114 protein-coding genes (1 of these 114 cut by a window edge) are annotated in these 111,794 nt (G+C 69.1%); 48 read left to right on the top strand and 66 right to left on the bottom strand.

The genetic code is table 11. From position 1 onward, the window contains the following. Together F6W70_RS14355 and F6W70_RS14350 are read left to right on the top strand one after the other, a co-directional pair. On the top strand, positions 1-1,382 hold the 3' portion of the coding sequence (locus F6W70_RS14355) for a phytoene desaturase family protein (protein ID WP_151487092.1). It extends 70 nt beyond the left edge of the window; only the last 1,382 of its 1,452 coding nucleotides appear in the window; the start codon falls outside the window, past its left edge; its stop codon occupies positions 1,380-1,382. 45 nt (positions 1,383-1,427) lie between these two features. Beyond that, on the top strand, positions 1,428-2,471 hold the full coding sequence (locus F6W70_RS14350; RefSeq protein WP_151487091.1) for an ATP-dependent DNA ligase: 1,044 nt from the start codon (positions 1,428-1,430) through the stop codon (positions 2,469-2,471). A 21-nt stretch (positions 2,472-2,492) separates the two neighbouring features. Here the strand turns inward: F6W70_RS14350 and ligD are convergent, their stop codons facing one another. The 6 genes from ligD to F6W70_RS14320 all read right to left on the bottom strand — a co-directional run bounded on the left by ligD (position 2,493) and on the right by F6W70_RS14320 (position 12,781). Continuing rightward, the gene (gene ligD, locus F6W70_RS14345; protein WP_127481979.1) at positions 2,493-3,566 is read right to left on the bottom strand and encodes a non-homologous end-joining DNA ligase; all 1,074 of its coding nucleotides are present in this window, start codon (positions 3,564-3,566) and stop codon (positions 2,493-2,495) included. 82 nt (positions 3,567-3,648) lie between these two features. Further along, positions 3,649-4,806 (bottom strand): SseB family protein, encoded by a 1,158-nt coding sequence (locus tag F6W70_RS14340; protein WP_151487090.1) that lies wholly within the window; start codon positions 4,804-4,806, stop codon positions 3,649-3,651. 62 nt (positions 4,807-4,868) lie between these two features. Continuing rightward, complete coding sequence (locus F6W70_RS14335) at positions 4,869-7,343, bottom strand: ATP-dependent helicase (RefSeq protein ID WP_151487089.1); 2,475 nt, start codon at positions 7,341-7,343, stop codon at positions 4,869-4,871. 105 nt (positions 7,344-7,448) lie between these two features. Further along, positions 7,449-10,559 (bottom strand): lamin tail domain-containing protein, encoded by a 3,111-nt coding sequence (locus tag F6W70_RS14330; protein ID WP_151487088.1) that lies wholly within the window; start codon positions 10,557-10,559, stop codon positions 7,449-7,451. Positions 10,560-10,805: 246 nt separating this feature from the next. Further along, a complete protein-coding gene (locus F6W70_RS14325; RefSeq protein ID WP_151487087.1) occupies positions 10,806-11,825 on the bottom strand; it encodes an ABC transporter permease in 1,020 nt (339 codons plus the stop codon). Further along, positions 11,822-12,781: an ABC transporter ATP-binding protein gene (locus F6W70_RS14320; protein ID WP_151487086.1), complete on the bottom strand. Its 960-nt coding sequence runs from the start codon at positions 12,779-12,781 to the stop codon at positions 11,822-11,824. The genes F6W70_RS14325 and F6W70_RS14320 overlap by 4 nt, the downstream gene beginning before the upstream one ends. An 89-nt stretch (positions 12,782-12,870) precedes the next feature. On the opposite strand from F6W70_RS14320, the gene F6W70_RS14315 reads away from it, so the two are divergent. Beyond that, positions 12,871-13,269: a YccF domain-containing protein gene (locus tag F6W70_RS14315; protein WP_151487085.1), complete on the top strand. Its 399-nt coding sequence runs from the start codon at positions 12,871-12,873 to the stop codon at positions 13,267-13,269. A gap of 33 nt (positions 13,270-13,302) precedes the next feature. Here the strand turns inward: F6W70_RS14315 and F6W70_RS14310 are convergent, their stop codons facing one another. Further along, positions 13,303-14,289: a glycerophosphodiester phosphodiesterase family protein gene (locus F6W70_RS14310; protein ID WP_031205375.1), complete on the bottom strand. Its 987-nt coding sequence runs from the start codon at positions 14,287-14,289 to the stop codon at positions 13,303-13,305. A gap of 90 nt (positions 14,290-14,379) precedes the next feature. Here F6W70_RS14310 and F6W70_RS14305 point away from each other — a divergent pair, with 90 nt between their 5' ends. Both F6W70_RS14305 and F6W70_RS14300 read left to right on the top strand, forming a co-directional pair. Further along, positions 14,380-15,306, top strand: a complete 927-nt coding sequence (locus tag F6W70_RS14305) for a Bax inhibitor-1/YccA family protein (RefSeq protein WP_055870460.1) — start codon at positions 14,380-14,382, stop codon at positions 15,304-15,306. 166 nt (positions 15,307-15,472) lie between these two features. Then, entirely contained in the window at positions 15,473-15,745 is a 273-nt protein-coding gene (locus F6W70_RS14300; RefSeq protein WP_021198885.1) for a GlsB/YeaQ/YmgE family stress response membrane protein, read from the top strand. Between the two features lie 79 nt (positions 15,746-15,824). Here F6W70_RS14300 and F6W70_RS14295 read toward each other — a convergent pair whose 3' ends face one another. The 8 genes from F6W70_RS14295 to F6W70_RS14260 all read right to left on the bottom strand — a co-directional run bounded on the left by F6W70_RS14295 (position 15,825) and on the right by F6W70_RS14260 (position 28,144). Further along, on the bottom strand, positions 15,825-17,120 hold the full coding sequence (locus F6W70_RS14295) for an RNA polymerase sigma factor (protein WP_151487084.1): 1,296 nt from the start codon (positions 17,118-17,120) through the stop codon (positions 15,825-15,827). A 13-nt stretch (positions 17,121-17,133) separates the two neighbouring features. Next, positions 17,134-17,559 (bottom strand): YciI family protein, encoded by a 426-nt coding sequence (locus F6W70_RS14290; protein WP_017828299.1) that lies wholly within the window; start codon positions 17,557-17,559, stop codon positions 17,134-17,136. 159 nt (positions 17,560-17,718) lie between these two features. After that, complete coding sequence (locus F6W70_RS14285) at positions 17,719-19,125, bottom strand: glycosyltransferase (RefSeq protein WP_151487083.1); 1,407 nt, start codon at positions 19,123-19,125, stop codon at positions 17,719-17,721. Continuing rightward, positions 19,116-20,702 carry a glutamine-hydrolyzing GMP synthase gene (gene guaA, locus F6W70_RS14280; protein ID WP_151487082.1) on the bottom strand — a complete coding sequence of 529 codons (1,587 nt, stop codon included), beginning with the start codon at positions 20,700-20,702 and terminating at the stop codon, positions 19,116-19,118. Before guaA ends, F6W70_RS14285 begins: the two co-directional genes overlap by 10 nt. Then, complete coding sequence (locus F6W70_RS14275) at positions 20,699-21,211, bottom strand: DUF3817 domain-containing protein (protein ID WP_055870449.1); 513 nt, start codon at positions 21,209-21,211, stop codon at positions 20,699-20,701. Before F6W70_RS14275 ends, guaA begins: the two co-directional genes overlap by 4 nt. Before the next feature lie 141 nt (positions 21,212-21,352). Next, positions 21,353-25,972 carry an ExeM/NucH family extracellular endonuclease gene (locus tag F6W70_RS14270; RefSeq protein WP_151487081.1) on the bottom strand — a complete coding sequence of 1,540 codons (4,620 nt, stop codon included), beginning with the start codon at positions 25,970-25,972 and terminating at the stop codon, positions 21,353-21,355. 233 nt (positions 25,973-26,205) lie between these two features. Further along, complete coding sequence (locus tag F6W70_RS14265; RefSeq protein ID WP_174799587.1) at positions 26,206-26,970, bottom strand: SURF1 family protein; 765 nt, start codon at positions 26,968-26,970, stop codon at positions 26,206-26,208. A gap of 58 nt (positions 26,971-27,028) precedes the next feature. After that, positions 27,029-28,144, bottom strand: coding sequence for a GuaB3 family IMP dehydrogenase-related protein (locus tag F6W70_RS14260; RefSeq protein WP_017828287.1), 1,116 nt, complete (start codon positions 28,142-28,144; stop codon positions 27,029-27,031). A 73-nt stretch (positions 28,145-28,217) separates the two neighbouring features. On the opposite strand from F6W70_RS14260, the gene F6W70_RS14255 reads away from it, so the two are divergent. Then, a complete protein-coding gene (locus F6W70_RS14255) occupies positions 28,218-29,303 on the top strand; it encodes an FAD-dependent oxidoreductase (RefSeq protein ID WP_151487080.1) in 1,086 nt (361 codons plus the stop codon). Between the two features lie 13 nt (positions 29,304-29,316). On the opposite strand, the gene F6W70_RS14250 is transcribed toward F6W70_RS14255, so the two are convergent. The 10 genes from F6W70_RS14250 to F6W70_RS14210 all read right to left on the bottom strand — a co-directional run bounded on the left by F6W70_RS14250 (position 29,317) and on the right by F6W70_RS14210 (position 38,718). Then, positions 29,317-31,005, bottom strand: a complete 1,689-nt coding sequence (locus F6W70_RS14250; protein WP_151487079.1) for an ABC-F family ATP-binding cassette domain-containing protein — start codon at positions 31,003-31,005, stop codon at positions 29,317-29,319. Positions 31,006-31,083: 78 nt separating this feature from the next. Continuing rightward, complete coding sequence (locus tag F6W70_RS14245) at positions 31,084-31,635, bottom strand: OsmC family protein (protein ID WP_151487078.1); 552 nt, start codon at positions 31,633-31,635, stop codon at positions 31,084-31,086. Positions 31,636-31,741: 106 nt separating this feature from the next. Further along, the gene (locus tag F6W70_RS14240; RefSeq protein WP_055877394.1) at positions 31,742-33,547 is read right to left on the bottom strand and encodes a sensor histidine kinase; all 1,806 of its coding nucleotides are present in this window, start codon (positions 33,545-33,547) and stop codon (positions 31,742-31,744) included. Beyond that, positions 33,544-33,891, bottom strand: a complete 348-nt coding sequence (locus F6W70_RS14235; RefSeq protein ID WP_055877392.1) for a response regulator transcription factor — start codon at positions 33,889-33,891, stop codon at positions 33,544-33,546. The genes F6W70_RS14240 and F6W70_RS14235 overlap by 4 nt, the downstream gene beginning before the upstream one ends. After that, positions 33,888-34,031, bottom strand: coding sequence for a hypothetical protein (locus F6W70_RS17850; RefSeq protein WP_170287922.1), 144 nt, complete (start codon positions 34,029-34,031; stop codon positions 33,888-33,890). Before F6W70_RS17850 ends, F6W70_RS14235 begins: the two co-directional genes overlap by 4 nt. After that, entirely contained in the window at positions 34,028-35,515 is a 1,488-nt protein-coding gene (locus F6W70_RS14230; RefSeq protein ID WP_151487077.1) for a glycosyltransferase family 2 protein, read from the bottom strand. The genes F6W70_RS17850 and F6W70_RS14230 overlap by 4 nt, the downstream gene beginning before the upstream one ends. Further along, entirely contained in the window at positions 35,515-36,228 is a 714-nt protein-coding gene (locus tag F6W70_RS14225) for a PHP domain-containing protein (RefSeq protein WP_151487076.1), read from the bottom strand. Before F6W70_RS14225 ends, F6W70_RS14230 begins: the two co-directional genes overlap by 1 nt. Further along, positions 36,225-37,214 carry an ATP-grasp domain-containing protein gene (locus F6W70_RS14220; RefSeq protein WP_151487075.1) on the bottom strand — a complete coding sequence of 330 codons (990 nt, stop codon included), beginning with the start codon at positions 37,212-37,214 and terminating at the stop codon, positions 36,225-36,227. Before F6W70_RS14220 ends, F6W70_RS14225 begins: the two co-directional genes overlap by 4 nt. Continuing rightward, the gene (locus F6W70_RS14215; protein ID WP_151487074.1) at positions 37,214-38,257 is read right to left on the bottom strand and encodes a response regulator; all 1,044 of its coding nucleotides are present in this window, start codon (positions 38,255-38,257) and stop codon (positions 37,214-37,216) included. Before F6W70_RS14215 ends, F6W70_RS14220 begins: the two co-directional genes overlap by 1 nt. 146 nt (positions 38,258-38,403) lie before the next feature. Further along, on the bottom strand, positions 38,404-38,718 hold the full coding sequence (locus F6W70_RS14210; RefSeq protein ID WP_055870406.1) for a DUF2277 domain-containing protein: 315 nt from the start codon (positions 38,716-38,718) through the stop codon (positions 38,404-38,406). Between the two features lie 170 nt (positions 38,719-38,888). Here F6W70_RS14210 and F6W70_RS14205 point away from each other — a divergent pair, with 170 nt between their 5' ends. Beyond that, positions 38,889-39,362 (top strand): DUF4190 domain-containing protein, encoded by a 474-nt coding sequence (locus F6W70_RS14205; RefSeq protein WP_127481965.1) that lies wholly within the window; start codon positions 38,889-38,891, stop codon positions 39,360-39,362. 72 nt (positions 39,363-39,434) lie between these two features. Here the strand turns inward: F6W70_RS14205 and guaB are convergent, their stop codons facing one another. Then, positions 39,435-40,937 carry an IMP dehydrogenase gene (guaB, locus tag F6W70_RS14200; protein ID WP_017828274.1) on the bottom strand — a complete coding sequence of 501 codons (1,503 nt, stop codon included), beginning with the start codon at positions 40,935-40,937 and terminating at the stop codon, positions 39,435-39,437. Positions 40,938-41,255: 318 nt separating this feature from the next. Between guaB and F6W70_RS14195 the strand changes: the two genes are divergently transcribed. From F6W70_RS14195 to F6W70_RS14180, 4 genes are all read left to right on the top strand, one after another. Continuing rightward, positions 41,256-42,539: a branched-chain amino acid ABC transporter permease gene (locus F6W70_RS14195; RefSeq protein ID WP_036322675.1), complete on the top strand. Its 1,284-nt coding sequence runs from the start codon at positions 41,256-41,258 to the stop codon at positions 42,537-42,539. A 5-nt stretch (positions 42,540-42,544) separates the two neighbouring features. Further along, positions 42,545-43,522 carry a branched-chain amino acid ABC transporter permease gene (locus F6W70_RS14190; RefSeq protein WP_151487073.1) on the top strand — a complete coding sequence of 326 codons (978 nt, stop codon included), beginning with the start codon at positions 42,545-42,547 and terminating at the stop codon, positions 43,520-43,522. A 67-nt stretch (positions 43,523-43,589) separates the two neighbouring features. Then, positions 43,590-44,552 carry an ABC transporter ATP-binding protein gene (locus F6W70_RS14185; RefSeq protein WP_151487258.1) on the top strand — a complete coding sequence of 321 codons (963 nt, stop codon included), beginning with the start codon at positions 43,590-43,592 and terminating at the stop codon, positions 44,550-44,552. Then, complete coding sequence (locus F6W70_RS14180) at positions 44,549-45,322, top strand: ABC transporter ATP-binding protein (RefSeq protein ID WP_127481964.1); 774 nt, start codon at positions 44,549-44,551, stop codon at positions 45,320-45,322. The genes F6W70_RS14185 and F6W70_RS14180 overlap by 4 nt, the downstream gene beginning before the upstream one ends. Before the next feature lie 68 nt (positions 45,323-45,390). On the opposite strand, the gene F6W70_RS14175 is transcribed toward F6W70_RS14180, so the two are convergent. From F6W70_RS14175 to groES, 3 genes are all read right to left on the bottom strand, one after another. Then, positions 45,391-46,647 (bottom strand): ABC transporter substrate-binding protein, encoded by a 1,257-nt coding sequence (locus F6W70_RS14175; protein ID WP_055870392.1) that lies wholly within the window; start codon positions 46,645-46,647, stop codon positions 45,391-45,393. Positions 46,648-46,808: 161 nt separating this feature from the next. Next, positions 46,809-47,738 (bottom strand): EamA family transporter RarD, encoded by a 930-nt coding sequence (rarD, locus tag F6W70_RS14170; protein WP_055870391.1) that lies wholly within the window; start codon positions 47,736-47,738, stop codon positions 46,809-46,811. A gap of 181 nt (positions 47,739-47,919) precedes the next feature. After that, positions 47,920-48,216 (bottom strand): co-chaperone GroES, encoded by a 297-nt coding sequence (gene groES, locus F6W70_RS14165; protein ID WP_017203655.1) that lies wholly within the window; start codon positions 48,214-48,216, stop codon positions 47,920-47,922. Positions 48,217-48,374: 158 nt separating this feature from the next. Between groES and F6W70_RS14160 the strand changes: the two genes are divergently transcribed. Then, positions 48,375-49,580 carry a class I SAM-dependent methyltransferase gene (locus tag F6W70_RS14160; RefSeq protein ID WP_151487072.1) on the top strand — a complete coding sequence of 402 codons (1,206 nt, stop codon included), beginning with the start codon at positions 48,375-48,377 and terminating at the stop codon, positions 49,578-49,580. A gap of 5 nt (positions 49,581-49,585) precedes the next feature. Here the strand turns inward: F6W70_RS14160 and F6W70_RS14155 are convergent, their stop codons facing one another. Genes F6W70_RS14155 through flgN form a run of 10 tightly spaced genes read right to left on the bottom strand, consistent with a single transcriptional unit; the run spans position 49,586 to position 57,739 of the window. Then, on the bottom strand, positions 49,586-50,749 hold the full coding sequence (locus F6W70_RS14155; RefSeq protein ID WP_170287921.1) for a hypothetical protein: 1,164 nt from the start codon (positions 50,747-50,749) through the stop codon (positions 49,586-49,588). Beyond that, entirely contained in the window at positions 50,718-51,857 is a 1,140-nt protein-coding gene (locus F6W70_RS14150; RefSeq protein WP_151487070.1) for a hypothetical protein, read from the bottom strand. Before F6W70_RS14150 ends, F6W70_RS14155 begins: the two co-directional genes overlap by 32 nt. Before the next feature lie 4 nt (positions 51,858-51,861). Next, entirely contained in the window at positions 51,862-52,347 is a 486-nt protein-coding gene (locus tag F6W70_RS14145) for a hypothetical protein (RefSeq protein ID WP_151487069.1), read from the bottom strand. Next, the gene (gene tsaD, locus F6W70_RS14140) at positions 52,344-53,411 is read right to left on the bottom strand and encodes a tRNA (adenosine(37)-N6)-threonylcarbamoyltransferase complex transferase subunit TsaD (RefSeq protein ID WP_151487068.1); all 1,068 of its coding nucleotides are present in this window, start codon (positions 53,409-53,411) and stop codon (positions 52,344-52,346) included. Before tsaD ends, F6W70_RS14145 begins: the two co-directional genes overlap by 4 nt. After that, the gene (gene rimI / locus F6W70_RS14135; RefSeq protein ID WP_017828262.1) at positions 53,408-53,896 is read right to left on the bottom strand and encodes a ribosomal protein S18-alanine N-acetyltransferase; all 489 of its coding nucleotides are present in this window, start codon (positions 53,894-53,896) and stop codon (positions 53,408-53,410) included. Before rimI ends, tsaD begins: the two co-directional genes overlap by 4 nt. Next, positions 53,893-54,510, bottom strand: a complete 618-nt coding sequence (gene tsaB / locus F6W70_RS14130; RefSeq protein WP_151487067.1) for a tRNA (adenosine(37)-N6)-threonylcarbamoyltransferase complex dimerization subunit type 1 TsaB — start codon at positions 54,508-54,510, stop codon at positions 53,893-53,895. Before tsaB ends, rimI begins: the two co-directional genes overlap by 4 nt. A 60-nt stretch (positions 54,511-54,570) precedes the next feature. Then, the gene (locus F6W70_RS14125; protein WP_151487066.1) at positions 54,571-54,942 is read right to left on the bottom strand and encodes a flagellar assembly protein FliW; all 372 of its coding nucleotides are present in this window, start codon (positions 54,940-54,942) and stop codon (positions 54,571-54,573) included. Further along, a complete protein-coding gene (locus F6W70_RS14120; RefSeq protein ID WP_151487065.1) occupies positions 54,939-55,820 on the bottom strand; it encodes a flagellin N-terminal helical domain-containing protein in 882 nt (293 codons plus the stop codon). Before F6W70_RS14120 ends, F6W70_RS14125 begins: the two co-directional genes overlap by 4 nt. Before the next feature lie 13 nt (positions 55,821-55,833). After that, complete coding sequence (flgK, locus tag F6W70_RS14115; RefSeq protein ID WP_151487064.1) at positions 55,834-57,243, bottom strand: flagellar hook-associated protein FlgK; 1,410 nt, start codon at positions 57,241-57,243, stop codon at positions 55,834-55,836. A gap of 13 nt (positions 57,244-57,256) precedes the next feature. Continuing rightward, positions 57,257-57,739 carry a flagellar export chaperone FlgN gene (flgN, locus tag F6W70_RS14110; RefSeq protein WP_151487063.1) on the bottom strand — a complete coding sequence of 161 codons (483 nt, stop codon included), beginning with the start codon at positions 57,737-57,739 and terminating at the stop codon, positions 57,257-57,259. Between the two features lie 196 nt (positions 57,740-57,935). Here flgN and F6W70_RS14105 point away from each other — a divergent pair, with 196 nt between their 5' ends. The 16 genes from F6W70_RS14105 to F6W70_RS14030 all read left to right on the top strand — a co-directional run bounded on the left by F6W70_RS14105 (position 57,936) and on the right by F6W70_RS14030 (position 70,974). After that, positions 57,936-58,736, top strand: coding sequence for a sigma-70 family RNA polymerase sigma factor (locus F6W70_RS14105; protein ID WP_151487062.1), 801 nt, complete (start codon positions 57,936-57,938; stop codon positions 58,734-58,736). A 109-nt stretch (positions 58,737-58,845) separates the two neighbouring features. After that, complete coding sequence (locus F6W70_RS14100) at positions 58,846-59,676, top strand: flagellin N-terminal helical domain-containing protein (protein ID WP_017828255.1); 831 nt, start codon at positions 58,846-58,848, stop codon at positions 59,674-59,676. A gap of 69 nt (positions 59,677-59,745) precedes the next feature. Next, positions 59,746-61,134 carry a flagellar filament capping protein FliD gene (gene fliD / locus F6W70_RS14095; protein ID WP_127481957.1) on the top strand — a complete coding sequence of 463 codons (1,389 nt, stop codon included), beginning with the start codon at positions 59,746-59,748 and terminating at the stop codon, positions 61,132-61,134. Between the two features lie 2 nt (positions 61,135-61,136). Further along, positions 61,137-61,523, top strand: coding sequence for a flagellar export chaperone FliS (gene fliS / locus F6W70_RS14090; protein ID WP_017828253.1), 387 nt, complete (start codon positions 61,137-61,139; stop codon positions 61,521-61,523). After that, complete coding sequence (locus F6W70_RS14085) at positions 61,520-61,816, top strand: hypothetical protein (RefSeq protein ID WP_017828252.1); 297 nt, start codon at positions 61,520-61,522, stop codon at positions 61,814-61,816. The genes fliS and F6W70_RS14085 overlap by 4 nt, the downstream gene beginning before the upstream one ends. A gap of 112 nt (positions 61,817-61,928) precedes the next feature. Next, the gene (locus tag F6W70_RS14080) at positions 61,929-62,270 is read left to right on the top strand and encodes a flagellar basal body rod protein FlgB (RefSeq protein ID WP_021198932.1); all 342 of its coding nucleotides are present in this window, start codon (positions 61,929-61,931) and stop codon (positions 62,268-62,270) included. Further along, positions 62,267-62,659 carry a flagellar basal body rod protein FlgC gene (locus F6W70_RS14075; protein ID WP_017828250.1) on the top strand — a complete coding sequence of 131 codons (393 nt, stop codon included), beginning with the start codon at positions 62,267-62,269 and terminating at the stop codon, positions 62,657-62,659. The genes F6W70_RS14080 and F6W70_RS14075 overlap by 4 nt, the downstream gene beginning before the upstream one ends. Next, entirely contained in the window at positions 62,659-62,964 is a 306-nt protein-coding gene (fliE, locus tag F6W70_RS14070; RefSeq protein WP_151487061.1) for a flagellar hook-basal body complex protein FliE, read from the top strand. Before F6W70_RS14075 ends, fliE begins: the two co-directional genes overlap by 1 nt. Continuing rightward, a complete protein-coding gene (fliF, locus tag F6W70_RS14065) occupies positions 62,964-64,586 on the top strand; it encodes a flagellar basal-body MS-ring/collar protein FliF (RefSeq protein WP_055877340.1) in 1,623 nt (540 codons plus the stop codon). Before fliE ends, fliF begins: the two co-directional genes overlap by 1 nt. Next, positions 64,583-65,587 carry a flagellar motor switch protein FliG gene (gene fliG / locus F6W70_RS14060; protein ID WP_151487060.1) on the top strand — a complete coding sequence of 335 codons (1,005 nt, stop codon included), beginning with the start codon at positions 64,583-64,585 and terminating at the stop codon, positions 65,585-65,587. Before fliF ends, fliG begins: the two co-directional genes overlap by 4 nt. Continuing rightward, positions 65,577-66,176, top strand: a complete 600-nt coding sequence (locus F6W70_RS14055) for a FliH/SctL family protein (protein WP_151487059.1) — start codon at positions 65,577-65,579, stop codon at positions 66,174-66,176. The genes fliG and F6W70_RS14055 overlap by 11 nt, the downstream gene beginning before the upstream one ends. Then, entirely contained in the window at positions 66,173-67,468 is a 1,296-nt protein-coding gene (locus F6W70_RS14050) for a FliI/YscN family ATPase (protein WP_127481953.1), read from the top strand. Before F6W70_RS14055 ends, F6W70_RS14050 begins: the two co-directional genes overlap by 4 nt. After that, on the top strand, positions 67,465-67,887 hold the full coding sequence (locus tag F6W70_RS14045; RefSeq protein WP_151487058.1) for a flagellar FliJ family protein: 423 nt from the start codon (positions 67,465-67,467) through the stop codon (positions 67,885-67,887). Before F6W70_RS14050 ends, F6W70_RS14045 begins: the two co-directional genes overlap by 4 nt. Next, positions 67,884-69,329 carry a flagellar hook-length control protein FliK gene (locus F6W70_RS14040; protein WP_151487057.1) on the top strand — a complete coding sequence of 482 codons (1,446 nt, stop codon included), beginning with the start codon at positions 67,884-67,886 and terminating at the stop codon, positions 69,327-69,329. The genes F6W70_RS14045 and F6W70_RS14040 overlap by 4 nt, the downstream gene beginning before the upstream one ends. Positions 69,330-69,343: 14 nt before the next feature. Continuing rightward, positions 69,344-69,787 carry a flagellar hook assembly protein FlgD gene (locus tag F6W70_RS14035; RefSeq protein ID WP_055870313.1) on the top strand — a complete coding sequence of 148 codons (444 nt, stop codon included), beginning with the start codon at positions 69,344-69,346 and terminating at the stop codon, positions 69,785-69,787. A 26-nt stretch (positions 69,788-69,813) separates the two neighbouring features. Then, on the top strand, positions 69,814-70,974 hold the full coding sequence (locus F6W70_RS14030; protein ID WP_055870310.1) for a flagellar hook protein FlgE: 1,161 nt from the start codon (positions 69,814-69,816) through the stop codon (positions 70,972-70,974). 57 nt (positions 70,975-71,031) lie between these two features. Here F6W70_RS14030 and F6W70_RS14025 read toward each other — a convergent pair whose 3' ends face one another. The 5 genes from F6W70_RS14025 to F6W70_RS14005 all read right to left on the bottom strand — a co-directional run bounded on the left by F6W70_RS14025 (position 71,032) and on the right by F6W70_RS14005 (position 75,926). After that, positions 71,032-71,439, bottom strand: coding sequence for an arsenate reductase ArsC (locus F6W70_RS14025; protein ID WP_151487056.1), 408 nt, complete (start codon positions 71,437-71,439; stop codon positions 71,032-71,034). 24 nt (positions 71,440-71,463) lie between these two features. Beyond that, complete coding sequence (locus tag F6W70_RS14020) at positions 71,464-72,456, bottom strand: metalloregulator ArsR/SmtB family transcription factor (RefSeq protein WP_055877324.1); 993 nt, start codon at positions 72,454-72,456, stop codon at positions 71,464-71,466. Then, positions 72,453-73,550, bottom strand: a complete 1,098-nt coding sequence (gene arsB / locus F6W70_RS14015; RefSeq protein WP_151487055.1) for an ACR3 family arsenite efflux transporter — start codon at positions 73,548-73,550, stop codon at positions 72,453-72,455. The genes F6W70_RS14020 and arsB overlap by 4 nt, the downstream gene beginning before the upstream one ends. After that, positions 73,547-74,527 (bottom strand): thioredoxin-disulfide reductase, encoded by a 981-nt coding sequence (gene trxB, locus F6W70_RS14010; RefSeq protein WP_151487054.1) that lies wholly within the window; start codon positions 74,525-74,527, stop codon positions 73,547-73,549. The genes arsB and trxB overlap by 4 nt, the downstream gene beginning before the upstream one ends. Before the next feature lie 97 nt (positions 74,528-74,624). Next, entirely contained in the window at positions 74,625-75,926 is a 1,302-nt protein-coding gene (locus tag F6W70_RS14005) for an NAD(P)-binding domain-containing protein (RefSeq protein ID WP_151487053.1), read from the bottom strand. 143 nt (positions 75,927-76,069) lie between these two features. Here F6W70_RS14005 and F6W70_RS14000 point away from each other — a divergent pair, with 143 nt between their 5' ends. Beyond that, complete coding sequence (locus F6W70_RS14000) at positions 76,070-76,351, top strand: ArsR/SmtB family transcription factor (RefSeq protein ID WP_055871175.1); 282 nt, start codon at positions 76,070-76,072, stop codon at positions 76,349-76,351. A gap of 35 nt (positions 76,352-76,386) precedes the next feature. On the opposite strand, the gene F6W70_RS13995 is transcribed toward F6W70_RS14000, so the two are convergent. Next, entirely contained in the window at positions 76,387-76,752 is a 366-nt protein-coding gene (locus tag F6W70_RS13995) for a cupin domain-containing protein (protein ID WP_318278906.1), read from the bottom strand. Positions 76,753-76,814: 62 nt separating this feature from the next. Between F6W70_RS13995 and F6W70_RS13990 the strand changes: the two genes are divergently transcribed. The 14 genes from F6W70_RS13990 to csrA all read left to right on the top strand — a co-directional run bounded on the left by F6W70_RS13990 (position 76,815) and on the right by csrA (position 88,348). Beyond that, positions 76,815-77,213, top strand: coding sequence for a hypothetical protein (locus F6W70_RS13990; RefSeq protein ID WP_055870274.1), 399 nt, complete (start codon positions 76,815-76,817; stop codon positions 77,211-77,213). 43 nt (positions 77,214-77,256) lie between these two features. Then, the gene (locus F6W70_RS13985) at positions 77,257-78,957 is read left to right on the top strand and encodes a long-chain-fatty-acid--CoA ligase (RefSeq protein ID WP_151487052.1); all 1,701 of its coding nucleotides are present in this window, start codon (positions 77,257-77,259) and stop codon (positions 78,955-78,957) included. Positions 78,958-79,099: 142 nt separating this feature from the next. Further along, positions 79,100-79,348 (top strand): flagellar FlbD family protein, encoded by a 249-nt coding sequence (locus F6W70_RS13980; RefSeq protein WP_151487051.1) that lies wholly within the window; start codon positions 79,100-79,102, stop codon positions 79,346-79,348. Further along, the gene (locus tag F6W70_RS13975; protein ID WP_151487050.1) at positions 79,348-80,157 is read left to right on the top strand and encodes a motility protein A; all 810 of its coding nucleotides are present in this window, start codon (positions 79,348-79,350) and stop codon (positions 80,155-80,157) included. The genes F6W70_RS13980 and F6W70_RS13975 overlap by 1 nt, the downstream gene beginning before the upstream one ends. Beyond that, positions 80,154-80,963 (top strand): OmpA/MotB family protein, encoded by an 810-nt coding sequence (locus F6W70_RS13970; protein WP_151487049.1) that lies wholly within the window; start codon positions 80,154-80,156, stop codon positions 80,961-80,963. Before F6W70_RS13975 ends, F6W70_RS13970 begins: the two co-directional genes overlap by 4 nt. Positions 80,964-81,011: 48 nt before the next feature. After that, complete coding sequence (locus F6W70_RS13965) at positions 81,012-81,944, top strand: flagellar motor switch protein FliM (protein WP_151487048.1); 933 nt, start codon at positions 81,012-81,014, stop codon at positions 81,942-81,944. Beyond that, entirely contained in the window at positions 81,941-82,600 is a 660-nt protein-coding gene (gene fliN, locus F6W70_RS13960; protein WP_151487047.1) for a flagellar motor switch protein FliN, read from the top strand. The genes F6W70_RS13965 and fliN overlap by 4 nt, the downstream gene beginning before the upstream one ends. 32 nt (positions 82,601-82,632) lie before the next feature. Further along, complete coding sequence (locus F6W70_RS13955; protein WP_302791169.1) at positions 82,633-83,097, top strand: FliO/MopB family protein; 465 nt, start codon at positions 82,633-82,635, stop codon at positions 83,095-83,097. Beyond that, entirely contained in the window at positions 83,094-83,909 is an 816-nt protein-coding gene (gene fliP / locus F6W70_RS13950) for a flagellar type III secretion system pore protein FliP (RefSeq protein WP_151487045.1), read from the top strand. Before F6W70_RS13955 ends, fliP begins: the two co-directional genes overlap by 4 nt. Continuing rightward, positions 83,906-84,178: a flagellar biosynthesis protein FliQ gene (gene fliQ / locus F6W70_RS13945; protein WP_017828226.1), complete on the top strand. Its 273-nt coding sequence runs from the start codon at positions 83,906-83,908 to the stop codon at positions 84,176-84,178. Before fliP ends, fliQ begins: the two co-directional genes overlap by 4 nt. A 4-nt stretch (positions 84,179-84,182) precedes the next feature. Continuing rightward, positions 84,183-84,944 (top strand): flagellar biosynthetic protein FliR, encoded by a 762-nt coding sequence (locus F6W70_RS13940; RefSeq protein WP_151487044.1) that lies wholly within the window; start codon positions 84,183-84,185, stop codon positions 84,942-84,944. Continuing rightward, complete coding sequence (locus tag F6W70_RS13935) at positions 84,941-86,032, top strand: EscU/YscU/HrcU family type III secretion system export apparatus switch protein (RefSeq protein ID WP_151487043.1); 1,092 nt, start codon at positions 84,941-84,943, stop codon at positions 86,030-86,032. Before F6W70_RS13940 ends, F6W70_RS13935 begins: the two co-directional genes overlap by 4 nt. Then, positions 86,029-88,092, top strand: coding sequence for a flagellar biosynthesis protein FlhA (locus F6W70_RS13930; protein WP_031205350.1), 2,064 nt, complete (start codon positions 86,029-86,031; stop codon positions 88,090-88,092). Before F6W70_RS13935 ends, F6W70_RS13930 begins: the two co-directional genes overlap by 4 nt. Positions 88,093-88,096: 4 nt before the next feature. After that, positions 88,097-88,348, top strand: coding sequence for a carbon storage regulator CsrA (csrA, locus tag F6W70_RS13925; RefSeq protein ID WP_055870247.1), 252 nt, complete (start codon positions 88,097-88,099; stop codon positions 88,346-88,348). A gap of 13 nt (positions 88,349-88,361) precedes the next feature. Here csrA and F6W70_RS13920 read toward each other — a convergent pair whose 3' ends face one another. From F6W70_RS13920 to coaA, 8 genes are all read right to left on the bottom strand, one after another. Further along, positions 88,362-89,498 (bottom strand): COX15/CtaA family protein, encoded by a 1,137-nt coding sequence (locus F6W70_RS13920; RefSeq protein WP_151487042.1) that lies wholly within the window; start codon positions 89,496-89,498, stop codon positions 88,362-88,364. Continuing rightward, positions 89,495-91,093 carry a sensor histidine kinase gene (locus tag F6W70_RS13915; RefSeq protein ID WP_151487041.1) on the bottom strand — a complete coding sequence of 533 codons (1,599 nt, stop codon included), beginning with the start codon at positions 91,091-91,093 and terminating at the stop codon, positions 89,495-89,497. Before F6W70_RS13915 ends, F6W70_RS13920 begins: the two co-directional genes overlap by 4 nt. A gap of 213 nt (positions 91,094-91,306) precedes the next feature. After that, positions 91,307-92,134 carry a response regulator transcription factor gene (locus F6W70_RS13910; RefSeq protein WP_151487040.1) on the bottom strand — a complete coding sequence of 276 codons (828 nt, stop codon included), beginning with the start codon at positions 92,132-92,134 and terminating at the stop codon, positions 91,307-91,309. After that, positions 92,131-92,616 carry a tRNA (adenosine(37)-N6)-threonylcarbamoyltransferase complex ATPase subunit type 1 TsaE gene (gene tsaE, locus F6W70_RS13905; RefSeq protein WP_373695316.1) on the bottom strand — a complete coding sequence of 162 codons (486 nt, stop codon included), beginning with the start codon at positions 92,614-92,616 and terminating at the stop codon, positions 92,131-92,133. The genes F6W70_RS13910 and tsaE overlap by 4 nt, the downstream gene beginning before the upstream one ends. Then, positions 92,613-93,719: an alanine racemase gene (gene alr / locus F6W70_RS13900; protein ID WP_151487039.1), complete on the bottom strand. Its 1,107-nt coding sequence runs from the start codon at positions 93,717-93,719 to the stop codon at positions 92,613-92,615. Before alr ends, tsaE begins: the two co-directional genes overlap by 4 nt. Continuing rightward, the gene (locus F6W70_RS13895; RefSeq protein WP_017828216.1) at positions 93,716-94,075 is read right to left on the bottom strand and encodes a holo-ACP synthase; all 360 of its coding nucleotides are present in this window, start codon (positions 94,073-94,075) and stop codon (positions 93,716-93,718) included. Before F6W70_RS13895 ends, alr begins: the two co-directional genes overlap by 4 nt. Before the next feature lie 93 nt (positions 94,076-94,168). Further along, a complete protein-coding gene (gene glmS, locus F6W70_RS13890) occupies positions 94,169-96,016 on the bottom strand; it encodes a glutamine--fructose-6-phosphate transaminase (isomerizing) (RefSeq protein ID WP_127481935.1) in 1,848 nt (615 codons plus the stop codon). Between the two features lie 73 nt (positions 96,017-96,089). After that, positions 96,090-97,043 (bottom strand): type I pantothenate kinase, encoded by a 954-nt coding sequence (gene coaA / locus F6W70_RS13885; RefSeq protein WP_017828214.1) that lies wholly within the window; start codon positions 97,041-97,043, stop codon positions 96,090-96,092. A 28-nt stretch (positions 97,044-97,071) separates the two neighbouring features. Between coaA and F6W70_RS13880 the strand changes: the two genes are divergently transcribed. Together F6W70_RS13880 and F6W70_RS13875 are read left to right on the top strand one after the other, a co-directional pair. Then, complete coding sequence (locus F6W70_RS13880) at positions 97,072-98,016, top strand: Ppx/GppA phosphatase family protein (RefSeq protein WP_151487038.1); 945 nt, start codon at positions 97,072-97,074, stop codon at positions 98,014-98,016. A gap of 175 nt (positions 98,017-98,191) precedes the next feature. Next, complete coding sequence (locus tag F6W70_RS13875; protein ID WP_151487037.1) at positions 98,192-99,121, top strand: helix-turn-helix domain-containing protein; 930 nt, start codon at positions 98,192-98,194, stop codon at positions 99,119-99,121. Positions 99,122-99,157: 36 nt separating this feature from the next. Here F6W70_RS13875 and glmM read toward each other — a convergent pair whose 3' ends face one another. The 8 genes from glmM to F6W70_RS13835 all read right to left on the bottom strand — a co-directional run bounded on the left by glmM (position 99,158) and on the right by F6W70_RS13835 (position 105,848). Beyond that, a complete protein-coding gene (gene glmM, locus F6W70_RS13870) occupies positions 99,158-100,516 on the bottom strand; it encodes a phosphoglucosamine mutase (RefSeq protein ID WP_055870223.1) in 1,359 nt (452 codons plus the stop codon). A 14-nt stretch (positions 100,517-100,530) separates the two neighbouring features. Further along, the gene (rpsI, locus tag F6W70_RS13865; protein ID WP_017828210.1) at positions 100,531-101,016 is read right to left on the bottom strand and encodes a 30S ribosomal protein S9; all 486 of its coding nucleotides are present in this window, start codon (positions 101,014-101,016) and stop codon (positions 100,531-100,533) included. 27 nt (positions 101,017-101,043) lie between these two features. Beyond that, a complete protein-coding gene (gene rplM / locus F6W70_RS13860) occupies positions 101,044-101,490 on the bottom strand; it encodes a 50S ribosomal protein L13 (protein WP_017828209.1) in 447 nt (148 codons plus the stop codon). A gap of 185 nt (positions 101,491-101,675) precedes the next feature. After that, complete coding sequence (locus F6W70_RS13855; protein ID WP_055870221.1) at positions 101,676-102,344, bottom strand: endonuclease/exonuclease/phosphatase family protein; 669 nt, start codon at positions 102,342-102,344, stop codon at positions 101,676-101,678. A 136-nt stretch (positions 102,345-102,480) separates the two neighbouring features. After that, positions 102,481-103,329: a tRNA pseudouridine(38-40) synthase TruA gene (truA, locus tag F6W70_RS13850; protein ID WP_151487036.1), complete on the bottom strand. Its 849-nt coding sequence runs from the start codon at positions 103,327-103,329 to the stop codon at positions 102,481-102,483. A gap of 42 nt (positions 103,330-103,371) precedes the next feature. Continuing rightward, positions 103,372-103,839 carry a ribonuclease E activity regulator RraA gene (gene rraA / locus F6W70_RS13845; protein ID WP_127481930.1) on the bottom strand — a complete coding sequence of 156 codons (468 nt, stop codon included), beginning with the start codon at positions 103,837-103,839 and terminating at the stop codon, positions 103,372-103,374. Between the two features lie 2 nt (positions 103,840-103,841). Beyond that, a complete protein-coding gene (locus tag F6W70_RS13840; protein WP_151487035.1) occupies positions 103,842-105,383 on the bottom strand; it encodes an APC family permease in 1,542 nt (513 codons plus the stop codon). 99 nt (positions 105,384-105,482) lie between these two features. Then, on the bottom strand, positions 105,483-105,848 hold the full coding sequence (locus tag F6W70_RS13835; protein ID WP_055870204.1) for a winged helix-turn-helix transcriptional regulator: 366 nt from the start codon (positions 105,846-105,848) through the stop codon (positions 105,483-105,485). Between the two features lie 93 nt (positions 105,849-105,941). Here F6W70_RS13835 and F6W70_RS13830 point away from each other — a divergent pair, with 93 nt between their 5' ends. Then, positions 105,942-106,790, top strand: a complete 849-nt coding sequence (locus F6W70_RS13830; RefSeq protein ID WP_055870201.1) for an SDR family oxidoreductase — start codon at positions 105,942-105,944, stop codon at positions 106,788-106,790. A 67-nt stretch (positions 106,791-106,857) separates the two neighbouring features. On the opposite strand, the gene F6W70_RS13825 is transcribed toward F6W70_RS13830, so the two are convergent. The 5 genes from F6W70_RS13825 to F6W70_RS13805 all read right to left on the bottom strand — a co-directional run bounded on the left by F6W70_RS13825 (position 106,858) and on the right by F6W70_RS13805 (position 109,214). Then, entirely contained in the window at positions 106,858-107,223 is a 366-nt protein-coding gene (locus F6W70_RS13825; protein WP_151487034.1) for a hypothetical protein, read from the bottom strand. Then, entirely contained in the window at positions 107,220-107,843 is a 624-nt protein-coding gene (locus F6W70_RS13820) for an Asp23/Gls24 family envelope stress response protein (RefSeq protein WP_055870195.1), read from the bottom strand. The genes F6W70_RS13825 and F6W70_RS13820 overlap by 4 nt, the downstream gene beginning before the upstream one ends. After that, on the bottom strand, positions 107,840-108,406 hold the full coding sequence (locus tag F6W70_RS13815; protein WP_151487033.1) for an RNA polymerase sigma factor: 567 nt from the start codon (positions 108,404-108,406) through the stop codon (positions 107,840-107,842). The genes F6W70_RS13820 and F6W70_RS13815 overlap by 4 nt, the downstream gene beginning before the upstream one ends. Positions 108,407-108,528: 122 nt before the next feature. Beyond that, the gene (locus F6W70_RS13810; protein ID WP_017828199.1) at positions 108,529-108,702 is read right to left on the bottom strand and encodes a CsbD family protein; all 174 of its coding nucleotides are present in this window, start codon (positions 108,700-108,702) and stop codon (positions 108,529-108,531) included. A gap of 62 nt (positions 108,703-108,764) precedes the next feature. Then, positions 108,765-109,214 carry an Asp23/Gls24 family envelope stress response protein gene (locus tag F6W70_RS13805; protein WP_318278905.1) on the bottom strand — a complete coding sequence of 150 codons (450 nt, stop codon included), beginning with the start codon at positions 109,212-109,214 and terminating at the stop codon, positions 108,765-108,767. A 179-nt stretch (positions 109,215-109,393) separates the two neighbouring features. Here F6W70_RS13805 and F6W70_RS13800 point away from each other — a divergent pair, with 179 nt between their 5' ends. Both F6W70_RS13800 and F6W70_RS13795 read left to right on the top strand, forming a co-directional pair. After that, positions 109,394-110,020: a TetR/AcrR family transcriptional regulator gene (locus F6W70_RS13800; RefSeq protein ID WP_170287919.1), complete on the top strand. Its 627-nt coding sequence runs from the start codon at positions 109,394-109,396 to the stop codon at positions 110,018-110,020. Further along, entirely contained in the window at positions 110,021-111,703 is a 1,683-nt protein-coding gene (locus F6W70_RS13795) for an MDR family MFS transporter (RefSeq protein ID WP_151487031.1), read from the top strand. It begins immediately after the preceding gene. Positions 111,704-111,794 lie beyond the last annotated feature (91 nt).

The following is a 111,794-nucleotide window of genomic DNA, read 5'->3' as shown; positions in this document are numbered from 1 at the left end:
GCTACCGGGTGCGAGTGCTCGAGGGCGCCGACACGATCGGAGGCGGCGTACGCACCAGCGAATCCACTCTTCCGGGGTTCCGGCACGACGTCTGCTCCGCCGTGCACCCGGCCGCCCTCGCCTCCCCGTTCTTCCAGGCGTTCGGCCTCGACCGGCGCATCGAGTGGATCCGCCCCGAGGCCTCGTACGCCCACCCGCTCGACGACGGACGCGCGGCGATCGCGTGGCGCGACATCGAGCGCACGGCGGCCGCGCTCGGAGTCGACGGCTCCGCCTGGACCTCGCGCCTGCGTCCGCTCAGCACGCACATCGACGGCGTCGTCGACTTCACCGGCAATCAGCTGCTTCGCCTCCCCCGCGACCCGGTGACCGCCGCCCGCTTCGTGATCCGCATGCTGGACCAGGGAACCCCCCTGGCCGCTCGCGCCTTCCGCACCGAAGAGGCTGCGGCTCTGCTCTCGGGGGTCGTCGCCCACGCGAACTCCGCCCTGCCCTCGTTGGCGGGTGCCGCCGCCGGCCTGCTGCTCGCCGCACTCGGGCACGCGGGCGGCTGGCCGTATCCGCGGGGCGGAGCGCAGCGCATCGCCGACGCGATGGTCGCCGACCTCGAGCAGCACGGCGGCACGGTCGAGGCGGGCACGCCTGTCTCCGACCTGGGGACTCTGGACTGGGGCGATCCCCGTCGCGGGGACCTGCTGCTGCTGAACACCTCACCGCGGCTCGCGCTCACGCACCCCGACGTTCCTGCGGGTTACGTCCGTGCGCTCCGTTCGTACCGGTACGGGCCGGGAGCCGCGAAGGTCGACTTCGCCCTCGACGGACCGGTCCCGTGGGCGAACCCCGACGTCGCCCACGCGCCGACCCTGCATCTGGGCGGCACGCGCGCCGAGGTCTGGGCGAGCGAGAACGCCGTCGCCGCCGGACGAGTGAGCGCACGGCCCTATGTGCTCGCCGTGCAGCCCTCGATCCTCGACGATTCCCGCGCTCCCGCGGGCAAGGCGGTGCTCTGGGCCTACATCCACGTGCCGCCGGGATCGGACCTCGACCCGACCGAGTCGATCACCGCGCAGGTCGAGCGCTTCGCACCGGGCTTCCGCGACCTCATCCTCGCCCACCACGCGGTGCCGGCATCGTCGCGCGAGGCGGTCAACCCCACGGAGATCGGTGGCGACATCTCCGGCGGAGTGTTCGACATGCGCCAGGCGCTGCGGCGCCCGATCCTCTCCCCCACCCCCTGGCGCACGCCGATGCACGGCGTCTACCTGGCATCCGCCGCGACACCCCCGGGTCCGTCCGTGAACGGCATGGCCGGTTGGCACGCTGCCCGCACAGCTCTGCGGGATGCCGGTGAACCGGCGACCCTGGCCGACCTCTTCGACTGATCCCCTCCCCTTCCGCCGCGGATCGCCTGCGGCCAGGATGGGACCATGCGCTACGAGATCCCCGCTCCGATGCTCGCCAAGGCGGTGCCGGCGGTACCGGACCCGGCGAAGACCCCCGGCGGGCTGCTGTACGAGCCGAAGTGGGACGGATTCCGCGGGCTCATCGCCTGGGACGGCGAGACGGTGGAGATCGGGTCGCGCGGCGCGAAGCCCCTGACCCGCTACTTCCCCGAACTGGTCGAGGCGATCCCCGATCTGCTTCCTGGACCCTGCCTGCTCGACGGCGAGATCGTGGTCGCCACCGGGGCCCACGGATCGCAGCGCCTGGATTGGGAGGCGCTGAGCCAGCGCATCCACCCCGCGGCTTCACGCATCGCGAAGCTCTCCGTCGAGACACCTGCGATGTTCGTCGCCTTCGACCTGCTCGCCTCAGGGGAAGATGATCTGCTCGCCGAGTCCTTCGAGGCCAGGAGGGCACGTCTCGAGACTCTCATGGAGGGCGTCGAGCATCCGCTGCACCTCACGCGCACGACCCGTGATCGGGATGCGGCGGTGCGCTGGCTCGCCGAGTTCGAGGGCGCGGGTCTCGACGGCGTCGTCGCGAAGCCGCTCGACCAGCCCTACGCCCCGGGCAAGCGCACCCTGTTCAAGATCAAGCACGCCCGCACGGCCGACGTCGTCGCGCTCGGCTACCGCATCCACAAGTCCGGTTCAGGAGTCGGCTCGCTCCTGGTCGGGCTGTACGGCGGCGACGGAGTGCTTCGTCAGGTCGGCGGAGTGGCGGCGTGGAGCGACGCCCGCCGACAGGAGCTCGTCGAGGAGCTCGCCCCGCTGGTCGAACGTGACGAAGCAGGAGACGCCGTGACCGCGGAGGGCGAGAGGTCGCGGTTCAGCGGATCGAAGGATGTGAGCTTCGTGCGTCTGCGCCCCGAGCGGGTGCTCGAGGTGCGCTACGACCAGCTCGAAGGCGCCCGCTTCCGCCACACCGTGCAGTTCGAGCGCTGGCGCCCCGATCGCGATGCCCGCTCGTGCACCTACGAGCAGCTGGACACCGTCGCCGGCTACGACCTCGCGGATGTCCTGAGCTGAGCTGTCCTGGGCCGAGGGACGTCAGTCCTTCTCCGCCGGCGCGCCGTCGTCGTCCCAGTTCGCCGCCACCTTCTTGCTCGGCTGCACGCGTGGGGGCTCCCCCGGCATCTTGGGGAACTCCGGCGGGAAGGGCAGCTCTCCGAGCCCGTTCTCCCTGTCGCGCTCCCACCACTCCAGCAGCGTGTCGATGCGTCCCGGTGCGTCCTGCATCGCGGCCCAGGGATCGCCGACCTCCTGCAGGCGCTTCGGGATGCTGCGCACCGTGAACGCGGTCGGGTCGAGGCCGTCGAGCTCGTCCCACGCCACGGGTGTCGAGACGGTCGCGCCGGGAAGCGCGCGAGGGCTGTAGGCGCCGGCCATCGTACGGTCGCGGTTGGCTTGGTTGAAGTCGACGAAGATGCGCTCGCCGCGCTCTTCCTTCCACCAGTTCGTCGTGACCTGATCCGGCATCCGCCGCTCCAGCTCGCGGCCGGCGGCGATCACGGCATGCCGCACGTCCAGGAACTCGTGCGTCGGCTCGATCGGCGCGAACACGTGCAGGCCTCTGTTGCCGCTGGTCTTGGCGAACGCGTCCAACCCGGCCTCGCGCAGCACCTCGCGCAACGCGTGGGCGGCCCTCACGGCATCCGCGAAGTCGGTGCCGGGCTGCGGGTCCAGGTCGATGCGCAGCTCGACCGGGTTGTCGGCATCGGTGGCGAGCGACGCCCAGGGGTGGAACACGATCGTGTTCATCTGCACGGCCCACACGATCGCGCTCGCCCGGTTCAGGACGATCTGCGGATGCTGACGCCCACTGTTGTAGGTCACCGTGACGGCGTCGACGAAGTCCGGGGTCCCCTTGGGCGGGTTCTTCGAGAAGAAGCCCTCGGCCCGCGCTCCGCCTGCGGGGCCGATGCCGTCGCGGAACCGCTCGAGCGACACCGGGCGGTTGCCGTTCGCAGCCAGGAACGGCACCGCCACCAGCTGCACGTACTCCGCCAGCTCCGCCTTGGTGATGCCGAGGTCGGGCCACACCACTCGATTCGGGCTGGAGAGCGCGACCTCACGCTCGCCATCGGAGTCGGCGACGATCAGGGTCACGCGTTCGGAGGCCATGCTCCGACCCTAGAGCGCCGCCCGGACAGACGGAACCCCGCGCGCCTCGACGGCGCGCGGGGTTCGCATCGGTCGCGTCGGATCAGTCGCCGAGGTCGACCGCCAGTACGAGAACCGGCGTGAGTGCATCCCGCTCGACGACGATCGAGGGGCCGGCCGAGTCGACGATCACGCCGGCGATGTCGGTGTGGCTGGTGAGCACCTTCGCCAGCTGCTCGGGCGCGAACGGGAGCGGACGGTCGCCGCGTCCCAGCGCGATGACCTCGAGCGGGTGCGAGAACAGCTGCAGGAATCGGCGGCCGTCGGTGGTCTGCGCCTCGGCGATACCGACGGGGCCACCGCCGGAGCCGTCGTTGACCGCCACCCACATCCGCTTCGTGGCGAGGGCTTCGCCGACCTTGACGACGGAATCCTGCTCGCGCGGGGCGGCGAGGATGCTCTTCACGGTCATGTCGACATCGGCCTGCTCGAGGGTCTTCTGCAGAAGCTCGGTCGGGAACACCACACGGTGCGGCGCCGAAGCGTTGTCGACGATGAGTCCGGCGAAGTCGCCGGACACGACCTGCTGCAGCACCGAGGTGACCGGCTGGGCGACGGCCGACGTCCCCGACGGGTCCGCCTCGAGCTGCACGGAATCGCGCACCGCGCCGGCCGAGCTGAACGCCAGCATGTACTGACGGTCTTCGGCGTCGCGCACGACGGCGACGGAGAGCGGCTTGCCCTCGCTGATCTGTGCGCGCGCATCGCCGTTCACACGGATGTACAGGTGACCCTGGAGCGCCTGACGCATCACGCCGAGAAGCTGGTCGTTGGTCGCGCCCGCCTCGATCTCGGTGAGGGCTTCGCGCAGCAGCACGTTGTCCTTCATGCCGGCGACGGTCTCGGTCTGCTCGGGCGGCATCGCGGAGGCGAGAGGCAGACGCCGCTCCTCTGGCGCCTGCGGCTGAGCGGTCGGAGGCGGCGTGGTCCGCGGTGCGGCGGGCGCCGCAACCGGCTGCGCGGCGGTGGTCGGCGCACCGTCGGCGCTCGGCAGCGCCACCTCGGGCCCCGCTTCCGCGCCGACGCCCCGGAAAGCCTGCACCGAGATGCCGATCGACGGTGCCGCGACGGGCTGCTCCGCCTCGACGGTGGGCGCGTCGGTCGGGCGCGTATCGTCGTGCGCGGCGTCGGTCTCGACGGCCTCGGCGGTGGGGGCGACGGCATCGTCACCGGACTTCTTGCGGCGGGAGAAGAGGGCCATATGAGCCAGCCTAACCGGCAATCCGACCGGTGTTTCGCCGAAGCGGAAACACCCGCGGCGGGCTAGATCTTCTCGATCGGTGCGACCTTGATGAGGAGCTTCTTCTGTCCTGCCGAGTCGAATCGCACGTGGGCGATGCGCTTCGCACCCTCACCCGTAACCGCGTCCACTCGCCCCTCACCGAAGTCGACGTGACGGATGCGATCGCCGGCGGTGAGTTCGAGGTCGCCGTTGTCGCGCATCTTGGCCGTGACCCGGTTGGGGAACTTGTCCATCGCCGTCGACAGCGGCTTCAGGGAGTCGCGCCCCGGCAGCGACTTCACCGCGAACCGGTCGCCTGAGCCCGAACCGCCGAAGCCGCCCTGGCGACGTGCGTTCAGTGCGCGCGACTGCATGCCGCCGCGCGAGTTCACATCGCCCGGCGACTGTCGCCAGTCGATCAGGCCCGCCGGGATCTCCTGCAGGAAGCGGCTGGGCATCGCGACAGTGACCTCGCCGAACTGCGCCCTCGTCATCGCGAGGGAGAGGTGCAGACGCTTGCGGGCACGCGTGATGCCCACATAGAAGAGTCGACGTTCCTCTTGCGGTCCCCCGGGCTCGCCGGCCGAGATGCGGTGCGGGATGAGGTCTTCCTCGACGCCGGTGACGAACACGGCGTCGTACTCCAGACCCTTGGCCGTATGCATGGTCATGAGCGAGACCGAGCCCGACTCGTCGTCGAGGTCATCGGCATCGGAGACCAGAGCGACCTCGGTGAGGAAGTCGACGATCGTGCCCTCGGGGTTGTTGCGCGCGAAGTCGCGGGCGACGGCGACGAACTCGTCGAGGTTCTCCACGCGCGCCTCGTCCTGCGGATCGCGGCTCGCACGCAGTGCGTCGAGATAGCCGCTCTTGCCCAGAAGCAGACTCAGGCCGTCGGCTACCGCGGTGGGTGGCGGCAGCTCGCCGCTGGCGGGTGTCAGGATGGCGGCGGCTTCGGCGAGCACCGCGTCGAGCTGACCGATCGCCGCCTGGATCTTCGGCCCGACGCCGAGCTGGCCCGGCATCGACAGCGCATCGCGGAAGCTGATGCCGTTCTCCTCGGCGAACCGGGCGATGGCCGTCTCGGTCACGTCTCCGATGCCGCGCCGTGGCTTGTTCAGGATGCGCCGCACCGACATCTCGTCGGCGGGGTTCGCGACCGCGACGAGATACGCGAGCGCATCCTTGATCTCGGCACGGTCGTAGAACTTCGTGCCGCCCATGATCTTGTACGGCACCGCGGAGCGGATGAAGATCTCCTCCAGCGCACGGGACTGCGAGTTCGTGCGGTAGAACACCGCCATCTCGGAGTAGGGCATACCGGCCCGGTGCAGCGCCTCGACCTCATCGGCCACGAACTGCGCCTCGTCGTGCTGCGAGTAGCCCGTGAAGCCGATGATGGGATCGCCGTCGCCCTTGTCGCTCCAGAGCTTCTTGTCCTTGCGATCGAAGTTGTTGCCGATCACCGCGTTCGCCGCCGACAGGATGTTCTGCGTCGACCGGTAGTTCTGCTCGAGAAGCACCACTCGAGCACCCGGGAAGTCGCGTTCGAACTCGCTGATGTTGCGGATGTCCGCCCCGCGGAACGCGTAGATCGACTGGTCGGAGTCGCCGACCACGGTGAGCGAGGCGCCGGGCTCACCGGCATCCGCCGTTGGCGCCGGATCGGGCTCGAAGATCATCATGCCGTTGGAGGCATATGGATCGGGGGCGGAACCCGCAGCCCCCGACAAGGGGCGCGTGAGCTCGTGGATCAGCGAGTACTGGGCGTGGTTGGTGTCCTGGTACTCGTCGACCAGGATGTGGCGGAAACGGCGGCGGTAGGTGTCGGCGACCTGCGGGAACGCCCGGAACAGGTAAACGGTCTGCCCGATCAGATCGTCGAAGTCGAAGGCGTTGGCCTTCTGCAGCTGCCGCTGGTAGTCGGCGAAGACCTCGACGAAGACCCGTTCGGCCGGATCGCTCATGTTGGCCTGGCGCGCGTACGACTCGGCGTCGGACAGCTCGTTCTTGAGCTTGGAGATGCGCGACTGCACCGACGCGGGCGTGAGCCCGTAGGCGTCGGCCTCGTGCTCCTTGACCAGGCGCTTGAGGAGCGCCCGCGAGTCGCCGGAGTCGTAGATCGTGAACGACTTGGTGTAGCCGAACTGCTCGGCCTCACGGCGCAGGATGCGCACGCACGCGGAGTGGAACGTGGAGATCCACATGCCACGCGCCGCGTCGCCGATCAGTCCCTCGACACGCTCGCGCATCTCTCCGGCGGCTTTGTTGGTGAAGGTGATCGCGAGGATCTGACTCGGCCATGCCTCCCGCCCGCGCAGCAGCGAGGCGATGCGGCGGGTGAGCACGCTGGTCTTGCCCGATCCGGCCCCCGCGACGATGAGCAGCGCGGGACCGCGATAGGTGACGGCCTCGAGCTGCTGCGGGTTGAGGCCGGCGAGGAGATCGTCCTGTCCAGGGGCTCCCGACGAGCGAGGACCGGTGGTGGAGGGGACGATGAGAGGAGCTTCGGTCATGGCCTTATGAGTCTAGGCGTCGGCACCGACACCACGGCACGGGATCCCGGGGCGCAGACGGCGGGAGGAGGGGTGCGCGGTCGGCCTGCGCACCCCTCCTCCGGCTCAGGCTTCGCGTTTCCGACGGCGGACGGCCACCGCACCGGCGGTGAGGAGCATCAGTGCCAGGGCGACGGCGGCCACGGGGAGCTCGGAGCCGGTGGTCGCGAGTCCACCTGCACCTGTGCCGGTCCCGGCACCGGTGCCCGTCCCTGCGGCGATGCGGATGTCCGCCCAGCCGAGGATCCCACCGCTCGCGTCGAACACGGCGATCCGGTGCGCGCCGAGTGGTGCGTCGGCGGGGATCGTCACCGCGATCGTGCCCGCGGAGGTGAGCGTCCCCGACGCGATCCGCGACGGGTCGGAGTACATCCACACCGACACCTGCGCGCCCGCACTCTTCACACCGACGGTGACGGTGACCTTCTGCCCTGGGGTCGCGATCGAGGGGTCCACCGTCAGACCGTTGCGGTTGTCGTCGACGAGGCCGGTGCCCGGAAGCGGCGGGGTCTCGCCGCCCGGGTTCTCACCGCTGGCTCCGGGGAGCGTCCCGGTGCGCAGCGCTTCGGACGCGAAGCCGTCGGCGAACCACCACACCGGACGCTGCCCGTCGACCGACAGCGAGGCCGGCGCGGTCGCGAAGCCCTCGTTGTTGATGTCGGGCATGCCGGCGGGGCGGGCGTAGTGGGCGGTGCCCGGCTGCGCGGTGCCGTTCAGCGTGATCTCCGCCGAGCGGCCCTGGCAGCCGTCGTCGCACACGGCCCACAGCGTCTTGCGCACGCTGTCGTAGTCGAGCGCCATCACTCCGGTGAGACCGGGGGCGATCTCCGAGACCAGCGTCGCCGAACCGTCGGACCCGAGGGCGAAGGCGTAGACGTGGCCGTTGTCCTCGACCGCGACGAAGAACAGCCCACCGCCGTGACCGGCGTAGCTCTTCGGGTCGTACGCCGCGCTCTTGCTGTCGTCGAAGAGCTTCCCGGCCAGCGCCGAGTCCGGCACCCACTGCACGGCCTCCATGCCGAGGTTCGCACCCACGGCCGGCAGCAGAGAGGTCAGGTCCCATTCCTGCTGAGCGACGAGGTCGCCGTTCGAGGCGTCGGGATCGACCTTGAGCACCACGTTCTGATTCACACCCTTGGCGCTGTTGTCCCGTTCGGAAGCCACGTACACGAAGCCGTCGCCGTCGACCGTGATGCCCTCGGTGTCGGGGCCCGCGGCCGCCGGGTTCGCGGCATCCTTCTGGAAGCGCACGCGCTTGCCCGCATCCCATCCGTCGACCTTCTCGATCGAGCCGTCGGCATGCGCCTCGAGCTTCCAGATCCGGCCCTCGCCGTTGTCGACCGCCCAGAGGAAGGCGCCATCGGCGGTCTCCTGCACGTCGAGTCCTGAGCTGTCTTCGAGGAACGTCGGGATGCTGTCGACCACGCGCACGTCGGCAGAGCCGGGCCACGTCGCCACCGCGATCTCTCCCGCGCAGACGTTGGCCGCGCTCTTCGTGGATTCGGCCGTGCCGGCGAAGGCACCCGTGGTGTCGGGGCAGCGGCCCCAGGTGGTCGCCGCGTGGCCGTCGCCCCAGGAGGCCTCGTCGACGAGCAGGTCGCCGTCGAACACCCGCACCGCATCGCCGGCGCCGAGGCCGAAGCCGAGCTGGGCCCGCTCGATCACGAGGTACTCCCCCGCGCCGATGCTGGTGCCGGCCGGGATCGCGTAGGCGTGGGTGTCGTCGTCGTCCTTCACCACGATGCCCGACACATCGAGCGCGGTGCCGGTCGGGTTGACCAGCTCCACCCAGTCGTCGGGCGAGCCGCCGTCGGATTCGACCTCGTTGATGCGCACGGGGTTGCCGCAGGCGTTGCGCAGTCCCTTGGTCGAGACCGCGATGTCGATGAGATCGCCCGTGCCGTCCGCACAACGGGCGAGGACGCCGGCGGCGTGCGCGGCGTACGTGTGCTCGTCGACCGTGTTGCCGTTCGCGTCACGGACGGTGACGGTGTCGCCGTTGCCGAGTCCGAAGACGAAGTTCCCCGGCTGGTCGAAGACGAAGTAGCCGCCCGGCTGCACGATCGTGCCCGCCGGCAGCGGTGTGGTCTCGGCTGCATGGCCTGCGGGGTCGTTGTCCATCACTGTCCAGCCGGACAGGTCGACTGACGTGGTGCCGGTGTTCACGACCTCGACCCAGTCGGTGGCATCGCCGTTCGACTCGATCTCGTTGATGACGACGTCGGGCATGACACACGAATTCGTCGCACCCGGAGTCGGTCGGGCGAGCACGAAGCCGCCGACGCCGTCCGGGCATCGTGCGAGTGTGGCTGCGGCGAAGTCTCCGTCGATCGCGGCGTGCCCCTGCCACGGCAGAGTGTCGTCGATCATCGCGCCGGAGGCATCGTAGAGGCGGATGCGGTCGGCGCTGCCGATGCCGATCGGCTCACGGAACGCGGCTTCGACACCGCCGGAGAGACCCACCGTCCCCTCCTCGACGACGAGGAACTGTCCCGCTCCGATCTGCGTGCCGTCGAGGAACTGCCAGCGGTGGTCATCGGAGTTGTCGCGGATCTCGTAGCCCGAGATGTCGAGCGCCTCGGTGCCGGGGTTGTGGAACTCCACCCAGTCGGCGGGCTGCGAGTCGACCTCGTTGATGACGATGGAGCCGGCGACCGGTGCGACCGAGCAGTCGTTGGGGGTGCCGGGCGTGGCCGCCGTCGCCGGTGCCCAGGCCCCCGTGCCGTCGGGGCAGCGCGCCCACACCGACAACGGTGCGGTGTTCTCGTAGGCGTAGGAGTCGACCTCGGTGCCGCTCGGGTCGAAGAGCACGACCTCGTCGCCCTTGCCGAGCCCGAAGGCGAAGTCGACATCCTTCACGAGCACCAGGAACTCCCCCGGAGCCAGCGAGGTACCCTGCGGAGCCGTGCCGAAGCTGTCGCGCTTCTCATCGGCGATGGTCCATCCGGTGAGGTCGACCGTCTCCGCTCCGGCGTTGTAGATCTCGACCTGGTCGGCGAGACCGGTCGCCGCGTCGTCGTAGACGATCTCACTCAGCACGAGACTCGGAGCGGCCGAGACCGTCTCGGAGGGGATGCCGGGATCGGCACCGATCGCGGCGGCGGGAGTGGCGAGCAGGGCGGCGGCGCTCAAGGCGCACACCGCCGCGACCGCCGCTGCACTGTGCAGGCGGGGCATGGAGGACTCCTGGGTGGCTGGGCCGGCGGTCCCCGCTGGTCGCGGGGCCGACCGGGAGGGGACTCAGTCGGGTACCAGCCCAGACCACCGATCCCGCGTGGCCGCAGAGGATCCCTCGGGTGCACGGCAGATGAACGGGAGGTGGCGATTGCCCGCATCCTCGTCGTCGGCGCACTCGGTGCCGCTCCGGTCGCACATCCTGTCGCCTGCCGCGGCTCAGCGCGACAGGAGGTGCGACCGGAGCATTCAGGCGATGCGGGTTCCCGGAGGCAGACGTCGAGCCGGCGTCCGAGTGCGCGCCCAGGCGCCGGCGAACAGCGAGCCCGCGATGACGACCTGTACGCCGAGGCCGACGAACCAGCTCGGCACCGACGAAGCGATCACCTCTTCGGCCGTAGGTGTCTGGCCATCCCCGTCGCACGGGTCCCAGCGCTGCTCGAGCGGAGACTGCTGGGCGCTGCGCAGGCCGTACTTGATCTGACCGAACATGTCGACCGGATACCCCTCCGGCGAGAACTCGGTCGGGGTCGCATCGGCGAGGACGATGAACGGGTTCGCGGCGAGCGTCCACCAGACCAGGTCGAACCGCGGCACCTCCTGCGTGCTGTTGACCTCCCAGCGATCACAGTCGGGGTTGCCGTTGGCGTCGTACGGACGCGAATAGACGGTCGCCTCGCTGCGCACCGCCATGCCGCCGAGCCCGAACGCGATGAGCGTACCGAACACGAGCGCGGCGACGACCAGATAGGTCGTCGCGACCGAGAACAGCGGACGGGCGATGAGTCCGCTCAGACCCACGCCGATCGCGGCCACGATGATGATCTCCGCCGCGAGCACGAGCAGCGAGACGAGCAGCACGACCGGGTTCGCTCCTCCTCCCAGCAGCGACAGGGCGAGGAAAGGCAGCGCGACGACGAGGAACGCTCCGCCGGTGGCGACCGCCGCGACGAGTTTGCCGAGCATGATGTCACCGGTCGATGCGGCGGTCACCTGCACCGCGGCGAGCGTCGCCGCATCCCGATCCCCGTTGATCGCATTGCCGCTGAGCGTCGGCGACACCAGCACGACGAGCAGCAGCACGATGTTGACGACGATCGAGTACACGCCGGCGCCGATGGCATCGCCCCAGGAGTACACGGCGAACGAGAGCCCCGTGACGCCGACCAGCACCAGGGCGAAGACGCCCAGCAGCACGTACCAGCCCACGCTGCGCAGGCGCTGGGTCAGTTCGAGTCGGGCGATGATGCCGATGTTCGCGAGACTCATGCGCCCGCCTCCGTTCCGGTGGGTGCCTGGTGTGGTGTCGCGTGCTGCAGGTTCAGGAACGTGTGCTCCAGCTGGCTCTGCGCCGGTGCGAACTCCACGACAGGGAGTCCCGCTTCGACGAGATGCCGCAGGGCCTGCGCCGCGGCGTCCTCCCCCTCGAACCCGACGAGCACCGCGCCGCGATCCTGGGCGAGCGACTCGGGGGCGATGCCGAGGTTCGAGGCCACCTGCCAGGCATCGGCGTTCATCCGCTCCGGGGTCGCGCCGGCGAGGCGCACCCGCCAGGCGCGCACCATGCTCCGGGCGGGAGCGGCATCGACGACGGCACCGGCGACGAGGAACACCGCGTCGTCGACGACCTCCTCGAGCTCCGAGAGGATGTGGCTCGAGATCAGCACCGTGCGACCCTCCGCCGCGAAACGGCGCAGCAGCACGCGCAGCTGCACACGCGCCTCCGGGTCGAGGCCGGAAGCCGGCTCGTCGAGGAGCAGCACCTTCGGGTCGTGCACGAGGGCACGGGCCAGTCCGAGCTTCTGCTTCTGCCCGCGGGACAGCACCTTCGCGGGGGAATCGGCGAGGTCGGCGAGCCCGACGAGCGCCAGCAGCTGCTCGGCACGGACCGCGGCCTCGGGCTTGTCGATGCCGTACAGGCGAGCGGTCGTGACGATGGTCTCCCGCGCCGTGAGCGACGGCCAGGCGCCGAGAGCGTCCGGCATCCACCCGAGAAGACGTCTCGCCGCCAGCGGATCGACGGATGGATCGACACCCCCGATGCTGATCGTCCCGGTGTCGGGGGCGAGGAGGGAGGCGAGCATCAGGAGCAGCGTCGTCTTGCCTGCTCCGTTCGGCCCCACGAGGCCGGTCACGCGGCCGGGCTCGGCCCGAAGAGTGGCCCCCCTCACCGCCTGCACCGTCCCGAACGCTCTACTGACGTCTTGCACCACGATTCCGGTCATGCGGTCAGTCTGGCATCGGGGAACCGTCGCACCCCGGACCTCGGGGCGGATGCTCAGGCCCACCCGAACACAGGTGACACAATCAGCTCATGCGCACGATCCTCAACATCATCTGGATCATCCTGGCCGGATGGGCCCTCTTCCTCGGGTACGTCCTGGCCGGCATCCTGCTGTGCATCCCGATCATCACGATCCCGTGGGCGATCGCCTCCTTCCGCATCGCCGCATACGCGATCTGGCCGTTCGGCCGCGAGGTCATCAGCAAGCCGACCGCGGGCGTCGGGTCGTTCCTCGGCAACGTGCTGTGGGTGATCCTCGCGGGGTGGTGGCTCGCGATCGGCCACATCGTCTCGGGCATCCTGCTGTGCATCACGATCATCGGCATCCCGATGGGCATCGCCGACTTCAAGATGGTGCCGGTCTCTCTCATGCCGCTCGGCAAGGAGATCGTCTCCACCCGCAGGGGCGCCTTCGACCGCACGCTCTGAGCGGGCTCCACGCACTCTGAGCCCGCGCGCAGGTCAGCTGCGGAAGAAGGCGACGCCCAGATCCGGATGATCGACGAACACGCCGTCGATGCCCTGGCGGGCGATGACTCCCCACTCCGCCTCGTAGTCGCCGTAGTCGCCGCGTCCACCCTGGCCGCGGAACTCCGCCGCGAGGAAGGCGTTCTCCGGGCGGCACGTCCAGGTGAACACCTGGAGGCCTCGTGCGTGCGCGTCGGCGACGATCGTGTTGCCGCGGTCGAGCAGCATCTTCTTGCTCACGCTGATGCCGTCGACGCGCCCGACGAGGCCGTCGAGCCCCTGGGCCTTCACCGTCGCCTTGTACGTGAGCGCGTGCGAGCCCTCGGCCGTCAGGAGGTCGTACGGACGCCCCGACGCCTCGATCAGATAGATGTACGACGCAGAGATCCCGCGCTCGCGCAGCTGACCGAGCACCGTCGACTCGAAGCACTCGATCACCAGCGGCAGCTCGCCCTCCGCCCATCCGGCCTCGCGCAGCTCGCGGTCGATCAGCGGGGCCAGGTCGAGGCCGATGCTCGCGAAGTACGTGGCGTGCTTGACCTCGAGCACCACACCGATCTCGCGTCCGTGCTCCGCCGACCCGTCACGCACGATGTCGAGCACGTCCCGCAGGCGCAGGATCGGCTGGGCACCGTCGAAGCTCGCACTCGACGTCCGCACCTCCGGCAGTCGTTCGCGGATCCGCAGCGTGGACAGCTCGGCCCAGGTGAAGTCCTCGCTGAACCATCCGGTCAGCGCCTGCCCGTCGACGCGCTTGGTCGTCTTGCGGTCGGCGAACTCGGGATGCTCGGCCACATCGGTCGTGCCCGAGATCTCGTTCTCGTGCCGCACGATGAGCACACCGTCCTTCGTCGCCACGACGTCGGGCTCGACCGCATCGACTCCCATGGCGAGCGCGAGCTCGTAGGAGGAGCGACTGTGCTCCGGACGGTAGCCGGGCGCACCGCGGTGCCCGATGACGAGGGGTGATTTCCTGGGCACGCTCTCAGCGTAGAACACCCCGTCGACGTCCCCTCCCGAGTATCGTTGAGGCAAGAGACCTACTACCCCCCTTTGGAGTGAGGCCCACCAATGAGCAACTTCGCTTTCAACAACCCTGCTTTCCAGCAGCAGGACCCGCGCAACGTCGCGACGTACCCGGGCGGACCTCAGGCTGCCCAGGGCGCGCAGAACGCCTCGCTCCAGCACGGGGCGATGGACGCCGCCGCCAACGCACAGCTCGAAGGCATGTACGCCGCCCCGCCGGCCGGTGCCATCGAAACCGACCGCATGTCGGTCGAGGACACGGTCTGGAAGACCGCCGGCCTGTTCGGCATCCTTCTCGTCACCGCCGCGATCGGCTGGGTGCTGACGCTCGGTGGCCTGGATGTGCCGAAGTACAACCCGTACAGCGACTTCCAGCCCAACATGCTGCCGTGGATCGTCGGCGCACTCGGCGGCTTCGTGCTCGCGATGGTCATCACGTTCACGTCGCGCAAGAAGGTCCGGCCCGCGCTGATCTTCGCCTACGCCGCGTTCGAGGGCCTCTTCATCGGTGGCATCTCGTCGTTCTTCGAGGTCATCTACCCCGGCATCGTCTTCCAGGCGACCCTCGCGACCGTCTCGGTCGTCGGTGTGACCCTGGCCCTCTTCGCGAGCGGCAAGATCCGCGCGTCGAAGAAGGCGACCAAGATCTTCATGATCGCCATGATCGGCTACCTGGTCTTCTCGCTGCTGAACGTCGTCCTCATGTGGACCGGCGTGCTGCCCGAGGGACAGGCGTTCGGAATGCTCAGCGCCAACATCATGGGCATCCCGCTCGGTGTCATCATCGGCGTTCTCGTCGTGATCATGGCGGCGTACTCGCTCGTGCTCGACTTCGACCAGATCCAGCAGGGCGTCCGCAACGGCGCTCCCCGCCAGTACGGCTGGCTCGGCGCCTTCGGCATCATGGTCACGGTGGTCTGGCTCTACATCGAGATCCTGCGCATCATCGCGATCGTCCGCGGCAACAACTGACGTCGCACGTCACGAGATCACGAAGAGGTCCGTCTCCCGAGGGAGGCGGGCCTCTTTGCATACCCGGGGGCGTGCGCGCAAGGGGTTGGCACTCAGGCAGCGACATCGGCAATGTGGATGTCAGAAGCCCCGGCACCCCGGGGCTCCCGATCCACAGGAGCTGACCATGAGTTTTCTCGGCTTTCTTCTTCTCGGCCTCATCGCCGGAGCCATCGCCAAGCTGATCCTTCCCGGCAAGCAGGGTGGCGGCTGGTTCATCACGCTGCTCCTCGGCGTCGTCGGTGCACTGCTCGGCGGCTGGCTCGGCAGTCTGATCCTCAACCGTCCGCTCACCGAGTTCTGGGACCTCGGCACCTGGCTCCTCGCCATCGCGGGTTCCATCATCGTGCTCCTGATCTACGGCCTGATCGCCGGTCGCGGCCAGAAGGCGCGCAGCTGACACACCGGGGAAGCGACGTCGTGCACGTCGATCCCACCGCTCGTCCCCCTCGGCAGCTCCGGCTTCCGAGGGGGACGAGTCATTTCTCGGCCCCGCTCGCCTTCCGCTCCAGCAGCGCCCGCTCCCGATCGTTGCCAGCGAGACCGGCGGCGACGACGAACTCGCTCCTCGCCTCCTCCTCGCGCCCGAGCCGACGCAGCAGCTCACCCCGCGTCGCCGGCAGCAGGTGGTAGCCGCGCAGTGCCCCCGAACCCGTCAGCTCATCGACGATGCGCAGCGCGGACGCGGGCCCGGTGGCCATCGCGACGGCTGCGGCACGGTTGAGCTCCACGACCGGCGACGGGGAGATGCGGCCGAGTGCCTCGTACAGGAGCACGATCCGGTCCCAGTCGGTCTCATCGACCGACCGGGCAACCGCATGACACTCGGCGATCGCGGCCTGCAGGCAGTAGGCGCCGCGTCCGCGTCCGAGCGCGTCCGCTCTCGCCAGGGACGCCCGCCCGCGCGCGATGCGGCTGCGGTCCCAGCGCCTGCGGTCCTGGTCGGCCAGCAACACGGGGTCGCCGTGGCGATCCACCCGCGCGGCGAACCGCGCCGCCGTCAGCTCCATCAGCGCCAGCAGTCCGTGCACCTCGGGCTCCCGCGGCATCAGTGCGGCGAGCACCCGGCCCAGGCGGATGGCCTCGTCACTCAGCTCCGGACGCATCCACTCGGGACCGCTGCTGGCGGCATGGGCTTCGTTGAAGATCAGGTACAGCACGCCGAGGATCGCACCGATGCGCTGGGCGCGTTCCTCACGCGGGGGAACCTCGAACGGGGCGTTCGCGGCGGACAGCGTCTTCTTCGCACGGACGATGCGCTGTTGCACGGTGGCGGTCGGCACCAGGAAGGCGCGCGCGATCTCCTCGCTGGACAGCCCTCCCACGACACGCAGGGTCAGAGCGACCTGAGCCTCCCGGGAGAGCACAGGGTGGCAGGAGATGAAGATCAGACGCAGCACATCGTCGTCGACGACATCCGGATCCCACAGCAGGTCTCCGCCCTTCCCCTGTTCCTGCTCGAGGTCGTGCGCGAGCAGGGCGAGACGCTCGTCGAGGCGCTCCTGCCGTCGCCACCGGTCGACGGCCCTGCGCTTGGCCACCGCCGTGAGCCAGGCACCGGCGTTGCGAGGAACCCCCTCCGTCGGCCACTGCTGCAGCGCATCGACGAGCGCTTCCTGGGCCAGCTCTTCCGCGAGACCGAAGTCGCCGACCATCCGGGTGAGAGCACCGACGATGCGGGCGGACTCGATGCGCCAGACGGCGGAGACGGCGCGTTGGGCAGACCCGGGGTCGGGTGCCGAACGCGCCGTCTCACCGTGAGCGGAAGCGTGCATCGCCGCTATCGCCTCACTGCTGGGCGCGCTGAGCCTGCTCCTCGCGCCAGCCGGCTTCCTTCTCGATCCACTCGTTGTCGGCGGGGAAGTCCTCGACTCCGGTCACCCTGCGCACCTCGAGGTACGACCCGCGTCCGAGAGGCGCGCGGCTGGCCCACTCCGCAGCCTCTTCGCGGGAAGAGACCTCGAGGATCCAGAAACCGTTGAACAGCTCCTTGGTCTCGCCGTAGGGGCCGTCGGTGATGAGCGGCTTCTCGGCGCTGAAGTCGACCACGAAACCCTCGGCGGCGTCGGTCAGACCCTCGCCGGCGACGAGCACTCCGGCCTTCATCATCGACTCGTTGTACTTGCCCATGGCCTCGATGACCTGCTCGAACGGCATCTCCTTGTACGCCTCGACGGCCTCGTCGGTCGCGCGCATGATGAGCATGAACTTCATGATGTTCTCCTTGTTCGAAGGGCCGTCTCTCGACCCTCTCATCAATGACGTCGAACGGGAACGGCCCGGATCGACATCATCCCGGAATTCTCTCCGAAGAAAGTTCTCGCGGGCGGCACGGTGAGGGGTGGTCGCTCTACGAGGATCGCTCGACGACGGTCAAGCGCGACGCGACGGGCGCGCGGCGGCATCGGCGATCACGGCGGTGAGCGCGTCGAGCGAACGCTGAGGGCTCCACGCTGCAGCGACCGACGGAGCCTCGGCGCTCAGCACCGCGAGTCGTTCCGGGTCGGTCAGGAGTGCGCGGATCGCCTCGGAGAGCGCGTCGACGTCGCCACTGGGGACCAGCACGCCGCCGCCCTGCTCGAGCACGTCGCGGATGCCGTAGCGGGCGTCGTACGACACGACGGGCGCACCGTGCAGGAGCGCTTCCACGATCGACAACGGCTGCCCCTCGAAGGCGGTCGCGGTGACGATCATCGATGCCCGGTCGAGCACGGTTCCCGGTGAGTCGGTGTAGCCGGCGAGCAGCACGCGGTCGCCGGCGTCGAGCTCTTCGATGAGTGCCCGCAGTCGGTCCTCTTCGGGGCCTCCGCCCCAGATCTCCATCCGGGTGCCGGGAACGCCTGCGGCGAGGAACGCGCGGATGGCATGATCGATGCGCTTTCCGGGTGCGAGGCGGCCGAGCACGACCACCAGGCCGTCTTCGCGCAGATCATCGCGGCGTTCGACCGGCGCGATGGGGTTCGGCACCAGGACGTGAGAGGCCGAGGAGCCGAACCGTGCCACCACGTCGTCACGCTGCGTGGCGGTCGGCCAGATCACGGCGTCGAACCTGTCCGCCACGCGGAACCACCGCGTCCAGAGCGTGTTCATCGGCGCATCCGGGGTGTACGGCGCCTCCACGTGCATGGTGTGGATCGTGTGCAGGATGCGCAGGCGCGGGTCGGACCAGTCGGCGATGAGCTCGCCCAGCTGTCGGGACTCGCAGATCACGATGATCTGCCGGTCGCCGAACGCTTCCGTCACCGTGTCGAGCCAGGCCCGGTAGAGGCCGCGGAACCCGTGCAGAGCCCCGGCCACCGCACCCGCGGCGTCGTACACGAGCACGGGCTCCTCGGTCAGGTGCCAATCCGGGTTCCCCGGGATCACCGGCAGCGCGACGAACGGTCGCCCCTCGGGATCAGCCAGCACCCGGTACTCGACGTCGGGATCGGCGCTCACGGCGGCGTCGGCGGCGGTACGCAGCCAGTCGGCCGCTCCCCCGCCTTCCGCAACCGCTTCATCGAACAGATTGCGCAGACGCGAAGGGTCGGCGAGTGCGCCCTGCTCTGCGAAAGCCCGCCGGTGCTCGGCATGGTCGGCGGCGGTTCCCGGATCGAAGGTGAGCAGCTGCGGTCCCGTGCCGTCGGCGACACCGGCGGCGGCGAGCTGACGCGCGCGCGTGAGCGTCGCGATCGTGTAGCCGCCGTCCATACCGGGGATCAGCCGGCTGGACAGCACCACGTACACGGCGTCGGGAAGTGCCGGCGCCGTGTCGGGGAGCGTCGCGCTCCCTACTCCCACTCGATCGTCCCCGGCGGCTTCGACGTGACGTCGAGCACGACGCGGTTGACGTCACGGACACCGTTGGTGATGCGATTGGAGATCTTCGACAGCACGTCGTACGGCATCCTGGTCCAGTCGGCCGTCATGGCGTCTTCACTCGACACCGGGCGCAGCACGATCGGATGACCGTAGGTGCGGCCGTCGCCCTGCACGCCCACCGAGCGCACATCGGCCAGCAGCACGACGGGGCACTGCCAGATCTCCTGGTCGAGACCGGCCTTCGTCAGCTCCTCGCGGGCGATGGCGTCGGCCTCACGCAGAATCTCGAGACGGTCAGCGGTGACCTCACCGATGATCCGGATACCGAGACCGGGCCCCGGAAACGGCTGACGTCCGACGATCGCCTCGGGGATGCCGAGCTCGCGACCGATCGCACGCACCTCGTCCTTGAACAGGGCGCGCAGCGGTTCGATCAACTCGAAGTCGAGGTCGTCGGGAAGACCGCCCACGTTGTGGTGCGACTTGATGTTCGCGGTACCCGCACCGCCGCCGGACTCGACGACGTCGGGGTAGAGCGTGCCCTGCACGAGGAACTTCACCGGGGCGCCGCCCGAGGCCTTGGCCTCGGCGACGAGGTCGAGCTGCACCTTCTCGAACGCGCGGATGAACTCGCGTCCGATGATCTTGCGCTTCTCCTCGGGGTCGGTCACACCCTGGAGGTGGCCGAGGAAGGTGTCGGCCGCGTCGACCGTGATCAGTCGCACACCGGTGGACTCCACGTAGTCCTTCTCGACCTGCTCGCGCTCGCCCTTGCGGAGCAGCCCGTGGTCGACGAAGACCGCCGTGAGCTGGTCGCCGATCGCCTTGTGCACGAGGGCCGTGGAGACGGCGGAGTCAACACCTCCGGAGAGGGCCGAGATCACGCGAGCGTCGCCGACCTGCTCGCGGATGCGCTCGATCTGCTCGGCGATCACGTTGCCGCTGTTCCAGTCGGAGGCGAGGCCCGCACCCTTGTGCAGGAAGTTCTCGAGCACACGCTGGCCGTGGTCGGAGTGCTTGACCTCGGGGTGCCACTGCACGCCGTAGAAGCCGCGCTCCTCGTTCGCGAACGCCGCGACCTTGGTCGCATCCGTCGTCGCGAGCACGTCGAAGCCCTCCGGGGCCTTGGCGACCTGGTCGCCGTGGCTCATCCAGACGTTCTGCTGCGCGGGCTGGCCGCCCAGCAGTGTTCCGCCGTCACCCGTGATCACGGCATCCGTCGCCCCGTACTCGCGCAGGCCGGTGTTCGCGACCTCCCCGCCGAGGGTCTGGGCCATGTACTGGAAGCCGTAGCAGATGCCGAGGGTCGGCACACCGAGGTCGAAGACCGCCGGGTCCAGGCGCGGAGCACCCTCTTCGTACACCGACGAAGGACCACCGGAGAGAATGATCGCGACCGGGTTCTTGGCGGCGATCTCCTCGGCCGTGGCGGTGTGCGGCACGATCTCGCTGTAGACACCCGCCTCGCGGACGCGACGGGCGATCAGCTGCGCGTACTGCGCGCCGAAGTCGACGACGAGCGCAGGGCGCTGCTGGGTCTCGGACTGTTCGGTCAACGGACACCTTCCGGGGCGGGGGCGGAAGTCTCTGCGGACTCCCTGGTGGCGAGATAGGTCTTCACTTCACGGGCGACGATCGCCTCCATGAAGAACGACAGCAGCGGGATGACACCGCCGAGCGCGAGCAGGATGAAGCGCGGGAACGGCCAGCGCATCAGGCTCCACATGCGGAAGCACGAGAACAGGTACACGACGTAGAACCAGCCGTGCGCCACGAGGATGAACAGCGACACGTTGAACCCGTCGCCGAGCGAGGTCATCTCGCACGAGTTCGTCCACGGGGCGAAGAGCGACCACCACTGGCAGTCGGGCCCGGCCAGGACGCCGGCGAACCAGAGCGGCCCCCCGGAGCCTCCGAGGAAGAGCTCGAGGTGGATCGGCGTGTACTTCAGCACCATCTCGGCGAGCAGCAGGAGCAGCATGACTCCTGTGATGATCGACGCGATCTGGTAGAACTTCAGCGCACCGCGGATCGCCGGAAAGCTGGCGACTTTCGGTTCGGGCATGCCTCCAGTCTAGCCGTCGGGAAATCGTGTCGAATCCGGTCGCCGGTGCATCGGAGAGGAGACGACGAAGGCCGCCGGGTTCGCACCCGACGGCCTTCGTCCGTGTCATCCGGTTACCGGATCAGTTCCGCTCGTCCCGGATCAGAACCACCGGGTCAGCAGTTCCCAGAGCCAGTCGAGGATCGCACCGATGATGCCTCCGGCGCGGTTGACGGTGACGGTGGCTGTGGCCGCGTCTCCGTCGGCCTGCGACGCCGCGACGGTGTACTTGCCCGACGGGGCGCTCTTGGGAACGGTGACCGAGGTGCTGAACGTGCCGTCTGCGCGCACCTGGACCGTGCCGACCTGGACCGGCTTGCCCTTCTTCGGACGCAGCTCGATGCTCACGGTCTCGCCGGGCACGTAGCCCTCTCCGGTGACCTTGAGGCTCTTGCCCGCGGTCACCTTGGACGAGCCGAGCGCGATCGTTCCCGCGAACTCCTCTTCGCCGGCGATCGTGAACGGCACCTGCACCGTGGTTCCGGTACCGGCGACGGCGACGGTGAGCACCTGCTCACCGAACACGCCGGACGGCACCGTGAAGGTCAGGCTGGCGCGCCCGCCCTCGTCGGTGGTGTCCACCACCGCCGGGTCGACGGCACCGGCCGCGAGCTGCGTGCCGCCGAGCGACAGCGACACCTCACCCGGGGCCGGCTCGCCGGCGCTGAACGCCAGCGAGGAGAGCGACACGGTGACCTGGTCGCCGGCGCTGTAGCCGTCGGCGTCCGCGGGTGTGACCGCCACGCCGACCGCGCGCTGGGCGTAGTCGGGGCTCGCTGTCTTGTTCGCGTCGAACCAGTCGACCATGGACTGCAGATCGATCTTGCCGGTGTCGCGCTTGCCCGTGCCCTGCTTGAAGGTGAAGAAGTTGTCTCCACCGGCCGCGAGGAACGAGTTGGCAGCGACGGTGTAGTTCGCCGCCGGGTCGAGCGGTGTGCCGTTGAGCGTGATCGAGGTGATCCGTGACCCCTGTGCCGCGGCGGGGTCGTAGGTGTAGACCAGCCCCTCCGAGACGCCGAGCTTCAGGAACGGGCGAGCCGAACCCGCCGGCTGCCACTGCTCCTCGAGCACGCCCTTCAGCTGCGCACCCGTGAGCGTCAGCGTCACCAGCGTGTTCGCGAACGGCTGGACGGTCGCCGCCTCGCGGTACGTGACGTTGCCATCGGGATCGGATGCTCCGGCCGAAGCGTACGTGAGGTTCGCCCGGATACCACCCGGGTTCATGATCGCCACATCGGCACCCGTGGACCACTTCTGCACGTCGGCGACGAAGTTGCCGATGGTGGACTCGCCACCGCGGTTCTCGGATCCGTTCGTCTGACGCGCGCGGTTGAAGTCGGCGGTGATGTCTCCGACCTTGATCGCGCCCAGCACATCGGCCTCGGCCTTCGCCTTGGCGACGATGTCGGCCACCTCGGGGACGGCCGGATACAGCGGCTTGCCCGCAGCGGTGAGGGGCTTGATCTCGTTGGTGATCGAGATCAGGTCCTTCGTCTTCGGGTCGACCTTGATGTTCATCAGGCCCAGGTTCTCGCCGTACTGCCCCGCGGAGACGACCGGACGGCCGTCGATCACGTGGTTGTAGGCGAGGTGGGTGTGCGCCGACACGATGGCATCCACGTCGTCATCGACGCCGTAGACGATCTCGCCCAGGGGCGAGTCCGGCGTGATGCTGGACAGCTCGACGCTGGAAGCGCCCTCGTGGACGAGCAGGATGACGACATCTGCCTCACCGTTGGACTCGTCGCCGTCGCGCAGATCGTCGGCCACCGCGTTCACGGAGTCGACGATGCTGCGGACCTCGAGGTCCTTGATGCCCTCGGGCGAGACGAGCGAGTCGAGGTCTTCGGTGACCGCACCGACGAATCCGACCCTGACCCCGTCGAGCTCCTTCACCCAGGCCGGTGCGAGCGCGGGCTCGCCGGTCTCGGTGACGAACACGTTCGAGGAGATGTACTCCCAGTCCGCGCGCTCCTGCACACGGTCGCGAAGGTCTTCCCAGCCCTGGTCGAACTCGTGGTTGCCCGCCGCGCTGACGTCGAGGCCGGCCGCGTTGAGCGCGTCGATCGTGGGATTGTCGTCGTTGATGAAGGAGGTGAACGTGGATGCACCGATCAGATCGCCGGCTCCGGCGAAGATCGTGTTCGGGTTCGCCTCGCGGAACTGCTTGACCGCACCAGCGAGGACCGCAGCACCCGCGGCAGCGCCGTCGGCCTCGATCCGACCGTGGAAGTCGTTGACCGTGACGACGTCGATGCTCACGGGCGGGATCTCCGAGGAGACGCCCACGATGATCGGGTCGTGGTCGCTGGAGCGGTAGGGCGTTCCCTGCTCGGTGGCGCCGAACGCGTAGCCGCGGTCGCTCCACTCCGGCGAGTTGATGCCCCACACTCCCGCGCCCGTGATCGACGAGGCGAGCGACGGCGACGCGATCACGTGGTCGAGCGAGCCGAGCTCGCCGTCGAACGTGTACGTGTACTGACCGGAGGCCTTGTCGGCGACGAGGTCGCTCCACCCGTTGGAGGTGAAGACGTCGATCGGGTCTTCCTTGCCGTAGGCGTTGAAGTCGCCGATCAGCAGCATGTCGCCGCTGCCGGTCGTCTGCTCGAGCTCAGCGGTGAAGGCGAGGATCGCGTTCGCCTGCTTCACGCGGTCGGCGTTGAAGAAGCCCTGGCCGTCGGCCGGCTCCGCCCCCGCGCCCTCGGGCGGCGACTTCGACTTCAGGTGGTTCGCGACGACGGTGACGACGCGGCCATCGATGTCGAACGCCTGGGCGATCGGCTCGCGGGCGTTGCCCCACACGGTCTCGTCGGTGACGGTGGCGCTGTCGCCGACCCGCTTGACCGCGTCCTTCTTGTAGATGATCGCGTTGGTGATGAAGTCGGTCGTCGCCGCGTTGTTCAACGCGGAGGGCGTCGGCACGTAACCCCACACGTCGCTGCCGGCGTCGGCGTTGAGCCCGGCGACCAAGTCTTTGAGGGCCGTGTCGATGGGCTTGCCCAGCTTGACCGAATTCTCTATCTCCATGAGCGAGACGATGTCGGCGTCGAGTCCGTTGATCGCCGCGACGATCTTGGACTTCTGGATCGCGAACTGCGCCGCGTTCGCCGCGCCCCGAGCGCTCGAGTTCTCGCTCTTCAGCGTCGTGAAGTAGTTGTAGACGTTGAAGGACGCCACCTGGACGTCGCCGCCCACGGACGGTGCGCTGTCGGTGCGGGGGTTCGTCGCCTCGAAGCCGACCTTGAGGTCGGCCGACGAGGAGTCGTCGATCGGCACGACCGGCTGCAGGCGCCAGTCGTTGAAGCCCCACTGCAGCACGTAGCCGTTGTCGCCGAAGTCGACGGTGTCGCCGTTTCGGACCACCGTGTCCTTGGTGAAGTAGGGCTGCTCACCGGGGTGGCCGTTGTTCGTGACCTGGATGGACCAGCCGTCATCGAGCAGGATGCGGTTGGCGCGGTTCGCTGCCGCGATCGCTGCGGCCGCGTCGCCCGGACGCGTGGTCTCGGTGCTCTTGACGGCGAGTGCGTCGCCGGCGTTCAGCCAGAGCGTGCCGAAGTTGAACAGCTGGTGGCTGGAGGCGAGACGGTAGGTCCCCTCCGGCGCCACGTACATGTTCTCGTACTGCTCACGGTCGGCGCCCTGCGCCGCGGCGGGCAGCGGGGTGACGGCGGGAACGCCGACGCCAGCGGTCACGACGGAGACATCACCGGCCGCGGCCGGGTTGATCTGCGTCTGCCCGAAGTACTCGCTCACAGCGCCCGTCACCGAGACGAGGTCGCCGATCGCGAGAGTGGGGTTGAAGGCGTTCAGGAAGACGAACACGCCGTCCGAGGCGCCGGGAGTCGCATCCGTCGCGCCGCCGGAGCCCTGCGTCTGGATGACGATGCCCTTGTAGCCGCCGGTGCGGTAGTCGGCGGTGACGACGCCCTCGACCTGCACGGTCTGCCCGCTCAGCGGGGAGACGTCGGTCGTGCCCTGGACCTCGGCGATGGTGGCCTCGGTCGGGTCGGTGCCCGGGCCGGTCCCCGGGTCGGTGTCGCCGGAGTTCTGCGGGGTGATCGTGGCGGAGAGCGTGAAGTCCGCGCTGTTCACGTCGGTGTCGACGCCGCCCGTGCGGTTGAGCGACTTGACGTCGGTGTTGCCTGCCGGTGCGGCGGCGGCGGTGCCCTCGAAGGTGTTGGAGGTGCCGTAACCGAGCAGGTCGACGACGCCGTCGACGCCCACGACGGAGCCGGGGGTGAGGCTCACAGCCGCAGTGCCCTCGACGAGCGCGAGCGTGCCGTTGGTGCCGCTCGGGGTCAGGGCGCTGACGGCATCGGGCGCGGGCAGCTCGGCGCCGTTCGCACCGTTGCTGTTGCCCTGCACCAGGTAGTAGCCGCCGGCCGGGATCACACCGGTGAGCGGAGCCACACCGTTGAAGGCGGCCGAGCCGGTGGCCGATCGATACTGCAGCGACATCCCGTCCAGGGTGATCGGGGCAGAGGTGGGGTTGTACAGCTCGACGAACTTGTTCTTGAACGCCGCCCCGGCGCTGCCGCCGGAGAGATACGCCTCGTTGATCACCACCCCCGTGCCCGTGGTGTCGGCTGTGGCGGGAACCGCGGCCAGCGAGCCGAGGCTCAGCGCGGCGACGCAGGTCACGGCGAGAGCGCCGATGCGCCCCCGACTTCTACGGTGCGAGACGGGAACCGCGCGGTTCTCGTCATCTGGAGCGGACATCATCGGTGCTGTCTCCTCGATCGGGTTCGACACTTCTCAGGACTGTCACGGCACACAGGGGAAACTCCCAGCATGCTCACATGGTGCGAGCATACGGAGCGGTCCCGACATCCTCAACGGAGTTTTCCGATTCGTCATCGAGCGATCACCGGATGGCCCGAGCGACCCCTGACGAAGGTCGCTAACGACCTGCCGCGCCGCACAATTGCGCACCTCGGGGCGCGCGAATGCGCGGGTTATCCGGCAGTGGCTCTGGCCTCGGCCTCGTCTTCGAACTCCTCGACCTCGCGTTCCCAGGCGTCCTTCGCGAGGCGGTACCAGAGGTAGAAGGCGAAGCCGGCGAAGATCGCCCACTCGACCGCATAGAACACGTTGAGCCAGTTGACCGGCGACATCTCATCGGGAGCCGGTGACGAGATGTCGACCAGCCCGGCGGTGGCGGTCGTGGAGGCGAGGTACGGACGATAGACGTCGAGACCTTCGGCATCGTGCCAGCGGCTGAGGAGAGCGGCGGGAGACATCCGGTCGAGCTGCTGCGGATCGGAATGCGGCGGCACCCGCGGACCCTCGTCCGAGATGATGCGTCCGGTGATGTCGACCTCGGAGCCGTCGGCGCCGGCCTCGAGATCCTTCACGGCCGCATCCGCGGTCTCACGGTCCGGCGCCCAGCCGATCGCGACGGCGATGGACACGCGCTCGTCGACCCGGAGCTGACCGGTGACCCAGTACCCCTGGACGTCGTCGTTGAACCGACTCGACACGACGATGAAGTCGCCGGGGACCCAGGCCCCCGTGGTCTCGACGCGCTGGCCCACCAGCGGCTCGGGGAGATACTGGCCGGGCTCGAGGACTTCCGAGAGCTGCTGCACCTCTTCGGTGGCACCGGGCGCGGGCGGGTCGGTCTCGATCGCGCGCTCCAGCTGCCACTGACCGAGCCAGGCGAAGACTCCGGCCACGAGCAGGCAGAGCAGGAGCATCGCGATCCAACGTCCCCGGAGCATGACCTCGCGGAGCGTCGGGGGGAACAGGGCAGGAGTGGTCACGGTGAAGCGCAGGACCTCAGGCCTCGTACGGTGCGAGCACGACCTCGACCCGCTGGAACTCCTTGAGGTCGGAGTACCCGGTGGTCGCCATCGACTTGCGCAGCGCACCGATGAGGTTCGCGGTGCCGTCTGCGACGGGCGCAGGACCGTAGAGGATCTCCTCGAGCGTGCCGATGCCTCCGACCTCGACACGGTGGCCGCGCGGCAGCTTGGGGTGATGGGCCTCGGGGCCCCAGTGGAACCCGCGGCCGGGCGCGTCGGTGGCGCGAGCGAGCGCGACGCCGAGCATGACCGCATCGGCGCCCATCGCGAGAGCCTTGACGATGTCGCCGGACGTGCCGACGCCGCCGTCGGCGATCACGTGCACGTAGCGTCCACCGGATTCGTCGAGGTAGTCGCGACGCGCGGCGGCGACGTCGGAGACCGCGGTCGCCATCGGCGCGTGGATGCCGAGGGTCGCGCGGGTGGTCGATGCCGCTCCCCCGCCGAAGCCGACGAGCACGCCGGCGGCTCCCGTGCGCATCAGGTGCAGGGCAGCGGTGTAGGTCGCCGCACCGCCCACGATGACGGGGACGTCGAGGTCGTAGATGAACTTCTTGAGGTTGAGGGGCTCTGCCACGCTCGACACGTGCTCGGCCGACACCGTGGTGCCGCGGATCACGAACAGGTCGACGCCGGCGGCGGCGACGGTGTCGTAGAACTCCTGGGTGCGCTGGGGGGTCAGGGACCCGGCGACGGTGACGCCGGCCTCGCGGATCTCGGCGAGGCGACGGGTGATGAGCTCGGGCCTGATCGGCTCGGAGTACAGCTCCTGCATGCGGACGGTGGCCGTCGCCGCGTCGAGGCCTGCGATCTCCGCCAGCAGCGGCTCGGGGTTCTCGTAGCGCGTCCACAGACCCTCGAGGTCGAGCACGCCCAGACCGCCGAGCTGACCGAGCATGATCGCCGTCTGCGGGCTCACCACCGAGTCCATCGGTGCTCCGAGCACCGGGATCCCGAAGCCGAAGGCGTCGATCGTCCAGGCGGTGGACACATCCTCCGGGTTGCGCGTGCGCCGGGAAGGCACCACCGCGATGTCATCGAACGTGTACGCGCGACGTGCACGCTTTCCTCGGCCGAGCTCGATCTCCATGGTCACCCCTCCAGCCTACCCGGCGGCCGCAGTCGCCCGTGCTGGGAGACTGGATCCGAGACCGGGAGGCAGCATGAGGACCGACGACGTGGACATCGTGGTCGTGGGCGCGGGCGTCATGGGCCTGGCCACGGCCTGGGAGCTGGTGCGCCGAGGCCTTCGACCCGTGGTGCTGGAGCGATTCGCCCGCGGACACCACGAAGGCGCATCGCACGGCACGACCCGCAACTTCAACAACGCCTACGGCGAGGAGCACTACCTCGACCTGCTCGTGCGCGCCCGTGCCGGCTGGGATGCGCTCGGAGACGTCGACGGCGAGCCGCTTCTGCGGCTGCACGGACTCGTCACGCACGGCCGTCTCGACATAGCCGCCGTGCAGGAGGGGCTCGATGCCCGCGGCATCCCGAACACGGTCCTCTCCCCCGTCGAGGCGGGCACCCGGTGGCCGGGCATGCGCTTCGACGGCGACGTGCTGTGGTCCTCGGATGCCGGGGTCGTACGGGCGACCGAGACGCTGCGGGAGTTGGAACGGCGCATCGTCGTCGGCGGCGGCGAGGTGCGCTGGAGCACTCCGGTCGCGCACATCGCCGAGACTGCGGACGGTGCGCAGGTCAGCCTCTCCGACGGCACCCGGCTGCGCGCGCAGACCCTCGTCGTGACGGCCGGCGCGTGGACGCGCACGCTCCTCCCGCGCCTCGACCTGCCGGCTCTCACCGTCACCGAAGAGACGCCGGCACACTTCCGGCCGCTGACGGAGGCCCCGTGGCCGTCGTTCAACCACTACGTCGACCCGGAGGCGTACCCCGCGGCCGTGTACGGCATGCCGACGCCCGGCGAAGGGGTCAAGGTGGGGTTCCACGGTGTCGGCGATGCCGTCGACCCGGATGCCCGTCCGCACCTGCCGACGCACCAGCGCGCGCTCTCCGACTACGTGCGGGAGTGGATGCCCGGCCTCGACCCGGCATCCGCGGTGCCGATCAGCTGCACTTACACCTCGACCGACGACGGGACCTTCGTGCTCGACCGGCGAGGCCGGATCGTCGTCGGAGCCGGATTCTCCGGCCACGGCTTCAAGTTCGCACCGGGCGTCGGTGGAGTGCTCGCCGACCTCGCCACCGACCCCGACGCGCGCGCCGCTGCGCCCTTCCGGCTGCCCTGAGCGCCCGGAGGCGTCACCGCGTGCGCGTCACCCGCTTCTCATCCCACACCGGCTCATCCGACTCGTAGACCTCGCCGTCTCCTCCGAACACCAGGAACCGGTCGAAGGACCGCGCGAACCAGCGGTCGTGCGTGACCGCGAGCACCGTGCCCGCGAAGCGCGCGAGTGCCTGTTCGAGTGCCTCGGCCGATTCCAGGTCGAGGTTGTCGGTCGGCTCGTCCAACAGCAGCAGCGTCGCACCGGAGAGCTCGAGCAGGAGCACCTGGAACCGCGCCTGCTGTCCTCCCGAGAGCGAATCGAACGTCTGCTGGGCCTGCCGCACGAGTCCGTAGCGGTCCAGAGCCGAGCTCGCGGCATCGCGCGGCATCCCGGCACGACGATCGTCTCCGCGATGCAGGATCTCCAGCAGCGTGCGCCCGACGAACTCCGGATGCGCGTGCGTCTGCGCGAACAGTCCAGGAACGACCCGCGCTCCGAGGGTGGCGGTGCCGGTGTGCGCCACCGGGCCGAGCTGCTCGCCCGTCGAGGTGACATGGCCGAGCGTCGAGTCGGGGTCGCTGCCGCCGCGGGCGAGCAGCCGCAGGAAGTGCGACTTGCCCGATCCGTTCGATCCGAGCACGGCCACCCGATCGCCGTACCAGACCTCGGCGTCGAACGGACGCATGAGCCCGGTCAGTTCCAGGCGCTGCGCGACCACGGCCCGCTTGCCCGTGCGGGCGCCGCGCAACCGCATGTCGAACTCCTGGGCGGGCGGGCGCTCCTCGGGCGGGCCGACCTCCTCGAACTTGCGCAGGCGGGTCTGGGCGGCCTGATAGCGCGAGGCGAAGCCGTCGTTCGCCGAGGCCTTCACCTTGAGGTTCGCCACCAGGGTGCGCAGCTTCTCGTGCTGCTCGTCCCAGCGCCGGCGCAGCTCATCCAGCCGGTCCATCCGGTCGGTCCTCGCCTGCTGGTACGTGCCGAATCCGCCGCCGTGCACCCAGGCCGTGGCGCCGGCGCCTCCGGGCTCGAGCGTGATGAGCCGATCGGCGGCGCGTGCGAGCAGCTCCCGGTCGTGCGAAACCAGCAACACGGTCTTCGAGGTCTGCCGCAACTGCTCCTCCAGCCACCTCTTGGTGGGCACGTCGAGGTAGTTGTCCGGCTCGTCGAGAAGCAGCACCTCATCCGGGCCGCGCAGCAGGGCCTCGAGCGCGAGCCGCTTCTGCTCTCCGCCGGAGAGGGTGGTGAGCTCGCGATACCTGGCGCGCTCGTACGGCACACCGAGGGCTTCGATCGTGCATTGGTCCCAGACAGTCTCGTGCTCGTAGCCGCCCGCATCCGCGTACTCGGCGATCGCCGACGCGTAGGCCATCTGCGTGTCGTGCTCGTCGCGTTCGATCAGCGCGTTCTCGGCGGACTCGAGCGCCTCGGCCGCCCCGCGGATGCGCGCAGGGGCGACGCGCACCAGAAGCTGGTGCACCGTCTCCCCGGCCTCGCCGTGGCCGACGAACTGATCCATGACGCCGAGCCCGCCGTCGATCGTGACGACGCCGTCATCGGCGGCCTGGTCACCGCGGATGATCCGCAGCATGGTGGTCTTCCCTGCGCCGTTCGGGCCGATCAGCGCGCTCGTCGAGCCGGCGCCGACACGGAAGCTCGCCTCATCGAGAAGCGGTCTGCCGTCAGGGAGCGTCAAGGAGACGCTGGATACATCGATAGAGCCCACGGTGCGTGGCCGTCCTTCCGCCCGCGCATGCCGAGCCGACCAGGCTATCAGGCGGAGCCGCGATGCTCCGAACTCCGCTCAGGCGAGAACGCTCGAGGTCGGAACGGGCGCGGCGAACAGGTCGAGCACCGGGCAGTGCGCATCGACGACGGCGCGCAGGTTCTCGTACTGTTCCGCACCGTCCGGGCCCGTGATCTCGACCGACACCCGCACGTCGTGGAATCCGGCGCGCCCCGACTCATCGATGCCGAAGAGCTTGCGCACGTCGAGGTCGCCCTCGGCCGTGATCTCGATCTCGTCGATCGTGAGCCCGAGAGCCTGCGCGTAGAGCCGGTAGACGACGACCTGGCACGAGACCAGCGCGCCCAGCGCGTACTCGACCGGGCTCGCCGCCACATCGTCGCCGGCGAGCGCACCCGGTTCGTCGACGAGGAAACGATGCTTTCCCGCACGGATCTCGGTCGCCACGGACCCGATGCCCCGACCACTGACCCGGTAGGTGAGCTGGGCGTTCGCGTGGTCCGCCGCGATCCGCTCATTCCACGCCGCTCCGGCGTCGGTGAGTCGCTGTGCACGCTCGGCCGCAGTGACGTCGGCGACACCCGCGAGCTGTTCCTGGAGAAGAGTCATGGCCCGACGCTAGCGAGCAGCGCCCGCGTGGCGCCTGCCGTCCGTCATCGGGCTTCACACCCGGACACACGGCGTCACGGCGATGTCCTCTCCTCTGGAGCCGCGATCAGTCGGCGCGGCTCAGACTCATCAGCACCTCGGTGCGGGGAGCCGCCGGCAGGGTGAAGCGGAACTCCGTTCCCACGCCCTCCTGGCTCGAGACCTCCATCGTCCCGCCGTGCGCCAGGACGATCGCGCGGGTGATCGTGAGACCGAGCCCCACCCCCGGCACCGCATTGCGCGTCGCGGTCGATGCGCGGAAGAAGCGGGTGAAGAGCATCCCCTGTTCGTCTTCGGGGATGCCGACCCCGGTGTCGGCGATCGAGAACTCCACGCCGCCGTCGACCGCGCGCACGCGGGCGGTGACCGTGCCCCCTCGCGGGGTGAACTTGATGGCGTTGGAGAGCAGGTTGTCGATGGCCTGCCCCACCCTGCCGGCGTCGATGAAGACGGGCACGGCACCCGGCTCGACCTCCGCCACGAGCTCGACTCCCTCTCGCTGCGCGTGCGGGCCGGCCGACGCCACCGCCGACCGGACCAGCGCGGCGACGTCGGCCTCCTCGCGCTCGAGCGGGAATCGTCCGGATTCGACCTGAGCGGTGAAGAGCAGATCGCCGACGAGGTTGAGCAGACGCTGCGCGTTGCGCTCGATGATGCCGACGAACTCCTGCTGATCGTCGGTGAGCGGCTGCGCCGGATCGTTCTGGAGGAGGTCGAGGAAACCGATGATCGCGCTGAGGGGCGTGCGCAGCTCGTGCGAGATCATCCCGACGAACTCGTCCTTCATGCGGGCGACCTCGACGGCCCTGGTCTCATCGGTGAGGACGAACAGATAGCCCTGCTGCGCACCGGCGCCGTCCTTGTGCGGGCTGACGGTCACGCGCGCCGGAACCGTGGTGCCTGCCGCCGTGACCACCTCGATGTCGCCGTCGACCGTGAGTCCCGCGTCGGCCTGGGCGAACAGAGCCCTGATGCCGGGGGCGAGCGCGCCGTCTGCCATCGACAGGCCGTCTACCGGATGCGGTGGCTCCGTGTTGTCCGACGCCAGCATCGACAGCGCGGCGCTCGAGAAGAAGCGGTCGATGCGGACGCCGCCCAGCGCCTCGTCGACCGGCAGGCCGAGAAGCCGGACGGCCCCGGGGTTCCAGGCCGTCACGATGCCGCCGCGGTCCGTGGCGATCACCGCCTGCGCCGTGATCGATGACCACAGGCTCTCGAAGGAATCCAACAGCTCTCGGTACTGACGCTCCTTGTCGCGCAGTTGCACGATCATCGCGACGTTCTCCGACAGCGACCTGGTGCGCTCGGCCACGAGTTCCTCCGCCTGCTCGACGCGCATGCGCTGCTGCCGCGAGAGCTGGTTGATGACGGCGGCCACCGCGGAGAACACGAGGGGACCCACCACCCCGCGCAGCCACTCGACCGAGGTGTCGGGTGGGTCGGTGAAGTACGGCATCAGCAGGGCGATGGAGGTCAACCCGCCGACGACGAACACCCAGCGGATGCCGGGGGCCGCGGCCAGCCAGACCACGGGCAGCAGCACGAGCGACGAGAAGAGCGAGGTGGGGCCCCCGGTGCCGGTGCGAAAGAGCCCGAGACCGGCGATGTCGACGATGGGGATGAGCAGCACGACCCAGCCCTCATGGACCCCGCGTACCGTGAGGACGGCCGCGACCACCGTGGCGACGAGGACGATGGCGACCCCTGCCACCGCCGGCGCGATGCGTGAGATCGGAAGGTCGGGGACCCACCAGGTCAGGATCGCCGCGACAACCGTCGCGATGACCGTCGGCGCCTGCTTGAGCAGCGGGCTCGGGTTGTCGAAGACCTGGTACCAGCGGTTCTCCGCACGGTCCAGCGGTGTCGCCCTCATCGTCGAACCCTCTCCACGATGGCATGCAGATCGGAGCCCGTGATCGGCTTCGGCAGGACGGCATCGGCCGGCGGGTAGTCGACGGCGTCGAGCACCGAACTGATCACGAGGAAGCACTCCGGGAAGCGCTCGCGGACTGCGCGCGCGCACTCCTGACCCGAGATGCCGGGGAGGAAGAGGTCGAGCACAGCCAGGACGGGGTCGATCTCGGCGAACGCCGCGATCGCCGACTCCGCGTCGCGGGCGACGAAGACGTCGAAGCCCTCACGATCGAGGTAGCGGCGCAGCAGCGCGGCCTGATCAGGGGCGTCCTCGACGACGAGGGCCAGCGGCCTGCCGGTCATCGAAGCAACAGCTCTCGCACCACGACGACGACGACCACGACGGCGAGGGCGAGCAGCGCCTGCGGGATGAGCCGACGCTCTCGTCTGGCGTCCGAGACGATCTCGTCCTCCTCGGCATCATGCGACGGGGTTTCGATCATGAGTCGACACGTCCGATCTTCTCGGTCTTGATCCAGGAGGCATCGGCCCGACGCCACTCCTTGATGTAGGAGTCGACGGTGATGGCGCACAGCAGGGAGCCGTACCCGCAGATGTAGAGCAGCAGGCCCGCGAAGAACCGGCCGCCGGGAAGGGGCTCCACGGCACGCGCCAGCCAGATGCCGAGCATCGAGATCGGCCCCCACAGGTAGAAGATCACGGCCCACATGAAGCGCGACTGATCCGTGAGTCCCAGCCCGATCACCGTGAGGAGCGACTCGAACGCCCAGGGGAACAGCGCGATGGCCATCAGGATCAGCGCCCCGAGCCCCGGGAACATGATCGCCTCGCGCCAGGAATGCCGGCCCGTCCGCGGATCGAGCTGCACCGAGTACAGCATCGAGAAGAGGTAGATGCAGGCTGCGGAGATCCACATGAAGCGGAAGACGAACTCGGCGATGTCGCTGTGCAGGACGAGCAGTGCGAGCATCCCCGCCGCGGCCAGGAGCATGAAGGCGGGCAGCAGCAGGATCGTGAACCACGCGAGACCGAACCCGAAACTGCCCAGGTTGTGCTCCCGGCTCGGACGGAACCAGAGCTTGCGATAGATCGAGGTGAGCTGCACGTTCCCGCGCGCCCAGCGCAGCCGCTGCTTCCACAGACTGTCGATCGTCCGCGGCTCCTCGGCCAGCACCACGGCGTGCGGCTCGAAGACCATCCGCCGCCCCTTGAGCTGCCCCTCGAAGGTCGTCATCGTGTCCTCGGCGAGTGTCCCCGTGGGGATCCTTCCGCCGATGGCCTCGAGGTTCGCCCGCGAGTGCAGCTGCGCACCGCCGGCGAGGCAGGCGATCGCGCCGCCCACGTTCTGCACGCGACGGGCGGAGAGCTGGCCGATCACGTACTCGATCGCGATGAACCGCGTGAGGTAGTTGCGGTCGCGGCTGCCCTCCGCGATGTACGCGGTGACGGCGCCGACCTTCTCATCGGCGAGGTGCCTGGTGAGTTTGCGCAGCGAGTCGCGCGCGAAGATCACATCCGCGTCCATGATCAGCACGGACTCGGTCCAGGAGTCGGCTAGGACGACGTCGAGGCCGTGATTGAGAGTGTGCGCCTTGCCCTCGCCGCCCTTCTCGCGCCGCAGATGCACGACGCGACCGGGGTGGGACTGCGCCTTGGCGCCGACGATCGCGGGGGTTTCGTCCGTCGAGGCATCGTCGACGACGAAGATCCGAAGGCGCTCGGCGGGATACTCCAGCTGCAGCAGACGTTCGATCGCGGGGCCGATCACCGCCCCCTCGTTCCACGCCGGGATGATGACGGCGACGTTCGGGTGGTACGGCGCGGCCTTGCCGTAGTGGTTGCGGAACGCGTGCAGAGGCAGCGCGAGGAACTGCAACCCGGTGTTGATCACGGGCAGCGTGCCGACCAGGACGCACAGCAGGAGGATGACGACCAGCACGGTCTCCAGCACGGAGAGGTCCGTCATCAGGATGCCTCCTCCGCGTCGAGCAACGGGAGGATCCGGGAGTATCGGCCGACCTCCGACGCGTCGTGGCTGTCGGTAGAGGCGACGATCGTCGCGCCGGCACGACGCAATGCGGCCAAGGCCCCGGCCCCGGGGCAGCCCCACTTCTCGTTCACCTCGACGAGCGTGTCGGTCTCGGCGGCGGCTCGTGCCCAGGCATCCGTCCGCTGCGTGCCCACGTCGGCCTCCGACAGCCCGATCTTCGGGAGGATCGAGAAGCAGTGCGCGAGCTGGTTCCCCGGGTACCGGCGCATCGTCGCGATGAGCGCCTCGACGAACTGGTCGAGCACGTCGTCGGTCGCCCAGCCCGCGGCGATCCGCTCCCGCACGGCGGAGGGGCCGAGAGGGCCGTCGACACCGGGGAACTGGTGGTCGGCGATGAGGATCCGATCGATCCCGTCCGGAAGCGGCGGCACATCGAGTGCGCCGGCGACGTCGAGGATCTTCGCCTCCACGCCGGTGAGCACGGTCAGGCCGTCCGGAACCCTGAGGGCACGCACGGCGGAGAGGTACTCCGGAACCCAGGTGGTGCTCCGGCGCACGTGATCGACCAGCCGCAGCGTGCTCAACCCGGCCGATGCCGCCGCCTCGACGTTCTGTGCGAGCGTCGACACCGCATCGTCCGAGAACGTCGAATGCACGTGATGGTCGCCGCGAAGCAGCGCGTGGCTCACAGCTCCTCCTGATGCCCCGCATGGTCGGAGACCAGCACGTCGTCGATCTCGACGATCACATCCTCCAGGAAGCGCACCGAGGCGATCTCGCGGAACGGGATACGCACGGGCAGCTCGCGCCCGAGGAACAGATCGGCGACGAGCGACGGGATGTCGACACCGGCCGCGATCGTCAGGGGCAGGGCACCGGGGAAGCGTGGGTTGACCTCGAGCAGCACCGCCCGGCCGCTGCGATCGCGACGCAGCTGCACGTTCGCGACGCCGACGAGCCCGATCGCGCGCGCGATCGATGCTGCCGTCTCCTCGAGCTCGGGGTCGCGCACGGTGCGTCCGGCGATCGCCACACCGGAATCGACCCTGGCGCGGGTGCGGGGCACCGCGGCGACGATGGTGCCCGCGGCGTCGGCGATGACATCGACGGAGTACTCCTCCCCCGGGAGGAAGTCCTGCACGATGAGCCCCTCGTCGCCCGGCAGCGCCTCAAGGGCTGCGCGATCGGGGACCAGCCGCACACCGCGGCTGCCCGCCCCCTGACGCGGCTTGGCGAAGACAGGGAACTCCCAGTCGACGGCCTCGGCGTCCGGTCCTGCGAGGACGGTGCGCGGGGTGAGTCCGGTCGGTGCGCAGCGCTCGGCGAGAGCGAGCTTGTCGAGCGCGGTGTGCAGAGTCTCCGCCGAGGGCGCTGCCAGGACGGCAGGGGCCAGCTCGTCGCGCCGACCCGCGAGGGCGATGAGTTCGACGTCGACGGTCGAGATCACCAGGTCGAGGTCGTCTTCCGCGACCAACCGGGCGATCGCCGGCACGAAGTCGTCATCCCTCCCCGGCGGCACCAGCCGACGCTGCGCCGGAGGCACGAGGTAGATGCCGCTCGCCCAGCCGTCCATGTCGGCGGCGAACACGGTCAGATCCGATCGACGAAGCAGCGACCGGATCACGGCGACACCCGCCGGTCCGCCCGCACCCGTCACCAGCACCCGCTTGGTCATCAGCTCTCCCGTCGCGTGAGTTCGTGGGCACCGATGAACTCGGCTGTCTCGCGCACCACTTCCAGGGGTTCGACGGCGGTGCCCCCGCCGAACCTCGACCAGTACCGCGCCGTCGCGGTGACGAACTCGGGTTCCAGGTAGTCACGACTCGCCGTCTGGGAGCCGAAGCGTTCGAGCAGCCGGAGCTTGTCGTCGAGGAAGTGATCGATGCGCACGAACCGCGTGGGGCGGAAGTCGATCGTCGATGACGGGCTCTGGTAGCACGCCACCGTTCCCACGCGCCGCGTGGCCACGATGGTCGCCTCGCTCACGGCGCGGTGATCCTGATGGCGGTCGTGGCTCGAGTGGGTGTAGACGATCGTCGGCTGGACCTCCTGCACGACCTCTTCGATGATCCGGACGGTGGAGCCGCCTCCCGAGATCTCGGTGTCGACGAGATCCTTCAGGAAGAGACGGGCGCCCAGCATGTCGGCAGACGCCAGGGACTCGTTCTGCCGGCTGTCGGCATCTCCCCCTCTGGCTCCGCGGGAGAGAGTGAGGATCGTGATCTCGTCCTGAGCCTGGGCATGCGCGGCGAGGAGTCCTCCGACGCCGATCTCGACATCATCGGGGTGCGCTCCGATCGCGAGCACCCGCTCGGGCTTGCGGGCCACTTCGCGACGACGACGGCCCTCCTCGACGAGACGCATGACCGCCTCGACGAGCTTGCCGTTGTCGAGCGGCTTGGTCAGGAACTCATCGGCCTGCGCCCGCAATGCGGAGACCGCGTATTCGACGGAGACATGGGCGGTCATCACCACGACGGGAACCGAGGGCACCGTGCGCCGCAGCTCGGCCAGCAGCTCGAGACCGCTGAGCCCCGGCATCTCGATGTCGGTCACGACGACGTCTGGGCGCATGGCGGCGACGCGCTCCACCGCCGACAGGCCGTCTCCGGCGACATCGACGATGCACCCGGCGCGCCGCTCGAGCACGGTCTTCACGAGCAGGGCGACGTCCGGATCGTCATCGACGACGAGTACGCGAGGAGAATCCTCAGACATTTTCTACAGCTCTCCTTGGGGAGGTTCCCTGACCGATGGGGATCGGTGACGCGATCTCGGCGCCTTCAACACCGGGACCGCAGGGAAAGTCGAGCGGGGTATGTCGATTCTGGCATACGGTGTCGCCGCCGCCGACGGTGCTTCCCCTACCCTCCCGCGCGGGCGGCACGCTTCTCCTGTTGGAAGACCCGGATCGCCTCGTAGCGCTCCGCGGATCTCGCCCGCCGCTTCGCTGCTTCGTCTTCGCGGTTCTTCGGTGGCGCGGTGGTCACGAGTTCGCTCAGAAGACGGCTCACGACCTGGGCGATCTCGCCGACCGCGCTGTCGAAGGCGGTCTGGTTGGCTCGGGACGGCGCCGTGGTCCCGGCGATCTTGCGCACGAACTGCAGGGCGGCGTCGTGGCATTCCTCATCGGTCGCTGCGGGCTCGAGATTGTTCAACGGGACGATGTTCCGACACATACGCGCACGCTACGCCCGCTCGCAGGTCGACGGAAGGGCAGGAACCGGAGCCCGCCCCGGCCCACGGCCCGCGCATCGTGGGGGGATGGTGCGAGCGGAGGGCCCTCGCTACGCTCGGGGCTACCGGAACCGCCGGCGCGTGACCTCTCACCCCGTCGACAGGACAGAACATGACGAATCCCCCGTTCCCCGAACCGCCTGCACCGGATTCCTCGAACCCGGTGACCCCGCCACCGACCGCGCCCCCGGCCCCTCCGGCCGCACCTCCGACTGGGCCTCCGACGTGGGACGCCGGGCCGGGCGCCGCGCCCGCCGCCGGCTACTCGGCGCCCGCCGCGCCTGCGTATCCGCAGCCCGAGCCGAGCCCGCCGGGGCGCGTGCTGTCGATCGTCGGACTCGTCCTGGCGTTCGTGGCGGCCCCGATCGGCCTCATCCTGAGCATCGTCGCCGCCGTGAAGCTCGGCAAAGCCGGACAGCCGAAGGGTCTCGCGATCGCCGGCATCGTCGTCGGCGCGGTCCTGACGATCGTCGAGATCATCGGGATCATCCTCTTCATCGCCTTCTTCGCCGCCATCTTCGGCATGTGTGCCGAACTCGGCACAGGCGTCTGGGAGGTCAACGGGGTCACCTATACCTGCGGCTGACCCGTGCGCGACGCAGCAAGGACGAGGAACCGGATGCGTTTCGCATCCGGTCCCTCGTGCGTCGGCTGACGACTACTTCTTGTAGTTCGGGGCCTCGACCACGATCTGCACGTCGTGCGGGTGCGATTCCTTGAGACCGGCCGAGGTGATGCGCACGAACTTGCCGCGCGTCTTGAGCTCTTCGATCGTGCGCGCGCCGACGTAGAACATCGACTGGCGCAGTCCGCCGACCAGCTGATAGGCGACGGCGGAGAGCGGTCCTCGGTAGGGCACCTGCCCCTCGATGCCCTCCGGGATCAGCTTGTCGTCACTGGGGACGTCGGCCTGGAAGTAGCGGTCCTTCGAGTACGAGGTCTGCTTGCCGCGGGTCTGCATCGCGCCCAGCGAACCCATGCCCCGGTACTGCTTGAACTGCTTGCCGGACTGGAACACGATCTCGCCGGGAGACTCGTCGGTTCCGGCCAGGAGCGAGCCGAGCATCACGGCGTCGGCACCGGCGACCAGCGCCTTGGCGATGTCGCCCGAATACTGCAGGCCGCCGTCGGCGATCACGGGGACGCCGGCGGGGCGAGCGGCGAGCGATGCTTCGTAGACTGCCGTGACCTGGGGCACTCCGACACCGGCGACGACGCGCGTGGTGCAGATCGACCCGGGGCCCACTCCGACCTTGACGGCGTCGACGCCGGCGTCGATCAGGGCCTGGGCGCCTTCGCGGGTCGCGACGTTGCCGCCGATGATGTCGATGTGGGCGAAGGACTCGTCGGCCTTCAACCGGCGAACGAGATCGATGACGCCCTGCGACTGCCCGTTGGCGGTGTCGACCACGAGAACGTCGACACCGGCGTCGCGCAGCGCCTCGGCACGCTCCCAGGCATCGCCGAAGAAGCCGATGGCAGCGCCGACGCGCAGACGGCCCTGGTCATCCTTGGTGGCGAGCGGGTACTTCTCGCTCTTGTCGAAGTCCTTGATGGTGATGAGGCCGGCGAGCTTGCCGTCGCCGTCGATGAGCGGCAGCTTCTCGACGCGGTGCTTCGCGAACAGGGCGATGACCTCGCCCGCGGCCACGCCGACCGGAGCCGTGACCAGGTTCTCCCTGGTCATGACGTCCTTGACGAAGGTGGTCTGACGCTCGAAGCCCGAGACGAACCGCATGTCGCGGTTCGTGATGATGCCGACGAGCTTGCCCTCGTCGTCGACGACGGGAAGACCCGAGATGCGGTACTTCGCGCAGAGGTTGTCGACCTCTTCGACCGTCGCGTCCTGCGTCGTCGTGATGGGGTCGGTGATCATGCCGGACTCGCTGCGCTTGACGCGGTCGACGTGCGCGGCCTGGTCGGCGATGGAGAGGTTGCGGTGGAGGATTCCGATGCCGCCCTCGCGCGCCATCGCGATCGCCATGCGCGACTCGGTGACCGTGTCCATCGCGCTGGAGAGCAGCGGGGTGGCGACCGAGATGCGGCGCGTGATCCGCGACGAGGTGTCGGCCTCGCTCGGGATCACATCGGTGTGCCCGGGGAGCAGCAGCACGTCATCGTACGTCAGCCCGACGAAGCCGAAGGGATCGTGCTGTTCCATGGATTCTCCTTCTGCGCGAGTCGCGCATGTCCGAGTGCGAGGGGGTGGTCGACGTCGGCCGGTGCGGGGCCGCGGCCCGTATGAAGATTCTAAGCGAGACACGTCCGAGAACATTCCCAGAGCCCCGCCGTTATCGGACTGTTGACACGGACCGTAGGTGAATCGCCGATCGCGCATTACGCTCAAGTGCGTCGTCCATCCCTGCGGTCGAACCCGTCATCGCAGAGACACAGCACTCAAAGTGGAGGTTGCGTGGGACCCACAACAATCGCCGTGCAGCGAAAGCGCCCCTGGGTGGTCGCGCTGCTCGCTGTCCTCATGGCGCTCAGCGCGTTCGTGTTCATGCCCCCCTCATCGGCCTCGGCCGAGACGACAGACGACGGGCAGGAGGTCACGGACTTCTACCTGGCCGGCGTCGTCACCTTCGATGACGAACCCGTCGAAGGCGTCGTCATGGCGATCGAAGGCAACGGTTTCAAGGGCGAGACCGAGACCGACGCCGAAGGCAAGTGGCGCCTGTACGTGCCCGAGAAGGAGAAGTACACGCTGACGGTCGACGAGTCGACCCTCCCCGACGGTGTGATCGTCGATGCGAGCCTGCTGCCACCGGGCACGCAGCCGATCGCGGGAACGACCGCCTCCTTCGAGGTCGAGTTCGGTCTCACGGGGACCAAGATCATGAATCTGTTCCTCGGCGAGGGGCAGCGGATCACCGTCTCGTTCATCGATCAGCTCCTCTCGCGACTCGTCGGCGGCCTGAACTTCGGTCTGCTGCTGGCACTGGCCTCGATGGGTGCCGCTCTCATCTACGGCACCACGCGGCTGTCGAACTTCGCGCACGCCGAGATGGTGACCTGGGGCGGCCTCGTCGCCCTCGTCACGACCACGTTCTGGCACCTCCCGTTGTGGCTCGGCGTCGCCGCAGCCGTCATCGGCGGCGGCCTGTTCGGCTGGGCGTTGGATGCCGGCATCTGGCGTCCCCTGCGACGACGCGGTCTCGGCGTCGTGCAGCTGATGATCGTCAGCATCGGACTCTCGCTGGCACTGCGCTACGCCTTCCAGTTCATGATCGGCGGCGGCACCTACCAGCTCCCCGGCGCCAGCCCCACGCCGATCCAGTTCGGGCCGATCTCGCTGTCCTACATCGACATGATCGCGATGGGGGTGAGCATCGTGGTGATCCTGGCCGTGGCCTTCTTCCTGACGCGCACCCGCATCGGCAAGGCGACACGCGCGATCTCCGACAACCCGCAGCTCGCCGCCGCCTCCGGGATCGATGTGGACAAGGTCATCCGCTACGTCTGGATCCTCTCCGGCACCTTGGCGGCCATCTCCGGCATCCTCTGGGCCTACTTCCGCCCCGGTGTGAAGTGGGACATGGGCATGCAGATGCTGCTGCTGATCTTCGCGGCGATCACGCTCGGCGGCCTCGGCACCGCGTTCGGTGCTCTGGTGGGCTCCCTCATCGTCGGGATGGCGGTCGAGGTCTCCACCCTGTGGATCCCGTCCGACCTGAAGTATGCGAGCGCCCTCGTGGTGCTCATCGTCATCCTCCTCGTGAGACCGCAGGGGCTGCTCGGACGCAGGGAAAGGTTGGGCTGATCGCCATGGACTTCGGAAGCATCTTCTCGAACACGGCCGTCTACCTGTTCAGCCCTGTCACCATCGCCTACGCCCTCGCGGCGACCGGCCTGGCCGTGCACTTCGGATACGCGGGACTGCTCAACTTCGGTATGGCCGCCTTCATGGCCATCGGCGGCTACGGCTACGCCATCTCGGTGCTGAGCTTCGGTCTGCCCTGGTGGATCGGCATGCTCATCGGTCTGCTCGGCGGCGCGCTCTTCGCCGTCCTGCTCGGCATCCCGACACTGCGACTTCGCGCCGACTACCTGGCGATCGCGACGATCGCCGCCGGCGAGATCGTGCGACTGCTGTTCACGACGCAGCTGTTCGACGAATGGACCAACAGCGCCGACGGCCTGGCCCAGTACAACGGCGGGTTCCGCGAGGCGAACCCCATTCCCCCCGGGACCTACGGGTTCGGGCCCTGGATGTACAGCGCCAACGACCTCTGGAACCGGGTCTTCGGCGTGATCGTGCTCGCCGCGGCCATCCTCTTGGTGTGGGCGCTGATGCGCAGCCCCTGGGGTCGCGTCCTCAAGGGCATCCGCGAAGACGAGGACGCCGTGCGCTCGCTCGGCAAGAACGTCTTCGCCTACAAGATGCAGGCGCTCGTCGTGGGTGGCGTGATCGGTGCCGCGGGCGGGATCATCTTCGTCCTCCCCTCCGCCGTCGTCCCCGGCAGCTACTCGACGTCGCTGACGTTCTTCCTGTGGACCATCCTCCTTCTGGGCGGGGCGGCCACGGTGTTCGGACCGACGCTGGGCGCCGTGCTGTTCTGGGTGGTGTTCGCCTTCATGGCCAACCTCCTGCCCTCCCTGGCGAAAGCAGGCCTGCTGCCGATGTCCGACAGCCAGGCATCGACGCTCGTTTTCGTCTTCGTCGGCATCGCTCTGATGCTGCTCGTGATCTTCCGCCCGCAGGGCATCCTCGGAGACAAGAGGGAGATGACCTTTGTCAAATGAACTGACCCCGGAACAGGTCCCCGGCTCTGCCGAGGGCACGGCGAACGCCGCGCCCACCACAGGGAGCATCCGACGCCCGAAGACGACCGGTCTGACCAAGGGCGAGGTGAAGCCGGGGGTCGCCAAGGTCGATCCGATCCTCGTCGTCGATGCGGTCCAGCGTCGCTTCGGTGGCCTGACCGCCGTCGACGTCGACCACCTCGAAGTGCCGCGAGGAGCGATCACCGCACTGATCGGCCCGAACGGAGCAGGCAAGACCACGCTGTTCAACCTGCTCTGCGGATTCGACAAGCCCAACAGCGGCACCTGGTCCTTCGACGGAACGAGCCTCTCGGGAGTCCCGTCGTTCAAGGTGGCAAGGATGGGACAGGTCCGCACGTTCCAGCTGACCAAGTCGCTCTCGCTCCTCACGGTCCTCGAGAACATGAAGCTCGGAGCTCCGCATCAGCGCGGGGAGGGCTTCTGGTCGAGTCTGTTGCCCTTCCTCTGGCGAGCGCAGGACACCGAGATCGAAGGCAAGGCACGCGAGTTGCTCACGCGCTTCAAGCTCGATGCCAAGGAGAAGGACTTCGCGGCGTCGCTCTCTGGTGGCCAGCGCAAGCTCCTCGAGATGGCCAGGGCGCTGATGAGCGACCCGACGCTGGTGATGCTCGACGAGCCCATGGCCGGCGTCAACCCCGCTCTCACGCAGTCGCTCCTCGACCACATCCTCGATCTGAAGGAGCAGGGGATGACGGTGCTCTTCGTCGAGCACGACATGCACATGGTCCGCCACATCGCGGACTGGGTGATCGTCATGGCCGAGGGCCGCGTCGTCGCGGAGGGACCTCCCGACGAGGTCATGGAGAACCCCGCGGTCGTGGATGCGTACCTTGGTGCGCACCAGGATCTCGACCTGGGCGCGGTCACCGGACGCATCCCGGTGCTCGAGGATGCCGCCGCGATCCGACTCCGCGAGAAGATCGAAGCAGAGGCCGAGCTCGAAGCGAGCGATCCCGCCTCCGGCACAGAGGGGAAGGGCACCGCATGAGCGCGGAATCGCCGACGAACGCACCGCAGAGCGCGCCTCAGGACGACGTCGTGGTCGAGTTGACCGACGTCCACGCCGGCTATCTCCCCGGGGTGAACATCCTCAACGGCGCGAACCTCGTCGCCCGCCAGGGCGAGCTGATCGGGATCATCGGCCCGAACGGCGCCGGCAAGTCGACCCTGCTGAAGGCGATCTTCGGGCTGGTGAACGTGCGCAGCGGCGACATCACGGTCAAGGGCGAGAGCATCGTCGGCCTGAAGGCCGACAAGCTGGTCCGACGCGGGGTCGCTTTCGTGCCGCAGACGAACAACGTCTTCCCGTCGCTGTCGATCGAGGAGAACCTGCAGATGGGGCTCTACCAGAACCCCAAGATCTACGCGGAACGGCTCGAGTTCGTCACCGGCATCTTCGCCGAGCTGGGCAAGCGCCTCAAGCAGCGCGCCGGATCCCTCTCCGGCGGCGAGCGGCAGATGGTCGCCATGTCGCGCGCGCTCATGATGGATCCGTCGGTGCTGCTGCTCGACGAGCCGTCGGCCGGGCTCTCCCCCGTGCGGCAGGACGACGCGTTCATCCGGGTGTCCGACATCAACAAGGCCGGCGTCACGACGATCATGGTCGAGCAGAACGCCCGACGCTGCCTCCAGATCTGCGACCGCGGGTACGTGCTCGATCAGGGCAAGGACGCCCACGAGGGCACCGGCCGTGATCTGCTCAACGACCCGAAGGTGATCGGTCTCTACCTCGGAACGCTCGGCACCGACGCGGCCTGAGCCACAGACTCGACCCCACGACAAAGGCCCCGGATCGGATCCGGGGCCTTCGTCATGTGATCGTGTGATCAGTTGGTGCGGGTGATCATGTTGTCGGCACCGTACTTGTAGATGCCGATCGAGGCACCCTGGGGGTCGCCGGCCTCATCGAACGTGATGTCGCCGGAGTAGCCGTCGTAGTCGGCCACGCCGCCGTCGTTGATGATCTTGGCGCACTCGGCGAAGCTGGTGCACTTCTTGCCGTCGCCCGAACCGCCCGAGACCTCCTGCATCTTGGCCGCGATGTCCGCGCCCTCGGTGGAGCCGGCCGCGAGCGAGGCCAGAGCCACGAGGATGACGGCGTCGTACGCCTCTGCCGCGTAGGTGAAGTCCTTGACCTCGGGGTTGCCTTCGCCGGTCCAGTAGTCCTGGAGACGGGTGGTGAAGTCATCCGCGAGAGCAGGACCGGCCTTGGTTCCCTGCGCGCCCTCGAGCGAGACCGGGATCTCCGAGCCGTAGTCGGACAGGTTGCCGTCGACCATGTAGAACTTGTCGGCCGAGATGCCGGCGTTCACCAGCAGCGGCGCGATGGTCTTGAACTGGTCGAACGACACGATCGCGACCGCGTCGGGGTTCTGGGCCTTGATCGACTCGACCTGAGCGTCGAACTGCGCGTCGCCGACGTTGAACGAGACCGACTCGACGACCTCGCCGCCGGTGCCCTCGAACGTCGTCGTGATGGCGTCGTTCAGGCCGGTGCCGTAGGCGTCGTTCTGGTAGATGATGCCGAGGCTCTTGGCGCCGTCCTCGGCGATCAGGTTGCCCAGCACCTCGCCCTGCAGCAGGTCACTGGGTGCGGTGCGGAAGTACAGGCCGCTGTCGTCCCACGTGGTGAAGTCGGGAGACGTGTTCGACGCCGAGATCTGAAGGATCCCCGCGCTCACGTTCCCGTCGAGGATGAGCTTGGAGACGCCCGATGCGGCGGCTCCGACGATGGCGGAGACGCCGGCGCCCTGCAGCTTGGTGATCGAGGTCTCGTAGGCCTTGGTGTCAGTGTCGCCCTCGTCCTCGGCCGTCAGGTCGATCGTGACACCGGCAGCGGCCTCGTTGACCTCCTGGACCGCGAGTCCGACGCCGGATTCCATGGGCGGGCCCAGGAATGCCAGCGACCCCGTCTGCGGAAGCAGCGATCCGAGCTTGAGCGTCAGATCGGCTGCGGGCTTGTCGCTGCCACCGCTCTCCGAGCTCGGAGTGCTGCTGCAGCCGGCGATGACGATGGCGGATGCACTGATCAGTGCGATCCCGGCGAAGACCTTCGCTGTGCGCGAGCCCTTCAATGCGTTCATGATGCTCCCTTGCGTAACTGAACGTGGATTGTGACTGAACGTGGATTCTGGCCACAATCGGGTGCTCTAACACTAGGCCGTGAGTCCTGCGCGCAGGGGTTGCAAGTATCTCGGTGCGTTAACGATCCGACACCGGGTTCCCCGACGGATGAGCCTCGGGATCAGGCCGCTTCGACACGCGGAATCCTGCGCCCCCGACGTGCGGCGAGCAGCAGGTCGACGACGAACACCCCGATCGCGATCCACACGATGATGAAGCCCGCCCAGCGCTCCGGAGGCATCGGCTCGTGCAGGACGACGACGCCGATGAGGAACTGCATCACGGGGGTGATGAACTGGATCATTCCGATCACGGTGAGGTGGATGCGTCGGGTTCCTGCGGCGAAGAGCAGCAGGGGCACCGCTGTGGCGACGCCGGCGAACGCCAGCAGCAGCGCGTGCGGCCACCCGTTCGCCCCCATCGTGATCCCCGTCGTCTGGGCGACGACGATCAGCTGCACCACGGCGATCGGGATGAGCCAGAAGGACTCCAGCGTCAGACCGCTGACCGCATCGACGGCGGGACCGATCTTCTTCTTGATGAGCCCGTAGACCCCGAAGGACGCCGTCAACGACAGGGCGATCCAGGGGAAATCGCCGTAGGCGACGACGATCACGACGACCGCGATCGCCGCGATCGCGATGGCGGCCCACTGCAACCTGCGGATGCGCTCCTTCAGCACGAAGACGCCCAGCAGCACGGTCGTGATCGGATTGATGAAGTAGCCCAGGCTCGTCTCGACGACGTTCTCGCTGAGGGTTCCGATCAGGAACACCTGCCAGTTGACGTAGATCAGAAGACCGGCCAGGGCCGTCCAGGCCAGCAGCTTCGGCTGTCGGAGGATGACGCCGAATGCCGCCCAGCCGCGCGTGAACGTGAGCAGCAGGAGGCAGAACACGAACGACAGCAGCACGCGCCAGGCCACGACCTCCCACGGCCCCGTCGGAACGAGGAGCAGGAAGTAGAGCGGAAGCACTCCCCAGAGGAGGTACGCGGCACCGGCATAGGCCACTCCGGCGGTCTGCGTGGCACGAGTCGTCTCTGGGGGCACCGCACAACCCTACGCCCGCGGCGGCGGCGCGCCCTCGGCCGCCCGGCCGCTGCCGCAGAGTTCGGCAGGAAACCGATGCCCGGTGGCGGACGCAGAAGGGGCCCGGATGCGAAGCGCATCCGGGCCCCTTCCAGGACCTTGACCCTGCCCCTCACGAGGGGCGGGAATCAGATTCCGCAGATCAGCGGACGACGACCGCCAGGACGTCGCGAGCCGACAGGACGAGGAACTCGTCTGCGCCGAACTTCACCTCGGTGCCGCCGTACTTGCTGTAGAGCACACGGTCGCCGACGGCGACGTCGAGCGGAACACGGTTGCCGTTGTCGTCGATGCGGCCGGGGCCGACCGCCACGACCTCGCCCTCCTGGGGCTTCTCCTTGGCGGTGTCGGGGATGACCAGGCCACTCGCGGTGGTCTGCTCGGCCTCGACCTGCTTGATGACGATGCGGTCCTCGAGCGGCTTGATGGAAACCGACACGGTCTACCTCTTCTTTCTTGACGCTGACACGAAAGACTTGTTCGCACTCTCAACCCGAGAGTGCTAATCCAGTCTAGGCGCTCGGCTGGCACTCACGCAATGCGAGTGCCAGCGTGCGCGGCGGGCAGTCCCCCCGCACGGGCAATTAGGCTGAGCACGTGGAGATGTCCGAGCTGCGCGCCCTGCTGACCCCCGCCGGTCTCGAGCTGCTCGACGCGGTCGGGCCCATCGAATCGACCGCCGACGTGACCCGCACCGTCTCGCGGCTGCGCGCGGCCGGCCACTCCCCCGAGCTCGTCTCCGCCGTCGTCGGACAGGCGCACCTGCGATCCAAGGCTGCGGCGAAGTTCGGCCCCTTCGCCGCACGCATGCTGTTCACCCGCGCCGGGCTCGAGCAGGCGACGAGGCTCGGGGTCGCAGCCCGTCACGCGCAGCGGATCCGGCACGCCGGATTCACCCGCGTCGCCGACCTCGGCTGCGGCATCGGCGGCGACGCGCTCGCCTTCGCCGGAGCGGGACTCGACGTGCACGCCGTCGACGCCGATGAGGTCACCTCGGCCATCGCCGCCTACAACCTGGCACCCTTCGGCGACAGCGCCGCGGTGGACCACCTCACGGCCGAAGACGCCCTCTCAACGGTGGAAGCGGGAAGCGCGATCTGGATGGACCCGGCTCGACGCACCTCCGGGCACAGCGAGACCCGACGAGTCTCCGCCGACGACTACTCCCCCTCGCTGGACTGGGCGTTCGATGTGGCCGCGAGCCATCCGACCGGCATCAAGCTCGGACCCGCGCACGACCGCGACGCGCTGCCCGCCGACGCCGAAGCGCAGTGGGTGAGCGCCGACGGCAGCGTCGTCGAGCTCGTCGTCTGGAGCGGCGCCCTCGCCCGAGAAGGGGTCCGCCGCGCGGCGCTCGTGATCCGCGACGAGCGCTCGCACGAGCTCACCGCCCCGGCGGACGCCGCCGACGAGCCGGTGCGCGAGCTCGGCGCCTTCCTGCACGAACCCGATGGCGCCGTGATCCGTGCCCGTCTGATCGGCGAGGTCGCCCGAAGCCTCGACGCGGGGATGCTCGACGAGCACATCGCCTACCTGACCTCGGATGCCGCGCTGACGAGCCCTTTCGTGCAGTCCTTCCGCGTGCGGGAGACCCTGCCGGCGAACCCGAAGGCGATCAGCGCCGCCCTCAAGGCGCACGGCATCGGACGCCTGGAGATCAAGAAGCGCGGCGTCGACGTCGATCCCGCGGCCTTCCGCAAGAAGCTGACGCTGCGCGGCGACCAGGAGGCGACGCTGATCCTCGCCCGTATCGGCGATCAGCGCCGCGCGATCCTCGCCGACCGGGTACCCGCGGCGGGCTGATCCGCTCAGCCGTCGGAGTCGCGGCCCGGCGGCTCGACCACGATGGGATCGCCCGGAGGCGCTTCGACCCGCACGGTGTCCTGCGGCGCTCCTGGGGAGGCGGAGGCCTCACCGATGACCAGATACGGCGTCTGCCACCTCGTGAACCGCGCCTCGAGCACCGTCGAGCCGACCTCCGCGCCACCGACGCCGTCGATCCGCGCGTCGATCCCTGACTCCCACGCGTCGCTGGGAGACTCGCACGTCGTCAGGTCACCGGCGTCGATGATGAGGCACTTCTCGACCTCGCCCCGCTCCGAGACGCGGTCGCCGACCCATACGGGTTGCGTCCGGAACGAGCCGACGATCGTGAGGGAGAAGGCGAAACCCTCGTCGGCCAGTTCCTCGGCCCGTGCGCGCTCGGCACCCGCGAACTGCGAGGACGACGTCGACGACATCGACCGCCGCTGGAGAGCGACCATCGGCTCACCCGCTGTCGACACGAGCATCGTTGCGCTCACACCCCCCAGACTCCGGGTATCGTCTTCGGGATCGTCGATCGGAACGGGGAAGGACACGCTCAGGCCACGTCCGATGTCGCCGGTGGGAAGGCAGTTCGACTGCGAACGGTCGCCGATGTCGAGGATCAGGCACACGACGCCGCCATCGTCCTTGGTCGCGTACCAGGCCAACGCATCCTCGTCCTGCGCGACCGCAAGGAGTGATCCGCTGTCGAAGTCGGCAGCGGCGAGCGCATCACGGCGCTCCTGCTGCGCGGCGGACAGAGCGATGCCGTCGGCGCGTGTCGCGAACAGCGCCCCACCGATGCCGACCCCGAGTGCCACCGTCATCACCGCGAGCGCCGACACGCCCACTCGATACCTCCGCAGGACACGACGAACGGTGCTGAACGAGCGCCGATCCTCGGTAATCGCCTCAGGCTCGGGAGCGTCGACGACGGCATGCCCGCCAGCGTCGTCGGGGACATCGGCAGGAGCGGGCGACGGCTGCTCGGGCGACGAATCCACACGGGTCTCGACGGCGGGGGGCGTCACCGGAGATCGTCTCGCGTCCTCCAGCTCCCGCAGCCGCCTGGTCTCGGCATCCGTGAGGATGCCGTCACGACCATAGGCCCGGCGCTGGAGCGCCCGCAGCTCGTCAGCGTCCGTCTCCGCCTGCACCGTCGGCACCCCCCTCACGTGTGATCATGAGCGAGGAGCTCCCGTCACTCCAGGTCGGAACCTCCAGGCGGACGACCTCGCCGCTCTCCTCATCGACCACGTTCAGCACCAGCGTGGCGCTCTGTTCCTGCAGAGTGAGCGCATCGGCGCAGACCCGAGGGAACAGGTCATCCGAGCCGTCGTACATCAGACAGGTCTGAAACGACTCGAGCGCCATACCCGTCCACACCGGCACCTCACCGTCGTAGCCGATGACCCAGAGCGAGTTGATCTCGAACCCCTGCGCCGCGATCCGCTTCGCCTTCTCCGCCTCACCGGCGTTCGCATATGTCACACCGTTGGTGGTGCCGGGTCCATACTCCGCCGTGTAGGTGGATACGGCGGGTTCGCCGGACGCGGTGAACATCATCTGCACGTTGAGCTCGCGCCTGATGTCGTCCTTCGACTCCACTGTGACCGCCCCGAAGAGCCCCGAGCCCTCGACGGTCTCCGTGCGCTCGCAGGTGGGCAGTGCCGACGCGGAGGTCGCCACGAGCAGGCAGGTGATCGCGCCGTCGTCCTTGGTCGCCGCTGAGATGACCGCCCCCTGCTCGACGGCGAGGGCGCGCACGGATCCCGGGTCGTAGCGCCCTCCGGCGATCAGCGCGCTCTGCCATTCCTGCTGCTGCGCGCTCAGGGCGACCGGGGTCGCAGCCGACCGGCCGAACAGCAGCCAGCCCACGCCGACCCCGACGATGAGCAAAGCCGCGACGGCGAGCACGGCGGGCCGCCAATGCGCGCGCCATAGGGATCGCGCGGACTCCCCGGTCCCCGGTGAGCCCTCTGCGACAGGCGACGGATGCCCCTCCGCCGCGTCGGGTGCCGCGGCCTCGACGCCCTGATCCTCTGCCTCAGCGCTCGCGGAACCAGCGTCGTCCGACGACTCCCCGCGGTCGGGAGGCGACACGGTATCGGCGGTCGGGGCGAAGTCGAGCCCCACGGGTTCGACACCCGGCGCAACACGGCGCTCCTCCAGCGCGCGCAGTCGCACGGCGTCGGCATCGGTGAGCGACGCCTCGCGGCCGTAGGCCCGCGCCTGCAGGGAGCGCAGCTCCTCGAGCTCGTCCGCGTCCAGCATCGGCTCAGCCGAGCCTCTCGAACTGCATGCCGGCCCAGACCAGCCAGCCCAGGCTGTAGACCGTCGCGCAGAGTCCGAGAACGAGCGCCCAGCGCGCGATCGCGCGACTCTCGACAGGGCGACGCAGAGACATGATCGCCGCGACGACCGCGACCACGGCGACCGGGATGCCCCAGCCGACGAAGAACGACGCCCCGAGCGCGACGATCGCCGCCAGCAGCGCCCACGGCGCCAATCGGGTGTCGTCGACCGGCATGGATCCCGTCGACGGCTCCCACTCCGTGTCGTCGGGAGCATCGATGTCGGGACCGGTCGCGACGACCGGCTCGATGCCGACCGGACCGGTCGGCAGCCTGGTGTATCCGTCTCGGCGGGAACCGGGAAGACGGGCGGACCCTGCGGGGTGCTCGACCTCGTCGCTGGGGCCTTCGATACGCGCCGCCGGCGTCGCCGAGGACCGCGGCTCGGGAGTACCGGGGACGTCACTCATACCGACACCGCCTCCGCGATCTGGATCTCGGTCACGGGCAGCGTCGAGTCCGCGCCGAACGCCAGGGTGGACGGGCGCCGGCCGGAGGAGATCAGCTCGGACGCGAGGGCGGCGATCATCGCGCCGTTGTCGGTGCACAGCGACAACGGCGGGATGCGCACCGTGACGCCTGCAGCCTCGGCGCGCTCCAGAGCGACCTCGCGCAGACGCCGGTTCGCGATCACTCCCCCGCCGAGCAGCAGCCGCGGCACACCGAGGTCGGCGCAGGCGGCGAGCGCCTTCGTGACCAGAACGTCGACGACCGCCTCGCGGAAGCTCGCGGCGACGTCGGCGAGGGGAACCTCGACCCCCTCGGCTTCGCAGCGCTCGACCCAGCGGGCCACGGCCGTCTTCAGCCCCGAGAACGAGAAGTCGTAGCGGTGCTTCGCCAGGTCGGAAGCACGGGACAGGCCACGGGGGAACCGGATCGCCTCCGGGTCGCCGTCGGCGGCTGCACGGTCGATCTCCGGACCACCCGGGTACGGCAAGGACAGGAGGCGGGCGACCTTGTCGAAGGCCTCTCCCGCGGCGTCGTCCATCGTCTCCCCCAGCAGCTCGACGTCGGTGGTGAGGTCGCGCACATGCAGCAGCGAGGTGTGACCGCCGGACACGAGCAGGGCGATCGTGGGGTACTCGAGCGGAGCGGAGTCGGCGGTGAGGATGTCGGCGGCGATGTGGCCGACGAGGTGGTTCACGGCGTAGAGGGGCTTGTCGATCGAGACGGCGAGGCCCTTCGCCGCCCCCACGCCGACCATCAGTGCTCCGGCGAGTCCTGGGCCGCTCGTGACCGCGACGGCATCGAGATCATCCAGGCGCACACCCGCCTCGGCGAGGGCGGCATCGATCGCGGGCTGCAACGCCTCCAGGTGCGCCCTGGCGGCGACCTCCGGTACGACCCCGCCGTACCTGGCGTGCTCGTCCATGCTCGACGCGATGGTGTTCGACAGCAGGGTGCGTCCGCGCACGATGCCGATGCCCGTCTCGTCGCAACTCGTCTCGATGCCCAGAACCAGCGGCTCGCTCATGCCTTCGCCTCCTCGGTGGCGGTGACGGGCACCGTGCGACGGCGCAGATCCAGACGCATCACGATCGCGTCGACGTCGTCGGGCTGATAGTAGTGGGGACGGCGGGCGATCTCCTCGAATCCCTCGGCGAGGTAGAGTCCCTCGGCCGAAGGGTTGTCGGCGCGCACCTCGAGGAACACCTCTCGTGCACCGCGTGCTGCGGCCGCCGCGAGCAGCGCGCGCAGCAGGATCCTGCCCCGCCCCTGGCCGCGGTGCTCGGCGAGCAGGGCGATGGTCTGGATGTCGGCGTCGGCGCTGCCGTGGAGGGCGCGCACTCCGCCGTATCCGATCACCGCACCGTCGTGCTCGTCCACGAGGTAGCGGCCGTGTGGGCTCGCGAGCTCGGCGGCCATGGTCTCCGCGCTCCAGGCGTCCGTCGGGAAGGACCGGTTCTCGATCGCCATGATCGCGTCGAGGTCTTCGACCGTCGCGTCGCGGAGGGTCATGTCCCCACCTTCTTCGGCGCACCGGGAAGCGTCACATCGGGGTGACGCATGTAGAGGGGCTCCTCGCCGGCGAGCGTACGACCGGCGGCGAGCGCGCGGGCCCCGACCCGCGCGAGATCCGATGCGGAGAGCGTCGTCACATCGATGCGCCGGATGCCGTCGAGATGCGCGTCGGCGTCGGCGGCCCGCACGAGCACGGTGTCGGCGACGACGACCGGGATGCCGTCGTCGTCGAGACCGTCGAACACGGTGATGGCGACCTCGCGCCGACGGGCGTCGGTGACGATCGCGAAGGGAGCGGTCTCGCTCTCCAGCGCCGTCAGAGCCGCGGCGAAGTGGCTGGGGACGGAGACGACGGGCAGGCCGCGTCCGAGTGCGAAGGCACGCGCCGCGGCGATGCCGATACGCAACCCGGTGAAGGGGCCGGGCCCCATGCCGGCGACGACGTGGGTGATCTTCGCGTCACCCGCCTCGCGGAGCACATCGACGAGGAGGTCGCCGATGACCTCGGCGTGGCCGAGAGGGTCGACGGCACCGGCTTCGGCGCGTCGCTCCCCGTCGGCATCGATGAGGGCGACAGCCGTGCCCAGGGAAGTGTCGACGGCAAGGATCACGACTCCAGATTAGCCGCCGTCCCGCGAGGGAGCTCCCCGCAGGCGCCGGAGGCCCCGGGCTCAGCCGAGCGGAGCGCGCAGCGGGTAGTCCTGATCCTCGAGGATCACCTGCGAGGCGGCTCCCGTCGTCTGGTTGACGATCACGGGGGCGAGGAGGTTCACGCTCACGCCCTCGGCGGACGGGTGGGCGACGACGAGGATCAGCGCGTCATCCGGCGATTCGAGCGCCAGACCGTCTGCCTGCTCGTCGGTGAGGGTCGGCGCGTACGCGCTCAGCACCGTTCGAGGATCCACCAGATACAGACGCAGCTCGGCGTCGTCCACGGCCCGCAGCGAGAACAGCCCGTCAGCACCGTCGACGGGAGTCAAGGCGAAATCGACGTGGGGGGCGAGTCCGGGCGGCGGGGCGAGGAAAGTCAGTGCGGCGGTCATCGGAGGAAGTCCATGAGTGAGGGCTGGAGCACGCGCGCATTCACCGCGAGCGCGGAGCGGTACACGAGCTCCTGCGCCTGCAGGCGCACGAGCACCTCGATCGAATCGACGTCCTCCACCGCCGTCCTGCGGGACTCGAGGGACACGGAATTGTGCACTACCGCCTCCTTGGCGCGTTCGATCTGCGACTGTCTGGTTCCCACCGAGCCCTGCACGCCGAGCATGGCCGTGCGGCGGCTGTCGATCTCTCCCAGACGGGGGCCGACGTTCGTGCCGGAGCGGAGGTCGGCGACGATCTTGTCCACGAGCGCGAAGACCGAGCCATCTCCGGTGCCGAAGACCGCGGCGCCGTCGGTGTCGACACGGACGGATGCCGCATCGGAGACACGGCGGGTGACCTCGGCTCCCGGCACGCCGCTGTGGCTGTAGTCCGCGGCGAAGGCCGCGGTGTCGGAAGTGCCGGCGAACACGGAGCGGCCGAGCAGCCGGGTGTTCGCCTGGGCGAGGAGCTCCTTGCCGATGCCTTCGAGCTCGACCGCCAGAGCCTCCTTGGCGGTGGCGTCTAGGGCGCCGTCGTTCGCGCCCTGGGCGGTCAGGTCGCGAATCCGCCCCAGCAGGGCCGTGCTCGCGGTGATCGCGGTGTCGGCCGCGGTGACCCAGGCCAGACCGTCGTCGATGTTGCGGGCGTACTGCTCGGTGCGGCGCTGCTCGGCATGCAGCGCGAGGGCCGCGGCGGCCGCTGCGGGGTCGTCCGACGGAGCGGCGAACGCACGCTGAGATGTCGCCTGCTCCTGCAGACGCGCCAGCTCGGAGAGGTTGGACTGCAGTTGGCGCATGGCCGTCTGCGTCATCGCGGACGAGGTCACTCGAGAGATCATGAGGCTCCTTCGCTCAGCGTCCGACAAGACCCGTGCGGTTGATGAGAACGTCGAGCGCCTCATCCACCGCGGTCATCACTCGGGCTGCGGCCTGGTAGGCGGTCTGGTAGGTGAGCAGGCTGATCGTCTCCTCGTCGCCGTCGACGGCGGCGACCGACTGCTGTGCACCGACGGCGGCGACCGCTGCGGAATCGGAGAGCTTCGCGCGCTGCACATCGGCCGCGGTCGCGACCCCGAACCGGGTGACCTGATCGGACCAGAGCGCATCGGGAGAGCCTGCACGCCGGCCGATCTGGGAGATCAGGTCGGCATTCGTCGCATCCAGCGGTCCCGCCCCCGGTGCGGCGAGTGCGAGCTCGGCCGCCGTGGCGACGGCGACCTGGAGACCGAGCGCTGCCGACCCGGTGCCCGGGACGGTGAAGAAGTCCCCGCCGGCCTGGCCCGTGGAGGTCACACCCGCGCGGTGCTGGGTGTTCATCGCCTCGGCGAGCGCCGTCGCCACCTTGTCGTAGGTCACCGCGAGTCCCGCGAGCATGCCGCCGTCGGCTGCCGGTGCGAGCACCGAGAGCGAAGCGCCGAGCTCGCCGCCGTCGATCGAGACGGGAAGATCGGGCGCGGATGCCCAGGAGAGACTGAAGCGTTGACCCGAGTCGATGGACGCCGGCCCCGTGAGCACGAGATGACGGGAATCGGACCCGGAGACCAGTGCGTTGCCGCCGAGGCGGACGGTCATGGTGCCGTCGCTCTCGATCGTGGCCGCCGCGCCCGACATCCTGGCGACGTTCTGCGCGAGGACGCTGCGCTGGTCCATCAGCTCGTTCGCCGAGCGGCCGGAGGCGAGGGCGTCGCGGATCTCGTCGTTGAGCACCGCGATCTGGTCGGCTGTCGCATTCACCTGCGAGACCGTGCGGTCGGCGGAGTCACGCGCGTTGGTCCACTGCGTGGCGACGTTGCGGTATCCGCCGGCGATGTGGGAGGCGAGCTCCTTCGCCGATTCCAGGATGCTCGATGCCGCGGCCCCCGAATCCGGGGTGTTCGCGAGATCCTGCCAGCCGGACCAGAACTTCGACAGCCGGGCTGCGAGCCCGTTCGCGGTGGGCTCGGCCAGCGATGCCTCGACGGTGGTCGCCGCGACCGCCCTGGTGGACCAGTAGCCCGAGGCGCCGAGGGCGTCGCGCACCCTGGCATCGAGCAGCGCGTCGCCGAGTCGCGCGACGCCGTCGATCGAGACGCCGTGCCCGGGCAGGGCGCCGACGCTGAACCGTCCGGTCTGGGCGATCGCGGCGACCGCCGAGGTCGTCACGCGCTGCCGCGTGTACCCCTCGGTCTTCTGGTTGGCGATGTTCTGCCCGACCACGTCCATCCCGCGCCGCGCGACGGCCAGGGCGCTGGCCGCCGTGTTCAGTCCACTGAAGGTCGACATGATCCCCTCTCGGTCACATCTCGGTGTCGATGATGCGCGCGGCGTCGTCGCGGGCGCGGTCACCCTTGGTCGTGTACTCGCCGGTGTCGTGCCCGAGTGCGGCGATCGTCTCCTGCGTGGCGCGGAGCACTCCGCTGAGCTGCTCCGCGTTGGCGTCGCGCATCTGCTCGACCTCGGCGGCGAGCTTGGTGAGCGCACGCAGATGGTCGGCGAAGACCTCCTGCCATGCCCCTTCGGGCGCGTGCTCGATCAGTTCGCGAATGGTCGAGACCTCGGGAGCCCCCCACTCCTCCGCGACGGTGGCGACCTCGACGGTGCGGGCGAGTCCCGCGCCGCGCAGCCTGTCGAGGACCTGATCGATCTCCCGCGCGGCAAACTGGATCCATTGGGATCGGCCGGCGGCGAGAAGCAGCTGCTGCTCGTCGAGCTTGAACAGCAGCATCTCGAGCAGTTCACGCTCGCGCCACAGCTGTATCGATAGTTCGTTGGCTCCCATGATCCCCTTTTCCCCAGTGATCGCCACGCCTGGCAACGCGGCCAAAGGTCACTATCGGCCAGCGCTCGCCTAACGTTACTATGTGGAACGGCGATGGGCAGTTCTCCCCATGTACAGATCACAATAAGTGTGATATATGCATCTGTCCTTCTCCTTGGAACTTCCGGAGTGCATCCAGAGAGGTGGATCATCCCCCATGTCGTCGCGCGCTGAGCGCAATCTGCTCATCGAGAGCAACCTCCCTCTGGTCGGATACCTCGCCGCCGAGACCCACTCCCGAGCCACCCACATCCCCCGCGACGAACTCGCCGCCGTCGGAGCCCTCGCGCTCGTGACCGCCGCCGAAGCCTTCGACCCCGAACTCGGCGTGCCCTTCGGCGCCTACGCCCGTCGCCGCATCCTCGGGGCTTTCGCCGACGAGATGCGCTCGATGGACTGGGCGTCGCGCGGCATCCGCAAGCGCATCAAGGAGACCGTCGCCGTGCGCGACGCCCTGACCGCCGGCTTCGGCAGGACGGCGACGGCCGCCGAGGTCGCCACGGCGATGGGCGTGCCGAAGGACGTCGTGATCGAAGCGCTCGGCGATGCCGCCAGGACCCTGACGACGCTCGATGAGCCTTCGGCACGTGATGTCGCCGCGGAGATCCCCCTCCCCGAGGAATCGGCACTGGTCGGCGAACGGCGCGAAGTGCTCGAACAGGCCGTCGCCGCCCTTCCCGAGCGCATGCGCCGCATCGTGCTGGCCGTCTACTTCGACGAACGCCCCGTCAAGGAGATCGCCGAGGAGCTGGGGGTGACGCACTCCGCGGTGTCGCAGCAGCGTTCGGAGGCGATCCGACTCCTGCGCGACGCCCTGGATCGATACTTCGCCGAGGGCTCGACACCGGCTGCCACGACCCGGGTCTCCCTCGCCGCCCGCGAGGCGTACTTCACCCGGATCGCCGACGGCGCCGGTTCCCGGATCGCCGGCGCCTTCCGAGAATCGGCCGCCGTCTGAACCGATTCCCCGCGCGGACGGCTAACGCGAGCGCACTCTCCGCCGATAGGTGTGACCGGGAGACCACGGATGGTCTCCCGCACAACACCATTCACGGAGGAGAACCCTTATGGGTATGCAGATCAGCACGAACGTGTCGGCACTCAACGCCTACCGCAACCTGTCCAACACGCAGAACGACGTGTCGAAGTCGCTCGAGAAGCTCTCCAGCGGCTTCCGCATCAACCGCGCGGCCGACGACGCGGCGGGCCTCGCGATCTCCGAGGGCCTGCGCTCGCAGGTCAACGGTCTGAACGTCGCGGCACGCAACGCCCAGGACGGCATCTCGGTCATCCAGACCGCGGAAGGCGCCCTGACCGAGGTCCACTCGATCCTGCAGCGCGTTCGCGACCTGACCGCTCAGGGTGCGAACGACTCGAACAACGCGAAGTCGCGCGACGCGATCCAGAAGGAGATCAACACCCTCGGTGATGAGCTCACCCGGATCGCCGGCAGCACGAACTTCAACGGCATCAAGCTGCTCTCGGGCGGCGACACGCTGACGTTCCAGGTCGGTGCGGGCTCCGTCGCCGCCGAGGACCAGATCTCGGTCGCCCTGACCGACTTCGCCACCCTCGGTGCCGACATCAAGACGCTCGCGGCGACCATGACGGACGCAGCGACGTACGGCACCGCGCTGGCCGGTATCGACACGCAGATCCAGGCGGTCTCGACCGCACGTGCCGGCTACGGTGCGCTGCAGAACCGCTTCGAGTCGACCATCAACAGCCTCAACGTGTCGGCGGAGAACCTCGCCGCCGCCGAGAGCCGGATCCGCGACACCGACATGGCGTCCGAGATGGTCAAGTTCACGTCGAAGAACATCCTGTCCCAGGCAGGTACGGCGATGCTGGCCCAGGCCAACCAGGCCAACCAGGGCGTTCTCCAGCTCCTGCGCTGAACCACGCCATAGGGTCCGGGCGCCCACCGGCGCCCGGACCCTGTCCGCCCCCGACACGGAAAGGCGATCATGTCCCTCTCACTCGACGGACTCGTCTCCGGCCTGAAGACCACCGAGGTCATCAAGGCGCTGATGGATGTCGCGGCCATCCCCCGTTCGCTGCTCAAGGCGAAGATGGACGACAAGAACGGCGTCGTCACCCAGCTCCGGACGCTGAACACCGCGGTGCAGAACCTCGCCACGGCTGCAGAGAAGGCCGCGACGCGCGACGGGCTGGCCCGCTTCACGACCACGTCGTCGTCCCCCACCGTCACCGTCGCCACCCGCACCGGCGCCGCTGCGCTCTCCGCCGACATCGTCGTCGACAAGGTCGCCAAGAACCACACCATCGTCTCCGCCGTCTCCACCGGCTGGCCCGCAGACCCTCCCGTGATCACCCTGGAGAACGCGAAAGGCGAGCGCCGGCAGGTGACGGCTGACTCCTCCTCGATGCAGGACGTCGCACGTGCGGTGAACGAAGCCGGCTTCGGGATCGTCGCCACCGCCGTTCCCGCCGGGCGCGATGCTGCCGGGAACATGCAGCACCGCCTGCAACTGCGCGCCGCCGATTCCGGAGAAGCCGGACAGTTCCGCGCCTACAGCGCAGACATCGCCGCCGTCGCGGCGGGCACCGCCTCCGACATCTCCACCGAAGCGGGAGCAGCCGTGATCGATGTCGGCGCCGACGCCCAGGTGCGGCTGTGGGCCGGCACCAGCGCCGAGCAGGTGCTGACCTCATCGAGCAACACCTTCACCGACCTGTTCGACGGTGTCGACGTGACCGTCTCCGCTGTCTCGACCGCCCCCGTCACCATCGGCGTCGCGGTCGACACCGCTGCGCGCACCAAGGCCTCCGCCGACTTCATCGCCGCGGTCAAGGACATCCTGACCCGCATCGACAACGGCTCGAAGGCCACCGTCGCCGCCAAGCAGGGAGACAAGACCACGCTGGGCGTCTTCACCGGCGACAGCGCGGTCCGTGGGCTCCGAACGGCCATCGCCGACGCGGTGCAGCACCCGGTGAACGGTGTCTCCCCCTCGACGATCGGCATCTCGACCGACATGTACGGCGTGCTGAGCTTCGATGAGGAGAAGTTCGCCGAGGCGCTCGCGAAGGACCCGGACGCCGTCGCCGGGTTGTTCTCCGACATCGCCTCGCGTGTGCAGGACACCTCGAAGGTCTACTCCGACAAGTACGACGGCCTGCTCACCACACGCATCACCGGGCAGGAGAGCGAGGTCAAGGGTCTCGGCGAGCAGATGGAGCGGTGGGACGTGCGTCTCGCGCAGCGCAAGTCGACCCTCGAGCGCACCTACGCGCGCCTCGAGGTCATGCTGTCGCAGCTGCAGTCGCAGTCCTCGTACCTGTCGTCGCAGATCGCCGCCCTGCCGGGCTCGAGCTCGAACTCGGGGAAGTGAGCATGAACGCCGCCCTGCGTGCCCAACAGCGCTACCGCGACGACGCCGTGCTGTCCGCACCGCCCGAGCGCCTGGTGACGATGCTCTACGACCGTCTCCTGCTCGACATCGAGCGCGGGGAGAGTGCACAGCGCTCCGAGGACTGGGAGGAGGCCAACGCCCAGCTCCAGCACGCACAGGCGATCGTCTCGGAACTGTCGTCATCGCTCACCGACGAGTGGAGCGGCAGCGCCGGCCTGCGCTCGCTGTACGTGTTCCTCTCGCAGACCCTCATCGGAGCGAACATCGGTCGCGACCCCGAGCGCACGCGCGCCTGTCATGAGATCATCGCCCCGCTGCGGGAGGCGTGGCACGAGGCCGCCCGCACTGTCGCCGAGGCGCGATCGTGAGCCTCGACGAGTGGACCGCGATGCTCGACCGGCTCGAACAGGACGCCGGACGGATCCTCGCCGCCGCCCCCGGCACCGCTGCCGACACCGACATCGCCCCGTGGACCCCGCCGACCACACCGCTGCCCGCCGCTCTCGCCGACCGCGCCAGGCACGTCGTCGAGCTCCAGCGTGCGGCGATGGAGCGCACACGGGCCGACCTCGACGGCCTGCGTCAGCACCTGGGCGCCGTGAGCCGGATCCCGAGCACCCGCCGCCCGGAGGAGCCCGCCTATCTCGACGTCGACGGGTGAGACCGCTCTCTAACATCGCGGAAGATCCTGCCGATAGAGCAGGGAGAGCACGGATGGCTCGCAAGACTCGGCCATGGATCGGCCACACCAGCCACACACGGGGAGCCGGTTCGTGTTCGATTCTGTGACCATCAACGCGCTGACGAGCGCGCTCGACGGCCTCGCGCAGCGCCAGCGCGCGATCTCCGACAACATCGCCAACATCAACACTCCGAACTACCACGCCAAGCGTGTGCAGTTCGAAGAGGCGCTCGCACGCTCGATCGATGCGGGCGACGGTCGGGTCGGCGCGACGGTCGGCACCTCGCTCGAGCCCACGCGCCTGAACGGCAACAACGTCAACCTCGACACCGAGACGCTTTCCAGCATCGACACGATGCTGCGCTACCAGTTCGCGACGCAGGCCGTGAACGGCTCGTTCACATCGATGCGCACCGCGATGAGGACCTCATGACCTTCGATGCGATCGGCATCGCCGGCACCGGACTGACGGTGCACCGCAAGTGGCTCGACGCCATCAGCGACAACATCGCCAACATCAACACCGCCGCTCCGAGCGACGGTGCGGCGTTCCGTGCCCGGTACATCCTCGCCCAGACGAGCGATCAGTCGCCCGGCGTCTACGTGGCCGGCACCGCGCAGGGCAGCGCGCAGGGACGCCTCGTGCACCAGCCCGACCATCCCCTCGCGGACGCGGACGGCTACGTGCGCTACCCCGATATCGATCTGGGTGACCAGATGAGCCAGCTCATCCTCGCCCAGCGCGGCTACCAGGCCAGCGCGGCCATCGTGGACCGCGCACGCAACTCCTACGAATCCGCCCTGCAGATCGGACGCAGCTGATGGCCTCACTCGCCGGCATCGAAGCCATCTCCTCCGGGTTCACGCTCTCAGCGCCCGCCCCCGCATCGGCGAAGGCCACCGACGACACCGCCTTCGCGAGCAGCGTCACCGGTGCCATCGACGAGCTGCGGTCGCTGCAGTCCGAGTCGGACACGCTCAAGGTCGCCGCAGTCACCGGCGACCTCGATGACATCCACTCCGCGATGATCGCGTCCTCCCGCGCGGCCGTCACCCTCGAACTCGTCGCCGCCGTGCGCAACAAGGGCGTCGACGCGTTCAACGAGATCATGCGGATGCAAGCCTGATGCCCCAGGCCGTCACCAACGTGTTCCAGCGGATCGGGCGCGTGATCGCGGGCTTCTCGCTCGCGCAGCGCACGATCGCCATCATCGGCGTCGCCGTGCTCGCGCTCGGGATCGTCGCCCTCTCCAGCTGGCTCAGCCGCCCGACGTACACGCCGCTGTTCTCCGGGATGAGCGCCTCGGATGCGAATGCCGTGGTCGAGCAGCTGCGGTCCTCGTCGGTGCCCTACGAGCTGGCCGACGGCGGTGCGACGGTGCTCGTCCCGGAGAAGGACGTCTACGACCAGCGACTCGCCGCCGCGTCGGCAGGGCTCCCCGGCAGCAGCTCCGGCGGCTACTCGCTGCTGGACAAGATGGGCGTCACCACGAGCGAGTTCCAGCAGTCCGTGACCTTCAAGCGCGCGATCGAGGGGGAACTCGCCGCGACGATCTCATCGATCAAGGGCGTGACGGCGGCATCGGTCCAGCTCGCGATCCCCGAGGAGAGCGTCTTCGTCTCGGAGACCGTCGACCCCACCGCCTCCGTGTTCGTGGAGACCTCCGGCAGCTCGACGCTCTCGCCGAAGCAGGTCGAGGCGATCGTGCACCTGACCTCCGCAGCGGTGAGCGGCATGAAGCCGGAGAACGTCGCCGTCGTGGACCAGAGCGGTCAGACCCTCTCGGCCGCGGGAGTCGGGACCACCGGCGGCATCGACCAGCAGGCGAGCGACTACGAGGCGCGCGTGACAGCGAACGTGCAGCAGATGCTCGACACCGTCGTCGGACCGGGCAACGCCAAGGTGACCGTCGTCGCCGAGATCGACCACTCCGTCAACGAGCGCGTCGAAGAGACCTACACCCCGGCCGAGGGCGCTCCCCCGCTCACCGAGCAGACCAGGACCGACACGCAGAACGGCTCCAGCTCGAATGCCGGAGTGCTCGGCCCCGACAACATCGCGGTTCCGTCGGCCGACGGCGACGGCACCTCCGAATCCACGGAGACGTCGAAGACCAACGCGGTCAACAAGAGTACGCAGAGCACCTCCACGCCGGCCGGATCCCTGCTTCGTCAGTCGGTCTCGGTCGCGGTCGATGCGGGGGCGGGCGGCGATCTGAGCACGGCGCAGCTGAGCGACCTCGTCGAGACCGCGGCCGGGATCGACACCGACCGCGGCGACTCGATCGCCGTCGAGCTCGTGTCGTTCAACCAGACCAGCTCCGAAGCGGCGCAGGCCGCCCTCCAGGCTGCGAAGGACGCCGAGGGCGCCGAACGCCAGGCCGTGCTGCTGAACACCCTCATCATCGCCGCCGCGATCGCCATCCCGCTGCTCGCCGCCCTCGCCGCCCTGATCATGCGTGCCCGCCGACGCAGCAGCGCCGACAGCGAGTTCGAGCAGCTCTTCGGCGCCCGCCCGCCCGCGCTCTCCGCCCTCGACGCCGGGGCGACCGCGGCGATCGATCAGTCGCCGACCACGCCGCTGGCGTTCCTCGAGACGGCACCCGACCCCGAACCGGAGCCGGCGCCCGAGCCCGCGCAGGTGAGTCTCGAGCGCCGCCGCGCGGAGATCGACTCCCTCACCCGGCAGGACCCGAAGCGCACCGCCGACCTGCTGCGCACCCTCATCGACGACAGGCAGCAGGTATGACCGGACTGACCGATCGGCAGACGGCGGCCGTCGTGCTCATGAACCTCGATCGCGCACAGGCCATCGAGGTGATGAAGCACCTCTCCGAGTCCGAGGCGGAGGCCGTCGCCGCCGAGATCATCGACCTGCAGAACCTGGATGCGGCGACCACCGCGCAGGCTCTCGGGCAGTTCCACCGGATCGCCTCCGGACACCTGCCACCGGCCCGTGGCGGCCGCGACATCGCCGCGGGACTGCTGGAGGCGACGTTCGGCGCCGAGCGCGCGGCTGCCGTGCTGGGCAGGGTCGGTTCGTCCTCGATGAACTCCTCCTTCGAGTTCCTCGGCTCCGCCGACCCTGCGCAGCTGGCGACGCTGCTGGACGGCGAGCTCCCGCAGACGGTCGCCCTCGTGCTCGCCCACCTGCCGACCGACCGCGCCGCAGCGGTCCTGGCCGCGCTTCCCGACCCCACGCGCACCGACGTCGCCCACGGGATCGCGACGATGGGGACTGCGTCGCAGGAGGCGATCTCGATCGTGGCCGATGCGCTCAAGGCTCGGACCGGGACCTTCGCCGCACGCGACACCCCCGAGGTGCTGGGCGGGGTGGAGCCTCTGGTCGAGATCATCGCCCGTTCGGGAGCCACGGTCGAGAAGGCGCTGCTGGCGAGCATCGAAGACAGGGACAGCGCGCTCGCGGAGGACATCCGCTCGCGCATGTTCACCTTCGCCGACATCGTCAAGCTCGACGACCGCGACACCCAGCGCGTACTGCGGGGCATGGACATCCGCTCGCTCGCGCTGGCACTGAAGGGCGCGCACCAGCCGATCGCCGACCTCATCCGCCGCAACGTCTCCGAGCGCAACAGGGAGAACCTCGACGAGGAGGCCCGCACGCTCGGCCCCGTGCGCGTGTCGCAGGTCGAAGAGGCCAGAGCCGAGATCGTCCGCACGATCCGCGCGCTCGAAGCGGCCGGGGACATCACGGTGCAACGCGCCGACGAGGACGAGTATGTCTACTGACGCGTTCTCGCCGGTGCTGTTCCCGCGTCTCGACGGACGCGAGGGCGGCGAGGAGCATGCCAGGGCGCGGATGCGCGGCTATGCCGACGGACACGCGGAGGGCTTCCGTGCCGGCCGCGCCGAGGCCGAGGTCGCGCAGCGCACGGCGGAAGAGGCCAGGACCGCCCGCGAGGCGGCTGCGGCTCGGGAGCTCGAGAACGCTGTAGCGGCGCTGCACGCGGCCGCACGTTCGCTGGGCGATCGGGAACGCGAGCTGACCACCGCCGCGCACGACCAGGTGGTGCGCTGTGCGATCGAGCTCGCCGAGCTGATCGTCGTCGGCGAACTCTCCGACGCCGGAGCCTCCGCCGCGGTTGCCGCCCGGCGCGCTCTCTACGGCGCCGACCCCGCCGAGATCCGCGAGGTTCGACTGCACCCGGACGACCTGCGCACACTCCGCGAATCCGCCGACGACCTCGCCGGGATCGCCCTCGTCGCCGATGACGCCCTCGACCGGGGCGACGCCGTCGCGGTCCTGGCCCACGGTCGCATCGATGCCCGTGTCGCGGGCGCGCTCGAGCGCGCCCGCCACGCCGTGGTCGGCGCATGAGTGTCTGGGCGGCGGTGCGCGAAGCGGTGCGGCCGGAGCGCATCGGCGAGGTGTCGCAGGTGCGCGGACTGAGCGTGCAGGTGCGCGGCCTCGAGGGCGCGGTCGGCGACGTCGTAGCACTCGACGGCGTGGATGCCGAAGTCGTGGCGATCGGCGAGGGTGGACTGCGCTGCATGCCGCTCGCCCCCGTCGCAGGTCTCACGGTCGGCGCCCCCGTGCGGTCACGCGGAGGGGCGCTGCGCGTACCGACCGGTGCTGCTCTGCTCGGACGGGTCCTCGACGGCCTCGGCCGGCCGATCGATGGAAAGGGACCGCTGACGGGCGCCGTCCCGGTGAGCCTCGACCACGCGCCGCCGTCGATCATGGGCCGCGACCGGATCGACTCACCGCTTCCGCTGGGCGTGCGGGCCCTGGACACGCTCGTCAGCGTGGGCCGCGGCCAACGTGTCGGACTCTTCGCCGGGTCAGGGGTCGGAAAGTCCTCCCTGCTGTCGATGATCGCGCGCGGCACCGAGGCGGAGGTCACCGTGATCGCCCTCGTCGGCGAGCGCGGTCGCGAGGTGCGCGAGTTCATCGAAGACGACCTGGGACCGGAAGGGCTCGCCCGCTCCGTCGTCGTGGTCTCGACATCGGACCAGCCGGCCATGGCGCGCATCCGTGCGGCGTACACCGCCACGAGGATCGCCGAGGCCTTCCGCGACGACGGGGCCCACGCCATCCTCATGATGGACTCGCTGACCCGCGTGGCGATGGCGCAGCGCGAGATCGGGCTCTCGGCCGGGGAGCCTCCTGCCACCCGCGGCTATCCTCCTTCCACGTTCTCGCTCCTGGCGGGACTGCTCGAACGGGCGGGCACGGACACGCGCGGCTCGATCACCGGCATCTATACCGTGCTCGTCGACGGCGACGACCACAATGAGCCGATCGCCGACACCGTCAGGTCGATCCTCGACGGACACGTCGTGCTCGATCGCGCACTCGCGCTGTCGGGTCACCATCCGGCGATCGATGTGCTCGGCTCCGTGTCGAGGGTGGCCGGCAAGGTCACGGGCCCCGAGCGCAGAGCGCACGCCGCCACGCTCCGAGCCGTGCTCGCGGCCCGTCGTCGTGCGAACGACCTGATCGACATCGGCGCCTATCAGCCCGGAGCGGACTCCCGCATCGACGCGGCGATCGCCCACGAGAGGGCGATCAGCGCCTTCCTCACCCAGCCCCTCGACGAGACGAGCGAGATCGGCGAATCGTGGCGCCGACTCGACGATCTCGTCGCCTCCTTCGAAGGAGTGTCATGACGCGGTCCTTCTCCCTGGCCGGACTCCTGCGCGTGCGCGAGATCCAAGAGCGCGCGGCCGCCCAGCGGCTCTCCCGCGCGGTGATCGACGCCCAGCACACCGAGGCCCGCGACCGGTCGCTGCGCGCGCACCTGTCGGGCGTCGGGAGCGAGGCCGTCGATGTGCGCTCCCTCGCCGCCCTCGCCGCAGCCAGAGTGGCCGGCAGAACCCTTCTGGCCGATCTCACGACCCTCTCGGAGCTGCAGGAGCAGACGGTCGATCTGGCCCGAACGGAGCACGCGGAGGCGAGGCGGGCGATGCGCGGACTCGACCGTCTCTCCCAGGCGCACGCCCTGCAGGTGCGGACGGCCGAGCTGCGGGCCGAGCAGGCGGAGCTCGATGAGATCGGTTCGCGCATCCGTGCGGAGGGCCAGGCATGACATCTCTCGGCATCGTGGACCTGCTCGATCCGCGTGTCCAGCGCGCAGCGGCTTCCCCCTCGCCCTCCCGGCAGATCACGCCGGGGGCCGCGGCCTTCGCCGACGTGATCCTGGACGCCTCGCGCGTCGACGCCGACGCCGTGGAGGGGACGTTCGCCGGAGCATCGACGGAAGGCGACACCGCGGATGCCGCCCCCGCTGCTCCCTCCACCCCGGCCACGAACATCCCGCCGGCGATCGTTCCCCTGCCCGAGCCGACTTTCGTGCTCCCCGTGAGCGCGGTCGTGATCGGCGACGCCACAGGCGAGGTGCCCGCCGCGGCGATACCGGCCCCACAGAGTGCCGATGCGGCGGATGCCCCCGAGGGAGCGGTCACGGTCGTGGCAGCGGAGTCCGCCGCATCCGCCGGTTCGATCGGAGCACCTGCCGCTGTCGCGGGAACGACCGCACCGGCCAGCCCCGTCGAGACTGCCCCCGCCCAGCCCGCGGTCTCCGAGACGACGAGAAGCCTCCCACTCGCGACGACGACGACTTCCGCCCTCGATGCCCCGACCCCTGCTGCTTCGCACTCCGCCGGGCCCACGGCGACGGGCGTGCTCGGCACGGCGGAGCCGGCCCTGCCCCGGACTGCCTCGACGGCCTCCCGCATCGGCGTCAGCAGTGGTCCGATCAGCGGGATCCCCGTCGTCGCAGGAGCGCCGAGCGTCCCCGTCCCGACGGCTCATGCGGGAGCACCGGAGACGGACGCGGTGCCTCCCGCACTCTCCCCGGACGCCCCGACGACCCCGGCGCCCGCGATCTCTGCGTCCGCTCCCGCCCCCGCGGCCTCGGCATCCACCGGTGACGCGCCCGTCCCGCCCGCGGCCGTCGGCAGCACTCCTCCGCCGACGCCCGTCGCCGCCGCAGCCCCGGCCGCTGCCGCCGCCCCACGGCCGGCACTGCTCCCGCAGATCACTGCACCCGTGATCTCGCTCGCGCAGGCTCCGGACGGAGACCACAGCCTCACCCTGACGGTGTCGCCGGAGAACCTCGGTCCTGTGACGGTGCGCGCGCACATCTCGGGTGGGGCCATCCACATCGAGCTGCACGCCCCGAACGACCTCGGTCGCGAGGCGCTGCGTGCGATCCTCGTGGACCTGCGCCGTGACCTCGCAGCCGCGGCACCGCAGGCCTCGCTCCTGCTGTCGACCTCAGACGACGGGCCCGCATCCTCGAACCCGCAGCACTCCGCCCACAACAGCACCGGAGGCGGGACCGGCTCCTCGAACGGTGCCACGACCGGAACGAACAGCGGTGAGCCGGGAGCCGCTGACGCGAGAGGCCGAGACGCAGCACATCCCTCGTCCGGTGACAGAGCGTCCACCGACCTGACATCGCCGACCGATCCGGCATCCCCCGCCCCCCTCATCTCGCCGCACGGCGGCATCGACGTCTTCGCCTGATCCGAGAGGAACCCATGACCACGGTCGACCCCATCTCCGGCACCATCCCGCCCTCCGGAGTGCAGACGGGCAGCACGACGCCCCCGACCGAGCGCAAGAAGACGCTCGACTCGGAGGTCTTCCTGAAACTCCTGGTGACGCAGCTGACCAATCAGGATCCGAGCTCGCCCATGAACACCAACGAGATGATCTCGCAGACCACCCAGCTGGCCTCGATGGAGCAGCTCACCGCGCTCACGGCGACCTCGACCGAGAGCTTCGCGCTCAGCATGCGCCAGACGGCCGCCGCGCTGATCGGCCACGAAGCGCAGTACGTCGATGAGAAGGGCGTCACGCAGAAGGGCATCGTCACCTCGGTCTCCTACGCCGGCGCTGTCCCGCTCGTCACCATCGGCGACGCATCCATCCCTCTCGACGCCGTCTCCGGCGTCTCCCTCGCTCCCCGTTCGCAGTCCTGACCAGTCCCTTCCAGAAAGGCATCACCATGCTCCGCTCTCTGTTCGCAGGTATCTCGGGTCTGCGTTCGCACCAGACCATGCTCGACGTCACCGGCAACAACATCGCCAACGTCAACACCACCGGCTTCAAGGCCTCGGCCGTGCAGTTCCAGGATTCGCTCTCGCAGCTCGTGCGCAACTCGATGATGCCGCAGCAGGCCGTCGGCGGTCAGAACCCCGCCCAGGTCGGTCTCGGCGTGCAGGTCGCCGGCATCAGCACGAACTTCGCCTCCGGGGCGCCGCAGCCCACCGGTGTGCCGACCAACCTCATGATCGCGGGCGACGGCTTCTTCGTTGTCCGCTCGGGCGGCGAGACCCTGTACACCCGCAACGGCGGGTTCTCGTTCGACGCCAGCGGCAAGCTGGTCTCGGCAGACGGCGCGCTCGTGCAGGGCTGGACGGCCCAGAACGGAGTGATCGTCCCCGGTCAGGGCATCGGCGACATCCGGCTGCCTGTCGGCGCGCTGAGCCCCGCCACCGCGACCACCACCGCCCGCGTCACCGGCAACCTGCCCTCCGGGGCAGCGGTCGGCGAGCAGCTGGTGCGCGACATCAAGACCTACGACGCCGAGGGTACGGCCACGTCGCTGCGCCTCACCTTCACCCGCACCGCCACGGGCTGGAGCGTCACCGAGCCGGGCGGCACGAACACCGCTCTCACGTTCACCGACGGCAAGCAGGCGGCGGCCTCCTCCATCGTCTCCGGCGGTGTCACGGTCGACCTCTCCGCCGTCACCGGGTTCGCGGATGTCAGCGACGTCGCGATCAAGGAGCAGAACGGCAAGCCGGCCGGCACGCTGAGCTCGTACGCGCTGATGAACGACGGCAGCCTCGTCGGCACCTTCAGCAACGGCGACACCGAGGTGCTCGCCCGCGTCGCCCTGGCAGGCTTCGTCAACCCGGGAGGACTCGAGAAGGCCGGCTCCTCTCAGTACCGCCCGAGCGGCAACTCCGGCGAGCCGACGCTCGGGCAGGCGGGCACCGACGGCCTGGGCGGCATCATCAGCGGCGCGCTCGAGATGTCCAACGTCGACCTGTCGCAGGAGTTCACCAACCTGATCGTCGCGCAGCGCGGCTTCCAGGCGAACGCCCGCATCATCACCACCAGCGACGAGGTGCTGCAGGAGCTCACGAACCTGAAGCGCTGAGCCGTGGGGCGGCGCGGCGGCGCGTGAGATCACGAGCCGCCGCGCCGTCACCTGTGGTCAGAGCAGTTCGCTCACCAGCTGCTCGATGCGCACCCGGATGTCGTCGCGGATCGGCCGCACGGCGTCGATCCCCTGGCCGGCCGGGTCGTCGAGCTTCCAGTCCTCGTAGCGCTTGCCGGGGAAGAACGGGCACGCGTCGCCGCAGCCCATCGTGATCACCACATCCGACGCCTGCACGGCCTCGGTCGTGAGCACCTTGGGCTGCTCGGCGGTGATGTCGATACCGAGCTCCGCCATGGCTTCCACAGCGGTGGGGTTGATCTGGTCGGCGGGCATGGAGCCGGCGGAGCGGACCTCGATGCGGTCGCCCGCGATGTCGCGAAGGAATCCGGCGGCCATCTGGGAGCGTCCGGCGTTGTGCACGCAGACGAAGAGGACGGAGGGCGTGGTGGTCGTGTCGGTCATGGAGACTCCTGGTGAGAGATGTGGTCAGGGAAGAAGGTCGTCGACGAGTGCGCGCACGCGTGCGGCGATGTCGTCGCGGATGGCTTCGACGCCCTCCCGCGAAGCGAGGGCGGGATCACCGACGGCCCAGTCGTCGTAGCGGACGCCGGGGATGATCGGGCAGACGTCGCCGCACCCCATGGTGATGACGACGTCGGCCGCACGCACGGCGTCGTCGGTGAGGGGCTTCGGGAAGCGCTCGGCGGCCAGGTCGCCTTCGATCTCCGCGAGGATCGAGCGGACGTGCGGGTGGATGACGTCGGCGGGGGCCGATCCTGCCGAGCGAGCCACGACCTTGCCGGCCGCCAGCTTGTTGACGAGCGCGGCGGCGAGCTGCGAACGCCCCGCGTTGGCGACGCAGACGAAGAGCACCTGCGGGACCGCGGCATCGCGATCGCGGGTGAGGTCGGCGAGGCGTTGACGCGCGAAGCGCTCCGTGAGCGGCACGAGAGCGGAGGTGACGCGGGCGCTGCGCGCGAGCGCGGTGTAGGACTCGCGGACGGTCGTGAGCACGACGTCGGAATCCAGCTCCGGAACCTCCGCGGCAAGCTCCTGGGCGAGACGGGTGACGCGCGCGTCGAAGTCGGGGCGCCGCCCCTCGTCGTCGGCGGAGACGCTCCAGGGCGCGACCGTCGCGGGTGCGAACGAGTCCAGCAATGCCGTGACCGCGCGGCGCCGGCCCGGGGTGATCCGGTACCAGACCCAGGTTCCTCGCCGCTCGGAAGTGAGGACATCGACGTCTTTGAGCACCTTGAGGTGGTGAGACACGGTCGGCTGCGACACCTCGGCGAGCTCGGCGAGGTCGCACACGCACGATTCTCCGCGCGGGTCGGACGCGATGGCCGACAGCATCCGCAGCCGCAGCGGATCCGACAGAGCCTTCAACGTCGCAGCAACCGAGGAGGCAGCCTCCTGCCCGATCGCATGCGTCGCGACGGGACTGCAGGTGTCGTCTGCGGTCGTCGGGGTGACATTCATGACGAGATCCTCTCAGCGGTGTACGGGTCGGTGTGGAACCAGCGCCGGGCGGCCCAGAGCGAGACATAGACGAGTCCGACGAGAACAGGGACTTCGATCAGCGGGCCCACGACCCCGGCGAGGGCCTGGCCGGATGTCGCACCGAACGTGCCGATCGCGACGGCGATCGCGAGCTCGAAGTTGTTGCCGGCGGCGGTGAACGCCAGGGTCGACGACCGTGCGTATCCGAGGCCGAGCGCCTTGCCGGTGAACAGGCCGACGAACCACATGATCGCGAAGTACGCCAGCAGCGGGAGTGCGATCCGGGCGACATCCCACGGACGACTCGTGACCTGCTCACCCTGCAGGGCGAACAGCAGCACGATGGTGAACAGCAGGCCGTAGAGCGCCCAGGGGCCGATCCTCGGGAGGAAGCTGTCTTCGTACCAGTCGCGTCCCTTCGCACGCTCCCCGATGAAGCGGGAGGCGAAACCCGCGACGAGGGGGATGCCGAGGAAGATCAGGACATTGAGCGCGATCTGCCAGATCGAGATCTCCAGTCCTTGGGAGTCGAGACCTAGCCAGCCGGGCAGAACCGTCAGATAGAACCAGCCGAGCAGCGAAAAGGCGACGACCTGGAAGACCGAGTTGATGGCGACGAGCACGGCCGCGGCCTCGCGGTCGCCGCAGGCGAGGTCGTTCCAGATGACGACCATGGCGATGCAGCGCGCGAGCCCCACGATGATGAGGCCCGTGCGGTATTCGGGCAGGTCGGGCAGGAACGCCCACGCGAGGGCGAACATCAGCGCAGGGCCCACGAGCCAGTTGAGCGCCAGCGACGAGAGCAGCAGCTTCTTGTCGCCGGTGACGGCGGCGACCTTGTCGTAGCGGACCTTCGCGAGCACCGGGTACATCATCACCAGCAGGCCGAGGGCGATCGGGATCGAGATCCCACCGACCTCGAGGCGGGCCAGGAGGTCGGAGACGCCGGGGATGAAGCGGCCGATGACGATGCCGCCGATCATGGCCAGGCCGATCCAGAGCGGCAGCCACCGGTCGAGGGTCGACAGGCGGCGCGCGGAAGGTGCGGTGGTGGGTACGGTTGCGGTGCTCATGCGAGGAGCGCCTCCCGCTTCTCGGCGATGACGGGCTCTGCCTCGTCGAGAGCCGCGAGGTAGTGCTGCGCATCCTGCGCTGCAGCACATCCGGTGCCTGCGGCGGTGATCGCCTGGCGGTAGGTGTGGTCGACCAGATCACCGGCGGCGAAGACTCCCGACACGTTCGTGCGAGTGGAGGGGTGCTCGACGAGCACGTAGCCGTCGGCATCCGTGTCGACGAGTCCGGCGACGATCTCGGAGCGCGGATCGTGCCCGATGGCGACGAAGACTCCCGTGGCCGGCAGCTTCCGCTCGGCACCGGTCACGGTGTCGCGCAGTGTCACCGCCTCCACCTTCTCCGCACCGATGAGGCCTGCCACCTCGCTGTTCCACGCGATCTCGATCTTGGGGTGGTCGAGCACGCGCTGCGCCATGATCTTCGAGGCCCTGAACTCACCCCGACGGTGCACGACGGTGACCTTCGAGGCGAAGCGGGTGAGGAACAGCGCCTCCTCCATCGCAGAATCCCCGCCGCCGACGACGACGATCTCCTGCTCGCGGAAGAAGAAGCCGTCGCAGGTGGCGCACCACGAGACGCCGCGGCCGGTGAGTCTCTCCTCATCCGCGATGCCGAGTTTCCGGTAGGCGGAGCCCATCGTCAGGATGACGGCGCGAGCGAGGAAGGTCTCACCGGAGCCGGTCTCCACGGTCTTGAGGGGGCCGTCGAGGTCGACCAGGACTGCGTCGTCGAGAAGGATGCGGGCCCCGAAGCGCTCCGCCTGCGCGCGCATCGACTCCATCAGCTCGGGCCCCTGCACGCCATCGACGAACCCGGGGAAGTTCTCGACCTCGGTCGTGGTCATCAGCGCGCCGCCCGCGGTCACGGACCCGGCGAGCACCACGGGCGCAAGACCCGCCCGCGCGGCGTACACGGCCGCGGTGTAGCCCGCGGGGCCGGAACCGATGATGACCAGCTCAACCTGTTGAATCGACATGTGTCTATATTGACACTCATCGATATCAACGGCAATCGTTGCCGGAAGAGTTCACCTGTTCGTCACCTGGCGCACACAGGCATCGCCCGCCCCGCCCTCAGCCGACGACGACGGGCCGCGCACCGATCTGAAGCGTGGAGGGGGCGGCGCAGCAGCTGCCCGCGCTGTCATCGAAGCCGCCGGCCCCTCCGCACACCCCGGTGTCCGGAAGCCTGAGTTCGCGGCGATCAGCTGCCTCGTGATCGCCGGCGAGGTGAGCGGCGACACTGCGCACCTGCTCGAAGCCCGTCAGCGCGAGGAAGGTCGGCGCCCGACCGTAGGACTTCGCGCCGACGATGAAGAATCCTCGCTCCGGCTGCACGAGCTCACGCGCCCCGGTCGCACCCACGGATCCGCAGGAGTGGATGTTCGGATCGATCTCGGATGCGATACCGGCGACGGCTTCGAGCGTGGGATCCAGGTCGGTCCGGAGCTCGCGCAGCATCTGCAGGTCAGGCCGGAAACCCGTGAGCGCGAACATGCGCCCGACGCCCCTGACGACGCGCCCGTCTTCGGCGATGACCGTCAGCCCTTCGGCCTCCTGCCGGAACTCGGCGACGCGGAATCCGGTCACCAGGTCGACGACTCCGTCGTCGATCACCTTTCGTGCGCGAGAGCCGAGAGCCGCGCGCTCCGGCAGTTCGTCGCCGGCACCGCCACCGAACACGTTCGCGGCGCTCCCCCGGCGCAGCATCCACGTCACCCGTGTTCCCGGGGCGCGCCGTGCCAGCTCGCTCAGGCGCAGCACGGCATGCGTGGCGGAGTGCCCGGCCCCCACGACGACGACGTGCGAACCCGCGAGTTCCGAGACATCGGCCGGGATCCGATAGGAGATCGCACCGGCCGCCGCGGCCTCTCCGAGAGCCGGGAAGCCATCGGCCCCGGCCGGGTTGGGAAGACCCCAGGTGCCGCTCGCGTCGATCACGGCGCGAGCGAGGAGTCGGGATTCCCGACCATCGGCGTCGACCGTATGCACGACGAACGGCTGGCTCCTGCGCCCTCCCTCGACGACCTTGTCGCGTCCCTGACGTGCGACTCCTGTGACTGTCGTCGCGTACCGGATCCGCTCGCCCAGAACCTCCGCGAGCGGCGCGAGGTAGCCGCTCACCCACTCCGCCCCCGTGGGATACCCCGCCGCGGGTGCGGTCCAACCGGTCGGCTCGAGAACGCGACGCGCGGCCGCGTCCGTGAGCTCCGGCCACGACGAGAAGAGGCGCACGTGACCCCACTCGGATACGGCGGCCGCGGGACCACGGCCGCGCTCGACGACGACCACGTCCTCCTCGCGTTCGACGAGATGCGCCGCGGCGGCGAGGCCTTGGGGGCCGGCTCCGATGACGACGACGGGAAGCTCAGACATCACATCTCCTCGGATTGAGAATCTTCAATATGAAGACTGTCTCCCACCTATCGAAGATTGTCAATACGTGACAGGATGGGCGAGTGACCCTGCCGACGACGATCGAAGCCCGCACCTGCTGCGTCCCTCCTGTCAGCGCGACCATGACCGTCGAGGATGCGGAGCGCGTCGCCCGGGTGTTCAAGGCGCTGGGAGACCCCACTCGGGTCAGACTGTTGTCCCTCATCGCCGCCGGGTCCGGCGGTGAGGCCTGCATCTGCGACCTGACCGAGCCCGTCGGCCTCTCGCAGGGGACGGTCTCCCATCACATGAAGCTTCTGACCGAAGCCGGTCTGGTCACGCGAGAGCAGCGCGGCAAGTGGGCGTACTTCGCGCTGAACGCCGACGCGATGGAGGCCGCAGCCGACGCGCTCCGCGCGGTCTGAGCACCACCGCACCACCGCAGGTCGTGCCCCGCGACCTATCCGAGCTCCCGGAGCTCCGACGTCATCTCTCCCCCGGCATCGCCCGTGTTGACGGTGCCCTTCGGCTCGAACAGGATCGCCTGCACCTCCTCGTCGGCTCGCGGGCAGTGCTCGACACCCTTCGGAACGACGAAGACGTCGTTCGGCCCCAGCACCACATCACGATCGCGCAACTGGATCGTCAGACGCCCGTGCACCACCATGAAGAGCTCGTCGGTGTCGGGATGGGTGTGCCAGACGAACTCTCCGAGCAGCTTCACGACCTTGACGTCGTAGTCGTTGACGCTGGCCAGCCGGTGCGGCTGCCAATGCTCGGTCATGGTCGCCAGCGCCACCTGCACATTCCGCACATCTTCGTTCACATCGTCAGCTTAGGACGCCCGACTTCGCCGGTACTGTCGTCTCTGGGAGAAAGGAGGCGGTCATGAACGCGGTCGATGCTGTCGGAATGATCGCCGAGATCCTCTCATGGGTCGGACTCGGTGTCGGGCTCCCGCTGCTCACGATCGTGCTGCTGGTGAAGGTGCACGACGGTCCCTGGCTGCCCCACGAGGTCGTCATCCTCGAGGAGGAGGACGGCCGGGCGCGCGCCCGCTGGTTCACCGCCGGCGACTTCTGGGAGCGGCCGCTCCGGGCGGAGGAGTCCGTCCATTGGCGTGGCAGGGAGGACGCCGACGCGTTCATCAGCGCCCGACACCCGCGCCTGATGAGGTTCGAACCCCGACGCCCCCTCCTCCATGCGCTCCAGGTGCTCGGGATCACCCTGGCCGGCGTCGGCGCGGCCGCGGTCGCCGTGTCGATCATCCTGCTGTTCGTCGGCTGAGGCACAGCGCCCGCGAAACGCGATCCCGGGGGAGGATGGAGACATGCCCGACTCTCCCCTCGCCTCCCGGCCCTGGCTCGATTCCTACGCGGAGGGCGTCCCCGCCCAGATCGAGGATCCGTCGCAGACCTTGCCGGAGATGCTGTCGGCGAGCGTGAAGGCCTTCGGTCGACGCCCGGCGCTGGACTTCTTCGGAGCGGTGACCACGTACCGGGAACTCGGAGAGCAGGTCGAGCGCGCCGCTGAGGGCCTGCGCCGGCTCGGGGTCGGTGCCGGCGACCGCGTCGCTCTGGTGCTGCCGAACTGCCCGCAGCACGTCGTCGCGTTCTACGCGATCCTCCGACTGGGTGCGATCGTGGTCGAGCACAACCCGCTCTACACCGCGCGCGAACTGCGACACCAGTTCGAGGATCACGGCGCACGCGTCGCCATCGTGTGGGACAAGGCCGTCGACACGATCGCCGGATTCCCCACCGACGTCAGGGTCGAGCACATCGTGAGCGTCGACATCACCGCGGCGATGCCGCTGTCGAAGCGCCTCGCCCTGCGACTGCCCCTGCCCCGGGCGCGCGAGGCCCGCGCGAAGCTCACTGGCACCCCGAAGGCGCGGCACCTCGTCACCTGGAAGAGCCTCGCCGATCACCGGCGGATCTCGCGGCGGGTGCCGGCGCCGACACTCGACGACATCGCCCTGTTGCAGTACACGAGCGGAACGACGGGCGTCCCGAAGGGAGCGATCCTCACGCACGCGAACCTCCGCGCCAACGCGATGCAGGGACGAGCGTGGGTGCCGGGACTCGTCGACGGCGAGGAGACGTTCTACGGTGTGCTGCCGCTGTTCCACGCGTACGGGATGACGCTGTGCCTCACCTTCGCGATGAGCATCGGGGCCCGGCTCGTGCTCTTTCCCGCGTTCGATCTGGGACTGGTCACAGCGGCGGCGCGCTCGACGCCTCCCACCTTCCTTCCCGCTGTGCCGCCGATCTATGATGCTCTCGCCCGCGCAGCCTCTCGGGGGACCATCGACCTCTCGACCGTGCGCTTCGCGATCTCCGGAGCGATGAGTCTTCCGGTGGCCACCGTGAAGCGCTGGGAGGAGGCGACGGGCGGTCTGCTCGTGGAGGGCTACGGCATGACCGAGAGCTCGCCGGTCGCGCTCGGCAATCCGATGGGTCCCACCCGCCGTCCCGGCACCGTCGGCGTGCCCTTTCCGAGCACGGAGATCCGCGTCGTCGACCCCGCTGACCCGACGGTCGACGTGCCCTCCGGGGAACCCGGCGAACTCCTCATCCGCGGCCCGCAGGTCTTCCAGGGGTACTGGGGGCGGCCCGGCGAGACGGCCGACGCTCTGCTGCCGGACGGCTGGCTCCGATCGGGCGACATCGCCCAGGTCTCCTCGGACGGGTTCGTGAGCATCGTCGACCGCCTGAAGGAGCTCATCATCACCGGCGGCTTCAACGTGTCGCCGAGCGAGGTGGAAGACGCCCTCATCGCGCACCCCGATGTCGTGGCCGCCGCGGTCGTGGGTCTTCCGCGACCTCATGGCGGGGAAGAGGTCGCCGCCGCCGTCGTGCTCCGCGACGGCGCTGCTCTCGACGTGGACGCGCTGCGCGACTTCTGCCGCACCCGGCTCACCCCGTACAAGGTGCCGCGCCGCATCACCGCCGTCGACGACCTCCCCCGCTCCCTCATCGGCAAGGTGCTGCGTCGACAGGTGCGAGACCAGCTCCTCGCCGAGCGCTGATCGTCCTCCCTCACGGGATCCTCCGCCAGGGGCACGACTAACGGCTGACGACCTCCAGCCGACAGTCACCTCCGACAGCCCAGGACGGGCCGTCGGGTCCGCGCTCCCCGGAACGCGGACGGATCTTTCCAGGATGGAGCCCATGATCGTCCTCACGCGCCTGAACCGTTCGCGGTTCGCGGTGAACCCCGACCTGATCGAACGTGTCCAGGCGACGCCGGACACGACGCTCATCATGGTCGACGGTGCGACCTTCGTGGTCACCGAGACGATGGATGACGTGATCGCGCAGATCACCCGGTTCCGCGCCGGAGTGCTCGCCACGGCCGCCGCTCTGATCAGCACCGCCGGAACGGATTCAGACGCCCCCGCTTCCGAGGTCGGTCTCTGATGGATCCGTCTCTCATCCTCGGACTGGTCCTCGCGTTCGGCGCCCTGATCGCCATGATCAACCTCGAAGGCGCGACCATCGGATCGCTGCTGATCCCCGCCCCGATGGTGCTGGTCTTCGGAGCCACGATCGCCGTCGGCATCGCGAGCGGTACTGTGCGCGATGCGCTGCATGCGGTCAAGTCGCTCCCCCGCGCCTTCCGCGGCGAGCGCCGCACCGCGTCGAGCATGATCGACACGGTGGTCGGCTACGCCGAGAAGGCGCGCGCCGAAGGGCTCCTCGCCCTCGAGCAGGGACTCGAGGACGAGAAGGACCCGTTCCTGCGCCAGGCACTGCAGAGCATCGCCGACGGCACCGACGCCGAAGACCTGCGAACGCTGCTGGAGGATGAGCTCACCTCGACCGCCGCCCGCAACCGCACCGCCTCACGCTTCTACATGACACTCGGCGGCTTCGCGCCCACGGTCGGCATCATCGGCACCGTCGTCTCCCTCACGCACGTGCTGGAGAAGCTCGACAAGCCCGACACGCTCGGTCCCATGATCGCGACAGCATTCGTCGCGACGCTGTGGGGTCTACTCTCGGCCAACTTCATCTGGCTGCCCATCGGCGGACGCCTCCAGCGTCTCGGCGAGCTCGAGCTCGAACGCATGACCGTGCTCATGGAGGGCATGCTCGCGATCCAGGCCGGCGCCCCGCCGCAGTTCGTCGGAGAACGCCTGCGAGCCCTCGTGTCCGAGCGCTCCTCCGCCCGCTCTGGCCGTCGCGCCCGCACCCAAGCAGCCGAGGAGACGGAGCAGGCGTCATGAGCGTCCGTGCCCGTCGCCGCGTGCCGCAGGAGGAGCACAGCGGTCCGGATGAGCGGTGGATGGCGTCGTACATGGACATGGTGACCGTGCTGATGTGCATGTTCATCGTGCTGTTCGCGATGTCCACGGTCGACCAGGAGAAGTTCGAGGCTCTCAGCGCCTCCCTCGCCACCGGCTTCGGGCAGGAGCCGTCGGATGAGATCGACGCCACCACGGGTGTGGTCGTGCCACCGGAGCTGGTCGATGAGAAGGGCGAGGACTTCGCCGACGTCGACCTCGCCGCGGCGCAGACCGAGTTCGACGAGCTGTCGGCCCTGCGGGAGCGGCTGCGTCAGGTCCTCGCCGAGAACGGGCTCGAAGCCGACGTCACCTTCACCATCGACGAGCGCGGCCTCACGATCGGCCTCGTGAGCGCCGAGACCTTCTTCACCACGAACAGCACGACGCTCAGCTCGACGGCCGTCCTGGTCCTGGACGCGCTCGGCTCGGTGCTGGTCACCACCACCAACGAGATCTCGGTCGAGGGCCACGCCGACGTACGCGGATCGGTCGCGCCGTACCCCACCAACTGGGAGCTGTCGGCCGGACGCTCCACGCAGGTGCTGCGGCATCTCGTCGAGACCTCGGGGCTTCCGCCGGCGCACCTGAAGTCGGTCGGCTTCGGCGACACTCGCCCGATCGCAGCGGGTGACGCTCCCGAGGCGCTGGCCCAGAACAGACGGGTCGACATCGTCGTGCTCTCCGACGCGAACGAGGAGGTGCGCGCGCTCATCCCCCAGGCACAGGCGGGAAAGCCGTCCTCCTGAACCGCCTCTCGCCTAACGCACGCCGATCACCGCCCGATAGTCGGGTTCGTGGTGATCGAGGACAGCGTGCGCTCCGAAGCGCGCGCAGGGACGGTGGAGAGGACCGCCGAAGTCGAGGTGTACGACTTCGGCCGTTCGGCGACCCTCTCGCGTGAGCACACCCGTGCCCTGGAACTGGCTTTCGAGACGTTCTCCCGGCAGTGGTCTGCGCAGCTGTCGGCGAAGATCCACGTGCGTGCCACCATCGCGGTCGAGCACGTCGGGATGATGACCTACGGCGAGTACGCCGAGTCCCTGCCGACCACGACCACCATGATCGTGTGCGCGCTTCCGGATTCGGAAGAGCGTCTCATCGTGCAGCTGCCGACATCGGCCGCGACCGCCTGGATCGTGCAGATGGTGGGCGGACGGGTATCCGCCGCGTCCGAGGAGCGCACCTTCACCCCGATCGAGCAGGCGCTGATCCGCTCGCTCATCGTCGATGCGATCGACCATCTCACCGGAGCGCTCGACGGGCTGCTCCCGACCGGGGTCTCCTTCAGCGGCATCCAGTACAGCTCGCAGTTCGCCCAGGTCGCGGCCTCCGGAGAGCCCGTCATCGTCGCGCGCTTCTCGATGCGCCTCGCCGGTCGCACGGTGCCGACCAGTGTGATGCTGCCGGCCTCCGTGCTCGCCGGTTTCACCGTGCGCCCCTCCGAGGACGAGCGCACAGCCGCCCCTGCCCGGATCCGTCGTCAGGTCGATGTCGCCCCCGTCGAGCTCGCGCTGCGCCTCGCACCCCGCGCCGTGCTGCCTCGTGAGGTGCTGGATCTGTCCGTCGGCGACGTGATCGCGTTCCCGCACTCCGCCGACCGACCGATGACCCTCGTCGTCGGTGATCAGACCGTCGCCACGGCGGCCGTCGGCACCGCAGGCGCACGACTGGCCTGCGTCGTGACCACCATCGTCCCCGATCCCGCTTTCGCCGAGGAGCCCGCGTGACCAGCACCACCACCTACGAGTCCGCCGTCGCCGCCGCGTTCGCCGCGTCGCTGCCGACGGCCTCTCCTCTCGTCGCGCGCGCCTCGCAGGTCTCAGGAGACACCGGCGACGCCCTGATCGTGCCGTTCGTGGGCGAGGCGAGCGCGCACCTGGCGGTGCAGCTGTTCGAGCCCGAGATCCTGGTCGACGGACTCGGCGGCACACCCCTGGCCGACCGCCTGCGCGACGCCCTCGAGACCGCGACCAGCGCACTGGGTTCCGGCGCCCTCGGTGAGGCGACGACCGGCGACGCCTCCGCGCTCTTCGCCGATCCGGCTGTGCAGCTCTTCGATCTGCAGGACGATGCCGGTCACACGGTCGGCCGCCTCGCCGTCGTCGTCACGCGCGCGCCGGCGGGCGCCTCCCACTCCTCGCGCCGACTGCACCGCATCGCGGGCGTGGAGATGGAGCTCACGGTCGAGATCGGACGCACCAGGATGGCGGTGCGCGACGTGCTCGATCTGGAACCAGGGCGCATCGTCGAGCTCGACCGCTCCGCCGGCGCCCCCGCCGATATCAAGCTCAACGGACGCATCATCGCGCACGGTGAGGTCGTCGTCGTCGACCAGGACTATGCGGTGCGCATCACCCGCATCCTCGAGAACGTCCAGGCCTGACCCTGGACGACCTCCTGCTCGGCCTGCGGGTCGTGCTCTCGCTCGCCGCAGTGCTCGGGGTGTTGTGGTTCCTCCAGCGCCGCGTCGCACGCACGCAGGCGCGTCGTCGGGACAGCGAGGCGATCACGGTGCTCGGACGCCAGGGGGTCGGTCCGAAGGCGCAGATCGTCGTGATCCAGACGGCGGATGCCCGGTACGTGCTCGGTGTCACCGAGCACGGCGTGAACGTCGTCGACCGTCTGCCGGTCGTGCCCACGGAGGAGCAGGACGACCCCGCGCTTCCGACGTGGTCGGCGGCGAGCGCCGAAGCAGCGTCAGACGCCGAGGAGTTCGACCGGATCCTCGCGGCCACCGCCCTGACCGCGTCGGCGACCGTCTCACCCGCGTCCCCGACGCCGCAGCGTCGGGTGCGGCACCGCAACGATCCGCTGCGCGGCTCCATCCTCTCCCCTGAAACCTGGCGGCAGACCGCCGAGGCCATCCGGCGCACCCGATGAGCGTCGCCCGCGTGATCGGCGACGCTCGCGCGCTGCGACGGATCGCCCTGCTCCTCACCGCGGCGCTCGCGCTGGTCGTCGTCATCACGCTCCTCACCGGCACGGCCGCCCAGGCACAGGTGACCCCGGACGACCAGGGCGAGGGCGTCACGATCGACATCAACGGCATCGACGGCGGCCCCTCGGGCTCCATCCTGACCCTGCTGGGCATCACGCTGCTCTCGGTCGCCCCGGCGCTCCTGCTGATGATGTCGTCGTTCACGAAGATCTTCGTGGTGCTGGCGATGACCAGGAACGCCCTCTCGCTGCCGACCATCCCCCCGAACCAGGTGCTGGCCGGTCTCTCCCTCTTCCTGTCGCTGTTCATCATGTGGCCGGTGCTGACCGAGATCAACACGGTCGCGGTGCAGCCCTACATCGACGGCGGCCTCACCTTCACGCAGGCGATCGACGTGGGCCAGCTCCCGCTGCAGGAGTGGATGCTGCGCTTCACGCGCGAGGAGGACCTCGCCCTGATGACCCGGATGGCGGGTCAGCCCAACCCCGAGGATCCCTCGAGCGTCCCGATGTACACCCTCATCCCCGCGTTCATGATCTCCGAGCTGCGGGCCGCGTTCATCATCGGCTTCGTGATCTTCATCCCGTTCCTGGTCATCGATCTCGTCGTGGCCGCGGCGCTGATGTCGATGGGCATGATGATGCTCCCGCCCGTCATGATCTCGCTCCCGTTCAAGATCCTGCTGTTCATCCTCGTCGACGGTTGGGGGCTCATCATCCGGGCACTCCTGGAGAGTTACGGAGGGGTCGGATGAGTCCCGAAGCCGTCATCGACATCGGCACGCAGGGGTTGATCATCGCGGCGAAGCTCGCCGCGCCCGTGCTGGTCACCGCCCTCGTGGTGGGCTTCGCCATCTCGCTGCTGCAGTCCATCACCCAAGTGCAGGAGGTGACGCTGTCGTTCGTGCCGAAGATCGTCGCCGTGGGCATCGCGCTGCTGATCGCCGGCAACTGGATGATCGCGGAGATGATCGCCTTCACGAACGAGATGTTCGCCCGTATCCCCTCGCTGCTGAGCGGATGACCCCGTGTACATCCCGATCGACTTCGCCTGGCTGGAGGCCACGATGCTCGCCGCCGTGCGCATCACGGCGTTCATCATGATCGCTCCGCCGTTCTCCTACGGGGCGATTCCGGCGCGGGTGAAGGCGATGCTCGCGATCGGCCTCTCCCTCGCGGTGGGCACGGCCGTCGCTCCCGGCTACGAGAACCTCGACACCGGGCCGTTCCTCGGCGCCCTGGTGCTGCAGCTGGTCACCGGCGCCCTGCTCGGGTTCCTCGTGCTGCTGTGCTTCTCGGCGCTGCAGGCCGCCGGAAGCCTGATCGACGTGTTCGGCGGGTTCCAGCTCGCTCAGGCGTTCGACCCGCATTCGCTCGTGAACGGCGCCCAGTTCACCAGGCTCTTCCATCTGACCGCGCTGACGCTGCTGTTCGCCTCCGGCGGGTACCAGCTGATCCTGGCCGGGCTCGCCCGCAGCTTCGAGGCCGTGCCGGTCGACGGCATGTTCTCGGCGGCAGGACCGGCCGAGCTCCTCGTCGGCGGGGTCTCCCAGATGGTGCTCGCGGCCGTGCAGATCGCGGGGCCGCTGGTGCTCGTGCTGTTCCTCGCCGACGTCGGGCTCGGACTCATCACCCGCGTCGCCCCGGCCCTGAACGCGTTCGCGATGGGCTTCCCGGTGAAGATCCTGCTGACGCTGCTGCTCGCCGGCGCCGTGTACGCCGTGCTCCCCGGCATCGTCGATGCCCTCGCCGCGCAGGCGCTGCGCATGATGCAGGGGGTGCACCAGTGAGCGGCACCGACAGCGGCGAACGCAGTGAGAAGGCGACCGACAAGCACCTCGGCGAGGCCCGCAAGAAGGGACGCCTCTCCCGCAGCCAGGACCTCACCGCCTGGCTGGGAATCGGTGCGGCGGCGGTCACCATGCCTGCGGCCATCGCCCTGGGCGCATCGGCCGGCAGCGAGCAGATGCTCACTCTGACCTCTCTGGTCGATGCCCCGACGCCGCAGGCCGCACTCGCAGCCCTCGATCGCGGCCTCGCCTCCGTGCTCCCGACGATCACCGTGATGCTGGCCGCCGTCGCGATCGTCACCCTGCTCGGAGCCGTCGTCCAGGGCGGCGTGCACCTGAAACCGCTCACCGGCCGCTTCGAGCAGTTCAACCTCGTCAGCGGCATGCGCCGGGTGTTCGGCATGCAGGCCCTCTGGGAGGGCGCCAAGGCGCTCATGAAGACCGCGGCCATCGGCATCGCGCTGTGGTTCGTGATCGCCAGCCTGATGCCCGTGCTGACGGCGAGTGGCGCGCACTCGATCTCCCGCCTGCTCGGCACCGCGAGTGAGGGCACCGCCGCCCTGCTGCAGACCGCGATCGGCGTCGGGCTCGCCCTCGCCGCGATCGACATGTTCGTGGTGATGCGACGCAACCGCAAGCACACGCGCATGACCAAGCGCGAGATCCGCGACGAGAGCAAGAACTCCGAAGGCGACCCGCTGATCCGCCAGCAGCGACGCTCGCGGCAGCTCGCCGTCAGCCGCAACCGGATGATCGCCGCGGTCGCCGGCTCCGATGTCGTCGTGGTCAATCCGACCCACATCGCGGTCGCACTGCGGTACGAGCCGGGTCGTGCCGCCCCCAAGGTGGTCGCCAAGGGCAGCGGTGTGATCGCGGAACGCATCCGTGACGAGGCCGTGCGCGCCGGCGTGCCGCTCGTGCGCGAGATCACCCTGGCCCGGGCCCTGCACGCCGCCTGCGAGCTCGGCCAGGAGATCCCCGAAGACCTGTACAACGCCGTGGCGCGCGTGCTCGTGTTCGTCGACTCGCTGCGACGACGCGGAGCCGCGCGCGGCATCCACTCCCTTCCCTACCGGAGGACCGCATGAGACAGCTGATGACCAAGCTGATGGTGCCGATCGGAGTCGTGGGCATCATCATGCTCCTGGTCGTGCCGGTGCCGCCGTTCCTGCTCGACATCCTCATCATCCTGAACATCATGTTCGCGCTGGTGATCCTGCTCACGTCGATGTTCGTGAAGAAGCCGCTGGACTTCTCGGTGTTCCCGTCGCTCCTGCTCGTGGCGACCCTGTTCCGGCTCGGACTCAACGTCGCCTCGACCCGTCTCGTGCTCGGGGAGGCGTATGCGGGGCAGGTGATCGAGGCGTTCGGCGCGATCGCCGTCGGCGGCTCTCTCATCATCGGCGCTGTCGTCTTCCTCATCCTCGTCGTCATCCAGTTCGTCGTCGTGACCAAGGGAGCCGAGCGCGTGGCCGAGGTCGGCGCGCGGTTCACGCTCGATGCCATGCCCGGCAAGCAGATGGCGATCGACGCCGACCTCAACGCCGGACTCATCACCGACGCCGAGGCCCGAGAGCGCCGCGCCGAGGTGGCGGCCGAAGCCGACTTCTACGGCGCGATGGACGGTGCGTCGAAGTTCGTGAAGGGCGACGCGATCGCCGGTCTCGTCATCATCATCATCAACGTCGTCGGCGGCATCGCGATCGGCATCGTGCAGCACGGGATGACCATCGACGAAGCGGTGAGCACCTACAGCCTGCTCACGATCGGCGACGGGCTCGTGACGCAGATCCCCGCCCTGCTCATGGCCGTCTCCACCGGCATGATCGTCACCCGCTCCACGGCTGAGGTGGAGATGGGCACGGCGGCGTCGGCCCAGCTCGGCCAGTCCCGCAACGCGCTGATCATCGCCGGATGCGCCGCGATCATCATGTCGCTCATCCCGCACATGCCGATGCTGCCGTTCGTCGCGATCGGGGCGCTGCTCCTGCTCATCGCGCAGCGCATCAAGGCGACCCAGAAGCGGGAGGAGGCCGCCGCGGCCGCGCAGAGCCCTTCGAGCGTCCCGACCGACCAACCGGAGGAGCTCATCGAGAAGATGCGTGTGCATCCACTCGAGATCCTGCTCGCCCCCGACATCGTCGACATGGTCACCGGGGGCCCCGACGACCTGCTCGCGCGTGTGAAGGCCCTCCGGCGCCGGATCGCCCTCGATCTCGGCCTCATCACGCCGCCGGTGCGCACCCGCGACAGCATCGAGCTGCCGCAGGCGACCTACGTCATCCGCATCGCCGGGGTCGAGACCGGCCGCGGCACCGCACCGGCGGGGTCCGTGCTCGCGCTCGGTCAGGGCCTGGACACCCTCCCCGGCACCGCGACGCTCGACCCGGTCTTCGGGCTCGAGGGCAAGTGGATCCCCATGGAGATGCGCCACAGCGCCGAGTTCTCCGGCGCCACGGTGATCGACCGTGCGAGCGTGATCATCACGCATCTGTCCAGCGTGATCCACGCCCACGCCGCACGCCTGCTGAGCCGCGAGGACGTGCGCCAGCTCACCGATGCCCTCAAGCAGGTCTCCCCCGCCGCGGTCGAGGAGCTCACACCGGCGCTGCTGTCGTTGGCCGAGGTCCAACGCGTGCTGCAGGGACTCCTCGCGGAACGCGTGCCGATCAACGACCTCGGTCGCATCTACGAGGCGCTCGCACTGCGCGCCAGGGCCTCCACCGACCCCGAGGGCCTGATCGAGGCCGCCCGAGCCGCGCTCGGTCCCGCGATCGCCGCCCGGTTCGCAGACGCCGGCACGCTGCGTGTGGTGATGATCAATCCGCTGCTGGAGCAGGCGATGCTCGAGAGCCTGCGTCCGGGCGACGAGGGCAGTCAGATCGTGTTCGACCCGCAGCGCATGGAAGCCGTGGTCGAATCGGTGAAGCAGGCCGTGTCCTCGGTGCGCGAGGGCGGCGAGCCGGTGCTGGTGTGCGCGCCGTCTCTGCGGCCGGCCGTGCGACGCCTCGTCTCGGCGCAGACGGACGGCCTTCCCGTGCTCTCCTACACCGAGGCGACCGCCGCCGCCCTCACGATCGAGACGGTCGGGGTCGTGCGGGACATCCCCGCTCCTGCGGTCGGCGTCGTCCCCGCAGCACTAGGCTGAACGAATGCTGGTTTTGACGAGGCGGATCGGTGAGAGCGTGCGCATCGACGGCGACATCGAGATCACGCTGCTCGAGATCAAGGGCGACAGCGTGCGGATCGGTGTGAAGGCGCCCCGCGAGACGCGCATCCAGCGCACCGAGATCATCGAGGCCGTCGTCGCCGAGAACGTGTCCGCCGCTGCCGAGACCGATGCCGGTGCGGAAGAGGCCATCGCCGCTGCCCTCGCTCGGGGCCGGGAAGCCCGACCCTCCTAGTCGAAGGTCGACCTCAGGCGGATGCCAGGTCCGCCACCGTGGCCCGCTTCCATTGGTCGCCGCCGGCAGCTCGCGCCCTGTCCGCCGCACCGCCCGCCGCGGTGACGAGGGCGTCATAGTCGTAGCCGAACACCGATGCGGTCGCCCAGCCGATGCTCGCCGACGACCGGATGCCCCTCACCGCGGTCTCGGTGTCGATCACCGAGATGCGCGTCAGGATCTCGCGCAGATGATGGCGAACCGACTCGTCGCTGCCGCGGATGATGACCATCGCACGGCCGTCGGCGACCCGATCGGCATCGGCCGACGCCGGCAGGGTCTCCTCGATGTCCTGGTGGAAGCGATCGACGATGAGGGCGAACGCCGCCCCCGTCGACGCCTCACGGAGGTCGGCGGGATCGTCCAGCCGGATGTCGAGGATCGACCATGGCTGGTCGCTCTGCGCCTCGGCCTTGCGCAGCCGTCGACGCGCGCGTTCGGCGATGTCACCCTCAGCGTCCTTCTTCTGCTCCGATCGCACCAGCAGCACCAGCGTGAATGCCGCACAGGTGCTGACCACGACGGTGCCGACGGCATTGAGACCCCGCAGTGCGCTCAGCTGGGCCTCGGTGCCGGCACCACCGGAGATCAGTGCGATCGCGGCGCTCACGAGCGCGACCACCACGAAGCCGCACGAGGCGAGAGCCAGCGGCAGCACGATGTCCCTGACGGCTGATCCGTCGCGCAGCAGCTCGTAGGCCACCAGGCCTGCGAAGACGGCGCTGCCGAGGAAGACGAGCTGGAACGCGGGCATGTACCAGCCGGTGCCGGCCGTGGCCACCAGGAGAGTGGGAGAGGCCAGGACGAACAGGACGATCGGCCACCGACGGGCCCGCCGCCCGAAGTGCATCCGCAGACCGATCCAGACCAGAGGTTCGAAGCACAGCAGGAGTGCGGACGCCGCCCCTCGCAGCATCGCGACGTCCGTCTGCTGGCCGGCGAGCCAGAGGTAGGCCCCGAGCATCCCCAGGCCGAAGGCGCCGCCCCAAGCGACCGTCGCCCTGCTCGGACGGGCGAGCGTGCCGAGCCCCACGACCATGACCGTGAGCACCGTGACCACGGCCACCATGCTGGTGGTGATGTCGACGTTGACGGGAACGAGAGGGTTCACGCCTGTACCTCCTCGGGGGAACGCGGCGGGAATCGAAGTATCACGCGGGTGCCGATCCCCCGCTCGCTCGAGACGTCGATGCTGCCTTCGTGCGCAGCCACGATCTCCCGCACGATCCCCATACCCAACCCTGTGCCGCTGATGCCGGCGCGCACCGCCCGCTCCGCGCGGAAGTACGGCTCGAACACCCGTGACAGCTCCTCCGGCGTCATCCCGAACCCGTTGTCGATGATCGAGACCTCCGCCTGACCGGTGGCGGCCGTGTCGATCGCGACGTCGATGCGCCCGCCGGCCGGGGTGTACTTGGCCGCGTTGCTGAGGAGGTTGTCCAGCACCTGTCGCAGCCGGAAGGGATCGCCGGAGATCACGAGGCTCGTCGCTCCTGCGATGACCAGCTCCTGCCGGTTGCCAGAGAAGACCGGTGCATACGAGGCTGCGGCCTCGTCGACGACCTCGCGCAGGTCCACGGGGGCGAACGGCTCCTGCGCGCTGCGGCTCGTCTGCTGGAGGATGCTCGCGACCAGGTCCTGCATGCGCTCGCCCGCGTGCGCGATGATGTCCAGCTGCGCCGGCACGCGCCCGGGGAGGTCTTCGCGCTCACGGAGCAGGTCGACGTGCCCGATGATCGCCGTGAGCGGATTGCGCAGCTCATGGGAGACCACGGCGTTGAAGGCGCGCCGCTCCTCATCGGCCTCGAGCAGGGCCGTCACGTCGTCGATCACGACGAGCGTGATGTCCTCCCCCTCGCCCGCACTGGCCATCGACTGCGTGCTCACCTCGAGTGCACGCCACTGCCCCCTGCCGTCGAACAGCCATACCCTCTCGGCCTGCAGCTGCTCCCCGCTGGCGGCCCTGGACAGCGAGGTGCGCGAGGGCGGCAGCGCGGTGCCGCGCCGCGCGTCGTACTCGACGGAGGCCGAGGGCAGCGCCGCGCCGAAGCGGTCGCGCCCGTAGAGCGCACGGTAGGCGTCGTTCATCTGGAGGACGCGCCCACCCGTGCTCACGACCACGAGCGCGACCCTCAGCGCATCGACGATCTGGACGACCCGTCGCTGATTGGCCTCGGCCCGCTCAGCCGCACGATTGACCTGCTCTGAACGACGCTGCAGCAGCCGTCGCGCGGCGCGGGAGCGCTGTGAGCCGATGCGGATCGTCACCCCGAGGAAGCCCAGCGTGATCACGAGAGTGAGCAGCCGCAGCAGGATGTCGGCCGGCGCGCCGCTGTGATCCGCGAACGCCACGAGGGTGGCGCTGATGAAGGCGATGCCGCCGAGCACCCACGGCAACGTGAAGTAGGTGGCCAGCCAGACGACGGGGAAGACCCAGAGGAAGCCGAGCCTGATGTCGGGGGCGTTGGTGGTGAGCCCCACGGCGAGCGCATCCAGAAGCGGCACGGCCGTCGCCGCGGTGCGCGGGAGTCGATGCCACGGCACGGCCAGGGTCGCGACCGTGGTCACGATCACGAGGCCGACGCCAGCGACGACGAGGGGGTTCGCGAAGGTCTGGGGCTTGAAGGCCGTGATCATGACGACGATCGCCACGATGCTGGCGGTGAAGACGAGCTGCCAGCGCCAGATAGACACCGTGCGGACCATCAGTGCCCACCCTCCCGTTCGAACCTCAGCTTTGCCGCAAGATTACTCAAAGATCGTTCGAGCCCGCTCTTCAGGCGGCCTCTCGCCTCTAGCATTCTCAGTGGGGGCCGACACTGCGACTGGGGCACAACGCAGACGCTGGGGCCGCGCGAGTGGGGATTCGCAGGCGATCGGGGCCGTGGTTGGGGAACCACGGCCCCGCCCCCTCGGCCTTCACGAGCCCTCGTCCGACGTGAGCCGGTAGCCGACACCACGCACGGTCTCGATGTAGCGCGGCTGCGTCGTGCTGTCGCCGAGCTTTCGTCGCAGGTTCGCGATATGCGTCTCGATCGCCCTCTTGTCCGGCTCGCTCACGTAGTCGTTCGAGCCCGGTGGCGCGGCGCGCAGTCCTCGGGCGAGATCGGCTTTGCTGCACACCCGCTTCCCGGCCTCCAGCAGCATCGCGAGCAGGTCGAACTCGGTCGGTGTGAGCTCTATCCGTCGCTGCCCGATCAAGACCAGTCGCGTGTCGAGGTCGAGGCTGAGATCGCGGTGCACCCTGCCACGCCATGTCAGGACCGTCGCTCCGTCCGGCGCCTGCTCGGCGCCGGGATCGGACCGGCCGTTGTCCGGCAGTCGAGGGCTGGGCACGCGGGCGTCGGCGACACCGGGGGCTGGAAGCCGCGGACGCCGCAGAAGGGCCTCGATACGGGCGCGGAGCTCGCGCGGGCGGAAGGGTTTGACCAGGTACTCGTCCGCTCCCGAGGTGAGCCCGAGGACCACGTCGGACTCTTCGGAGAGTGCGGAGAGCATCATGATGAAGGTGTCGCTGACCCGCCGGATCCGTCGGGCGACCTCGAAGCCGTCGATGCCGGGAAGGTTGATGTCGAGGGTCGTGATCACCGGATGGTGCTGTTCGACGGCAGCGAGCCCCTCGACGCCGGAGCCCGTGAGGATCGTCTCGAAGCCGGCCGCGAGGAACACCTCGTCCAGGAGTGATCGCACGTCGGGATCGTCTTCGATGATCACGGCGACGAGTGCGGGCGTCGACGTCGAGGTCATGCGGCGCCCTCGCGCACGATCGTGACGATCCTCGGCGCATCCGAATCGAGCTCCGAAGGGTCGAGGTCGTCCGAGGAGCCCACAGGCCGCTCGACCTCGATGTCCCACCAGGAGTCGGCCAGCTCCTCGGCCATGCCTCTGCCCCACTCGACCACCACGACGGAGCGCTCGAGGTCGAGGTCGAGGTCGTCGAGCTCCGCCGCCGAACCGAGGCGGTAGGCATCGACGTGCACCAGTGGCGCTCCGCCGACCAGCGAGGGATGCGTGCGGGCGATCACGAAGGTGGGGCTCTGCACGGGACCGCGCACCCCCAGCCCTTCGGCGAGCCCGCGGGTGAAGGTGGTCTTCCCCGCTCCGAGCGGACCCGTCAGGACGAGGAGGTCGCCGGCTTCCAGCTGTTCGCCGATGCGCAGGCCCAGCTGCTCCATCTCCTCGGCGGTCGCGATCTCCCGACGACCGAGGAACGCGGCGTCCACGCTCACGAGGCCCGCCGGGGCACGCGGGGACCGATGCGGGTGACGATCTCGTAGTTGATGGTGTCGGCGGCATCGGCCCAGTCCGCCGCTGACGGCACGCCGAGGGTGGGGTCTCCGAACAAGACGACCTCGTCGCCGATCGAGACCGGGGTGTCTCCGACGTCGACGACGAACTGATCCATCGCGATGCGTCCGACGTTCACGAACCGGCGTCCGCCGATGGAGACCGGGAGCTTCCCCGACGCGTTGCGCGGCACCCCGTCGGCGTATCCGAGAGGCACGAGGACCAGCGTCGTGTCGCGGTCCGTGCGATGGTCGTAGCCATAGGAGACGCCCGTCCCGGCCGGCACTCTGCGCACGGCGGCGATCGCCCCCCGCAGCGTCATCGCCGGACGCAGGCCGAGCTCGGCGGAGCTGCGATCGTCGAACGGCGAGAGGCCGAAGAGCCCCACGCCGATGCGCACCGCATCCAGACGCATCTCCGGCAGGTCGATGGCAGCCGCGGTCGCGGCGATGTGCCGGATCTCGGGGTGGATGCCGAAGGACGCCGCCGCAGCGACCCCCTCTTCGAACTTCGCGAGCGCTGCTCTGTCGTCTTCCGCCGAGGTGTTGGAGAGGTGACTGAACAGTCCGACGATGCGAAGGCGTCCGATGCGTTCGAGGCCCGCGGCCTCGGCGAGCACACGCCCCCAGTCCGCCGGGGCGATGCCGTTGCGCGACAGACCGGTCTCGAACTTCAGGTGCACCCCCACCGGGCGGTCGACCGCAGCAGCGGTCGCGGCCGCCTCGAGCTGATCGAACGACGAGATCCCGACTTCGATGTCGTGGGCCGCCGCCTGCTCGAACCGCTCCCCCGGAGCATGCAGCCACGCCATGATCGGTGCATGCACACCCTGCCGGCGCAGCTCGAGCGCCTCGGGGATCTCGGCGACGCCGATGCGGGTGGCACCGGCCGAGAGCGCCGCGACCGCAGCCATCGCCGCACCGTGCCCGTAGGCATCGGCCTTCACGACGGCGATCACCTCGACGCCGGTCAGGCGTCGGAAGTGCCGCACGTTGTCGGCGATCGCGTCGAGGTCGATGCTCGCTTCACGGAAGGGGGCGGTCACAGCGGTGCTCCTTCGGCGACGACGAACGCCGCGGCGAGACCGGCGTCGTGGGTGAGGGTGAGATGCAGCGTGAGGATGCCCCGTTCTTCGACGACCGCGGCCGTCGACCCGGACAGCACGAAGTGCGGTCGCCCCGAGGGCTCGGAGGCGATCTCGATCTCGGTCCAGTGCACGCCGTCCGAACCGCCGAGCGCCTTGATCAGCGCCTCCTTGGCGGCGTAGCGCGCGGCGAGTGAGGGAAGACGGAGAGTGCGCTCGGAAGGGGCGAAGAGCCGCTCACGCAGCCGCGGAGTCCGCTCCATCGTGCGCTCGAACCGTGGGATGTCCACGAGGTCGATGCCGGTGCCGATGATCACCCGTTCAGCCTACCGAGCGTGCGTTCGGTTGAAATCGCCCAAATGGCTCCGTTCCCGTGGAAACGAAGCCATTCCGGTGATTCGAGAAGAGTCTTACTCGACGGTGACGGACTTGGCGAGGTTGCGCGGCTGGTCGACGTCGAGGCCCTTGGCCGTGGCCAGTGCCATCGCGAAGATCTGCAGCGGCACGACGGCGAGCAGCGGCTCGAACATCGCCCCGGCGAGCGGGATGTGGATGACCTCGTCGGCGAACGGCAGCACCGCTGCGTCGCCCTCCTCGGCGATCACGATCACCCGGGCACCGCGCGCGCGGATCTCCTGGATGTTCGAGACGACCTTGGAGTGCACGAGTGCCGAGTGACGCGGGGAGGGGACCAGCACGAACACCGGCTGCCCCGGCTCGATGAGCGCGATCGGACCGTGCTTGAGCTCACCGGCGGCGAAGCCCTCGGCGTGGATGTAGGAGATCTCCTTGAGCTTGAGTGCACCCTCGAGCGCGATCGGGTAGCCGACGTGGCGCCCCAGGAACAGCACCGAACGCGTGTCCGCCATCCATCCGGCGAGCTGGGTGACGTGCTCCTGCTCGCTCTCGAGCACCTTGGCGATCTTCTCCGGAAGCGCGGCGAGCTCTGCGACGTCGACCGAGGCGTCGGCGATCGCGCCGCGCACCCGCCCCATGTGCAGGCCCAGCAGAAGGAGCGCGGTGATCTGCGCGGAGAACGCCTTGGTCGAGGCCACAGCGACCTCGGGTCCGGCGTGGGTGTAGACGACGGCATCCGACTCGCGCGGGATCGTGGCGCCCTGCGTGTTGCAGACCGACAGCGTGCGCGCGCCGCGTTCGCGGGCGTACTTCACGGCCATCAGGGTGTCCATGGTCTCGCCCGACTGGCTGATCGACACCACGAGCGTGTCGGCGCCGATCACCGGGTCGCGGTAGCGGAACTCGTGGGCGAGTTCGACGTCGACGGCCACGCGTGCCCACTGCTCGATCGCGTACTTGCCGACCAGCGCCGCGTAGGAAGCAGTGCCGCAGGCGGTGATGATGACCCTGTTGATGCCCACGAAGAGCTCGTCCAGTCCGTCGAGCTCGGGGATGACGACCTGGCCGTCGTGGATGCGCCCGCGGATCGTGTTGGCGACGGCCTCGGGCTGCTCGGCGACCTCCTTGGCCATGAAGCTCGACCATCCGCCCTTCTCGGCGGCGGCGGCATCCCAGGACACGTCGAACGGCTCGGGCTCGACGGGCGTGCCGGCGAAGTCCATGACGGTGACGGACTCCGGCGTGATCGAGACGATCTGGTCCTGGCCGATCGCGAGCGCCTTGCGCGTGTACTCGATGAACGCGGCGACGTCGGAGCCGAGGAAGTTCTCCCCTTCGCCGAGGCCGATCACGAGCGGGGAGTTGCGACGGGCGCCGACCACGAGGCCGGGGTGGTCCTGGTGCATCGCCAGCAGGGTGAACGCGCCCTCGAGGCGGTTCACGATGCTGCGGAAGGCCAGCTGCAGGTCGCCGCCGTTGCCGGCGTACTCGCGTCCGAGCAGGGCAGCGGCGACCTCGGTGTCGGTCTCGCTGCGGAACACCACGCCGTCGGCGAGGAGCTCGTCACGCAGTGCGGAGAAGTTCTCGATGATGCCGTTGTGGATGACGGCGAGCTTGTCGTCGTCTGCCAGGTGCGGGTGCGCGTTGCCGTCGGTCGGCCCTCCGTGCGTCGCCCAGCGGGTGTGTCCGATCCCGGTCGACCCATCGGGCAGAGGCGCGTCGGCGAGCGAGTCGCGCAGCACGGCGAGCTTGCCCGCCTTCTTGCGCATGCCGAGCACGCCGTCTCCGTCGATGACGGCGACACCCGCGGAGTCGTATCCGCGGTACTCGAGGCGGGCGAGGCCTGCGAGAAGGATGTCCTGGCTGGGGCGCGGGCCCACGTATCCGACGATTCCACACATGGGATCAAGAGTAAGACGGTTTTTTTGCGAGTCGTCCGTACATTCTTCGGACGGCGACGGTCCGGCTGCGGCCTCAGAGTTTGCGCAGCAGCACCGTCTCGACATCGTGGTCGGCGCCCTTGCGCAGCACGAGCCGTGCGCGGTGCCGCGTGGGCATCACGTTCTCGACGAGGTTGGGCATGTTGATCTCGTTCCAGTAGCCGAGGGCCGTGGTGATCGCCTCCTCGTCGGTGAGGTGCGCGAACACGTTGAAGTACGAGGACGGGTTGCTGAAAGCGGCCTGACGGAGCGCGAGGAAGCGGTCGACGTACCACTTCTCGATGTGCGAGGTGTCGGCGTCGACGAAGATCGAGAAGTCGAACAGGTCGCTCACGGCGACATCGTTCGGAGCGGGCGGCGGCTGCAGCACGTTCAGTCCCTCGACGATCACGACGTCGGGCCGGCGCACGACGACGTTCGCATCCGGCACGATGTCGTAGCGCATGTGGGAGTAGAACGGGGCCCGCACCTCGGTGGCGCCACTCTTGACCTCGGTGAGGAACTCGATCAGCGCTCGACGGTCGTACGACTCGGGGAACCCTTTGCGATCCATGATGCCGCGGCGCTCGAGCTCGGCGTTCGGGTACAGGAATCCGTCGGTGGTGACCAGCTCCACCCGAGGCGTTCCCGGCCAGCGGCTCATGAGCTCGCGCAGCAGACGGGCGATGGTGGACTTGCCCACAGCCACGGAACCGGCGACGCCCACGACGAACGGCGTCGTGGTGTCATCTTCCTGGAGGAACGACGAGGTGGCGGCGCCCAGTCGCTTCGTCGCGGTCGCGTACAGACTGAGCAGACGGCTCAGCGGCAGGTACACCTCGCGCACCTCGGTGAGGGAGAGGCGGTCCCCGATGCCGCGGAGCTCGACGACCTCGGTCTCGGTGAGCGGCTGGTCGAGCCCGGCCGCCAGGCGCGCCCACTCCGCGCGTCCGATCTCCCGATAGGGCGACAGTGGCAGCGTGGGGTCGGCGGTGGTCACGGAGTACATCGTATCGGGGGGCGAGTAGTCTCTTTCCGTGCGCCTGGGAGTCCTCGACATCGGATCCAACACCGTCCACATGCTGGCGGCCGACGTCCGCCCCGGCGGACGGCCGCTCGCGACGACGAGCGACAGGACGGTGCTGCGCCTCATGCGCTACCTCACGCCCGACGGCTCCATCTCGGAAGAAGGCGTCGTCGCCCTCGTGGCCGCGGTCGCGCAGGCGCGGCGTGTGGCGGAGAGCGAGCGCGTCGACGCGCTGCTGGCCACGGCGACGAGCGCCGTCCGCGATGCGCGCAACGGGGCCGAGGTCATCGCCCGCATCGAAGCGGCTCTCGGCCAGCCCCTGCAGGTGCTCGATGGGGAGACCGAGGCCGAGCTGACATTCCTGGCGGTACGACGCTGGTTCGGCTGGTCGGCCGGACAGATCCTGCTCCTCGACATCGGCGGCGGTTCACTCGAGATCGCCGCAGGCGCGGAGGAGATGCCCGACGCCGCGGCATCCGTCCCCCTCGGCGCCGGGCGCATGACGGTGCAGTTCCTGCCGAACGATCCTCCGGGCGAGAGCGATGTGGAGCGGCTGCGCGCCCACGCGGCGACGACTCTGGCCGATGTCCTCCCGCGGTTCGTCGCGCTCCCCCGGCCCGATCACGTCGTGGGGTCGTCGAAGGCCATCCGTTCTCTGGCCCGACTGGTCGGCTACCCGGCACCGGGGTGGTCCGGAAGCGAGCGGATGCTGCTCCCCCGGGCGTCGCTCGGATCGTGGATCCCACGCCTCGCACGCCTTCCCGCCTCCGCGCGTCAGGAGCTGCCGGGCATCACACCGGATCGCACGTTCCAGATCGTGGCGGCCGCCGTGTCGTTGCACGCCGCGATGACCGCCTTGGACGTCGACGAGCTCGAAGTGTCGCCGTGGGCGCTGCGTGAAGGCGTGCTGCTGCGGTACATCGAGCAGCTGGGTTGGAACGACTCCCGACGCTGAGCGACCGGTCGCACGGAGGGACAGGCTCTGTTGCCGCCTCCGTCGCCGCCGGTATCCTCTGACCAAGCGAGCACCTCCCCCGGCCGGTCGGAACAGGACGCGGGAGGCACGAGCCCGGCGAGCACCGGCCCAGGGTCGAGGCCGCCCCATGGTCATCGGCGTCGGGGGAGGCTGTGTGAGTCCGGGAGATGTGAGAGAGATCGGCTCAGGAGAGCTGCTCTCACACGGCGTGCATGTCGTCGACGAACGTACGACGATCACGTCGACGCAGCGAACGACCGGCCCCGTGCTCCTGCTGTCGATGCAGGGCGCAGCCCACGAACTGTCCATAGACACCGTCACCGCACGCCCCGACCACGCCGTGTTCGCCTTCGTCGATGCACCCGGACTCGTGACGAAAGAGCACAACGGCCCGTGGATGCCGGTCGGGAGCGGGCTCGTGATGGCGCCGTCCGGGATCGCCCAGCACGTGCGCTGCGCAGGCTCCTGGAGCATCACCGCCGCGTGTGTTCCCCAGGCCGCGCTCGGAGCATTCGTCGCGGCGCTGCCCGCCACCGCTCAGGTCCTCGAGGAGCGGCGCCCGCTGGACCGCGCGATGCAGGCCTTCGTCGAACAGGTCTTGGCCGTCGACGACACGGCGACCGCGATCGAACGCTACGCGATCGAGCGCCTGATCGTGGAGATGAGCGGAGCCATCCTGCTCGACCGCATCGACGGGGCATCCGGGCACCGTTCCCCCCACGCCGCTCTGCGCGACAAGGCGGTCGCTGTCATCGCGCATCAGTGCAGCGATCCCGCACTGAACCCCGCACGGGTCGCCCGCGAAGTGCGATCGTCGCTGCGTCAGCTGCAGCTGGTCTTCGCGGAGGCGGAGAACAGCGTGGCCTGCGAGATCAGGCGCCAGCGGGCGCGTCTGGCCAAGTCGCTCCTGCTCGACAGCCGGTTCGACTCGCTCAGCATCGAGCAGATCTCGCAGCGTGCCGGCTTCCCCTCACCCATCAGCCTGCGTCGCGCACTCGAGGAAGAGTACGGCGCCACCCCCCGTGCGCTTCGCGCGCACCGCGAGGCCGCGCAACGCCCCCAGAACGAGACGGCCGACCGCTGAACACAGCGGTCGGCCGTCACTGAATCTGTGCGGACGTCAGAGCGACAGGCGCTCCTGCACCACCGCCGCGAGGCGTCCGGCATAGGCATGCACCGACTCTGCGTCGGCCGCCTCCACCATCACACGCACCAGCGGCTCGGTGCCGGACTTGCGCAGCAGCACGCGTCCGGAATCACCCAGCTCGATCTCGACGTCGCGCACGGCCTGCTGCACGACCTCGTCGTCGGAGACGCGGTCCTTGTCGACATCGCGCACGTTGATGAGAACCTGCGGGTAGATGGTCATCACCGATGCGAGCTCGGCGATCGACTTCTTCTGCCGCGCCATCTCGGCCACCAGGTGCAGGCCTGTGAGGATTCCGTCACCCGTGGTGGCGTACTCGCTCATGATGACGTGACCGGACTGCTCGCCGCCGAGCGCGTAGCCGCCCTCGTTCATGTCCTCGAGCACGTAGCGGTCTCCGACAGCGGTCTGTCGGACGGTGATCCCGTGCTCGCGCATCGCGACATGCAAACCGAGGTTGCTCATCACCGTCGCGACGAGGGTGTCGTCGGTGAGGTGACCGCGCTCCTTCATGGACACCGCGAGGATGGCCATGATCTGGTCACCGTCGATGTGGTTTCCCTCGGCATCCACCGCGAGGCACCGGTCGGCGTCGCCGTCGTGGGCGATGCCGATGTCGGCGCCCAGACGCACGACGGCCTCGGCGAGGTTGTCGAGGTGGGTCGAGCCGACACCGTCGTTGATGTTCCAGCCGTCGGGGTCTGCCCCGATGACGGTCACCTCGGCGCCGGCGTCGCGGAACGTCTCCGGTGAGACGCCGGATGCCGCGCCGTGGGCGCAGTCGAGCACCACGTGGATGCCGTCCAGGCGGTTCGGGAGCGATCCGAGCAGGTGCACCACGTAGCGGTCCTCGGCGTCGGAGAACCGATCGATGCGACCGACTCCGGCACCCGTCGGGCGCAGCTTGTCGCCAGCCATGGCCTCTTCGATGCGCTGCTCGACCACGTCGGGAAGCTTGCGGCCTCCGCGGGCGAAGATCTTGATCCCGTTGTCGGGCGCAGCATTGTGCGACGCCGAGATCATCACGCCGAAGTCGGCGTCACGGTCGGCGACGAGGAATGCGAGGGCGGGCGTCGGAATGACTCCCGCCTCGAGCACGTCGACTCCGGAAGAGGCGAGACCCGCGGCGACGGCCGCGGCGATGAAGTGTCCGGAGACCCGGGGGTCTCGGGCGACCACTGCGGTGAGTCGCTTGCCTTCGGCCTTGCGAGCCTCCGCAGTACGGCCCTGGCCCAGGACGACAGCAGTCGCCTGGGCCAGGGTGAGCGCCAGGTCGGCGGTGAGGATGCCATTGGCGAGTCCTCGCACACCGTCCGTGCCAAAGATCGGCATCGGAGCAGTTGACCTTAACGCTTCGAGTACTGAGGCGCCTTACGGGCCTTCTTGAGTCCAGCCTTCTTGCGCTCCTTGACGCGAGCGTCGCGCGAGAGGAAGCCGGCCTTCTTCAGGGTCGGGCGGTTGTTCTCCTCGTCGATGCCGTTCAGCGAACGAGCGATGCCGAGGCGAAGCGCACCGGCCTGGCCCGAGGGGCCGCCGCCGGAGATGCGCGCGATGACGTCGTAGGCACCGGCGAGGTTCAGCACGGTGAACGGGTCGTTGATCAGCTGCTGGTGCAGCTTGTTCGGGAAGTAGTCCTCGATCGTGCGGCCGTTGACCGTGATCGTTCCCGAGCCGGGGACGATGCGCACGCGGGCGATGGCCTGCTTGCGACGGCCGACAGCGGCACCCGGGACGCTGAGGACGGGGCGGGGAGCCGCCTCGACCACGTCGGTCTCGGGAGTCGACGTCGAGAAGTTCTGGGGGGTTTCGGTGGTGTCCTGGATGTCAGCCACGAGTATGTCCTTTAAGTCTTACGGCGCTTACTGGGCGACCTGGTCGAGGGTGTACGGCGTCGGCTGCTGCGCGGCGTGCGGGTGCTCAGCACCGACGTACACCTTGAGCTTGGACAGCTGCTGGCGGCCGATGCTGTTCTTGGGGAGCATGCCACGGATGGCCTTCTCGACAGCGCGGACCGGGTTCTTCTCGAGGAGCTCGGCGTAGGTGACCGACTTCAGGCCGCCCGGGTAACCGGAGTGGCGGTAGGCCATCTTCTTCTGGAGCTTCTGACCGGTGAGCGCAACCTTCTCCGCGTTCACGATGATGACGAAGTCACCCGAGTCGATGTGGTTGGCGAAGGTCGGCTTGTGCTTGCCACGCAGGAGCGTAGCGGCGTGCGAGGCCAGACGGCCGAGAACGACGTCGGTGGCGTCGATGACGACCCAATCGCGCTGGACTTCGCCAGCCTTGGGGGTGTAAGTGCGCGTCACGATAGTGCTGCTTTCTTGTGTCGAACGGAGAAGTTCGTGAATCCCACTCCGGGGTGGTTCTTCCCGACAGGGAGGAACACGCCAGTGGAGGGCTCACGTTCGGACGATGCCCCTTCTCCGCGAGCGGGGAAAGGCACCAAAGAGAAATCATACGCCACGCCGTGCCGTATGCCCAAACCACGGGCTCAGTCGGGCTTGACCGTCACGAGGATCGGCCGGTGATCGCTCGCCCCCTGCGGCAGGGTCGTGATGCGCTCGATCTCGAACCCCGTGGAGGTGGCGAAGTCGTAGTGCCCGCGGAAGACGCGGTAGCGCGTGTAGGTGTGGTCGTCGCTGAGAGAGAGCGCGTACCCGTGGTCGCGCACGGCCTGGCCGAGGTTCTCCTTGAAGATCGGGTAGTTGTAGTCCCCCACCATCAGCTGGGGCAGACCTTCGCCGAGTGCCGCGAGCTCGGTGAGCGCGGCACGGATCTGGTGGCGTCGCAGGGAGTTCAACGCGGTCAGCGGTGCTGCGTGGAACGAGGCGACGATGAAATCCTGGCGGTCGTCGATGTCGCTCAGCCGCGCACCGAGCACGCGCTCGTGCGCCGGTTTCGCGATGCGGTCGTGCAGCGACTTCTTGAGGCCGAGCATGCGGATCGCCTGCAGGCGGAACGTGCTCGCGCGATAGAAGAGCGCGAGTCCGAGGCGGTTGCCCTGGGTGGCGTCCGCGAGCACGAGATCGCCGATCTGCGCCGGCAGCTCGGGCACGTCGCACTCCTGCAGGCAGAGGATGTCGGGATCATGCTCGCGCACCAGCGCCGCGAGTTCGCCGGCGGCCCGGTGCTTCTGGAGGTTGTACGAGATGACCTTCATGACCGTTCCACGCTACTCGCCCCTGCTGTGCCCCGGCTCCGGATCGTCACCGTATCCCCGCGGATTCCGATAACGCCCTCACCGAGAGCACGCGCACATCACGATGTCTGCGACGCTGCAGGTCGGTGCCGTCATCTCAGCCGCTCGCTCCGTCGCGACGGGCGCGGGTCTGAGTGGCACGGGACGAGAGCAGCTCGTCTGCGGGGTAGCCGACCTCGGTGAGGATCAAGCCGCGAGCGGCCAGCACCTTGAACTCGCTGGTCCTGGTGAGCGCATCGCGCAGCACCACGAGGTCGTCGACGTCGAGGCGCCCCTCGCCCACGGCCACGCAGGCGCCCACGAGCGCGCGCACCATGCTGTGACAGAACGCATCGGCCTTGACCTCGGCGACGAGCACGCCGTCGGCATCGCGCTCCCAGCGGTAGTCGAGCAGGGTGCGGATGGTCGTCGCCTCCTGACGCGGCTTGCAGTACGCCGCGAAGTCGTGCAGTCCGATCAGGGTCCTCGCCGCGGCATCCATCGCACGTTCGTCGAGGCGACCGCGGACGACGGTCGTGTCGTGGCGGCGTAGCGGATCGTAGCCCGCCTGACCATCGGCGAGACGGTAACGGTAGCGTCGCCAGACGGCGGAGAACCGGGCGTCGAACCCCTCAGGAGCGATCGACGTGCGGGTCACGGTGACATCGGAGTAGGCGCCGAGCACTCCCCGCATGCGCCCGGCGATGGTCTCGGCTGGTTCCAGCGGTGCACGCCCCTGCCTCGCTTCGATGCGCGACCACTGCTTCTCGTCGAGGTCGACGTGCGCGACCTGCCCGCTCGCATGCACTCCGGCGTCGGTGCGGCCGGCCACCACGAACTGCACGTCGGAGCCGACGATGCGCGCGAGCGCCGCTTCCAGCGTCCCCTGCACCGTGCGGAGAGTCGGCTGCTTCGCCCACCCGCGGAAGTGGGTGCCGTCGTAGGCGATGTCGAGACGGATGCGCACGCAGCAAGCCTAGGACAAGCGCCCGGTACCATCGGGCGACCGTCAGCGCTCGACCAGGATGCCGTCCTCATCGCTGTAGAGATGCGCCCCGGGTCGGAACACCACTCCAGCGATCACGAGCGTGACGTCGAGCTCGCCCGCACCGAGCTTGGCGCTCTTGCGCGGATTGGTGCCCAGCGCCTTGACGCCGAGGTCGAGCGCATCGATCGCGACGCGGTCGCGGATCGCCCCGTTGATCACGACACCCGCCCAGCCGTTCGCCACCGCTGACGCCGCGATCAGGTCACCCATGAGCGCCGTCTCGAGCGAGCCTGCACCGTCGACGACGAGCACGGCGCCCGCACCGGGTGTCGCCAGCACGGACTTCACGAGCGCGTTGTCCTCGAAACAGCGGACGGTGCGGATCGGACCGTCGAATGCCGACCGGCCGCCGAACGATCGCAGCTGCAGCGAGAGCGACTGGATCCCCTCTTCGAGCTCGTCGTAGAGATCCGCCGTCGCGACCGGCATCCTCAGATGCCTCCGTCGATGGAACGGATCGTCACGGCGGGCTCGTCCGGCACCATCACCTGGGTCTCCCGGTTCAGGCTCTCACCGCGGAAGAACCGCTTCGATCGAGGGAACAGGTACCAGAGGAACATCAGCACCAGGCCGAAGGCCAGCGAGCCGACGCCGATCACGAACGTGCCGCCGATGCCGAACAGGACCGTGTAGCCGTAGTCGACGTCCCACATGTCGATCGCCGACTGGATGAACGCCCAGGCCAGCATGAGCCCGCCCAGCAGCGGGAACAGGCCCTTGAAGAAGAACTCGCGGGCGGAGGAGGTCAGATCCTTGCGGAAGTACCAGACGCAGGCGAACCCGGTGATGGCGTAGTAGAACGCGATCGCGAGCCCCAGCGAGAGGATCGAGTCCTGAAGGATGTTGTCGCTGATCAGCGTCATCCCGACGTAGTAGAGCGACGCGACCACGCCCATCACGATGGTCGAGAACGACGGGGTCTTGTAGGTCGGGTGCACCTCCTTGAACCGGGCGGGCAGAGCGCGGTACACACCCATCGCGAGCGTGCCGCGAGCGGTGGGGAGGATCGTGGTCTGGGTCGACGAGATCGCCGAGATGATCACCGAGACCACCAGCACCCAGCCGAACGGTCCGAGCAGCCCGTCCTTGATCACCAGGAAGAAGTCGTCGGCGTTCGCCTCGTTGCCCAGGCCCGTGCCGTCTTCTCCGAGACCGGCGTACATCATGGCCGCGATGGTCACGGCGACGTAGGTGAACAGCAGGATCACGGTCGTCAGGAGCGCTGCGCGGCCCGGAATGCGCTTCGGGTCCTTCGTCTCCTCGTTCAGGGCGAGACAGGTGTCCCATCCCCAGTAGATGAAGAGTGCGAGCAGGATGGCCTCGGTGAACCCCGACCAGTCGGTGAACGCGAACGGGTTCATCCACTCCCAGTCGAACGGGGTCGGATTGGGTGCGGTGCCGGCGAAGAACTGCCAGAGCGCGGTGACGACGAAGATCGCGAGCGCGAGGTACTGGATGCCGAGCAGGATGTTCTGGATGCGCTCGCCGATCTCGACCCCGCGCCAGCTGACCCAGGTCATGGCCGCGATGAAGAGCACGGCCACCACGACGACCCGCCAGTCGTTGTTCTCCAGGTCCTGCCCGATCAGCGACCAGAAGTAGACCGAGGCGATCTGGGCCAGGTTGGCGAGCACGACCATGCCGGCCACAGCCACACCCCAGCCGCCCATCCAGCCGACCCACGGGCCGAAGGCCTTGGTCCCCCAGGTGAAGGTCGTCCCGCAGTCGGGGACCGCGTTGTTGAGCTCGCGATAGGCGAAGGCGATCAGGAGCATCGGGACGAAGGCGATGATGAAGGCGATCGGCGCCTGGGCGCCCACAGCGAGCACCACGAAGCCGAGCGTCGCGACGAGCGAGTAGACGGGCGCCGTCGAGGCGAGACCGATGACGGTCGAGCCCCAGAGCCCCAGTGTTCCCGCAGCCAGACCCTTGCCGTCGGGTCGTTCCAGATGAATCGGCGTCGTTGCTGCCATGTCAGAACAGTAGAGCCACCGCGGTTATCGCGTCAACGGGTTTCTTCGACCGTCTGAATCCGAAGCGCGGAATGGACCTTCACGACGGAATCCGTGGAATCAGGGCCTTTCGAGCATGCCGTCAGCGTGCTCGGCCACCCACTCCATCAACGGCAGCATCCTCTCCATCAGGTCACGCCCGAGCGGGGTCAGGCTGTACTCCACGTGCGGCGGCACGGTCGGGAGGGATTCCCGGTGCACCAATCCGTCGTCGGCGAGCGTACGCAGGGTGGAGGCGAGCATCTTCTCGCTGATGCCGTCGACTTCCCGTCGCAGCGCGCCCCAGCGGTGGGTGCCGTCGGACAGGCAGGAGAGCACGAGAACGCCCCACTTGCTCATGATGTGATCGAGGATGACGCGCGTGCCGCAGTTCTGATCGAAGACGAACGGAGTGGATTCCTTTATCTGCGCGAAACTAACCGTCATGTGGGTACCTTACTTCAAAGTGGGTACCCGCTGGATGGAATGCGGGATGCCCGCTCTCGGGTTGTCGAGGATGTCACTTACGAAAGGACCCTCATGACCATCCTCGTCACCGGTGCGACCGGCAACCTCGGCCGTCTCATCATCGCCGGCCTCCTCGAGCGCGGCGCCGACCCGCAGTCGATCGTCGCCGGAGCTCGCAACACGGCCAAGGCCGCCGATCTGGGCGTGCGTGTCGTGCACCTCGACTACACCGACGCCGCCTCGGTCGCGACCGCCGTCGAGGGTATCGACACCGTCGTGCTGGTCTCCGGCTCCGAGGTCGGTCAGCGCGTCGCCCAGCACCGAGCGGTCATCGATGCGGCGAAGGCCGCCGGCGTCTCGAAGCTCGTCTACACGAGTGTGCCGAAGGCCACCACGAGCGACCTGGTCCTGGCGCCGGAGCACAAGGCGACGGAAGAGCTCATCGCCGCCGCAGGTGTGCCCGCGGTGATCCTCCGCAACAACTGGTACACGGAGAACTACGTCGCCGACCTCACCCGCTCCGCCGAGACGGGCGTGCTCGCCGCCGGTGCCGGGGACGGACGTGTCGCCTCGGCGAGCCGCAGGGACTTCGCCGAGGCTGCGGCCGCAGTGGCGCTCGAAGACGGGCACATCGGCGAGGTGTACGAGCTGGCGGGCGACGTCGCCTGGACGTACTCCGACCTCGCTGCGACCTTCTCCGAACTGACCGGACGCGAGGTCTCGTATGTGCGTCTCGGCTTCGACGACCAGGTCGCGGCGCTGCGTGAGGCCGGCCTCGACGAGGGCACGGCCGGATTCGTCGCCGCGCTCGACGCCGGCATCAAGGACGGGGCACTCGCCGACACCGACGGCACGCTCGCGCGTCTGATCGGTCGCCCGACGACCCCGCTGCTCGAAGGACTGCGCGCCGCCTCCGCCTGATCGCTTCCGCAAGACCGAGTGCCGCCGTCCCCCCGGACGGCGGCACTCGGTGGTCGTAGGCACGGCGTCAGGAACCCACGTGCGCCTGCCCGTGCGCGCCGGCCTGCACGTGCGCGACCGTGAGCGTGATGCTCTCCCGCTGTATGCCGCGCGCCCCGAGCAATGCGTCGATGGCCGCGTGCACAGTGCGGAGGATCTCCGCGGACTTCGCGCCGGAGTCCACACCGAGCGTCGCCTCCACCGCCACCCCGTCGCCCGCGGCGACCACCGACACGATCGGCTCGTCGTCCTTGCGCACGCCGATCGCCTCGGCTCCCGCGCGCAGCAGGTTGGAGATCAGGGAACCCGATCGGTAGACGCTGCGAACGCCCGGCGTCGACCGCAGCGTCGCCTCGATCGCCGCGGCGAGCTCGTCGCGCTCCTCCGCCCTCATCGGCTCTCTCCCGCCCACGACGACACCTCCCGGACGTCCTTGATCGCGATGTCGATCGCGATCACGTTCAACTCGGTATGCGCGCGAAGGCCTCGATCGACCTCGGCCCGCAGCTCAGCGGCGACCTTCGGGATCGACTGACCGTGCAGAGCGCTCGCGTCGATCTCGATCCGGATCGGCGCACCCGCCTGCGTCACGTCCCCGTCGAGTCGACAGCGCCCGACGAGGAGTCCCGGCACGGCATTCTCCGCAGAGCGGATGAGGCCGCGCACCGCTCCCTCGGTGATCGCGAGATCCACGTGCGGATCCGGTGACTCGAAGGGGATGCGGCGTCCGGCGCGCGCATCCATCGCGATGCCGCTGAGGATGCGATCGACCCAGTTCTCGTCGACCGGGGGTTCGGCTGCGGCTTCTGCGGCGATGAGCTCAGCACCGAGCCCCTGCAGCCGTTCCAGTGCGTCCAGCGCCAGCTGACAGCCGGGCGACTCGTCGATCGAGCGATCGGCGGGCTGTCGCCCCGCGTCGAGATAGTCGGTGAGCTCGTCGAGCGTGTGCCCGTCGAGATCGGTCGGTTCCAGGCCGAGCCGGCGGACTTCGCGAGTCTCTCTCTCGTCGGTCATCGCCACTCCTCCATCCGTACGATCATGTATTTCCGGGCCCGCGCGAGCAGGCCGCGCGCGGTCGAGACGGGGATGTCGAGCTCCTCGGAGATCTCCTCGTAGGAGTATCCGCCGATCTCCCGCAGCACCCAGCATTCGCGCTGCGCATCCGGCAGCTCTCGAAGCGCTGCCCCGAGGGCGGCGACGCCCGCACGCGCCTCGACGACCGCGGTCGGTGAGGCATGCAGCGGAGCCGGACGGTCGATCGAATCGATGTCGACGGCCGGGCGGATCGCGCGGATGCGATCCACGGCCTTCCGGCTCACGATCCTCATCAGCCAGCTCTTGACCTTGGCCGGATCCTCGAGTTCGCCGAACCGCTGCCAGGCGGTGACGAAGGACTCCTGCACGATGTCGTCCACATCCGCGGATGCATTCAGCATCCGCTGTGTGTACGCGCGCATCATGGGCGTGTGCCTGCGCACGAGCACCGCGAAGGCCTCGACGTCGCCGTCCATCGCGCGTCCGGCGACGATGCCGTCGTCCGCGTGTTCGAGCGCTGTGCGAAAGCGTTCGTCTTCCATCTACCCCACCCCTCGATCCGATCCCCTGAGGGATTCGGAACAGATGCCCCAACGGATCGGATCATTGTTCACCCGCCTGTGAGGGATCGGGGAGAGGCCGTACGGGCCCCTCCCCCGCCTCGTCACTTCTTGAACGCATCCTTCACGTTCTCGGCGGCATCGCGGACGTTGCCCTTGGCCTGCTCCGCCTTGCCCTCGGCGACGAGCTTGTCGTCATCGATGACCTTGCCGACGGTCTCCTTCGCCTTGCCCGCGATCTTCTCGGCTGCGGCCTTGATCTTGTCTTCAGCGCTCATGGCTTCTCCTTCTCCTTCTCCACCGACCCCGCATCTCGGGGCCGAGTCCTCGACGAGGCGGCTTATGCCGTCGGTGCCTCGTCCCTGTCTGCGGTGTCGCCTTCGTCATCCGAGGGGACGTGTACGTCGTCGATGGTGACGTTGACCTCGACCACGCCCACCCCGACCAGATCGACCATGTCCCGGTGGATCGCCGCGCGGACGTCATCCGCGACCTTCTGCAGCGAGACGGGGTACTCGGCGACGATCGTCACGTCGACGGTGATCTGTGCTTCGCCGACCGCGACGCTGATCCCCTGCGAGAGGTCGGTCGTGTTGAGCGCGTCCCGAATCGCGCCCACCATGCGTGCGGCGCCCCCGCCGAGCGCATGGACTCCGCTGACGTCACGCGCAGCGATGCCGGCGATCTTCGCGACCACCGCATCCTCGATCGTGGTCGTCCCCACCGCAGCCCCCTGCGGCGGGGTGACGACCTGAATCTCGGGCTGGGTGCCACCTGTCGTGTTCGTCATCGTGAGCTCCTTCTTCCTCATGCCGCTCGCAGTGCGAAGCGCAGGTCGCGGTCGGCGACGCCACCACTAGGACGTATACCGAACGGCAGATGTCACAGATCCGTCGAAAGAAATCTCTGAAGTCCCCCGACGAACCGCTCACGGTGCACTCAAAGGTTGAGAGTGCAATATTGCACTCCATGACCGACAGTGCAGATTCCTTGCGAGAACAGCGCAAGCGAGAGACCTCCCGCGCCCTCACCGACGCCGCACGACGTCTGACGACGGAGAAGGGGTTCGCCGGGTTCACGATCGAGGAGGTGTGCGCCGAGGTCGGAGTCTCCCGCCGCACGTTCTTCAACTACTTCGAGAGCAAGGAGAATGCGGTCTTCGGGTTCGCGACGATCGACTCGTCCCAGGAGGCGCTCGAGGAGGAGTTCGCTGCCCGACGCGGAGACCTGCTCGACGACTTCCTCCGGTTGACGATCCGCCGCTTCGAGCTGTTCAACCCGGTCGAGGACGCCCCGGCGATGTTCGCTGTGATCGAGCAGGAGCCGCGTCTGCTCAAGGCCGCCTTCGAGCATCTCGCGAAGAACGAGAGGCGCGATGTGGGGCTGATCCTCCGCCGAACCGCCGAGACCGATCGCACCGCCGACGACGCCGCCGAGCTGCAGGCCGAGGTGGTCGTGCACACCGTCGGCGCGCTCGTGCGCATGAGCATGGACGAGCTGCTGCATCGCCAGTCGACCGAGCCGTTCACCGATCTCCTCACCCGACGCCTCGACGTCGCCCGCTCGCTCTACGCACCGTCACAGAAAGCGCACTGAATGTCCGCCACCGCCACGAAGGACACCCCCTTCCTGCTCACGAAGCGCCGCATCTGGATCATCTTCAGCGCCCTCATCGCGGGCATGCTGCTCTCCAGCCTCGACCAGACGATCGTGTCCACCGCCATGCCGACGATCGTCGGACAGCTCGGCGGCGTCGACCACCAGGTGTGGATCACCACCGCTTATCTCCTGGCCACCACGATCGTGATGCCCATCTACGGCAAGTTCGGCGACGTACTGGGTCGACGCACCCTGTTCCTCGTCGCGATCGCCCTGTTCACCCTGGCCTCGATCGGCTGCGCATTCGCCACCGATTTCTGGATGTTCGTCGTCTTCCGCGCCCTGCAGGGCCTCGGCGGTGGCGGCCTGATGATCCTGTCCCAGGCGATCATCGCCGACATCGTCCCTGCCAACGAGCGCGGCAAGTACATGGGGCCGCTCGGTGCGGTCTTCGGGCTGTCCGCCGTCGCCGGCCCGCTCCTCGGCGGCTACTTCGTCGACCACCTGACCTGGCAGTGGGCGTTCTACATCAACATCCCCGTCGGGATCGCGGCATTCATCATCGCGCTGGTCGCACTCAAGCTGCCGAGCAAGAAGGCCGAGAAGCCGATCGACATCTTCGGCGTCATCTTCCTCTCGATCGCGACCACGTGCCTGATCTTCTTCACGGACTTCGGCGGAGACAAGGAGTTCGGTTGGGACTCGCTCGCGACCTGGGCCTGGGGCGCCGGACTGGTCGTCGCCGCGACCGCCTTCGTGATCACCGAATCGCGGGTTCAGGACCCGATCATCCCGCTGAGCCTGTTCCGCAACCCGATCTTCGTCAACGCCACTGCGATCGGGCTGGTGCTCGGAATCGGGATGTTCGCGGCGATCGGCTTCGTGCCGACGTTCCTGCAGATGTCCTCCGGCACGTCTGCGGCGGAATCCGGACTGCTGATGATCCCGATGATGGTGGGGCTCATGGGCACGTCGATCTTCTCCGGAATCGCGATCTCGAAGACCGGCAAGTACAGGATCTATCCGATCCTCGGCACCATCATCACCGGCATCGCCATGGTCTCGATGACCACTCTGTCGGCATCGACGCCGATCTGGCTGATCTGCGTGTACCTGTTCGTGTTCGGCGCCGGGCTCGGCCTCATCATGCAGGTCGTCGTCCTGGTCGTGCAGAACGCGGTCCCGGCCGGCGAGATCGGCACCGCGACGAGCACGAACAACTACTTCCGCGAGGTGGGGGCATCTCTGGGAACCGCGGTGTTCGGGACGATCTTCACCACACGTCTGACCGAGAACCTGCTCGGCGTCTTCACCGGCGCCGGCGCCTCGCCCGAAGCCGCCTCCGAGGCCGCATCGACGATCGATCCGTCGACCCTCAACTCGCTGCCGGACGAGGTACGAGAGGGCATCGTCACCGCCTACGCGGACGCTCTCGCGCCGGTCTTCTGGTACCTCGTGCCGTTCATCGTGCTCGCGCTGCTGCTCTCGTTGTTCCTCAAGCAGATCCCGCTGTCGGATCAGGCAGGACTCGTCGCACGCGGCGAGGCCGTCAGTGGCGAGGAAGCCGAGAGGTTGGAGGCCGCACAGCGCGGGGTCGGGCGCGCAGACGGCGTCTCGGCGACCGCCGTCGCGGCCGATGCCGACCCGACGGACACCGACACCACACCGTTCACGCGCTGAGACGAGCGGCCCCTGCCCCGACGTGGGCAGGGGCCGCCGTCTGTCAAGGGGCTCCCCTTCCGGGCGTGGATCCCGCATTCTTCACCGTGGG

The sequence above is a fragment of the Microbacterium maritypicum genome (genome assembly GCF_008868125.1).
Taxonomy (GTDB): Bacteria; Actinomycetota; Actinomycetes; order Actinomycetales; family Microbacteriaceae; genus Microbacterium; species Microbacterium maritypicum.
This window is presented reverse-complemented; position numbering and strand designations above follow the sequence as displayed.

Bases quoted from the DNA above. Each gene is read 5' to 3' on its own strand.
- F6W70_RS14350 (WP_151487091.1), top strand. From the start codon at position 1,428: ATGCGCTACGAGATCCCCGCTCCGATGCTCGCCAAGGCGGTGCCGGCG.
- ligD (WP_127481979.1), bottom strand. From the start codon at position 3,566: ATGGCCTCCGAACGCGTGACCCTGATCGTCGCCGACTCCGATGGCGAG.
- F6W70_RS14340 (WP_151487090.1), bottom strand. From the start codon at position 4,806: ATGGCCCTCTTCTCCCGCCGCAAGAAGTCCGGTGACGATGCCGTCGCC.
- F6W70_RS14335 (WP_151487089.1), bottom strand. From the start codon at position 7,343: ATGACCGAAGCTCCTCTCATCGTCCCCTCCACCACCGGTCCTCGCTCG.
- F6W70_RS14330 (WP_151487088.1), bottom strand. From the start codon at position 10,559: ATGCCCCGCCTGCACAGTGCAGCGGCGGTCGCGGCGGTGTGCGCCTTG.
- F6W70_RS14325 (WP_151487087.1), bottom strand. From the start codon at position 11,825: ATGAGTCTCGCGAACATCGGCATCATCGCCCGACTCGAACTGACCCAG.
- F6W70_RS14320 (WP_151487086.1), bottom strand. From the start codon at position 12,781: ATGACCGGAATCGTGGTGCAAGACGTCAGTAGAGCGTTCGGGACGGTG.
- F6W70_RS14315 (WP_151487085.1), top strand. From the start codon at position 12,871: ATGCGCACGATCCTCAACATCATCTGGATCATCCTGGCCGGATGGGCC.
- F6W70_RS14305 (WP_055870460.1), top strand. From the start codon at position 14,380: ATGAGCAACTTCGCTTTCAACAACCCTGCTTTCCAGCAGCAGGACCCG.
- F6W70_RS14300 (WP_021198885.1), top strand. From the start codon at position 15,473: ATGAGTTTTCTCGGCTTTCTTCTTCTCGGCCTCATCGCCGGAGCCATC.
- F6W70_RS14295 (WP_151487084.1), bottom strand. From the start codon at position 17,120: ATGCACGCTTCCGCTCACGGTGAGACGGCGCGTTCGGCACCCGACCCC.
- F6W70_RS14290 (WP_017828299.1), bottom strand. From the start codon at position 17,559: ATGAAGTTCATGCTCATCATGCGCGCGACCGACGAGGCCGTCGAGGCG.
- F6W70_RS14275 (WP_055870449.1), bottom strand. From the start codon at position 21,211: ATGCCCGAACCGAAAGTCGCCAGCTTTCCGGCGATCCGCGGTGCGCTG.
- F6W70_RS14270 (WP_151487081.1), bottom strand. From the start codon at position 25,972: ATGATGTCCGCTCCAGATGACGAGAACCGCGCGGTTCCCGTCTCGCAC.
- F6W70_RS14265 (WP_174799587.1), bottom strand. From the start codon at position 26,970: ATGCTCCGGGGACGTTGGATCGCGATGCTCCTGCTCTGCCTGCTCGTG.
- F6W70_RS14260 (WP_017828287.1), bottom strand. From the start codon at position 28,144: ATGGAGATCGAGCTCGGCCGAGGAAAGCGTGCACGTCGCGCGTACACG.
- F6W70_RS14255 (WP_151487080.1), top strand. From the start codon at position 28,218: ATGAGGACCGACGACGTGGACATCGTGGTCGTGGGCGCGGGCGTCATG.
- F6W70_RS14245 (WP_151487078.1), bottom strand. From the start codon at position 31,635: ATGACTCTTCTCCAGGAACAGCTCGCGGGTGTCGCCGACGTCACTGCG.
- F6W70_RS14240 (WP_055877394.1), bottom strand. From the start codon at position 33,547: ATGAGGGCGACACCGCTGGACCGTGCGGAGAACCGCTGGTACCAGGTC.
- F6W70_RS14235 (WP_055877392.1), bottom strand. From the start codon at position 33,891: ATGACCGGCAGGCCGCTGGCCCTCGTCGTCGAGGACGCCCCTGATCAG.
- F6W70_RS17850 (WP_170287922.1), bottom strand. From the start codon at position 34,031: ATGATCGAAACCCCGTCGCATGATGCCGAGGAGGACGAGATCGTCTCG.
- F6W70_RS14230 (WP_151487077.1), bottom strand. From the start codon at position 35,515: ATGACGGACCTCTCCGTGCTGGAGACCGTGCTGGTCGTCATCCTCCTG.
- F6W70_RS14220 (WP_151487075.1), bottom strand. From the start codon at position 37,214: ATGACCAAGCGGGTGCTGGTGACGGGTGCGGGCGGACCGGCGGGTGTC.
- F6W70_RS14215 (WP_151487074.1), bottom strand. From the start codon at position 38,257: ATGTCTGAGGATTCTCCTCGCGTACTCGTCGTCGATGACGATCCGGAC.
- F6W70_RS14210 (WP_055870406.1), bottom strand. From the start codon at position 38,718: ATGTGTCGGAACATCGTCCCGTTGAACAATCTCGAGCCCGCAGCGACC.
- F6W70_RS14205 (WP_127481965.1), top strand. From the start codon at position 38,889: ATGACGAATCCCCCGTTCCCCGAACCGCCTGCACCGGATTCCTCGAAC.
- guaB (WP_017828274.1), bottom strand. From the start codon at position 40,937: ATGGAACAGCACGATCCCTTCGGCTTCGTCGGGCTGACGTACGATGAC.
- F6W70_RS14195 (WP_036322675.1), top strand. From the start codon at position 41,256: ATGGCGCTCAGCGCGTTCGTGTTCATGCCCCCCTCATCGGCCTCGGCC.
- F6W70_RS14190 (WP_151487073.1), top strand. From the start codon at position 42,545: ATGGACTTCGGAAGCATCTTCTCGAACACGGCCGTCTACCTGTTCAGC.
- F6W70_RS14180 (WP_127481964.1), top strand. From the start codon at position 44,549: ATGAGCGCGGAATCGCCGACGAACGCACCGCAGAGCGCGCCTCAGGAC.
- F6W70_RS14175 (WP_055870392.1), bottom strand. From the start codon at position 46,647: ATGAACGCATTGAAGGGCTCGCGCACAGCGAAGGTCTTCGCCGGGATC.
- F6W70_RS14150 (WP_151487070.1), bottom strand. From the start codon at position 51,857: ATGCTGGACGCGGACGAGCTCGAGGAGCTGCGCTCCCTGCAGGCGCGG.
- F6W70_RS14145 (WP_151487069.1), bottom strand. From the start codon at position 52,347: ATGAGTGACGTCCCCGGTACTCCCGAGCCGCGGTCCTCGGCGACGCCG.
- tsaD (WP_151487068.1), bottom strand. From the start codon at position 53,411: ATGAGCGAGCCGCTGGTTCTGGGCATCGAGACGAGTTGCGACGAGACG.
- rimI (WP_017828262.1), bottom strand. From the start codon at position 53,896: ATGACCCTCCGCGACGCGACGGTCGAAGACCTCGACGCGATCATGGCG.
- F6W70_RS14125 (WP_151487066.1), bottom strand. From the start codon at position 54,942: ATGACCGCCGCACTGACTTTCCTCGCCCCGCCGCCCGGACTCGCCCCC.
- F6W70_RS14120 (WP_151487065.1), bottom strand. From the start codon at position 55,820: ATGATCTCTCGAGTGACCTCGTCCGCGATGACGCAGACGGCCATGCGC.
- flgK (WP_151487064.1), bottom strand. From the start codon at position 57,243: ATGTCGACCTTCAGTGGACTGAACACGGCGGCCAGCGCCCTGGCCGTC.
- flgN (WP_151487063.1), bottom strand. From the start codon at position 57,739: ATGGGAGCCAACGAACTATCGATACAGCTGTGGCGCGAGCGTGAACTG.
- F6W70_RS14105 (WP_151487062.1), top strand. From the start codon at position 57,936: ATGTCGTCGCGCGCTGAGCGCAATCTGCTCATCGAGAGCAACCTCCCT.
- F6W70_RS14100 (WP_017828255.1), top strand. From the start codon at position 58,846: ATGGGTATGCAGATCAGCACGAACGTGTCGGCACTCAACGCCTACCGC.
- fliD (WP_127481957.1), top strand. From the start codon at position 59,746: ATGTCCCTCTCACTCGACGGACTCGTCTCCGGCCTGAAGACCACCGAG.
- fliS (WP_017828253.1), top strand. From the start codon at position 61,137: ATGAACGCCGCCCTGCGTGCCCAACAGCGCTACCGCGACGACGCCGTG.
- F6W70_RS14075 (WP_017828250.1), top strand. From the start codon at position 62,267: ATGACCTTCGATGCGATCGGCATCGCCGGCACCGGACTGACGGTGCAC.
- fliE (WP_151487061.1), top strand. From the start codon at position 62,659: ATGGCCTCACTCGCCGGCATCGAAGCCATCTCCTCCGGGTTCACGCTC.
- fliF (WP_055877340.1), top strand. From the start codon at position 62,964: ATGCCCCAGGCCGTCACCAACGTGTTCCAGCGGATCGGGCGCGTGATC.
- fliG (WP_151487060.1), top strand. From the start codon at position 64,583: ATGACCGGACTGACCGATCGGCAGACGGCGGCCGTCGTGCTCATGAAC.
- F6W70_RS14055 (WP_151487059.1), top strand. From the start codon at position 65,577: ATGTCTACTGACGCGTTCTCGCCGGTGCTGTTCCCGCGTCTCGACGGA.
- F6W70_RS14050 (WP_127481953.1), top strand. From the start codon at position 66,173: ATGAGTGTCTGGGCGGCGGTGCGCGAAGCGGTGCGGCCGGAGCGCATC.
- F6W70_RS14045 (WP_151487058.1), top strand. From the start codon at position 67,465: ATGACGCGGTCCTTCTCCCTGGCCGGACTCCTGCGCGTGCGCGAGATC.
- F6W70_RS14040 (WP_151487057.1), top strand. From the start codon at position 67,884: ATGACATCTCTCGGCATCGTGGACCTGCTCGATCCGCGTGTCCAGCGC.
- F6W70_RS14035 (WP_055870313.1), top strand. From the start codon at position 69,344: ATGACCACGGTCGACCCCATCTCCGGCACCATCCCGCCCTCCGGAGTG.
- F6W70_RS14030 (WP_055870310.1), top strand. From the start codon at position 69,814: ATGCTCCGCTCTCTGTTCGCAGGTATCTCGGGTCTGCGTTCGCACCAG.
- F6W70_RS14025 (WP_151487056.1), bottom strand. From the start codon at position 71,439: ATGACCGACACGACCACCACGCCCTCCGTCCTCTTCGTCTGCGTGCAC.
- F6W70_RS14020 (WP_055877324.1), bottom strand. From the start codon at position 72,456: ATGAATGTCACCCCGACGACCGCAGACGACACCTGCAGTCCCGTCGCG.
- arsB (WP_151487055.1), bottom strand. From the start codon at position 73,550: ATGAGCACCGCAACCGTACCCACCACCGCACCTTCCGCGCGCCGCCTG.
- trxB (WP_151487054.1), bottom strand. From the start codon at position 74,527: ATGTCGATTCAACAGGTTGAGCTGGTCATCATCGGTTCCGGCCCCGCG.
- F6W70_RS14005 (WP_151487053.1), bottom strand. From the start codon at position 75,926: ATGTCTGAGCTTCCCGTCGTCGTCATCGGAGCCGGCCCCCAAGGCCTC.
- F6W70_RS14000 (WP_055871175.1), top strand. From the start codon at position 76,070: ATGACCGTCGAGGATGCGGAGCGCGTCGCCCGGGTGTTCAAGGCGCTG.
- F6W70_RS13990 (WP_055870274.1), top strand. From the start codon at position 76,815: ATGAACGCGGTCGATGCTGTCGGAATGATCGCCGAGATCCTCTCATGG.
- F6W70_RS13985 (WP_151487052.1), top strand. From the start codon at position 77,257: ATGCCCGACTCTCCCCTCGCCTCCCGGCCCTGGCTCGATTCCTACGCG.
- F6W70_RS13980 (WP_151487051.1), top strand. From the start codon at position 79,100: ATGATCGTCCTCACGCGCCTGAACCGTTCGCGGTTCGCGGTGAACCCC.
- F6W70_RS13975 (WP_151487050.1), top strand. From the start codon at position 79,348: ATGGATCCGTCTCTCATCCTCGGACTGGTCCTCGCGTTCGGCGCCCTG.
- F6W70_RS13970 (WP_151487049.1), top strand. From the start codon at position 80,154: ATGAGCGTCCGTGCCCGTCGCCGCGTGCCGCAGGAGGAGCACAGCGGT.
- fliP (WP_151487045.1), top strand. From the start codon at position 83,094: ATGAGCGTCGCCCGCGTGATCGGCGACGCTCGCGCGCTGCGACGGATC.
- fliQ (WP_017828226.1), top strand. From the start codon at position 83,906: ATGAGTCCCGAAGCCGTCATCGACATCGGCACGCAGGGGTTGATCATC.
- F6W70_RS13930 (WP_031205350.1), top strand. From the start codon at position 86,029: ATGAGACAGCTGATGACCAAGCTGATGGTGCCGATCGGAGTCGTGGGC.
- csrA (WP_055870247.1), top strand. From the start codon at position 88,097: ATGCTGGTTTTGACGAGGCGGATCGGTGAGAGCGTGCGCATCGACGGC.
- F6W70_RS13915 (WP_151487041.1), bottom strand. From the start codon at position 91,093: ATGGTCCGCACGGTGTCTATCTGGCGCTGGCAGCTCGTCTTCACCGCC.
- F6W70_RS13910 (WP_151487040.1), bottom strand. From the start codon at position 92,134: ATGACCTCGACGTCGACGCCCGCACTCGTCGCCGTGATCATCGAAGAC.
- glmS (WP_127481935.1), bottom strand. From the start codon at position 96,016: ATGTGTGGAATCGTCGGATACGTGGGCCCGCGCCCCAGCCAGGACATC.
- coaA (WP_017828214.1), bottom strand. From the start codon at position 97,043: ATGTACTCCGTGACCACCGCCGACCCCACGCTGCCACTGTCGCCCTAT.
- glmM (WP_055870223.1), bottom strand. From the start codon at position 100,516: ATGCCGATCTTTGGCACGGACGGTGTGCGAGGACTCGCCAATGGCATC.
- F6W70_RS13855 (WP_055870221.1), bottom strand. From the start codon at position 102,344: ATGAAGGTCATCTCGTACAACCTCCAGAAGCACCGGGCCGCCGGCGAA.
- rraA (WP_127481930.1), bottom strand. From the start codon at position 103,839: ATGCCGGTCGCGACGGCGGATCTCTACGACGAGCTCGAAGAGGGGATC.
- F6W70_RS13840 (WP_151487035.1), bottom strand. From the start codon at position 105,383: ATGGCAGCAACGACGCCGATTCATCTGGAACGACCCGACGGCAAGGGT.
- F6W70_RS13835 (WP_055870204.1), bottom strand. From the start codon at position 105,848: ATGACGGTTAGTTTCGCGCAGATAAAGGAATCCACTCCGTTCGTCTTC.
- F6W70_RS13830 (WP_055870201.1), top strand. From the start codon at position 105,942: ATGACCATCCTCGTCACCGGTGCGACCGGCAACCTCGGCCGTCTCATC.
- F6W70_RS13825 (WP_151487034.1), bottom strand. From the start codon at position 107,223: ATGAGGGCGGAGGAGCGCGACGAGCTCGCCGCGGCGATCGAGGCGACG.
- F6W70_RS13820 (WP_055870195.1), bottom strand. From the start codon at position 107,843: ATGACCGACGAGAGAGAGACTCGCGAAGTCCGCCGGCTCGGCCTGGAA.
- F6W70_RS13815 (WP_151487033.1), bottom strand. From the start codon at position 108,406: ATGGAAGACGAACGCTTTCGCACAGCGCTCGAACACGCGGACGACGGC.
- F6W70_RS13810 (WP_017828199.1), bottom strand. From the start codon at position 108,702: ATGAGCGCTGAAGACAAGATCAAGGCCGCAGCCGAGAAGATCGCGGGC.
- F6W70_RS13805 (WP_318278905.1), bottom strand. From the start codon at position 109,214: ATGACGAACACGACAGGTGGCACCCAGCCCGAGATTCAGGTCGTCACC.
- F6W70_RS13800 (WP_170287919.1), top strand. From the start codon at position 109,394: ATGACCGACAGTGCAGATTCCTTGCGAGAACAGCGCAAGCGAGAGACC.
- F6W70_RS13795 (WP_151487031.1), top strand. From the start codon at position 110,021: ATGTCCGCCACCGCCACGAAGGACACCCCCTTCCTGCTCACGAAGCGC.